Below are 90360 nucleotides of genomic sequence, written 5' to 3' on the forward strand. Positions count from 1 at the left end.
GCCGCTTTGCCAAGGCCCAGACGGCTCAGGTTAGGCAGCGTCAGCGGGCCCTGGCGGCCCACGTTGGCCTCACCACGCGCGCAAACTTCGGCAATATGGCCCAGGGTGTCGGAACCCCGATCGCCAAAACGTTCGGCGTCTTCGCTGGCACCGATACCGAAGGAGTCCAATACCATAATAAATGTACGTTTCATCTGTGCTCTCCTGCGTGTTCTCACGCTTTGGACGGCCGCGAAAAAGCCGCGGTCGTTCCTGATTCTTGGGTTATTCCGTGATGCGCTTATACACCACCGGCGTCGCTTCCGGCGCCTTGTCGCTCAGCGTCATTGCGCTGCGCACCGCATCGGCCGCCAGCTGCCAGCTCTCTTCATCGTTGGCGTGGATCATCGCCAGCGGTTGCTGGGTATCCACCTTATCGCCCAGGCGTGCCACCTCGGTCAGGCCAACGCTGTAGTCGATGGCATCGCTCGCCCGGCGACGGCCGCCGCCCAGCGACACCACCGCCATACCCAGCGCACGGGTATCCATGGCGCTGATGATGCCCGGCTTTTCAGGATACACCGGCTTGCTCAGCGTTGCCGCCGGCAGATAGCTATCATAACGTTCGACGAAGTCTATCGGCCCTTGCTGCGCTGCCACCATGCGGCCAAACACCTCAGCCGCTTTGCCGTTGTCCAGCACCGCCTGCAGCTTGGCGCGCGCATCGGCCTCGTCTTGCGCCAGGCCGCCGGACAGCAGCATCTCCACGCACAGCGCCAGCGTCACTTCCAGCAGGCGCGGGTTGCGGTATTCGCCGGTCAGGAAGCGCACCGCTTCGCGCACTTCCACCGCGTTGCCGGCGCTGGAAGCCAGCACCTGGTTCATGTCGGTCAGCAGCGCGGTGGTCTTGCAGCCCGCGCCGTTGGCTACGCCGACGATCGCCTGCGCCAAATCCTGCGACAGGGCATAGGTCGGCATAAAGGCGCCCGAGCCCACCTTCACGTCCATCACCAGCGCATCCAGCCCTTCCGCCAGCTTCTTGGCCAGAATGGAGGCGGTGATCAGCGGGATCGAATCCACGGTGGCGGTGATATCGCGGGTGGCGTAGAAACGTTTGTCCGCCGGCGCCAGCGAGCTGGTCTGGCCGATGATCGCCACGCCGACGTCCTGAATAATTTTGCGAAAGGCGTTATCGTCCGGGAAAATATTGAAGCCCGGAATGGCTTCCAGCTTGTCCAGCGTGCCGCCGGTATGCCCCAGGCCGCGGCCGGAGATCATCGGCACATAGCCGCCGCAGGCCGCCACCATCGGGCCGAGCATCAGCGAGGTCACGTCGCCCACGCCGCCGGTCGAATGCTTGTCGACGATAGGGCCGTTCAGCGCCAGGCTCTTCCAGTCCAGCACGGTGCCGGAATCGCGCATCGCCATGGTGAGCGCCACGCGCTCCGGCATGCTCATGTCATGGAAATAAATGGTCATCGCCAGCGCGGCGATCTGCCCTTCCGACACCACGTTGTCGCGAATGCCGTTGATGAAGAAGCGGATTTCCGCTTCGCTTAACGGCTGGCCGTCGCGTTTCTTACGAATAATTTCTTGAGCCAGGAACAAGGCATCCCCCTGTGTCGCCGAGAGTCGGTGCAGACGGGCGCGCCTGGCGCCCGCCAACGAAATCGATCAGTAACCGCCGCCGGCGGTCTGGGTCTGGTGGCCCAGCGCGGTCAGCAAGCTGGCCAGCAGGCTGGAAGCGCCAAAGCGGAAATGCCGCGCGTCGGCCCACCCCTCGCCCAGAATACGATCGGCAAGTTGCAGATAATGCAGCGCGTCTTCCGCGGTGCGCACGCCGCCGGCCGGCTTGAAGCCCACGGTCTTCGCCACGCCCATATCTCGGATCACCGACATCATCAGCTCGGCGCTCTCCAGGGTGGCGTTGACCGGCACCTTGCCGGTGGAGGTCTTGATAAAGTCCGCCCCGGCCTTGATGGCGATCTCGGACGCCTTGCGGATCAGATCGGCCTGCTTCAACTCACCGGTTTCGACGATCACTTTCAGCAGCACGTTGGCCGCCTGGCATGCCTGCTTGCACTGTTTCACCAGCTCGAAGCCGACCTGTTCGTTGCCGGCGATCAGCGCGCGGTAAGGGAACACCACGTCCACTTCATCCGCGCCATAGGCGATGGCCGCGCGGGTTTCCGCCAGCGCGATGTCGATATCGTCGTTGCCATGCGGGAAGTTGGTCACGGTGGCGATACGGATGTCCGGCGTGCCTTGCTCGCGCAGCGCCTTACGCGCCACCGGGATAAAACGCGGGTAGATGCAGATGGCCGCCGTGTGGCCGGCCGGGCTGTTGGCCTGACGACAGAGGGCGATCACTTTCTCGTCGGTGTCATCATCGTTCAGCGTGGTTAAATCCATCAAGTTCAGCGCACGTTGCGCTGCTGCGGTTAATTCGGTCATAAAACTCTCCAACTGAGTACCTGGGTGTTGGCGAGCGGACTTGGTTCCATGAAGATAGCGCAGGGGAACGGCGTTCCCGCGGCGGCAACTGAGATCCTTCTCACCGCACATGGCCACCCGCCTTGCGGCCGGCCAGTAATAGCTATTTGAACACGAATGCCGAGGGCGATTCGCGTTCATCGTCACACTATATGAAATAGCACTGTAACAGACCGGAATTATATGTGAAGAACATCACAAAATAACGCGATATCGTTCACAAATTCGCTAAAGAAGCGGCTGAAGATCGCGGGTGCGACAAACACCCACGTTGCTTAGAGTATAGGCGGAGTCCCGCGATCGGTCGCGCCGTCGCGGGCTCCGTGAAGGCTTACAGCGCCAGGAAGAAACCGGCGATGGTGGCGCTCATCAGGTTGGACAGCGTGCCCGCCGCCACGGCTTTCAGACCGAAGCGCGCGATGTCATGGCGACGGTTGGGCGCCATGCTGCCCAAACCGCCCAGCAGGATCGCCACCGAGGAGAGGTTGGCGAAACCGCACAGTGCAAAGGAGATGATCGCCTTGGTGTGCGTTGACAGCACCTGCAGGCCTTCCGCCGCCACCACATCGTCCGGGCGCAGATAGGCGCCGAAGTTCATGTAGGCGACAAACTCGTTGACGATGATCTTCTGGCCGATAAACGAACCGGCGGTCATCGCTTCACTCCACGGCACGCCGATCAGGAAGGCGATCGGTGAGAACACCCAGCCGAGGATCAGCTCGAGCGACAGCTGCGGGTAATCGAACCAGCCGCCGATGCCGCCGAGAATGCCGTTGAGCAAGGCGATCAGCGCGATAAACGCCAGCAGCATCGCGCCGACGTTCAGCGCCAGCTGCATGCCGGAAGCCGCGCCGGAAGCCGCCGCATCGATCACGTTGGCCGGACGCTCTTCTTCGGCGATCAGCTTCATCGCATCGTCTTTATCGTGGGTCTGCTCGGTTTCCGGCACCATCAGCTTGGCGAACAGCAGCCCGCCCGGCGCGGCCATGAAGGACGCGGCGATCAGGTATTCCAACGGTACGCCCATCTGCGCGTACCCCGCCAACACCGAACCGGCCACCGAGGCCAGGCCGCCGCACATCACGGCGAACAGTTCTGACTGGCTCATGGTGGCGATATACGGGCGCACCACCAGCGGCGCTTCGGTCTGGCCGACGAAAATGTTGGCGGTCGCCGACAGCGATTCGGTGCGCGAGGTGCCCAGCAGCTTGTGCAGGCCGCCGCCCAGCACACGGATCACCAACTGCATGATGCCGAGGTAGTACAGCACCGCAATCAGCGAGGAGAAGAACACGATCACCGGTAGAACGCGCAGCGCGAACACGAAGCCGCCGCCGCCGAACACTTCGAACATCTTGTCGGACACCAGCCCGCCGAAGATGAACGAAATGCCCTGATTGCCGTAGGCGATAACGTTTGCCACGCCGTTAGACATACTGCCGAGGATGCTGCGGCCCAGCGGCACGTAGAGCACCAGCGCGCCGATGCCGATCTGAATGATGAACGCCCACACGACGGTGCGCAATTTGATGGCCCGGCGGTTGCTGGAGAGCAGCACCGCAATGGCGATCAGCACCGCCATGCCAACCAGACTCATGATGAGTTGCATGCAAAGTTTCCCTGTTGCAAAAAATAAAATACATCCCTGCTCATGAAGAGAGGTCTGCTATTGGAGAGTTTCGGGGGGATTATACTGAGCGAGGTCACCCTCGCACCGATTTATGTCACAAATGTATACAACGAGACGCAAATGAAAATCTTATAACGTGATACAAGTCACGTTATGTTGACTTCAATTTGGCATGGCGAACAGCGTTTGGGTATTGCGTTGCAGGTGGGCGGCGATCTCGTCGGCCGACTCCGGCCGCAGTTCACACAGCGTCTGAAACACCTCGGCGGCGCGTTCGGGGCGATTCGGTTGCCCCTGATAGCCGGCCAGCGGCATGTCCGGCGCATCGGTCTCCAGCAGCAGCGCCTCAAGCGGCAGCTGCGCCATCACGGCGCGCGTTTTCTGCGCCCGCTCATAAGTGATGGTGCCGCCCACGCCGATGTAATAGCCGAGGCGGATAAACGCCTGCGCCTGCGACAGGCTACCGGCAAAGCCGTGCACCACACCGCGACGCGGCAGCTGCATGCGCCGCAGCGCGGCGGCCAACTGATCGTGGGTGCGGCGCGAATGCAGGATCACCGGCAGGTCATACTGTTTCGCCAGCTTCAACTGGGCCAGCAGCAGGCTTTGCTGCCGCTCGAACTGTGGGTTGTCCATATACAGATCGAGCCCGATCTCCCCCACCGCCACCAGCTTGTGCGGCCGTTCGGCCAACAGCATCGCCAGCTGTTCCAGCTGCGGCTCATGATGCTGCGCGATATACAGCGGGTGCAGACCCAGCGCGGCGAACAGCGGCGCATGCTCCTGCGCCAGCCGCAACACCCGCGCGAAGCGATCGGCAGTGACCGTCGGGACGATGATGCGCTGCACGCCGGCGCTTGCCGCCCGCGCCAGGCTCTCGACTTCATGCCCGGTAAAGGGCGGGAAATCGAAATGGCAGTGGGTATCGGTAAAGGCGTAACTCACAGCGCCCCCCCTTCACCCGGCGGCAGATCGCCCGGCAGGATGATTTTCGGCGCCGCTACTGCCGCCTCCGGCTGCGCCGCCCGCTCGGTGGGCATGGCGATGTCGGTCACGATCGGCGAAGGCATTCTGACGTTCTCCGGCTGGATCAGGCGGCGCGACAACGCTTTTCGCACCTTGATGCCGTCGGGCTCCGGCTGTGCCATCCACTGGCCGACGGTGGCCAGAAAGTAGCGGCCACAGCGGCGCCCCAGGTGATAATCCTGATTGAGCGCTCCCAATCGGCTGCCCAGCGCATTGCTGGCCAGCGGCTTCGGCGGGAAGATCTCGAAGATGCGCAGCTTGCCCGGCGGCTTTTCGATAAAGCGCTGGATGCGGTGATAGCTTTGCTCGTGATGCTGCAGGATGCGCACCATCTGCTGCAGGCTGCTGTCGCTCAGCCAATGCTCCATGCGCTTCATCCACTGCGGGGTGTAGTACATCTGCGAAGGCACGGTGCGGATCACCACGATAGTGTCAGCGCCGCGGCGATAGGCCTCTTCCACCGGGATCGCATCACTGATGCCGCCGTCCTGATAGCTGACGCCGTCCAGCTCCACGCCCTGGCGATAGAAGCCGGGAATGGCGCTGGATGCCTTGATGGCCGGCAGCCAGCGTTCGCGCTGCGCAGGCAGATAGGTCGGCTCGAAATCGTCGCTGCGGCAGGCGCACAGTAAGAATTCGCGCCCGTCGGTAAAATGCTGTTCCGCCACGTCCATCGCCAGCGGCATCTGCGCCGCCGCCGTATCAACCAGCCAATCGAGATCGATCAGATGCCCGCCACGCACGAAGCGCAGCGGATTGAAGAACTGTGCCGAAGTGGTGTAACGGGTGATCACCCGGCGCGCGTAGCCCATCTGCCCGCAGATATAGGCAGACAGATTCTGGGCGCCGGCCGACGTGCCGATCAACAGATCGAAAGGGTTAAAGCCCGCGCGCTGAAACTCGTCCAGCACGCCGGCGGTGAAAATGCCGCGCTGGCCGCCGCCTTCGCAGACCAGCGCCATTTTGCCTGGCCGAAAGGGTTTAGACGCCAGCGGTTCTATATTGCCGAGCGTGATGGGTATTCTGTATCCCAACTTGGCATCCTCAGTGAGACGTTTTCTCCGAGGATACCGCGTCTCGCTCTCTTCCGTAATCCTCTTGCAGTACGCCGGCGAGGAAATCGTTGCTGCCGGCCAGCCAGGCGCAATCGCTGCCGGACCATTCGGCCCACGCCTGCCATACCTGGCCTTTCAGCTGTTTCCAGCGCCCGACGATGATGTCGCTGTTCATGTCCGGCCCTCCCCGACGTGAGAAAAGGAGTTAAGCTTTGTTACAGTTTACGGGAAAATGCCGGCCGGCTAAGGGCGCCGGCGGCCGGTGAACAGGCTGACCAGGAACAGGATGATGCCGACAACGAACACGATTTTAGCCGCCCAGGCGGCGGTGCCCGCCAGCGAACCGAACCCCAGTGCCGCAGCGATAAGCGCGATAACTAAAAAGATAATGCCCCAACGAAACATAAGCTTCTCCTTACCATTGTGAAAAAATTCGCTGCCGTCTACCGCCCCGACAACGGGACATCGACGGCAAATCAGTTTCTTTTTTTGGTGGTACACGTCGGGCCGCCTTGACGGCCCGACAGATGCGGCTTGTTGTTACTTGTTACGGGCGCCTGGCGGGATTACTGCTTAACCACCAGGTCGTTTTTCACGCTTTTCACGCCATCGATAGCCTTGGCGATGCTTTCGGCACGCTCAGACTGCGCCTGCGTTTTCACTTCACCGGAAAGCTGCACCACGCCATCGGTGGTTTCCACTTTCACATTGCGCGACGGCACGATGTCATCGGCCAGCAGCTTGGCTTTCAGCTCACTGGTGGTGGCGGTGTCGCCGGCATACGATTTGATCGATTGATTGGCTTCATCTTTCACGTGCAGCTTGTCGCTAACGGTTTTGACGCCTTCCACCTTGCCGGCAACCGCAACTGCATGCTCCGCCTGCGCCTGGCTGCCGACAAACCCGCTCAGGATCACGGTGCCTTTTTCGGTTTTCACCGAAATGTCAGTGCTTTTGATGGTCTTATCGTCCACCAACGCACTTTTAACTTTAGCCGTTATCGCGCTGTCATCCATGTAACCGTCAACTTTTTTCATGGAGCTATCGATTTTGGCACCGGCACTGTCCGCGGCGTTAGACGCCTTGTTGAGCAGACTGTCTTCGGCTAGCGCAGTGCCGCTCACCAAAACAGAACCCAAAACAACAGCCATCAGCGAGTGTGCAAATTTGGTCTTTTTCATCGATCTCTTCCTTTTGTTGGGGGCCCGCAGCGCCAGAGTGCCGGAACCCTTCAGCCACCTTCACGCGGCCTCTCGGTAAATACTTCATCATCGCTATACGATTAAGCGTTCACGATAGGAATATTGCAACAGCCGTGCCAACTCAATAAACACCTTTAAAATCAAGCAAAAGAAGCGTTGAGTCGGATTTTTAATCAAAAAACTGTCGCCTATTGACGACAGACTAAGTGACACGAAACGGTAAAATAGTCATCTCATTGATATTTAAGGAAACAGACTGTCTCCTATCGGCAACACATCAGAATAACTCACCAAACAATCAGCGTATTGCAGTGATTTACTCTCAAGCAATGTGCGGACATCTCGTTAAAGATAGACCATGCGGCGGAAAGCGCAGGCCAATCGCGTCTCGCCTTGGCGATGTCGATTCGCAGGATAAAATATGAGGAAGTTTTATTAATTAGCGGAGTGAGAATACGGGGAGCTGGCAGGGCGCACCGGGCGCCCTGCAGAGTTATCAGTGTTCGCGGGTTTTGCGGAAGGTCACGTCAGGATAGCGTTCCTGCGTCAGGTTGAGGTTCACCATGGTCGGCGCGATGTAGGACAGGTTGTCCCCACCGTCCAGCGCCAGGTTGATCTCGTTCTTGCGCTTGAACTCTTCGAACTTCTTCACGTCGTCGCACTCGACCCAGCGTGCCGTCGACACGTTGACCGACTCATACAGCGCTTCCACGTTGTACTCGCTCTTCAAACGCGCCACGACCACGTCGAACTGCAGCACGCCGACCGCACCGACGATCAGATCGTTGTTGGCGATCGGGCGGAACACCTGCACCGCGCCCTCTTCGGACAGCTGCACCAACCCCTTCAACAGCTGTTTCTGCTTCAGCGGATCGCGCAGGCGAATGCGGCGGAACAGTTCCGGCGCGAAGTTCGGGATGCCGGTGAACTTCATGTCTTCGCCCTGGGTGAAGGTATCGCCGATCTGAATGGTGCCGTGGTTGTGCAGACCGATGATGTCGCCCGGGTAGGCTTCTTCCACGTGCGAACGGTCACCGGCCATAAAGGTCAGCGCGTCGGAGATCACCACGTCTTTGCCGGTGCGCACCTGGCGCAGCTTCATGCCTTTCTCGTAACGGCCGGACACCACGCGCATAAAGGCCACGCGGTCGCGGTGCTTCGGATCCATGTTGGCCTGGATCTTGAACACGAAACCGGTGAATTTCTCTTCCGCCGCCGTTACTTCACGGGTGTCGGTTTTACGCGGCATCGGCGCCGGCGCCCAGGCCACCAGGCCGTCCAGCATATGATCCACGCCGAAGTTGCCGAGTGCGGTACCGAAGAACACCGGCGTCAGCTCGCCGCTCAGGAAGGCCTCCTGATCGAACTCGTGGGAAGCGCCCTGCACCAGTTCCAACTCATCGCGCAGCTGCGCCGCCAGATCTTCGCCCACGGCGATATCCAGTTCCGGGTTGTTCAGGCCTTTGACGATGCGCACTTCCTGAATGGTGTGGCCTTTACCGGTCTGGTACAGGTAGGTTTCATCCTTGTACAGGTGGTAAACGCCTTTGAACAGCTTGCCGCAGCCGATCGGCCAGGTGATAGGCGAACAGGCGATCTTCAGTTCGCGCTCGACTTCGTCCATCACCTCCATCGGATCGCGGATGTCGCGGTCCAGCTTGTTCATGAAGGTCAGGATCGGCGTGTCGCGCAGACGGGTAACTTCCATCAGCTTGCGGGTACGATCCTCAACGCCCTTGGCGGCGTCGATCACCATCAGACAGCAGTCGACGGCGGTCAGGGTGCGATACGTATCTTCGGAGAAGTCTTCGTGCCCCGGGGTATCCAGCAGGTTGACCAGGCTGTCGCGATACGGGAACTGCATCACCGAGGTGGTGATCGAGATCCCACGCTGCTTTTCCATTTCCATCCAGTCGGATTTGGCGTGCTGGCTGGAGCCGCGGCCTTTTACCGTACCGGCGGTCTGGATCGCCTGTCCGAACAGCAGCACTTTTTCGGTAATGGTGGTTTTACCGGCATCGGGGTGCGAGATGATGGCGAAAGTTCTTCTTTTGGAGACTTCGCGGGCAAATTCACTAGGAGACATGGTTTTCAGGTTCTACGGTTAGTCCGCCCTGCGACATCATCAGAACGCGCCGATCGCGGCGCCAGGCAAAGCGGTGAATAAAAGATAACAGCCGGGCATTTTCGCCGATTTGCCAACCGGTGACAATCAATGGATCCGATTTCCCGCTAACGCAGGCGGAAATCGGGAGACAAAGCGGCCCAATGCCGGCGCAATACCGATTTGTGATCGTCCGCCATCGGCAGCTCTTCCAATAAGGCCGGCCACAAATTTCGCGCCTTGTCGATTGCATCCACCAGGTGCACCCGTATCGCAGACCAGGGAATATCGACCCGCTCAGCCCAGCGTTCGAAGGTTTGCATTGAGATCCTATCCCAGCGCTTTTCCTTCGCCATATTGAGCGCAGCCTCAGACTCACCAGGAATATAAGCCAACGTAGTGACGATGTCATAAGCGGGAGAAAGCCGAATATCAGTCTGGTTTGGATAGAACATGGACCAATTTTTTACGTGCGCATCGCCATTGGCGAGCAAAATATTCGCCAACAGACGGCGCGCCATTTGCTGCACATCCGCTAAAGATTCACTGCCATACTCATAGAGATAAGCCGCTATTTGATCGTAATTTTTGCCGCGGTATTTATCGTGCGCGTAAATCTCGAATATCTGGGCAAAATCTTCTGCATGCACTCGCCCGCTTTCGCTGCGGTCAAAACGACGGGTGGCATAAGCATAGGGTTCATCCGCCAAGCGAATATCAGGCAAGTGTTCAAGTCGTGTCAGTTCAACCAGCTCAATATCAGGAATATCCACGCCGATGGCTTGCGCCAAACGCATTGCCGTATATTCATTTTCAGGGAGATGACGATGAACCGTTGAAGGCGTTTTAATGATCCAGCTATCAGCGCCCACCTGAGAAGAAATGTTGAAGCGGCCCTCTTTGCGCACAGAGGAAAATTTCATTTGTACCCCTGCCAGAGAAAACTTTTGCGCCTCCATCCCAACATCAATTTGCACGGCTTCCAACTCGCCGCGCGACCTTAACGCCCAGGCGGGTATGTCACTGGCAGCCAACGGCCGTGCTTCAAGCGCTCCCGGCAAGTTTCCACCGGCCCAGGCAATTAAAGGAAACTCCTCATTCACATGGGCTTTCAACGACTGTGCCACCCAAGCGCGCAGTGCGCCTTCGGGTAACAAGTTGGATAAAACGGGCGGCAGACGCTGCGATGACTGTAAAACTTGCTCAAGATACCCCGCGTGCGCCTTCTGCCTGAGCGTAAACAAAGGACGAACACGCTCCGGCAAAGCGAGGTAGTGTGGATCAAACGTCAGGATGTTTCTGCCGCCGCTGTAATGCGCCAGCACGCCAACACGCACGCCATGCAATATCAAGGCTAATGCCTGTACCGATTCAACCTGTCGCAGCCCTTTCATCAGCTAGTCCTCGAGATCTTTCAGTTTTTTTTCAAAATCCTGCGGCTTACCGACTTCCGGTGCGCTACTCACTTCCTGTTGCAGCAGGCACTCCACATCACGGGCAGACTTTTTTGGCACGATGACATATTCCAAATTCATCGCCGCCAATATTCGTAGCAACGTGCTTACCCGCATATCGCTCCCCGCTTCAATACGCTGATATTGCTGTTGGGTCATGCCAATCTTCATTAAAAAGTCTTTTTGACTCCAACCCAACTCACTGCGTTTTTCTTTCAGCAACGCTGATATTTCGGATAGTTTTCTCATCCGCGCCTCCAAACAACGCATTGATTGTCTCACCAGCAATAAACAACAAATTAGTTGTCGAGACAGTGAAAAACAACTTTTTTGATGTAAATTAATGAAGAAACAACTTTTTAGTTGTAAAAGGGAATGCAAACAATAAACAGGATGTTTTAGATTACCCCAGCGGCAGCGCCATCACGATCGCGTCTTCGCGGCCGTGGGCGCTCGGGTAATAATTGCGGCGCACGGTGACCTCGTTGAAACCGAGATCTTCATACAGCGCGATCGCCGCCTGGTTGGAAGCGCGCACCTCCAGCCACAGCGTAACCACGCCGCGGCTCTCCAGCTGTTCGATCACCGCGTTGAGCAGCAGGCGGCCAAAGCCCCGGCGCTGGTACTGCGGATGGATGGCGATGTTGAACAGCGTGGCTTCGTCCAGCACGATCTGCGTGATGGCGAACCCCGCCATCGCCCCGTCGGCGCTCAGCTTCAGGTTAAGGTAGCGATCGCCCTGATTGCTGGCGAAGGTGGTTTCCGTCCAGGGAAAAGCGTGGCTGGCTTGCTCAATGGTGAAGGCCGTGGCCAGATCGGCCGCCGTCAGGGTAGAAATCGTGTTCATGATGACAAATCTGCTGCCAGAGGGCGCGTTTGGCCCCCGCGTCTTGGGAAAGCTCGGCCAGCGCCGGGCTGTGTAGCTGCACGCCGGCGACCGCGAGCGGTTCCGCCACGCCCAGCCGCCAACTGTTGCATGCGGTCTCTTCAGGCAGCATCGCCGCCTGTTCCGGCGTCAGGCTGTAAGTTTGCGCCGGCGTCAGCCCCAGGCTGTGCAGCACGTCGCAAAACAGCGGATCGTCGGGTGCGGGCAGCGTCTGCGCCACCACCAGCAGGCGCGCCTCGGGCGGCAGACTGACTGCCACTTCGCCCTGCAACACGCTCGGGCGGCGCAATGTCCACTGCGTAATACCCAGTTGTTGTAACAGCCAGTCGCGTTTTGATGCCATGCCGATTCCTACCCGTTGTGGTGCGCCATGCCTGCCATGCGCCGCGCTATGCTAACAAACCCGCGCAGCCCGCGCCAACAAACCCGTCGAACATATCGCCACAAAGCTCTATAATCCCCGGTCTCATTTCCAGGAGCCAATATCTGATGTCTGCATTAACCCCCGCCAGTGAAGTCATGCTGCGCCACAGTGATGAATTTATCGAACGCCGCGTGCTGTTTGCCGGCGACCTGCAGGACAGCCTGCCGGCCCAATTCGAGGCCGCGGACGTGCGCGTCCACACTCAGCAATACCATCACTGGCAGTTACTGAACCGGACGATGGGCGATAACGTGCAGTTCGGTTTGACCGTCGATCCCGCTTTCGTCGCCGACTGCGACACGCTGGTTTACTACTGGCCGAAGAGCAAGCAGGAAGCGCAATTCCAGCTGTGCAACCTCCTGGCGCTGCTGCCGGTGGGCGCGGACGTGTTCGTGGTCGGTGAAAACCGCAGCGGCGTGCGCAGCGCCGAGCCAACGCTGGAAGGCCACGTCACGCTGGTGAAAATCGACAGTGCGCGCCGCTGCGGCCTGTATCATGGCCGCCTGGACGCGCAGACCGAGTTCGACCTGAACGACTGGTGGGACAGCTATCAGCTGCACGATCTGGAAGTGAAAACGCTGCCGGGCGTGTTCAGCCGCGACGGTCTGGACGTCGGCAGCTCGCTGCTGCTGTCGACGCTGGAAAAACACATGAAAGGCAAGGTGCTGGACATCGGCTGCGGCGCCGGCGTCATGGCCTCGGTAATGTCCAAGCTGTCGCCGAAGGTGAAACTGACCCTCAGCGACGTCAACGCCGCCGCGGTGGAATCCAGCCGCGCAACGCTGGCCGCCAACGGCATCGAAGGCGAAGTGATCGTCAGCAACGTTTACTCCGACATCACCGGCCGTTTCGACATGATCATCTCCAACCCGCCGTTCCACGACGGGCTGCAGACCAGCCTGACCGCTGCTGAAACCCTGATCCGCGGCGCGGTGAAGCACCTGCCGATCGGCGGCAGGCTGCGCATCGTCGCCAACGCCTTCCTGCCGTACCCGGACATTCTGGACGCCACCTTCGGCAGCCATGAAGTGCTGGCGCAGAACGGCCGCTTCAAGGTGTATCAGGCCACCGTCGGCCGCCCGCCGCGCGCGCCGAAGAAGAAATAATTCGCCGTTGGCGGAAAACGACAGAGCGCGGCCTGAGGCCGCGCTTTTTTTTAACCGTTGATGTAGGTCATCGACTCGGCGCCGTAGCGTTCGCCGGCCGCCGCACTCAGTGGGAACACCGCGTCGATCGCCGCCAGCTCAGCCGCGCTCAGCGTTATCTCCGCCGCCGCGACGTTCTCTTCCAGATAGCGACGGCGTTTGGTGCCGGGGATCGGCACGATGTGCTCACCCTGCGCCAACACCCAGGCCAGCGCCAGCTGTGATGGCTTGACGCCCTTCTGCGCCGCCAGCTCACCCACCTTCTCCACCAGCGCCAGGTTGCGGGCGAAGTTTTCCCCCTGGAAACGCGGGTTGCTGCGGCGGAAATCGTCCTCGGCCAGATCCTCCGGCCGCCGGATAGCGCCGGTGAGGAAACCGCGCCCTAACGGGCTGTAAGGCACAAAGCCGATGCCCAGGCGCTCACAGGCCGCCAGCACGCCCTGCTCGGCGTCGCGCGTCCACAGTGAATACTCGGTCTGCAGCGCCGTGATCGGATGTACCTTGTGCGCCCGCTCCAGCGTGGCCACCGACGCCTCACTCAGGCCGATATGGCGGATCTTGCCTTCGCGGATCAGATCCGCCATCGTGCCGACGACGTCTTCGATCGGCACTTGCGGATCGACCCGGTGCTGATAATAAAGATCGATCTCCTCCACGCCCAAGCGCCGCAGGCTGCCCTCGACGGAGCGCCGGATATACTCGGGGCGGCTGCTGACGCCGCGCGCCGAAGGATCCGCCGGATCGCGCAGGATGCCGAACTTGGTGGCCAGGAACACCTGTTGCCGTTTGCCTTTGATCGCTTCCCCCACCAGCGCTTCGTTGGTGTGCGGGCCATACATGTCGGCGGTGTCGAGCAGCGTGATGCCCAGCTCCAGCGCCCGGTGCAGCGTGGCGATGGCTTCCTGCCGATCGGCGCCGGTGGAGTAGAAGTCGCTCATGCCCATGCATCCCAGCCCCAGGGCGGAGACGACGGGACCGTGGGAACCCAGTTTACGTTGTTGCATTGTGCTGCCCTCATGCGGTGAATGGATAACGCAGCAAAGTCTGGTTGTTTACACTACAAAGATAAATAATGCAGATTGCACATCACTGTTCAAAAATCACCAACAATCCGGAGTGGACATGGATCAGGTTCAAGCCATGCGCATTTTTACCCGCATCGTCGAACTGGGCAGCTTCAGCCGGGCGGCCGAACGCCTGCAGCTGCCGCGCGCCACGGTCAGCAACGCGTTAAAACGGCTGGAGCAGCGGCTGGGCGTTCGCCTGCTGATCCGCACCACCCGCCAGGTACAGGTGACCAGCGAAGGCAGCCTCTACTATCAACGCTGCGTGCAGTTGCTGGGGGCACTGGAGGAGGCGGACACGCTGTTCAGTCACCATAAGCTGCAGCCGTCCGGCAAGGTGCGCATCGATATGCCCCATTCGCTGGCGCGCCAGATCGTCATTCCGGCGTTGGACGACTTTTACCAGCGTTATCCCGACATCACCCTGGCGCTGGGTGCCAACGACACCCACGTCGATCTGTTGCGCGAAGGCGTTGACTGCGTGCTGCGCGCCTGGGAAACCGAAGACGACAGCCTGGTGGCGCGGCGCATCGCCCAGTTGCCACAGATCACCTGCGCTTCCCCCGCTTACCTGCAGGCCTGCGGCACGCCGCTCGACATCGATAGCCTGGCGCCGCACCGCGCGGTGGGGTATTTTTCGCTGGCCAGCAACCGCGATTACCCGCTGGAGTTCTGCCGCGGCGGCAAGCTGGAACTACGCGAACTCCCCGCCCGGCTGAGCGTCAGCGGCGCCGACGCCTATATCGCCGGCGCGCGAGCCGGCATGGGATTGATACAGGCGGCGCGCTATTCGCTTGCCCCCTGGCTGGAACAGGGCGAACTGGTGGAAGTATTGACGGACACGCCGCCCCCGCCGATGCCGATTTACATCATGTATCCGCCTGGCCGTTTCCTGGCGCCACGGGTCAGGGTGTTGATTGATTGGCTGATTTGGCTGTTTGACCAGCAGAAAAGCGGCGATATGGCTGTTTTTCCAGCAAACGCCCGCAAAGCGGGGAAATAACTGTTGACGTGTCCGCCAAAATCTCTAGAATTCGCCTCCGTGGTAACGTTACTCCGGTAATGTTTCTGGTACGCGAAGGTGGCGGAATTGGTAGACGCGCTAGCTTCAGGTGTTAGTGTCCTTACGGACGTGAGGGTTCAAGTCCCTCTCTTCGCACCAAATAACCACATGATTTATATTGCACTCAGCATCGATGCGAAGGTGGCGGAATTGGTAGACGCGCTAGCTTCAGGTGTTAGTGTTCTTACGGACGTGAGGGTTCAAGTCCCTCTCTTCGCACCACGCTGGCGACGTAATATAAATCAAAGCAACAACATCGACTGTGCGAAGGTGGCGGAATTGGTAGACGCGCTAGCTTCAGGTGTTAGTGTCCTTACGGACGTGAGGGTTCAAGTCCCTCTCTTCGCACCAATTGATGTTCTCTCCGGTAGTCTCCCCGAAAAAATCCCAACGCATTGATGAACAACACGCTTAAGCGTGGTTTTACCGTTTCCAGCGTTTACGCGAAGCTGAAGTTTAGGCTGACAGCCGCCAGGCCGCCCGCCAGCGCCATACAGGAAGGCAGCAGCAGATAGTGGCGCAGCCGGCTGTTGAACAGCATCACCAGCGTGGCCAACATCGCTATCACGATCAGGGTGCGCAACTGCAGCATATCCAGGTTGATCAGGGCCAACAGCGGCATCAACGCACAAGGCAGCAAAACGCCCCAGGCGCTGGCCAGGCGATCGCCGAGGCACCAACTGACGCCCCACAGCCCGCACGCGGCAATCATGGCAGTGAGCATGACAACCCTCCTCAAGTGATAATGATAACCAATATCATATAACACTTTTTTGGCCGCCGCATCATTTTCACTGCGCTGACCAAACTCAGATGACACCAGCAGGAAAAAATGATAATTTGACATAAGAAAATTCCTAGTCCTGTTTGCATGATAATAATCACAATCCTCAACCATGCAATTCAAGTGGATATTCGCGCCAAGGGAATGCTTCTCAACCTTAATTATTCGACAGAACGACTTTGCAAAGAGTGACCTCCGTATGAACGCCCGTTCTTATCAGGAATTACTGAACAGCAAGCAGCGCCTGGCATTATTTCTTTTTCTGATAATGAATGCCGCCTCTTCCGTATTTACATTATTGTTCCCTTTTAGGGATACGCCCGCATTTACCCTACCTTTATTATGTATACCGCTATTTTGTCTGGTAGCAGCGCTATTTTCTCTGCAAACGCCACGTAAATATTTGTGCAAACTCAACCTGTTCTCCAGCGTGCTTGGCCTGCTGTGGGCCGCACATATTTACGTTAAAAGTCAATATTGCTTGCCGAATAACCAAGATTTTTTATTAATTAGTTTGTTCAGCATCTTTTTTATCAGCGCTATTTCTCTGACGGATAACTTTACCGCCTTTTGTTTACACGCCGTGCCTTCCGCAATGGTGATCCTGGCTTTAGACGGCATGCATAATACCCTGCGGATATTATTCACCACGCTATTACCTATTATCGCTTTCTCCATTCATCACCTGATGTTGAAACGCAGTGAAATCTTTACCCACGCGCTGGTGGCCAACCTGTATAACGAGCGGGACAAATTCAATAATTTGAGCATGCTCGATCCCCTGACCGGCCTTTATAACCGGCGTGGCCTGGAAAATAAGATCACTATGCTGCTGGAACCGCAAACCGGCCGCCACTACGTGCTGCTGCTGGATATCGACCACTTCAAGGTCTACAACGACAGCTACGGCCACGCCATGGGCGACCGGGCTCTGGTGCAGGTAGCGGTCGCCATTCGCGATGCGGTGCGTTCGCGCGACATCGTGGTGCGTTACGGCGGGGAAGAGTTTTTGGTGCTGCTGACCAACGTGCACGAAGGCTACGCGGCGCAGCTGGCCGAACGGGTGCGCCAGCGGGTGGCGGAGCTGAACATCCCGCACGGCGCCAGTCCGCAGCACAGCGGCACGCTGACGCTCAGCGCCGGCATCTCCGCGCTGGAAAAACTGGACATCGAATCGGCGATAGGCGCAGCCGACGCCGCGCTCTATCTGGCGAAGCACAGCGGCCGCAACAATATTCAGCTGGCGCAAAACGTCGAGCCCGCCGCCGTTCACCCTTAAGCCGCCGCCGTAACGGCGCGGTGGCTGACATCAACACTTATACGGCTATACGGCGGTGGAACGCAGCCCGTTCAGCAACAGGTTCAAACTGGCCAAGGCTTGTTCCAGCCCCACGTCTTTTTCCGGATGATGGGCGACCCACAGCGCGGCATCCATCAGGCCGCCGTTGATTAAATGCGCCAGCGATTCCGGCTCGGCGACGGCGATGCGCCGCTGCGCCATCAAGGCCTGCAATGCGCCCGTCATCCAGCTGATGCACGCCAGCTTGCTGGCCCGCAGATATTCAGCTCCCAGCACCGAAGGTGAATCACGCAACAGAATGCGTTGCGCTTGCGGCTCCGTCATCATGATCAGATAACCGCGGCAACGCGCCGCAAAAGCCTCCCAGTCATCCGCAGTACTCGCGGTTATGTCAGCCAGATGCGCATCCATCTCCGCGTCTATCGCCTGCACCACCGCCAGGAACAGCCCCTTTTTATCGCCAAAATGGTGATAGAGCGCGCCGCGCGTCAGGCCGGCCTGGGCGGTGAGATCATCCATCACCGTCTCGGCATACCCCACGCTGCCAAACTGCCGGCGGGCCGCCGCCACCAGCTTTTGTCGGGTTTCTTCAATCATTTCGGTGCGCGCTTTACGTGCCATGGGTCCACTCCGCCTCGTTATTGATGACGTTATAATTGACATACGCCATGTATGTCAATTAACGTAACATACGTGGCGTATGTCAATGATGGACATTGAGCGAATACCGAGCCGCCAACATTCCGGAGCCCTTTCCATGGCAAATCCTTATTTCAAACTGTTCAACGCCCCGGGCAGCAAGGCGTTTTCCTCTGCCGGGCTAATCGCGCGCCTGCCGGTCTCGATGACCGGCATCGGCATCATTACCATGCTCTCGCAGGTACGCGGCTCTTATTGGCTGGCGGGCGCGGTGGCAGCGACGTTCGCCTTTTCCATGGCGCTGCTTGCGCCGCAAATCGCGCGCGCGGCGGATCGTCACGGCCAAAGCCGCGTGTTGCCGTATGCCACCGGGATCAGCGCGATCGCCCTCTTGCTGCTGTTGCTCTGCACCCACTATCGGGCGCCGGACTGGACTCTGTTTGTCTTCGCCGCGCTCGCGGGCGGCATGCCCAGCATCTCCGCGATGGTCAGGGCCCGCTGGAGCGAAATTTATCGCGGCACGCCACAGCTGCACACGGCATTTTCATTCGAGTCCGTATTGGACGAGGTGGCCTTTATCGTCGGCCCACCGATCGCCGTGGGGCTTAGCGTTTCACTCTTCCCAGAGGCCGGCCCTCTGGTGGCCGCGCTGCTTCTGGTGGCGGGCGTTGCGGCATTCGCCGCGCAAAAAAGCACCCAGCCCCCGGTTTACGCCCACAATAACCAGCGGCAGCGCGCCATCCTGACCATGCCGTCGATGCAGATCCTGGTGCTGGCGCTGATCGCCCTCGGCACCATCGTCGGCACCGTGGACGTCATCAGCGTGGCCTTCGCCGAGCAGCAAGGGCAGCCGGCCGCCGCCAGCATCGTACTGTCGGTTTACGCGTTCGGCTCCTGCCTGGCCGGGCTGATTTTCGGCGCAATGAAGATCCCCGTCCCCTTGCCTCGTCTGTTCTTATACGCGGCGTTCGCCACCGCTTTCACCACCTTGCCGCTGCTGTGGGTGCACAATGTCTTAACGCTGGCGGCGGCGATGTTTGTCGCCGGATTGTTTTTTGCGCCGACCATGATCGTTGCCATGGGGCTGGTTGAAAACATCGTGCCGCCCTCCCGGCTGACGGAAGGATTGACCTGGATGGTCACCGGCCTGGGGATAGGCGTGGCACTCGGCGCCGCATTGGCGGGCCTGGCGATCGACGCTGCGGGGATAACGGCCGGCTTTGGCGTCACGCTCACGGCCGGCCTGGTCGTACTGCTGGTGGCGGCCGGCGGCTACCGCTTAATGCAGCGAACGCTGGCCTTGAAAGCGGCGTGAATCGCCCGCGCTAAGCGGTTTCCCAAATCGCCTTGCCCTGCCAGCGCCGTTCGATCGCCGTCAGAAACAGTTTCACCTTGGGGGAGAGATGGCGCCGGCTGGGATAGACGGCGCAGATCGGCGGCCCCGGGCGACAATAGCGCTCCAGCACCGGCACCAGCGTGCCGGCCGCAATCTGCTCGCCGACCAGAAACGCCCCCACTTGGCACAGACCCGCCCCGGCGACGGCGGCATCCCGCAAGGCCTCGACGTTGTTGAAACGCATCCGGCCGCGCACCGGCTGTTCGTGCAGCTGGCCGTTGACCAAATAGCGCCAGGGCGCCGGCAGCCCCTGATGGCTGAAAACCAGCGTCTCGTGATCGCCCAACGCCTCCGGTTTTGCAGGCGTACCGTGCCGCGCCAGATAGTCCGGCGCCGCGCAGGTGATCAGGCGATGCGGCGCGAGCACTCGCCGCACCAGCCGGCTGTCGTCGCTGCCGCCGACCCGGATAGCTACGTCGATGCCGTCGCGCACCAGATCGCTGTACTCATCGGAGAAGCTGACGTCGGCGTCCACCTCCGGCCACTGTGCCAAAAACTCCCGTAAAATCGGCAGGATATGCAACCGCCCCAGCGAGACCGGCAGATCCAGCCGCAGCCGCCCGCGCGGGGTTTGCCGCCGGGTATTGAGCGCCGTTTCCGCCTCTTCGGCCTGCGACAGGATGCGCTGCGCATACTCGTAAAACACCGCGCCGTCTTCGGTCAGGCTGACGCTGCGCGTGGTGCGCTGCAGCAGCCGGGTCGCCAATCGCTCCTCCAATCGGTTCACGCATTTGCCCGCCGCCGATCGGGAGATGCCCAGCCTCTCGGCCGCCAGCGTGAAGCTGCAGGCGTCGGCGACGCGGATGAACACCAGCAGGTCAGTCAGGTTATCCAACGGCATAGACGGTAAATTAGCCACGATTTGTCCCCAATATTGCGCAATCAGGCCAGTTTATCAGCCATTTTGGCGCGGATACACTGAGGTTATTCATCTGTTGGGAGGATCCTTATGAATGCCTTACACGCCGACGGCGGCGCAAAACCCTGGCTGGCGACCTTCGCGGTCGGCCTGTCCACCTTTACCGTCGTCACCGCAGAAATGCTGCCCGTCGGGCTGCTGACTCCGATCGTCAGCACCTTGAACGCATCGATAGGCCGTGCCGGGCTGCTGATTTCCCTGCCGGCCCTGTTCGCCGCGCTGTTCGCCCCGCTGGTGGTGCTGGGCGCCCGGCGCACGGATCGCCGCAGCCTGTTGGTGGGCTTTCTGCTGCTGCTGATCGCCGCTAACCTGCTGGCCGCCGCTGCCACCTCCCTGGCCCTGCTGTTCGCCGCGCGCATCCTGCTAGGCTTTTGCATCGGCGGTATCTGGGCCATCGCCGGCGGGTTGGCGGAACGCCTGGTGCCGCCGGCCTCCGTCGGATTAGCGCTGTCCGTCATCTTCGGCGGCGTAGCGGCGGCCTCGGTGTTCGGCGTGCCACTCGGGGTGTTCCTCGGCGAAGCGCTGGGTTGGCGCATGGCGTTTCTGGCCGTCGCCGTCCTGGCGGCGCTGGCCCTGCTGTTGCTGCTGTGCGTGCTGCCGTCGCTGCCGGTCACGCAGGCGATAAGCTGGCGGTCGTTCACCGCGCAGCGCGCGAATCGCCGACTGCTCCTTGGGCTGCTGCTGACGTTTCTGCTGGTCGCCGGCCACTTTATGGCTTACACCTTTGTTCGCCCGCTGTTGCAGACGGTCGCCGGCATCGAGGGCCGCTGGGTGGGGCCGCTGCTGTTCGCCTACGGCGTCGCCGGTATCGCCGGGAATTTCATCGCCGGCCAGGCCGCCGCCAAACGGCTGCGCCGCACTCTGGCGCTGATCGCCCTCGGGCTGGCGCTCGCCGTCCTGCTGCTGCCGCTGCTGGGCCACGCGCCGCTGAGCGGCAGTGCCTTCCTCCTGCTGTGGGGCATCGCCTACGGCGGCGTTTCCGTTTCACTGATGGCATGGATGCTCAAGGCGGCCCCCGACGCGGTAGAGGTCGCCTCTTCTCTGTATATCGCGCTGTTTAATCTGGCGATTTCCTGCGGTTCGCTGGCGGGTGGGCTGGTGGTGGACACCGGAGGCCTGACGATAAACGGCGTGCTGTCCGGCATGGTGCTGCTATTGGCGTTGGCGATCCTGATACGAACCCGCCCGCAGACGCTGGCAACGGCGGCGAAGGCCGATTCGCCGCCGGGTTGAATCAAGCGCGGCGCTGCCGCAGGCCGTAAACCAGCACCACCGCGAAGCACAGCAGCGGCAGCAGATAAGAGATCGCGGTGCTGTAACGATCGGCCAGCGCCCCCATAAAGTACGGCATGATGGCGCCGCCGACGATCGCCATGATCATAAAGGAGCTGGCGCGCTTGGTGTGTTTACCCAAATTTTTCACCCCCAGGGCGAAAATGGTCGGGAACATGATCGACATAAAGAAGAACACCGCGATCAGCGCCACCACCGATACGCCGTCGACGCTCAGCATCACCACGCCGCACAGCGCGATGTTGATCAGCGCATAGGCCGCCAGCAGCGTCGCCGGTTTGACTCGCCCCATCAGCCAGGTGCTGAAGAAGCGCCCGACCATAAAGCAGATCATGGCGATCGACAGCAGGTAAGAGGCGCTCTGGTTAGACACCTCGCGCCAGTGCTCGGTGGCGTAGTTGATGAAGAACGCCCCGACGCCCACCTGCGCCGCCACGTAGAAGAACTGTGTGATAACCCCGCCGACGAAATGCGGATGCTGCCACAATCCTTGCGCTATCACGCCGTGCACCGGTTTTTCCTCTTCGCGGATCGCCGGCAGCCGTGTGCGGCTGAACAACAGCGCGATCAGCAGCACCAGCACGGCGATCGCCACATAGGTCATCTTCACCGCGCTCTGATCGCCGCCGCCGGCGGACTGGCTGGCGGAGAAGAACAGCGTGCCGCCGATCAGCGGGCCGATAAACTGCCCGAGGCCGTTGAACGACTGGGCCAGATTCAGCCGCCGTTCGGCGCCCTGCGCATCGCCCAGCACCGTGGCGTACGGGTTGGCCGCCGTTTCCAGGCAGCCCAGGCCGCTGGCGATAACGAACAGCGCGAACAGGAATACGCCGAAGCTGTTGGCCGACGCCGCCGGCACGAACAGCAGCGCCCCCAGCGCATACAGGCACAGCCCGACCAGAATGCCCGCCTTATAGCCCTTGCGATCCATAAAGTACCCGGCGGGCAGCGCCACCAGGAAATAGGCGCCGAAATAGGCCGCCTGCAGCAGCCCCGACTGCGCCTTGGTGACGTGCAACGTCTCCTGAAAATGTTTGTTTAATACGTCCAGCAGGCCATAGGACAGCCCCCACATGAAGAACAGGCTGGTGACCAGGATAAAGGCCCAGCGCAGATTGGCGGTCACGGGGACGCCCGGCTGCGCGGAGGCCGCACTTTTTTCAGCAAGCATGGTGATACCCTCGTATCGTCTGGCGATGATGATATTGGCGTTATTGCTGTTGCAGAGAGAAAATCCGCGCCATTTCCACCCATTTTTCGCCCTGCGGCGTCCAGGGGGTGGCGGCCTGGTAGTGCCACATCAGCGCTTCCCATCGCTGTACTTCAGGGTTGTTCAGGCTGGCGGCGTCAAAACGCGCGGCGTCGAAATCGGCGCTGACCTCCACGATCATGAACAGCCGGGTGCCCAACCGGTAAATTTCCATGTCCAGAATGCCGTGCTCGCGCAAATGCGCGGCGATGCCCGGCCAGATGCGCTGATGATGCTGCTGGTACTCCGCAATCAGCGCCGGTGAGTCAATCAGATCGAGCGCCTGGCAGAAACGGCGCCGCCCTGCCGCCGCGCCGCTCACGTCAGCGCCCGATCGAGATGCAGGTAGCCGCCGTCCACCGATAGCCACTGCCCGGTGGTATGCGATGACCGCGACGACAGCAAAAACGCCACGGTATCGGCGATCTCCTGCGGCGTGGTCATGCGCTGCCCGAGCGGAATGCGCGCGGTGATTTTCTCCATCTGCCGCTGCGGCTCGGCGAAGGTGTTGAGCCAGCGCTGGTACTGCGGGGTGATCACCTCCGCCGGCACCACCGCGTTCACCCGCACCCCGTCATGGCGCAGCGACACCGCCCATTCGCGCGTCAGCGCCAGCACCGCGCCCTTGGCGGCGGTGTAGCCGCTGGTGCCCCCCTGCCCGCTGAGCGCGGTCTTGGAGGCGATGTTGACGATGGCGCCCCGGCTTTCCTGCAGCGCCGCCTGGCACAGGTGCGCCATCAGGTAGTAGTGCACCAAGTTCTTCTCCAGCGAGCCGACGAACGCTTCACGCCCCGCCTCCAGCCCGACGCCGTCATTGACCCCGGCGTTGTTCACCAGTCCGTCGATGCGGCCGAAGGTCGCCAGCGTCTGGCTGACCGCCCGGCGGCAGGCCGCCTCGTCGCACAATTCGGTGAGGATCACCTCGGTGCGCGGCTGCAGCCGCTGCAAATCGGCCAGCAGCGCCGCCTCCGGCGCGGCGTTGGTGACCAGCACCGGGATCGCCCCCTCCTCGGCCAGCACATGAGCAATCGCCGCGCCGATGCCGGCACCGCCGCCGGTGACCAGCACCACCTTATCTTGCAGATACAGATCCATAACCAGACTCCGTTAAACCGTAAATTCGCCAGGCGGTGCCGCCCCAAATCGCCGCCTGCTCGGCGGCCCCCAGCGTCGACAGCGCCCGTTCGCACAGTTGCACCACCTGGCGGTAGTCGCCGGCCAGCAGGCACACCGGCCAGTCGGAGCCGAACATCAGCCGCTCCGGGCCGAACGCCTCCAGCGCGGCGTCGAAGAACGGCAGCAGTTCTTCCGCCCGCCACCGGCCGCCCGGCGCCTCGGTGATCAGCCCCGAGAGCTTGCAGGCCACGTGCGGCAGCGCCGCCAGCGGCCGGATTTGCTGCGCCCAGTGCCGCGCGCCGCGCGCGATGTCCGGCTTGCCGAGGTGATCCAGCACCAGCCAGTGTTTGTCATGGCGGGCGGCGAACGCCGCCGCGGCCGCCAGATGCCGGTGCGTCACCAGGATCTCGTACACATACCCGGCGCGCTGCAGCGTTTGCATGCCGCGTTCCACCTCCGGCCGCGCCAGCCAGGCCGCCGGATCCGCTTCGTCCTGCACCTGATGGCGCACCCCGCGCAGCGCGGCACGCGGCCGTAAGGCCTCCAGACGCTGCGCCAGCTGCGGCGCGGCGATGTCCAGCCAGCCCACTACGCCGCATACGCCCTCGCTCTGTTCAGCCAGCGCCAGCAGGGCCAGCGTCTCGTCCTCGCTGGGGCGCGCCTGCACCGCCAGCGCGCCGTCGAAACCGTGTTCCTGCAACAGCGGCCGCAGCCGGGGCGGATCGAAATCCTGCCGCAGCACGCACATCCGCTCGTCGATCCACGGGTAGTGCCGTGGGTGATAGCGCCAGTAGTGCTGATGCGCGTCGATGCGCGGCATGCGATCCTCCCGCCTCACCCGCGGAACCGATACTGCTCGATCGACGACGGATGCATCTCGATCGAATAGCCGGGACGGCTCGGCGGCATGTAGGCCGCGCCGTTGATCACACAGGGATCGACAAAGTGTTCATGCAAATGATCGACGTACTCGATCACCCGGCCTTCGTGGGTGCCGGCAATGCACAGGTAGTCGATCATCGACAGGTGCTGCACGTACTCGCACAGCCCGACGCCGCCAGCGTGCGGGCAGACCGGCAGCTGGTATTTGGCCGCCATCAGCATCACCGCCAGCACTTCGTTGACGCCACCGAGGCGGCAGGCGTCGATCTGCACCACGTCTACCGCGCCGCGCATGATGAACTGCTTGAACATGATGCGGTTCTGACACATCTCACCGGTGGCTACCTTGACCGGCGCCACCCCTTCGCGGATGCGGCGATGCCCTTCCACGTCGTCCGGGCTGGTCGGCTCTTCGATAAACCAGGGTTTGGCGAACGCCAGATGCTTCACCCACGGAATGGCTTCGTCCACTTCCCACACCTGGTTGGCGTCGATCATCAGCCGGCGATCCGGGCCGATCACCTCGCGGGCGATGCGCACCCGGCGGATGTCGTCTTCCAGATCGCGCCCGACCTTCAGCTTCAGGTAGGAGAAACCGGCGTCGACCGCTTCCTGGCACAGGCGGCGCAGCTTGTCGTCCGGGTAGCCCAGCCAGCCGGCGGAGGTGGTGTAACAGGGATACCCCTCCTGCAGCAGCCGCTCCAGGCGCCGTTCTTTGCCCTCGGCCCGCTGTTTCAGCAGCGCCAGCGCTTCCTGCGGCGTGATGCAGTCGGTGATGTAACGGAAGTCGATGCAGCGTACCAGTTCCTCCGGCGTCATCTCTGCCACCAGCCGCCACACCGGTTTGCCGACCGATTTGGCCCACAGATCCCACACCGCGTTGACCACCGCGCCGGTCGCCAGGTGAATGGCACCTTTGTCCGGCCCGATCCAGCGCAGCTGGCTGTCGCTGGTGAAGCGCCGCCAGAAGGCGCCCATATCGGCGGCGATCGTCTCCAGCCGCTCACCGACGATCTGATGCTCCAGCGCGCGGATCGCCGCGCAGCAGATCTCGTTGCCGCGGCCGATGGTGAACGTCAGTCCGTGGCCGCTGAGATCCGCGCGATCGGTCTCCAGGATCACGTAGGCGGCGGAATAGTCGGGATCCGGATTCATGGCGTCGGATCCGTCCAGCCCCAGCGACGTGGGGAAACGAATGTCTTCAACCCGCAGTGCGGTAATGGTGGTCATGGCGGCGCTCCCGGTTAAGCCTGTATGGTTTGCTGGCGCTGTTCGCCCAGCCCTTCAATGCCCAGACGCATCGTCTGGCCCGCCCGCAGGTAGATGGGCTGCGGTTTCTGCCCCATGCCGACGCCCGGCGGCGTGCCGGTGGAGATCACGTCGCCCGGCTGCAGGCTCATAAAGCGGCTGAGGTAGCTGACGATCTGCGGAATGCGGAAGATCATGGTGCTGGTGTTGCCGTCCTGATAGCGCTTGCCGTCCACCTCCAGCCACAGGTTCAGGCTGTGCGGATCGGCGATTTCGTCGGCGGTCACCAGCCAGGGGCCGATCGGCCCAAAGGTGTCGCAGCCTTTGCCCTTGTCCCAGGTGCCGCCGCGCTCAATTTGATATTCGCGTTCTGAGACGTCGTTGATCACGCAATAACCGGCGACGTGGCGCATCGCATCCGCTTCGCTGATGTAGCGCCCGCCCAGGCCGATCACCACGCCCAGCTCCACTTCCCAGTCGGTTTTCTGCGATCCGCGCGGGATCTCCACCCGGTCGTAGGGGCCGACCACCGCGCTGGTCCATTTGTTGAACACCACCGGTTCCTCAGGAATGGCCGCACCGGTCTCCGCCGCGTGATCGGCGTAATTCAGGCCGATGCAGATGAACTTGCCGATGCCGCCGACGCAGGCGCCGAGACGCGGCTGCCCCTCGACCAGCGGCAATGCGGCGCTGTCCAGCGTGCGCAGTTTGGCGAGCGACGCCGGCGATAACGCGGCGCCGCCCACGTCGGCGATATGCTGCGACAGATCGCGCAGGCGGCCCTGCTCATCCAACATGCCGGGGCGCTCTTGCCCGGGTTCCCCATAACGTAAAAGTTTCATGCGTTCCTCTCTCAAAACTGGCGGCTCAGTTGCTCCAGCCACCGTCGATGATCTGCACCGTTCCTGTGGTGTACGAGCTGGCGTCGGAGGCCAGATACAGCGCCAATTGGGCGATTTCCTCGGTGGTGCCGATGCGCCCGATCGGCTGACGGGCGACGAACGCCTGATACACCTCTTGCTCGCTGCGCCCCTGTTCGCGCGCCTGCTCGGCGATGCGCTGGCGCAGCGACGGCGATTCCACCGTGCCGGGGCAAATGGCGTTGCAGCGGATGCCCTGGGTGACGTAATCCGCCGCCACCGAGCGCGTTAGGCCGATCACCGCCGCCTTGCTGGCGCTGTAGGCGAAGCGGTTCGGCACCCCTTTCACGCTCGAGGCCACCGAAGACATGTTGATGATCGAGCCTTTGCCGCGCGCCAACATGCCCGGCAGGAAGGCGCGGATCATGCGGAACATCGCGGTGACGTTGAGATCGAGCGCGAACGCCCACTGATCTTCGCTGCAGTCGAGGATCGATCCGCTGTGCACCACGCCAGCGCAGTTGAACAGCACGTCGATCGGGCCGATCGCTTCCGCCGCCGCCGCGATGGCGGCCGGATCGGTGACGTTCAGCGTCAGCGCGCGGATCCCGACGGAGCCCTGCAGGCGCTCGAGGTTGATGTCGCTGGCGATCACTTCAGCGCCGGCGGCGGCGAACAGCCTGGCGGTGGTGAATCCGATCCCTTGCCCGGCGGCGGTGATCAGTACGCGTTTCCCGGTTAAATCCATCTTGACTCCTCGGCCTAAAGGTCTAATGGTCAGGCCACTAAAGGCGGTTAAAGGTCAGGCCTCTAACATGACAAAAGACGCTTTACGCGTTATCGTTGGGGGAAGAAGTTAATAAAAACAGCCTTGAAACCGCATTTCAATTAACCATTTTTTTACACTTGAATAACGATTACTCAAGCGCCTTATCGCATAATTGTGCGCCAAATCACTGAACGCCGAATCGTCAAAGGTCAAAAATGCCGATTACCCGACTGGAAAACCCAAGAATTTACAGACAGATAGCTGACCAACTCAAACGTCTTATCGAAAATAACGAATTTCCGCCGGGCAGCCGTCTGCCCTCGGAGCGCGATCTCGCCCAGCAATTGCAGGTCAGCCGCGCGTCGGTGCGCGAGGCGCTGATCGCGCTGGAAGTGATCGGCCTGGTAGACGTCAAGGTCGGCAACGGGGTGATCGTGCGCTCGCCAACGCCGCTGGCGCCGTCGCAGGAGCCGGTGATGGCCCAAGCCGGCCGCAACCAGTGGGCGGAGATCGACGACGAACTGAACATCGAGCTGGATTTCAACGCCGAGTTGCCGCCGTTTTCTCTGCTGCAAACCCGCCTGCTGATCGAACCGGAGACCGCCGCGCTGGCCGCGCGCCACGCCACCGACGAAGAGCTGGCGGGTATCCGCGCCGCCTATGAACAGAACTGCCGCGATAACCGCGCCGGTTCCGCCACCCACCCCGGCGATCGGCTGTTCCACATCCGCATCGCCCAGGCCAGCGGCAACCCGGCCTATGCGTTCATCATCGGCCACCTGCTCGGCCACCGTTACGGCAGCATGTTCCGCGTGCTGCAGCGCCACTATACGCCGGACGACATGCCGCACCGCTCCGAGCTGGAACACCGGGCGATCCTGGCGGCGATCGAAGCGCGCGACGTGCGCGGCGCCCGCAAGGCGATGAAGGCGCACCTGGACGAAGTGATCGCCATTTTCGCCCGCGCGCAGTAGGCCGCCGGCGGTGAAAAAATTTTATCGCCACCGCTCTTTTTTCTACATGCAGCCGGGGCCTGGGGGCATTACACTGGGCGACGAATAAGCCCTTTCCCCGCTGCATTGTTAAATGGATAACGACCGTTGAAGAACTCTGTCTCCGCTTTATTGCTGGCGCTGGGCCTGTGCGCCGCGCCGCTGGCCGTGCAGGCCGCGCCCCCGCAGCTGGCTTCGCAAATCGTCGACCAGTATGCCGAACATATTTTCTACAACAGCGGCGCCACCGGCATGGCGCTGGTGGTGATCGACGGCAATCAGGTGGTTAACCGCAGCTTCGGCGACACCAAGCCCGGCAACAACCTGCGCCCGCGCCCGGATTCGCTGATCCGCATCGCGTCGATCACCAAGCTGATGACCAGCGAAGTGATGGTAAAAATGGCGGCGGCAGGCCAGGTCAAACTGACCGATCCGCTGCGCAAGTACGCCCCCAAAGGCGCCTATGTGCCGGCTTACAACGCCGGCCAGCCGATCACCTTATTGAACCTGGCCACTCACACCAGCGCGCTGCCGCGCGAGCAGCCGGGCAAGAAGCCGCCGAAAACGCCGGTGTTCACCTGGCCGACCAAGGCCCAGCGCTGGCAGTGGCTGGCGCATGCCAACATCACGACGCCGCCGGGCGTGCACGCCGCGTATTCCAACCTGGCGTACGATCTGCTGGCCGATGCGCTGTCGCGCGCCGCGGGCAAGCCTTATAACGCGCTGCTGAAAGAGAAAATCACCGCGCCGCTCGGCATGGTGGATACCACGCTGACGCCGAGCCCTGAACAGTGTTCGCGCCTGATGGTGGCGGCGGCCGGCCCGAGCGCCTGCCGCGACACCACCGCCGCGGCCGGCAGCGGCGGCGTCTACTCCACCCCGCGCGACATGCAGCGCTGGATGCAGCAGTTCCTCTCCTCCAGCGCCAGCGGCCCGCGCAAAGCCACCGCTGCCAGCGAACAAACCATGTACTTCCAGCGCCACGATCTGGTGTCGCTGAAGGGCATGGACGTGCCGGGGCAAGCGGATGCATTAGGATTGGGCTGGGTGTATATGGCGCCGAAGGACGGGCTGCCGGGCATCATTCAGAAGACCGGCGGCGGCGGCGGATTCATTACCTACATGGCGATGATCCCGGCGAAAAATGTCGGGGTGTTCGTGGTGGTGACCCGCTCGGAGCTGAGCAAGTTCACCAACATGAGCGATCCGGTCAACCGCCTGGTGAGCGATCTGGCGGCCAACAAGAGTTGATATGCGGGGCGCAGCCTGCTGCGCCCCCACGTCTCAGGCCAGCACCGCCATCTGATGGATCACCGGATGGAAGTTGCGCTTGAAGTAGATCAGGCCGTTGCCGGCTTCGCTCAACGCGATCTGCTTGATCTGCACCAGGTACATCTGGTGGGTACCGATGCTCTGGATCTGCTCGATTTCCCCTTCCAGGCTGGCCAGGGTATTGCGCAGCACCGGCTGCCCCAGTGCGCCGAGCTGCCACTCTTCCAGCCGGAAACGATCTTCCATGCTGACGCCGGTCATGCCGGCGAAGTGGCGCGCCATCAGCTCCTGCTCGTGGTTGAGCACGTTGACGCACAGCCTGCGGTTTTCCTGAAACACCGGGTTCATCGCGCTGTTGCGGTTGATGCACACCAGCAGCGTCGGCGGCGTATCGGTTACCGAGCACACCGCCGTGGCGGTGATGCCGCAGCGCCCCGCCGGGCCGTCAGTGGTGACGATATTCACCGCCGCCGACAGGCTGGCCATGGCGTCGCGAAAGCGCAGCCGCTGTTCATTTTCCTGAGACATACAACCTCCTCCTGAATTACTTCAGCAGATTATCCAACTGATTAATATCGTCATTGTTCCGCAGGTGCGGCACCTTCCAGCCGTGCTGATCGTAATCGGCCAGGCACTTGTCGACCATCTGCATCATGCGATCCATATTGCCGGATCCCTGCGCATGGCGCAGGCACTGCAGGCGGATCTCATCCTGGCTGCCGGCGTAGTTGATCTCATACAGCTCGTGGCGCCCGCCGAACTCACTGCCGATCGCGTCCCACATCAGCTTGAGGATCTTGATGCGCTCGACGTGATCCATGCCGTCCGATCCGCGCACGTAGCGCGCCAGGTACTTGTCGATCTCCGGGTTGTTCATGTCGCGCACGCTGGACGGCAGGTAGATCAGGCCGCTGGTGACGTTCTTCTCGATGATGTGTTTCACCTTGGTGTAGGCCATCGGCGCCATCACGCGGTAGGTTTGCAGCGCGGCGGAATCCGGCAGGTAGGCGCCGTTTTCCCATTGCGTGGCTTCGGCGCACATCGCGTCGCTCAGCGACCAGAACAGGTTGCGCCAGGCCACCACTTCGCCCAGATCGGCCTGCACGCCGCGGAACTCCAGCACGCCGGTGCACGAGAGGCTCTTTTGCAACAGCGCGGTGATGAAATCCATCTTCACCGCCAGGCGCACGCAGGCCTGCAGCGGGAACAGCCGGGCGAAACCGCCCTGGGTGCTCCAGCGGCGGCAGCGGTCGAAATCGCGGTAGATCAGCACGTTTTCCCACGGGATCAGCACATGATCCATGATCAGGATCGCGTCGTTCTCGTCGAAGCGGCTGGTGAGCGGATAGTCAAACGGCGATCCGGTGGCGCCGGCCACCAGCTCGTAGGAGGCGCGCGAAATCAGCTTCACTCCTTCGGCGTCCATCGGCGCCACGAACATCAGCGCGAAGTCCGGGTTATCGCCCATCACCTGCGCCGAACCGAAGCCGATGAAGTTGTAGTGGGTCAACGCCGAGTTGGTAGCCACCACTTTGGCGCCGCTGACCACGATGCCGGCGTCAGTTTCTTTCTCCACCTGAATGTAGACGTCCTTCACCTCATTGACCGGCTTATGACGATCGATCGGCGGGTTGACGATGGCGTGGTTGAAATAGAGCCCGGTTTCCTGAATGCATTTGTACCAGTGGCGCGCGTTATCGGCGAACTGGCCGTAGAACTCCGGATAAGCGCCCAGCGCGCAGCCGAAGGCCGCCTTATAATCCGGCGTGCGCCCCATCCAGCCGTAGCTTTGGCGTGACCAGTCGGCGATGGCGTCACGCTGCTGGCGCATCTCTTCCGGGCTGCGGGCGTAGCGGAAGAATTTGTGGGTATAGCCGCCGTTGCCGGTGTCGGTATTCCAGCACAGGCGATCCTGGCTGGCCGGATCGTGCAGCGCGTCGTACAGCTGGCCGACCGACGCCGCCGCATTGCGGAACGCCGGGTGGGTGGTGACGTCTTTTACGCGTTCGCCGTAAATGTAGATTTCGCGGCTATCCTGCAAACTTTTCAGGTATTCGGCGCCGGTGAACGGGCGTTTGCTGTCGGCACGAAAGTCTTCTGGTTTCATCGGGTCTTCCTCGTCATCGGCATTTTTCAGGCCGTGGAGTCGGCCATTTGTTAAAATAATGTTTTCTTTTGGTTGCTTAATTGAAGCTGCCAAAGCCGGTTTCGAGAAGAGACTTTTGCGGCAATCGCCGGTACTTTTCAGGTCAGTTTGCCGCTTTCGCGGCAAACTGTGATCGCGGTTACGAAAGGGCGTGTTGCGCCGCGCGGTAGGTCGAGGGGGAACAGCCTTCCAGCCGATTGAAAAAACGGGCGAAATAGGCCGGATCCTTGAAGCCGAGGCTGTAAGCGGTTTCATGCACCGTGCAGGCGCTGAACAGCAGCATGCGCTTGGCCTCGCGCAGCAGCCGATCGAAAATCAGCCGTTTGGGCGGCCGGTTGGCGAAGCGCCGACACAGGTCGTTGAGCCGCGATTCGGTCACCCCCAACGCCTGCGCATACTCCGGCACCGGCAGATGCTCGCGAAAACGCTCGTCCACCATCTTGTTAAACCGTTGAAACAGCTGCAGTTCGCCGCGCACGCCGCTGTTGGCGCTGTCTTCCAGCGCGGTGTTGCGCAGCAGCAGCGTGAACACCGCCTGCGCCAACAGCGCCAGCGTCTGTTCGCGCCCGGCCAGGTTCTGCGCGAACTCGCGGCGGATCAGCGCCCAGTAGTGGCTGAGCGCCGTCAGCTCCTGCGGCGCATCGGCCAGCGACAGGCAGATGCCCGGCATGTCCAGCGCCAGGTTGCTGCCGGGGTACAGGCGCTCCAGCAGCGGCCAAATCAGCTCCTGGCGCACCGTCAGCACGTGGCCGTCGCTGTCCGGTTCGGTGAAGAACGCATGCGGCACCGACGGCGGCGTGAGGATGAACAGCGGCGCCTGCACCGAATAGTGCTGATCGTCGAGCTGCAGCTCTATCTTGCCGGTCTCCAGGAAATGCACCTGGAAGAAGCAGTCGTGCCAGTGCACCTGCATGTCGCGGCCGAAGAATGCCGCCAGCCCGGCGAAGGTTTCGTAGTGCACCTCGTCGGCGGCGTAGCGCGCGTCATACTCTTTGCAAATATCGATGTTGGCGATAAAGCCGGTACTTTTCCGCACCTCATGACCTCCTGCAATCATGCCCACTTGCGCATCAAGGCGTCGCTCTCGGGCGCGAATCCTTCATCGGAATGCGCCACACCAGCACGGCGCCGACGATCAACAGCGCCGAAACGAAATACAGCCCGGAGTTGAAGCTGCCGGTCAGATCCTTGAACCAGCCGATCAGCAGCGGGCTGAGCGCCGATCCGATGTTGCCGGTGGCGTTGATCACCGCGATCCCCACCGCCCGCGCTTCCAGGCTGATCGACTGATCCGGCGTGGTCCAGAAGATCGCCATGGCGGTAAAGGAGCCAACCGAGGCCATCACGATCCCCAGCAGTTGGATCAGGCTGTGATCGGTGGCGGACGCCAACAGCCAGCCGGCGGCGGCGAACAGGTACGGCAGCGCGGTGTGATGCTTGCGCTCCTGCAGCCTGTCGGATCGTTTGCTCCACCACACCATGCCGGCGATGGTGCAGATCTGCGGGATCGCCGCCAGAATGCCGATCGTCACGTTGCTGCTGCCCTGGTTGAAGCTCTGCAGGATCTGCGGCGTCCAGATGTTGATCGCGCTCAGGGTGTTGGTCAGGCAGAAATAGGCCAGCGTGTACATCAGCACGATCGGCGTGCAGATCTCACGCCACAGGCTGCGCTGCTGCAGCGCGCGGTGGCTGCTCGGCCCGTTGGGCTGCACCAGCTGCAGCTTGTCGGCCTCCATCATCGCCTTCAGGCTGGCTTTTTCCTCGTCGGTCAGCCACTTGGCCTTGGCCGGGGTGTCATCGAGGTAGAACCACACCACCACGCCCAGCAGCACCGATGGAATGCCTTCCAGCAGGAACAGCCACTGCCAGCCCTTCAGGTTCATCACCCCGTCCAGCGCCAGGATATAGCCGGAGACCAGCGAGCCGATCGCCATGGTCACCGGCATGGCGATCATGAACAGCGCGTTGGCGCGGGCGCGGTAAAACGCCGGGAACCAGTAGGTGAGGTACACCAGAATGCCCGGCAGGAAGCCGGCCTCGGTGATGCCGACAATCATGCGCAGCACGTACAGACTGGTCGGCCCGGTAGCGAACATGGTGCAGGTGGAGGCAATGCCCCACAGCACCATGATGGTGGCGATCCAGCGCCGCGCACCGACCCGGCTCAGCATCATGTTGCTCGGTATGCCAAAGATCACGTAGGTGACATAGAACAACGTCGCCGCCAGCCCGAACATGGTCGAGCTGAGGCCGAGATCTTTGCCCATCGTCAGCCCGGCGAAGCCGATGTTGATACGATCGAGGAAAGAGAAAACAAACAACACGAACAGGAAAATGATCAGGCGCCGAAACAACTTTTTAATCACCGATTGCTCGGCGGCGGTTAACGCTTTATGTTGCTGCGCCGGGTTGGCCGGCGGCAGCGAATCGACGTGGTTCATGGTTCAGTAGACTCCCGATGAAGGCGCTTGCGCCCCGCCCTGTTTGAACTCATCCGCCAGGGCTTCCGCCGCCCGCGCCAGCAGGGTGGTGTCCACCCCCACCGCGACGAACAGCGCGCCGGCCTCCAGATAGCGCTGCGCCAGCGCCTTGTTGGCCATCAAAATGCCCGGCGCCTTGCCGGCGGCGCGGATACGCGCGATGGCGTCGTCGATGGTGCGCTGCACCTCCGGGTGCTGCGGATTACCGGCAAAGCCCATGTCGGCGCTGAGATCCGCCGGGCCGATAAACACGCCGTCCACCCCTTCCACCTGCAAAATGGCGTCGAGGTTTTTCACCGCTTCGCGGGTTTCAATTTGCACCAGCACGCACATCTGCTCATCGGCCTGCTGCAGGTAATCGGGCACCCGGTTCCAGCGTGAGGCGCGCGCCAGGGCGCTGCCGACGCCGCGCACGCCGTGCGGCGGATAGCGCGTGGCGCGCACCGCGTCGCGCGCCTGTTCGGCATTCTGAATCATCGGGATCAATAAGGTTTGCGCGCCGACGTCCAGCAGTTGCTTGATGATCACCGCGTCGTTCCACGGCGGGCGCACCACCGGCTGGCTCGGGTAAGGCGCGACCGCCTGCAGCTGCCCCAGCACCGTTTGCACGTTGTTGGGCGCATGTTCGCCGTCGATCAGCAGCCAGTCGAAACCGGCGCCGGCCAGCAGCTCGGCGCTGTAGCTGCTGCACAGCCCGAGCCACAGCCCGATCTGCGGGCGTTTTTCCTGCAGCGCTCGCTTGAAGTGGTTGGTTAACATCGCATTCTCCCTGACAAGCGGGCGCGGCGCGTGGCCCCCGCCCGATTATTGCGGCCCGGTTCGCCGAGCCGGCTTATTAGACGAAGCGGCAGCTGATGCAGCCCATCGGGCCGTAATCGACGTGGAAAGTATCACCGCGCCGCGCCGGCACCGGCCGGGTGAAGGAACCGCCGAGGATCACCTGCCCCGCTTCCAGCTCCACCTCATACGGCGCCAGCTTGTTGGCCAGCCAGGCCACACCGTTGGCCGGATGATTGAGCACCGCCGCCGCCACGCCGGACTCTTCAATCACGCCGTTGCGGTACAGCAGCGCGGAGATCCAGCGCAGATCCAGCGCATCCGGCTTGATTGGCCGCCCGCCCATCACCACCCCGGCGTTGGCGGCGTTGTCGGAGATGGTGTCGAACACCTTGCGCGGCCGCTGCGTCTCGGGATCGACGTTGTGGCTGCGCGCGTCGATGATCTCCAGCGCCGGAATGACGTAGTCGGTGGCGTTGTAGACGTCGAACAGCGTGCAGTTCGGCCCGCGCAGCGGCTTGGCCAGCACGAACGCCAGCTCCACCTCCACCCGCGGCACGATAAAGCGATCGATCGGAATGTCGCTGCCGTCGTTGAAGAACATGTCGTCCAGCAACGCGCCGTAGTCCGGCTCGGTGATCTGCGAGCTCACCTGCATGGCGCGCGACGTCAGGCCGATCTTGTGGCCTTTGAGCGTGCGCCCCTCGGCGATCTTCAGCGCCACCCACTGCCGCTGAATGGCATAGGCGTCTTCAATGGTGATCTCGGGATGATCGAGCGACAGCGCGCGGATCTGCTCACGACTCTTTTCCGCCTGATGCAGGCGCTGCACGGCGCGGTTAACCTGCTCTTTATCCAGCATTTACGACCCCTTATTCACGCCTTGTTGAACAGCGCGTGGACATTGTTCTGTTTGTAATTCAGCACCGGATCCAGCTCTTCCATGGTGAAAGAGAGCGCCAGGTAACGCTGCGCCATCAGCGCGGCAAAGTGTTCCTTGATCAGCGCAAACAGCAGCTCGCCCACCTGCTGCCGGCTTTCCAGACTGCGGCCGTGGCCGATCTTCAGCGTCATGTGCACGAAGGCGTAATCCTGCTTGCCGTCGGCCATCTGCCAGGTATCGAGCCAGATGGCGCGGCTGCGCACGCCGGCCAGCGGGAAGATACCGGTCGCCGCCAGCGCCTCGTTGACCTTGGCGAACAGGGTGGGCAAATCCGCCTCGCGGCGGATGTTGTCGGTACATTCAGCGTAAAAATGGGGCATAGCGTTCTCCAGACGGCGCATAGACGCGGGCAAGGCCCGCGCAGCGGCATTTACAGCGTATTGCCAAGTTTGAAACCTTTTTCCGTATCGCCCTCGCGGGTATAGGAAAAACCGTCTGCGCCGATGGTGACGGCCATTTCGCTGGGCGCACTGCGCTCGATGACCGGCTGCGGCTGCCCATCGAGATCCAGCACCAGCGATCCTTCGGTGTACCAGCTCGGCACCACCGGATTGCCCCACCAGTCGCGGCGTTGGTTGTCATGCACGTCCCAGGTCACGGTCGGGTTGTCCGGATCGCCGGTGTAGTAATCCTGCGTGTAGATTTCCACCCGGTGGCCATCGGGATCGCGCAGGTAGAGATAGAACGCGTTGGAGACGCCGTGGCGGCCAGGGCCGCGTTCGATCAAATCGGATTTGCGCAGCGCGCCGAGCTTGTCGCAGATGGCCAAAATATTGTGCTTTTCATGGGTGGCGAAGGCGATGTGATGCATGCGCGGCCCGGCGCCGCCGGTCATCGCGGTATCGTGTACCGTCGCCTTGCGGCGCATCCAGGCGGCGTAAACCACGCCGTCTTCATCGCGGATGTCTTCCGTCACGCGGAAGCCCAGCCCCTGGATGTATTCCACGGCGCGCGGCACGTCAGGGGTGATTTGGTTAAAGTGGTCGAGGCGCACCAGCGCGCCCGGCGTATACAGATCGTAGCGCCAGGCCAGGCGCTCGACGTGCTGCACGTCGTAGAAAAACTCGTATGGGAAACCGAGCGGATCCTCTACCCGCACCGCATCGCCGATGCCTTTGGCGAACCCGTTCACCCGACGCTCGGTGCGGCAGCCAAGCGCCTTGAAATACGCTTCGGCGCGGTCGACGTCTTCCGGCGTGCGCACGCGGAAAGCAAACGCCGCCACGGCGGCGACCGGGCCTTCGCGCAGCACCAGGTTATGGTGAATAAACTCCTCCATCGAACGCAGATAGAGGGTTTTATCCTCTTCGGCGGTCACGACCAGGCCGAGGATATCGACGTAAAATTCGCGTGCGGCTTTAAGGTTCGTGACCTGAATTTCCATGTAGGCACAGCGCACGACGTCGGGAGCAGGGACAGCATCAGTGGTAAGTTTTGTCGTCATTGTTCTCATCTCTTTCGTTATTATTGTGGCCTGAGGCTCAAACGCCCCATTTCGGGATCGGGTGGTTGCCCATGGAAATGCACACGTTCTTCATTTCGGCGAATACTTCGAAGCTGTATTCGCCGCCTTCGCGGCCGGTGCCGGAGGCTTTCACGCCGCCGAACGGTTGGCGCAGATCGCGTACGTTTTGGGTGTTGACGAAAACCATGCCGGCTTCGATGCCGCGGGCCAGGCGCAGAACCTTGCTCACATCCTGCGTCCAGATGTACGACGCCAGGCCGTACTCCACGTCGTTGGCCATGCGCAGGCCGTCTTCTTCCGACTTGAACGGCAGCAGGCAGGCCACCGGCCCGAAAATCTCCTCCTGCGCCACGCGCATCCGGTTATCGACATCCGCCAGCACCGTCGGGCGCAGGAAGTTGCCGTGGCTCAAACCGGCCGGTTTGTCCGGGCCGCCGGCCAGCAGGGTTGCCCCTTCTTCCACCCCGAGGCGGATATAGCCGGAGACTTTTTCCCAGTGCTGCGGGCTGATCAGCGCCCCCACCTGGGTGTTGGGATCTTGCGGATCGCCCACGCGCAGACGGTTGGCGCGCTCGGCGAAGCGTTTGACGAATTCCGGGTAGATGCTCTCCTGAATGAAGATGCGCGAACCGGCGGTGCAGCGTTCACCGTTGATTGAGAAGATGGTGAATAGCGCGGCGTCGAGCGCCCGCTCGATGTCCGCGTCTTCAAAGATCAGCACCGGCGACTTGCCGCCCAGTTCCATGGAGAATTTCTTCAGCCCGGCGCTTTCGATGATGCGGCGGCCGGTGGCGGTGCCGCCGGTGAAGGAAACCGCGCGCACGTCTTTATGGCGCACCAGCGCGTCGCCGGCAGTGGCGCCGTAGCCCTGCACCACATTCAGCACCCCGGCCGGGATGCCGGCCTCCAGCGCCAGCTCGCCCAGGCGGTCGGCGGTCAGCGGCGACAGTTCGGACATCTTCAGCACCGCGGTGTTGCCCAGCGCCAGGCAAGGCGCGGTTTTCCAGGTGGCGGTCATGAACGGCACGTTCCACGGCGATACCAGCGCACACACCCCCACCGGCTGCACCAGCGTGTAGTTGAGCATCTTGTCGTCCACCGGGTAGGTCTTGCCGTTCATCTGCTGGCACACCTCGGCGAAGAACTCGAAGTTGTGCGAGGCGCGCGGGATCAGCACGTTTTTGGTCTGGTGGATCGGCAGGCCGGTGTCGGCGGTTTCCAGTTCGGCGATCTGCGGCACGTTCTGGTCAATCAGCTCCCCCAGGCGGCGCATCAGGCGCGCGCGCTCTTTCATCGGCGTGTTGGCCCATTTGGGGAACGCCTCTTTCGCTGCCGCCACCGCCTGGTCGATCTCCAACTGACCGCCGGAAGCCACCTCCGCCAGCACCTCGCCGTTCGCCGGGTTGGTGGTGGTGAAGTACTCTTTGCTGGCGACGTTCTTGCCGTTGATCCAGTGGTTGATGGTTTTCATCGCAGGCTCTCCTCGTAATCTTTTTCACTGATAATGTGGTTAACCAGACGGCCGATGCCCTCGATCTCCACCACCACTTCATCGCCCGGCTGCACGTCGGCCAGCCCTTTCGGCGTGCCGGTGGCGATCATGTCGCCCGGCTGCAGCGTCATGAATTCGCTCAGGTAGGCGATCAGGAACGGAATGTCGAAAATCATGTCGGCGGTGCTGCCGCGCTGGCGCAGCTCGCCGTTGACATAGGTGCCGAGCGCCAGCCGGTGCGGATCGGCGACATCGTCGCGATCGACGATATACGGCCCGATCGGCGTCAGGGTGTCGCGGCTCTTCACCCGCAGATTTGGCCGGTAGTAGTTCTCCAGGTAATCGCGGATGGCGTAGTCGTTACACAGGGTGTAACCCGCCACGTACTCCATGGCGTGCTCACGGCTGACGTTGCGCGCGGTCTTGCCGATCACCGCCACCAGCTCGGCTTCGTAATGCATGTACTCCACGCCGGCCGGGCGTACCGACACCTGACGGTGCCCGGTCAGGGTGTTCGGCGCCTTGAGGAACACCAGCGGTTCTTCCGGCGCCTTGAATTCCAGCTCGCTGGCGTGGTCGGCATAGTTCAGCCCCAAGGCGAACACCGTGCCCTGCGCCGGCGGCAGCCATTCCACTTCGCGCTCCTGCAGCACCTCGCCGTTCGGCAGCGTGACGCGCAGCTGGTCATCCACCTGCACGTTGAAGACCTGGCCATGATGGCGAATACGAGCATGTTTCATGATGCGGCTCCTGCCTGGGTGACGCGGTTGGTCAGAGTGGGCAGGCCGGCGGCACGCACCGTCACCTCATCTCCCGGTTTGATCTCCACCCGCTGGTGCGGGGTGCCGATCAGCACCGCATCGCCCGGCTGCAGAGTGATGAAATCGCTGATGGCGGCGATCAGTTCCGGCACCGAGCGCACCAGATCGGCGGTGGACCAGCGATCCCGCTCCACGCCGTTGATCTCGGTGACGATCTCCAGCCGATCGGCAGTCGCCAGCTGGCCGATCTCCCCCAGCGGGCAGAACCCGTCGCGGCATTTGGCCTTGATCGCCGGGCGGTAAAAGCTGCTTTCCGGCAGGCTGACGTCGTTGGCCAGTGCGTAACCGGCCAGATAACGGCCCACCTGCGCCGCCGGCACCTTGCGTGCGGTGTCGCCGATGATCACCGCCAGCGTGCCGCCGCTTTGCACGGTTTCACCGGCCGGAAACGGGATCGCCCCGCCGTTGGCGAGGTGGGTGTTGCGCGGTTTGATAAACCACACCGGGGTTTTGGGCGGGGTTTGATACGGTGGCTGGTGAAACGCCTGATCCCAGGCGTCCAGTTGGCTGCGGTGGTTCAGCGCAACGGAAAATACGGTGCCTTTCATGCGAACTCCTCCAATGGCAAAACATGACAACCGGCATTCATTAATATATTAATGATTACTTTTATACGCTGTGCAGCTTTTACGCAACGCGCTTGGAGTGATTTGTGATCGTGATAACAAAATATTCACAAACAACGAACATTAGCGTGATTATTCAGCGTATTAATCATTTTTATCGCCATTTTTCGCTGCCCCGCGCATTTTTGCTTTATCCCTGCGGGTAACTTTGGCTACTATTAAGTTATTAACAAAATCGGGCCTGGCGGGGTAACAGCCCTGCGGTAAGCGCCGTGACAACGAACACCTTGATAGCTAAGGCCAAACTTATGCATGAATCGTTAACCATCGCCCTGCTGCAGGCGCGCGAAACCGCCATGGGGTTCTTTCGCCCGATCCTGAAAAGCCACAACCTGACCGAGCAGCAGTGGCGCATCATCCGCGTGCTGGCCAACAGCCGTTCGATCGAATTCCACGAACTGGCGGCGGAAACCTGCATCCTGCGCCCCAGCCTGACCGGCATTCTGTCGCGCATGGAGCGTGATAAGCTGATCTTCCGCCTCAAGCCGGTTAACGATCAGCGCAAGCTGTACGTGTCGCTGACCCAGCAGGGCCAGGATCTGTATGAAGTGGCGCGCCACCAGGTGGAACAGGGCTACGCCGAGATTGAAGCCGCTTTCTCGCGGCAGAAAATGGACCAGCTGATGACGTTGCTGGACGAGCTGATCACCCTGGGTGACAGCCTGCCTGCCAACGTCGCCGCGCATCCCGCCAAGCAGTGATTTAACCAACCGGAATGCTCAAATTAATTGGCGTTGCAGCCAACAACGCTGCAGCGTCAAGTAAGCAGAGAATTCGTTTCCGGCAACAGCGCGCCGCCGTCCACCACCAGCGTCTGGCCGGTGATGTAGGCCGCCGCCGGCGAGGCGAGAAACACCATCGCCGCGGCGATGTCTGCCGGTTCCCCCAGCCGCCCGAGCGGCACTGAGGCGGCGATCGCCTGATTCACCTGCGCGTCGCCCAGGTTGGCCATCGCCGGCGTGCGGATCATCCCCGGCTCCACGCCGTTGACGCGAATGTTCTCCGCCGCCAGCTCCAGCGCCGCCGCGCGAATAAACCCGTTCACCCCGGCCTTGGAGGCGGCATAGTGCGCCAGCCCCGGGTAGACTACCCGCGGGCCGGTCACCGACGAGGTCACCAGAATGCAGCCCCCGCCCCGGTGGCGCATCCACGGCAGCGCCGCCTGCGCCAGAAAGAACGGCGCCATCAGATTGACGCTCAGCGTGCGTTGCAACAGGGCCGCGTCGATGGCGGCGAACGGCGTCAGCGGAAAATAGGCGGCGTTGTGGATCACCACGTCCAACCGTTGGTGCCGCTCGCCCACCGCCGCCACCAACTCGGCAATCTGCCCCGGCTCGGCCAGATCGCAGACCAGCGCCTGTACGCTCAGCCCTTCGTCCCGCAGCGTTTGCGCCGCCGCCTGCGCCTGCGGCAGCTGCACGTCCGCGATCGTCACCTCGGCGCCCAGCCGGGCAAAGGCGCTGACGATCGCCAGCCCAATGCCCTGAGCGCCGCCAGTCACCAGCACCACCTGCCCCGCGAAGGCATTGGCCGCATAGGTTGCGCTCATCGGCCTATCCTCGCGGGTGGTGCGTGGTGTTCAGCACCTGAGCGTGGGCGCCGACCGCAAAGTTGCTCAGCGCGCTGAAATCGCTGCCCTGATAGCCGAGGATCTTGCCGTCGGTGCGCATGCCCTGCAGATCGATCATCACCACGCCCAGCGTCGGGATGATCTTCTCGCGCCAGACGAACAGATAAAGCTGCTCTGCCACCTTCACGTAGTGGCAGCGATCGACGTCCGCCAGCCCTTTCTCCACCCCGTCCAGACACTGCCAGGCGTAGAAGTTGTCGTTCAGGTAGATGTGCTCGTACCGCTCGGTCGGGCTGTAGGTGTACATATTGCGCATGCCGATCAGCTCATCGGTAAAGCCCGGCGGTGCCGCGTCGGCGTCGTCCAGCGTGCCGAAGCGGAATTCGGCCTCGACCGCGGTCAGCGGTAGCCCCTGCTCCACTCGGCTGAAGGCATCGAGCCGCGTCTGCGCTTCGTCCGGCAGTTGGCCGTACACCGCAGTGAAGTTGCCCTGATTGCGGTCACACACCAGCGTAATGCTGGCGTTGGCGCGGGTAGGATCGAGAAAATCGATGAACAACACGCCAGGGCGAATGCTGGTAGCGCGATAGGCGACGCCGCGCCGCTCTCCCCACTCCAGCGTCTGCTCGTCGGTAAACCGAAAGCGCTGCGTCGCACCGTCGCTAAAGCGCAGCGTCAGCGTGGTGCCCGCCAGGCCGTGCTGGCGTTCCAACGTATTGCTGTGCGGCGCAAAGCCTTCCGCCAGCGCGCCAACCTGAATGAATACCGCTTCTGAACTCATGGAAATGCTCCTTACAGGGAAGTGAAAGCCAGGGTCGGCACATCGACGATGGTGGAGCCGCCGTCGGCCACCAGCGCCGCGCCGGTTATGATTGAAGCTTCGCTGGAACAGAGGAAACGGCAGACGCGGGCGATCTCCTCGGCGCTGGCCGGCCGGCGCAGCGGTACGTCGCGACAGACCATTTGGTAGGCCTGCTCCAGCGAAATCTGATGGGCGTCCATCAGCAGTTGCATCTCTTCGTCCGCCATCGGCGTGGTCACCCAGCCCGGGCACACCGCGTTGGCGCGCACGCCCAGCGGGCCATAGTCGCGGGCGATGGAGCGCATCAGCCCGATCAGCGCATGTTTGGCGGTAACGTAGCCGCAGACCTCCGGCCCGGCGGCCAGCGAAGCGATCGAGGCCACGAACAGCAGGTTGCCGCCGCTTTTAATCAGCTCCGGCAGGCAGGCGCGCGCACTGGCGAAAGCGCTGTTGAGGTTGCTGTCCATCGCCCCTTGCCACTGCGCGTCGGTCATCTCGGTGATGCGCTTGAAGCCCATGCCGCCGGCGCTGCCGATCAGGCAGTCGATGCGCCCGGCGTCGCGCAGAATCGCCGGCAGCAGCGTGTGGTTCCAGCTCTCGCCGCTGGCGGCATCGCCCACCAGCGCCTGCGCGCCGATCTCTTGCGCCAGCGCCGCCAGCGGTTCCGGGCGGCGGCCGATGATGAACACCCGATCGCCCTGCGCCACCAGCAGACGGGCGCAGGCGGCGCCGACGCCGGTGCCGCCGCCGGTAATCACAACCACTCTATTCATGATTCAGCTTCTCCATCAGTTGGCCGATCATCAGCAGGCTGCTCAACAGCAGCCGCCGCTGTTCGGCATCCAGCCGCAGATAGCGGCGGCCGGCCGGCAAACGGCTGACCACCTCCGACGCGGCGAAATGCTCGATATCCACCTGCCAGCGCCCGTCGTTCACCGTCAGCCGCACGCGGCGAAAATCCAGCTGCGCCAGCGTCTCGCCGATCTGCGGGTAGCGCTGCAGCCCTTCCAGCACTCGCTGCGCGGCTGCATGGCGCTGGCGCAACAGATAGCGCACCCCGCGCCGCCGCAGCCAGCCGCCGGTCACCACGTCCAGCGTCAGCGGAGGCTGCGCTGCGCATGCGCCCTGCAACCGAAAACGGTGGCTGACGATATGCGCCATAAACAGCCCCTGCACCTGTTCGCCGATCTCGATCTGCGGCCCCTGCGGCAGCGTCAGCCGCAGCAGGCCCGGCGCCAGGCGTTCGCACGCGTAGGGTTCCAGATTGCGCGCCAGACGATCCAGCGCGGCGCCCGGCCGATAGCCCGACGGCGCGCGCTGCCAGGCGCGATTAAGTGAGGGAAGTAAGCCGATCAAACTGCGCCTCCTCGTTTTCACCCTTGGCAAATGCGTTCTCCAGCACCTGCTCGACCGGCACCGGCTTGAACGGGTTCACTTTCTGCACGCACAGCGTCCAGAACAGCGCATAGGCGGCGGTCAGGCCGATCATCCAGCCGAAGGGAATGTAGATGTCGCTCGGGTTCATCCCCGGCGGCGTGATGTAGACGATGGCCAGCACGATGCCGACGCTGGAAACGATTTGCGGCAGTGGGAACCACGGCGATTTATAGGCACGCGGCAGGTCGGGGCGGCGCACGCGCAGGATCACCACCGAGCAGGTCACCAGCAGGTAGGCCACGCCCCAGGCGCACACCGCCGCCAGCACCAGCGGAATGATCCTGTCGAGGTTGCCCTGAATGGCGAAGGCGTGTACGCAGGGGATCAGGACCGCCACCAAAATGCCGACCACCGGCGTTTTAAAGCGCGGGTGCAGATAAGCGAACATGCGCGGCAGCGCGCCGTCCAGCGCCATGCCGTACAGAATGCGCGGCACCGCCGCCATCAGCGTGTTGATGGTCGCCGCGCCCGCCAACAGCAGGCCGACGCCCAGCCAGTATTTGCCGAACTGGCCCATCACCTGGCCGGCGAACGCCGGGATGGCCATCGGCGTTTCCAGCAGGCGCGTGCCGCTGGCGGCGTCGATCACCACGTTTTCCACCTGGTGGCTGAGCGCCGCGCCATACAGCGCCATGCACACCGCCACGCCGCACAGCCCGAGCGCCATCGCGCGCGGGATCACCCAATCGCAGCGTTTGATCTCCGGCGCCATCGGTGTCACCAGCTCACAGCCGACGAACATGAACATCGCCATGCCGATCAGGCTGAACACCGCGAACGGATCGTTCAGGCTCAGCGTGCTGCCGAACCAGCCCTCGAGCGGCACCGCATGCGGCGACAGCAGCCCGACGATGCCGAAAATCACCAGCGTGCTCCACATGGCGAAGGTCAGCACGATCTCCGCCTTGCCGAAGGCCTCGATGCCAAACGCGTTGAGCAGGCCGAACACGACAACCAGCCCGACGCCGACCATCCAGGAGGCATTGTGGCTTTCCATCAGGGTGTTGAGGTGCTCGAAGTTCACCAGCGCCATGATGCCGGAAAGAATGGTCTCGGCGGTGCCGGCGAAGATATGCACGATCAGGTAGGCCGACAGCGCGCCGGTGATGGCGAAAAAGCGCCCCATGCCGCAGGAGATGTAGTCGTAAACCGAACCGGAGGTCGGCAGCAGCGACGCCGCTTCGGAGAAGGTGGTGAGCTGCGCCTGCATCATGATGAAGGCGATCAGCATCGCCAGCGCGAAGGTGTCGCCGCCGATGCCGAAGCCGCTGGTGACCGTCAGGATCACCGGGCTGGCCATGATCACCCCGACCGAACTGGCCAGGGTGGTGGGAAAGCCGACCTTGCCTCTAGCCAGGTGGGCGTGCAACCGCGACGACAGGTTCATGGTTATTTCCTCTTATAGTTTTGGCCTGATGCATGCAGGTGCTTGCAGGTTTTTCACCGCCAGCGGCGGTAATCTCACTATAGAGAGGAAAGGAAAATGCTGACTATCGTCCTTAAGGACGAGACGGTTTCAACCTGCGGCGGCGCTCACGGCGGCGCGCCATTGCATCGCCCCCTGCGGGCTGCGCGGGTAGGCGCGCAGCGGCGCCAGCAGCGCGGAAAAGAAGGCGTAATAACCGGCACACAGCCGGTTATAGCGATCTTCGCCCACATGCGCCGGGCAGCCGCCCTGGCAGACGCTTTTCACGCTGCAGCGTTGGCACTCGCGGCGCAGGCTCTTGTTTTTACCGAACGGCATCTCCGCCGCCCTTGCCGCCAGGGTGGCGAGCGGCGTGTGGCGATCGGCATGGCCGAGCAGATGCTGCGCATTGATCAGATGATCGCAGGCGTAAAGCCGCCCGTCCGGCTCCATCACCAGATTGCCGCCGCAGCGTTCGGCGTGCACGCAGCTGGGGCTGACGTGGGTGAAATACTGCGCGTAGACCTGTTCGATGTTCATCACGAAGACCTGGCCGATATGCCCGCGGCTGCGCCAGCGGCGATATACCGCCAGCATAAAGCGCCCCCAGTTGGCGGCGCTCAGTCCGTAACCGGCGGTGGGCGCATCCCCTTCCAGCATCAGCGGCTGAAACTGCAGATAACGCGCCCCGATCGCCACCGCATGATCGTAGATCGCCTCGGCGCGATCCGCGACGCCCTCGTGCACCACCATCAGCAGGTTGAAGTCGATCTGATGGCGCTGCAACAACGCAATGCCGCGCAGCGCGGCGTCATAGCTGGCGCCGCCGCGCTTGTCCGGCCGATGGGCGTCCTGCACCTCGCGATCGCCGTCCAGGCTGACGCCGAGGATAAAGTGATGTTGCCGGAACAGCCGGCACCAGGCGTCGTTCAGCAGAGTGCCGTTGGTCTGCAGGCTGTTGCTGATCCGCACGCCCGGCGGCGCATAGCGGCGCTGCAACGCCAGCGCCCGCTTGTAAAAACCGATCCCCGCCAGCAGCGGCTCACCGCCCTGCCAGACGAAGTTGATCTCGCGGCTGTAACGCGGCTGGGCGGCGATGTAGCTGCGGATAAATTCCGCCAGCAGGTCGTCGTCCATCTTGCGCGTCCGTTCTTCCTGGCGCTGCGGATAGTAGCAGTAGCGGCAACCCAGGTTGCAGCCGGCGCCGATCGGCTTCACCAGCAAATGAAAAGGCGCCGCCGCGCGCGGTTCGCTCTCCACCGGGATCTGCTGCGCACGCAGTTGGGCCAGGTTCATGGTGCCGCCTGCGGCAACGGTTTGTGGGTCTGCGGATCCAGGCCGATGTAGTCACCGGTGCTGGCGTCAACGCCGAGATAGTCGATCGCTGCGCCTTTGGCTTCAATAATCATGCTCTGCTGCGCAAAGCGGCGATACGCTTCGCTCAGCCGTTTGACCCGTTCCGGGTTGGCGGCGGCCAGATCGCGCGTTTCCAGCGGATCGTCATGCAGGTTGAACAGCCCCCACGGTGCCATCTGCGCCGTCGGCCCGGCCTTCACCAACCGCCGCAGCTTCCAGATGCCGTCTACATAGGCGGCCTGGTTATGCAACTCCACGCCGTAGGTCGCGCGCGGCACACCGTCGGCCTCGCCGCTGAAATAGCGCTTGAAGCTGACGCCGACCATCGGCAGCGTCGGTTTGGCCTTCAGCGGTTTGTTGGCGTCGATGCCGGCATAGTCATACAACGTCGGGGCGATGTCATACACCGCCATCGGCGTGCGGTCGATGCCGCCGCGCCCCTTCAGCCGCGGCGCGGAGATGATGAAATCGGTATTGATGCCGCCCTGTGCGCTGGTGGTTTTGTGGTAGTTGGCGTACGGCGCATTGCTGACGTTGGCCCAGTGCGGCCCGTAAGAGATGAACGATCCCTTGCGGCCGAGGTTGGCGTAACTGTTGTCGAACTGCCGCCAATACTCCGGCTTCGAGCCGTAGTAGAAGCCGCTGGCCGGGTTAGCGCCGTTGTCGGTGGCGAACACGATCACCGTATTTTGGTCACGGCCGGTCTGCTTCAGGGTGTTCAGCACCGCGCCGACCTGATCGTCCATATAGGCAATCATCGCCGCGTATACCTGCATGGTCTTGGCTTCATATTTTTGCTGCTCGGGCGTCAGCGCGTTCCAGGCCTTATCCAACGCCAGCGTCGGCATCGGCGTGCGATCGGAAATCAACCCCAGCGCCTTCAGGCGCTGAATGCGCTGCTGATAGGCCTGCTGATAGCCGGCGTCGTATTTGCCGTCGAATTTAGCGATCCAGTCATCCGGCGCCTGCAATGGATCGTGCGGCGCGGTGAACGCCAGATAGGCGAAGACGGGCTGATTCTGCGGTGTATCGCGGATCCACTGTTCCAGCTGATCGGCATAGGCCTTGCTGGAGTAGAAATCTTTGGGCAACGACACGCGTTTGCCGTTCAGGGTGTAGAAGGTGTGGAACGCCTCCACGGTGCCCAGCGGTTTCGCATCGTCGAAATGGCTGGTGCCGCCGCCCATGAAGGCGAAGGCGCGCTCGAAGCCGCGATCGGTCGGTTTGGCGCCGTCGACATAGCCCAGGTGCCATTTGCCCGCCATCATGGTGGCGTACCCCGCGTCGCGAAAGCGCTCCGGCAATGTGGTCACGCGGTCGGTCAGCCGCATTTCATAGCCCGGCTGCGCCGCGGTGCTCTCATACCACCACATGCCGCCCATGCCGGCCTGCTGGTTGGTGTTGCCGGTCATCAACATCGACCGCGCCGGCGCCGACATCGGCGAGGTGTAGTACTGGCTCATGCGCACGCCCCGCTCGGCCAGCGCCTGCAGGTTGGGGGTCGGTATCTCGCCGCCGAACGGGCTGATGTCGGAGTAGCCCATATCGTCCACCAGAATGATCAGCACATTGGGGCGATCGGCGTCCGCCCCCTGTGCCAGGCCCGATAAGGCGCCGCTCAACGCCACCGCCAACGTTTTTTTCTGCATCGTTCGTTCCCCGTATGGTCATGCGGACTGAACAACCCGACGCCTCAGCCCGAGAAAGGTCATCATTTTTTCGTCTTATACGTTTGGCGCCGCCTGGCGCTATCTTCAATTCGCAGTGTAGGAAGCGGTGGAAAAGCCTGGCTATCGTTCTTAAGAACGAGGGACGGCGACGGTCGCGCCGGTTGTAGCACGCGCAGAGCGGCGAGAGCCTCGCCCAGGCAAGCAGTGAAAAGCGCTGTAAATTCAGCGGGAAAAGCGGCGAATTATTTCATTAACCTATTAATGAAAATCGCGGAAAATCCGCTCTGAAAAGCCCTGATTAACGCAGTGTCATCTTGTTATTTATGTGTTTTATTGCAATCGGCCTCACGTTGTTAATATGTTTTTATTGTGTTGCCAAATTGCTACAACTATGCTTGTATCGTTCATATATTGACCGCCAACATTCTCCAGATTGAACGATAAAGGGAGGAACACGAATCATGCACAGCACCGCATCCGATGCCTTTATCAACAGTTGTTTGGCGACCATTACGCACCTGATCCCGGTGTCCGCCGGGGTGTTTTATCTGGTCGATCGCGACCTGCGGCCGGATCACTACATCCTGCACGGCATGCCCGATAAAACGCACCAGCAGTACCTGAACCACTTCCAGCAGATAGATCCGCTGCAGCCGGCCAATTTCCATCGCCAGGACATCACCATGGTCGGCATGAGCCCGGCGGCGATCGCCGGCAACCGCCGCTATTACCACGACTTTATGTTGCCGAACGACATGCGCGACATGACGGAGATCTTCATCCGCCAACGCAAGCGCATCGTCGCCGGGGTATCGCTGATCCGCGATACGCCGTTTACCGAAGTGGAGCGCGGCCGCCTGCGCGCGGTGCTGCCGCTGATCGAGCTAGCGACGCGCGATCTGCTGCCCGACGGCGAGGCGCAGCTGTTGACCGCCAAAGAGCAAGAGATCGTCAACCTGGTTCGCGAAGGCGCCAGCAATAAGCGCATCGCCCTGAAGCTGGGCATTTCGCTGTCCACGGTGAAAACCCATATGCGCAATATTTTCGCCAAAACCGACGTGGTGAACCGCACCGAACTGGTCGCCGGCGGCTTTCTCGCCCACGGTTAACGCCCGATAACGGCCGCCGCTGCCGACGGCCGGAAAATAACGCCAAAACGTATTCGCCATTTATGGCGCGGCCTCCCCCTGCCCGCAATCGGGCCGGGAGGGATATTTCATCGTCACTCAACGCTTGGGGAAAAGGTTTATGTCCAGTGATTCGGTTTCCGCGCCCGCCGTCGGCGCGGCGCTCCCCTGCCCGCCGCGGCTGTTGACCGCCATTATCGTCTTCGCCGCCATCGCGCCGGGCATTCTGATGACCGCCCCCGCCGTGGCCGCCCAGCTCGCTACTCAGTGGCAGCTCGGCCCGGCGCAGATCGGCCACCTGTTCTCCACCGAACTCGGCGCCATGAGCCTGGCCACGCTGCCGGCGTGGTGGTGGATCGGGCGCATCAACTGGCGGCGGGTCGCTACGCTGTCGGCGCTGGTGTTTATCGCCGGCAACCTGGCTTCGGCGCTGGTACAAGATTTTACCTTGCTGCTACCGCTGCGCTTTATCGCCTCGCTGGCGGGCGGCACCCTGATGATCCTGTGCATCACCTGCGCTGCCGGCACCGCCAATCCCAGCCGCGTCTATGCCTTCTGGGTGCTCGGCCAGCTGGTGCTGGGCGCGGTCGGGCTGCTGGTGCTGCCACCGCTGTTTGCGCACTTCGGCCTGATGGCGGTCTACCTGATTTTGGCCGCCATCATGCTGTGCTGCCTGCCGCTCATCCCGGCGTTCCCCAACGGTTTCACCGCCGCCCGCACCGCCCGCAGCGGCCCCGCCGCCTCGCTGGCGCGCAAGCTGTGCGCCGTGCTGGCGGTGCTGACCTTTTACATCAGCCTGAGCGCGGTCTGGACCTTTATCGGCGGCATCGCCGCCGGCGCCGGGCTGTCGCCGGCCCACAGCGGCCAGGTGCTGGCCGTCGCCACCTTGCTCGGCATCGTCGGCGCGGGGGCCGCGGCGCTGATCGGCGCGCGCTTCGGCGGCGGACGCCTGATCGTGCTGGGGTACGCCCTGCTGCTGGCCAGCGTGGCGCTGCTGACGGGCCAGCCCCTGCTCCTGCGCTTCGCCCTGGCCGCCCTGCTGTTCAAATTCACCTGGACCTTCGTGCTGCCGTTCATTCTGGCGCGGGTCGCCGGGCTGGATAACGACGGCAAGCTGATGAACGGCATCAACCTGGTGATCGGCGGCGGCATGGCCATCGGCCCGACGTTGGCCGGCTCTCTGATCGAATCTTCCGGCGGTTTCAACGCCTTGCTGTTCGGCGCGCTGGGCTGCGCGCTGCTGTCGCTGCTGTTGATTTCGCTGGCTTCACCGCGCGCACCGCGCCGTATAACAGGAGGAGAAAGGTGAAAAGAACAACCGGTTTCTTGTTTGATGAACGCTGTTTCTGGCACAGCACCGGCCTGCACGCCACCACCCTGCCGGTCGGCGGCTGGGTGCAACCGCCCTCGGGCGCCGGCCATGCCGAATCGCCGGAAACCAAACGGCGTATGAAGAACCTGATGGACGTATCCGGCCTGTCGCGCCAGCTCACCCTGCTGAGCGCCGAACCGGCGACGGAAGAAGACCTGCTGCGCATCCACCCCTCCCACTACCTGCAGCGCTTCAAACAGGTGAGCGACAGCGGCGGCGGCCTGCTGGGGGAGGAAGCGCCGCTGGGGCCGGGCAGCTATGAAATCGCCAAACTCTCCGCCGGGCTGGCCTGCGCGGCGGTGGAGGCGGTGCTGCAGGGCGAGCTGGATAATGCCTATGCGCTGTCGCGCCCGCCGGGCCACCACTGCCTGCCGGATCAATCGATGGGCTTCTGCTTCCTGGCCAATATTCCCATCGCCATCGAGCGCGCCAAGGCCCGCTACGGCCTCGGCAAAGTCGCGGTGCTCGACTGGGACGTGCACCACGGCAACGGCACCCAGCACATCTATTGGCAGCGCGGCGACGTGCTGACGCTGTCGCTGCATCAGGACGGCTGCTTCCCGGCGGGCTATTCCGGCGAGCAGGATCGCGGCGAAGGCGACGGGGCGGGCTGCAACGTTAACGTGCCGATGCTGGCCGGCGCCGGCGACGACGGCTACCTGCACGCCATGCGGCGCATCATCATCCCGGTACTGGAAAAATTCGAGCCGGAGCTGATCATCGTCGCCTGCGGTTACGACGCCAACGCCCTCGATCCGCTGGCGCGCATGCAGCTGCACAGCGACAGCTTCCGCGCCATGACCGCGCTGGTGCAGGAGGCCGCCGACCGCCTGTGCGGCGGCAAACTGGTGATGGTGCATGAAGGCGGCTACGCCGAATCCTACGTGCCGTTCTGCGGGCTGGCGGTGATGGAACAGCTAAGCGGCGTGCGCACTGAAGTGCAGGATCCGCTGCTGACGTTCATCCAACAGCAGCAGCCGCGCGACGCCTTCAACCGCTTCCAGCGCGAAGCGCTCGACGAGCTGGCGCGTCAGTTCGGCCTGTAATCCCCTCTCTGCGGGCGCCGCACCCGGCGCCCCTGACAACCTCGCCGCCAGCCGCTACGCTGAAAGGCAACCCTACCACCATGAGAACAATAACATGTCCGAACAAACCGTCAGCTTTATCAAAGGCCGTCACGGCGACATCGCCGTGCACGACTGGGGAAACGACAAGCCGCGCTATCTGGCGCTGCTGGTGCACGGCTACGGCGAGCACCTCGGCCGCTATCAATACGTGGCGCGCACGCTGCAGGCGCAGGGCGCGCGGGTGTTCGGCCCCGACCATCTCGGCCACGGCCTGTCGCAGGGCGAGCGCGTGCTGATCGAAGATTATGACGCCGTGGTCGACGACGTGCAGCGCGTGGTCAGCCATTTCCGGCAGCAATACCCCACCTTGCCGCTGGTGGTGATCGGCCACTCGATGGGCGGCATGATCGCCACCCGCTACGTGCAGCGCCATGGCGAGGAGGTACGCGCGCTGGTGCTGTCCGGCCCGCTGCTCGGCGACAGAACGGCGATTTCCGATCTGGCTGAACTGCCGACGATCCCCGACGCGCCGCTGGATACCGCGACCCTGGCGCGCGATCCGGCGGTTGGCGCGGCGTATCAGGAAGATCCGCTGGTGTGGCACGGGCCGTTCAAGCGTCCCACCCTGCGCGCCATGCAGCGGATCCTCGCCGCCATCAACGCCGGGCCGGGCTTCGGCGCGCTGCCCACGCTGTGGATCCATGGCGACGACGATCGGCTGGTGCTGATGAGCGAAACGCAAACCGCGCTCGATCGTCTGCGCGGCGACGATTTCGAACGGATGATCAATGCGGGCGGGCGGCACGAGAGCTTTAACGAAACCAATAAGGATCAGATCCTCAAGCGGGTGACTGATTTTATTACGCGGACGTTAGGCTAAGGCGCTCCCCCTCGGCATTCAGCCTGCTGAGGGGGGCATGACGGCGTCAGCCTTCGACGATGGCGAGGTAGTGTTTGACGAAGCGATCCGAGGTGATGTCCCAGCGCACCGGGGTGCCTTTCTCGACGAACCAGGAATCGCCGGCCTGATACTGCACCGATTCGCCGGTGCGTTCGTTGGTCAGGGTCGCACTGCCTTCCCACACCGTGGCGTGCTCGGCGAACGGATACTCCATCACGAAGCTGCCGCGGGTGCAGCTGAACACGCCGCAGTTCAGGTTGTCGGTCGGTTCGCCGAAGATGCTGGCCACGCCGACGTTTGGCGTACCGGCGATCACCGTGGCGCCCAGGTTGCTGACGCTTCCGATCTCCAGCAGTTCTGGCAGCGGTTGTTTAAGCAGTAACGGTTTCATGTGATTCTCCTCTGAGGGTTAACGGCGGCCTTTCCAGTAGCCGGATGTCTGGTGCCAAACCTTACCGGCGGTGGTCATCACCCGCCGCAGCTTGTCCTTGCCGAAGATGTTGACGTGCGGGATCGAGCTCATCAGATCGTACCGATCGGATCCTTCGCTCATGCCCTCCGCCAGCACCTTGCACACGATGTGGCTCGGCGTCACGCCGAAGCCGGAGTAGCCCTGCACGTAAAACACGTTGTCGCGATCCGGCAGCGTGCCGATCTGCGGGAACAAGTTGGCGCTGCAGCACAGCGGACCGCCCCAGGCCAGATCGATCTTCACGTCTTTCAGGTACGGGAACACCTTCAGCATCAGGTTGCGGTTCCAGGCCTTGAGATCCGACGGGAAATATTCGATCAGGCGGGTGGCGCTGCCGAACAGCAGCCGGTTCTCGTTGGTCACCCGGTAATAGTCGATCACCGGGCGGATGTCGCTGTAGGCGCCGCGGATCGGGCTGATCTGGCGGATCAGATCGTCAGACAGCGGCTCGGTGGCCAGCTGGAAGGCGTAGGTATTGATGGTCTTGCGGTAGATCTGCGGCTCCATGCCGTTGAGAAAGCCGTTGCAGGCCCACAGCATCTTGTTGGCGCGCACCGAGCCCATGGCGGTGTGCACCGTAATGCGCGGGCCATACTCCACGTTGAGCACGCTACTGTTCTCAAAGATTTTCACCCCGTAGCCGCTCAGCGCCTTGGCCTCGCCCAGCAGCAGGTTGAGCGAATGCACGTGGCCGCCGCCCATGTGCTTCAGCGCGCAGGTGTAGGCGTCTGAGCCCACCACCTGCTTGACCTCCGCCCCGGTGTAGAGCTCAATTTCCTCCTGCGGCGCTACCGCCTTGAACTCCTTCAGCCAGCCGCGCAGGGTCTTCTCCTGGCGCGCGTTGCTGCCGAGATAGCCGTAGCCGAAGCAGAAGTCGGCGTCGATGTCATATTTCTTGATGCGCTCGCGGATAATGCCGGCGCCGAGGTTACTGATTTTGAAGATGGTTTCCAGCCCGGCCGGGCCAACGTGGCGCTTGATCTTCTCCAGATCGTGGCCGATGCCGGCCATCACCTGGCCGCCGTTGCGCCCGGTGCCGCCGTAACCCAGATAGCGGCCTTCGAGAATGGCGATGTTGGTGATGCCCTTCTCCGCCAGCTCCAGCGCGGTGTTGATGCCGGAGAAGCCGCCGCCGATGATCACCACGTCGACGTCCAGATCCTCTTCCAGCGTCGGGAAGCGCAGATCGTATTTTTTGGTCGCCGCGTAGTAGGTTAAGGACTCGATTTCGTTGTTCACTGCCGCACTCCCGATTGCCTATGCCATGACATCGGATTATCGGGAGCAGTGGGATCGTTCGCTATGTCCCCTTAGGGACATTCGCTACAAAAAATTAACATTCACGCGCTGCGCCGCTGCGGGGCGGTCAGCAGCAGGCTAAACAACTCGGCCTGAGAGCCGATGTTCAGCTTGCCGTAGATGTTCTTGCGGTGATTTTTTACCGTGCCGAGGCTGATGAACAGCCGGTCGGCAATCTGCTGCGAAACGCAGCCGGCGAGGATCAGATCGACGATCTCGCGCTCGCGCGGCGTCAGCAGATAGCGCGCCTGGGCGCCGTCATCGTTCACCGTCGCGGCCTCGGCCGGTGCCGCCACCACTTCGCCGTGCAGCCGCGCCACGCTTTTCACCAGCGTCAGCGCACTGCGCAGATCCGCCCGCTGCGGATAGCGTACCGCCACCGTGCGGCGCACCGAGCCGAAGAATACCCCCAGCCCGCGCTCCGGCGTCAGCTGCAGCAGCACGCCGGCCTCGTCGTGCCAGCCGGTCTTGCGATAAAAATTACGGTAATAATCGCTGTGATAAAACCCGCAGGGTGCCAGCTGGCGCAGCGTGAGCACCTCGCCTTCGCCGCCGTCGCTCAGCGCGCGGTAAAACGGATCCTGCAGGTAGGCGCCCTGTTGGTAGATCTGATTGACCGCATCGCTGTTTTCCCGCTCGGTTTTGATCAGGCAGCGCGGCGGCCGGCCGCGTTCGAAGGCATAGACGATGGCGTTGTCGAAGGCGAAAAATCCCTCCAGCCAATTCAACAGGCTGGGATAAAAACGCGGGCTAGCCACCGCATCGATCACCGCAGACAAGCGTTCAACCTGAATTTCCATACCCGCCTCGCCATTATTAACACATTAACAATCTACCGATTTCGGATGGGGTTGGCCGCACGACGGCCGGTACTGTTAAAAAAAGCACCCAAAACGCCGAAATGCAAGAGCGCGATCGTTTACATGTTAAACAACTCACAGGTTGCCGCGGCGGGGAAAGCGGTGGCCGCTCCGCGCCCGCTGGCTTATGCTGTGGCATCGCGCTCTGCAACGTCGTCAAGGAGACCTCATGTCCGTCAGCCACATCATCGCCAACCGCCAGACCTGGTTCGGCCACGGCAGCATCCAGCAACTGCCGCCGCTGCTGCTTGCCGATCCGCAGCCGACGCTGCTGTTCAGCTGCCGATCTTTTCTCAACGGCCCGGTGTACGCCGGCCTGCGCGAATCGCTGACGCCGCTGCTTATCGGCACTGAGATCGTCAGCCACGAGGCGTCGCCGCAGGAAATAGACGCCTGGGTGGCGCGCTGGCGCGGCCAGGCGCGGCGCGTGGTGGCCATCGGCGGCGGCAGCGTCCTGGACGCCGCCAAGGCGTTCTCCGCGCTGGTGGAGCATCCGCTGCCGACGCTGCGCTATATGGAAAAAGTCGGCGACAGCAAAATCAGCGGCGCCACCCTGCCGCTGATCGCCATTCCCACCACCGCCGGCACCGGCAGCGAGGTGACGCAGAACGCGGTGATCACCGATACCCAGGTCAGCAAAGTGAAGGCCTCGCTGCGCCACAATAACTTCGTGCCGCACACCGCCATTCTCGATCCGCAGCTGCTGGCGGGCGCGCCGGACAAAGTGTTGGCCTACTGCGCTATCGACGCCTTCACCCACCTGTTCGAGGCCTATCTGTCGAAAACCGCCGGCGCCATGACGCGCGACATGTCGCTGAACGGCATACGCCACTTCCTCGCCGCCTGGCCGGCGCTCAACCGCAGCGATGCGGCGCGCGAGGCGATCATGCAGGCTTCCTACCTCGGCGGGCTGACGCTGAGCGCCGCCGGGCTGGGGGTCATTCACGGCATCGCCGGCGAGATCGGCGCGCTGCGCGACTACCACCACGGCCAAGTCTGTGGCCGCCTGCTGCTGCCGTTCCTCGCCCTGCTGGAAACCAGCGAACAGCCGCAGCAACGCGCGCTGATGGCCGAGCTGGCCGCGCGCCTGTACCCACACTGGCAGGGCAGCCCGGAGAGCTACCTGACCGATTTCATCACCCGCCACGCCATTGCGCCGTTCTGGCAGGACGATTTGCCGATTTCCGGCCAGGAATTGGCGGTGGCGCTGGAGAAATCCAACAGCAAGAATTCCTGGATCGACTATGCGCCGGCGCAGCGGCAACGGATGATCGAAGAGGCGTTTCGCGTCGAATGATTATATAATCAGATCAACGCACTAGCAGGAGTTAAGAAAATGGGCATCATCGGCTGGATCTTCGCCGGCATCGCGGTCGGCATCCTGGTCGGCGCGCTGATCAGGATCTTCGGCAAGAAGAAAGAGCAGTAAGCGTCACGCTGTTCCGTGGGCCGCCAGCAGGCACTCATGGAACAGCTTCACCACCCGCTGCGGCACCGGCGAGCGGCGCAGCACGCTGGAGTATTCGCAGTGATAGCGGAACAGCGCCGGTTTGATCGCCCGCATCATATTCTGCGCCACGAAAAACGCCGCGTAGTGATCAGGCAAAAAGCCGACGTATTTGCCGGACAGGATCAGCGTGGCGATCGACTCCTGCGCAAACCCCGTCGCCTTGCGATGCAAATGTTGCTGCAGGCTCAGTTCCATATTCGGCGAATGATAGCCTAATCCGGCGAAGGCATAATTGTGCAGCAGATCCCAATTTAATGTTTCATGGGGGCCGGAAAATAATTCATGCTGCGCGCCGCAATATAAGAACATCCTCTCACTGAATAACGGATGATAAGATAAACTTTCCGCGCTGCGGTGCATGGGAATAACGCCAACCTGAAATTGCCCGTCAATGACGCCGCGTTCAATGGTATTAATCGGCTCCACGTACATTTGCAAAGAAACCTCCGGCGCGCGCTCGCTGAATAACGCGATGGCCCGGCCGATCTGCGCCTGCGGATTGCTGACCGTATGGTCGAATATCGCCACGTGCAGCTGCCCGCCCATGCGCTGGTGCACCTCGTCCACCCCGCGCCGGAACGCCTCGGTGGCCGCCAGCAGGTTGACCGTTTCCTGATAGATCAACAGCCCCTCGTCGGTAACCGCAAAACCCTCGCGCCCGCGCTGGCACAGCGTCAGGCCCAGCCGCTGCTCCAGATCCTTGATGTGCTTGCTGATGGTCGACAGGCTGATATTCAGCTCCAGTTCGGCGGCGCTCATGCCGCCGCAGTCGACCACGGCCTTGAATACCCGCAGCAAACGCAGATCCATATCCGACAATTGCCCTAACAGCGCGCGCTTTTTTACTTGCATAAAACCTTAAGTAAGTTTCGACATATGATTATTCACAGTAGAGAACAAGCGGTACATAGTCAATTTCGCACAACAATTCGTTAACAACTCATTTTATTTAATTAATCGCACTTATTTTCCTGCCCGGAGGAAAACATGGCCGCTGAAAATTATTCGCTTAATCGTCTCGATGCCGAAGGGTTAGAGGCCCATTGGATGCCTTTTACCGGCAACCGTAATTTTAAAGCGCAGCCGCGCATCATTACTCAGGCCGCAGGGGCGTATTACACCAGCCACGACGGCAGAAAGATTTTCGACGGCCTGTCCGGATTGTGGTGCTGCGGATTGGGGCACGGCCGGCAGGAAATCACCGACGCCGCCCAGCGCCAGCTGGCGACGCTGGATTACTCGCCGGCGTTTCAGTTCGGCCACCCGCTGTCGTTCGAGCTGGCCAACAAGATCAAGGCACTGACGCCGGCGGGGCTGGATTACGTGTTCTTCACCGGCTCCGGATCGGAAGCGGCGGACACCTCGCTGAAAATGGCGCGCGCTTACTGGCGCGCCAAAGGCCAGGCGGGCAAAACCTGCTTTATCGGCCGGGAAAAGGGCTATCACGGCGTTAACTTCGGCGGCATCTCGGTCGGCGGCATCGCCGGCAACCGCAAGACGTTCGGCGCCGGCGCCGAGGCGGACCATCTGCCGCACACCCTGCTGGCCGGCAACGCCTTTTCGCGCGGCATGCCGCAACAGGGGGCGGAGCTGGCGGAAGAGCTCAACCGCATCATCGCGCTGCGCGACGCCTCGACGATCGCCGCGGTGATCGTCGAACCGTTCTCCGGCTCCGCCGGGGTGATCGTGCCGCCGGTCGGCTACTTGCAGCGCCTGCGCGAAATCTGTACCCAGCATGACATCCTGCTGATCTTCGACGAAGTGATCACCGCCTTCGGCCGCTGCGGCGCGATGACCGGCGCCGAGGCGTTCGGCGTCACGCCGGACATCATGAACATCGCCAAACAGGTGACCAACGGCGCGCAGCCGATGGGCGCGGTGGTGGTACGGCCGGAGATTTACCACACCTTCATGAACGGCGGCGAGCCGGACTACCAGCTCGAATTCCCGCACGGCTACACCTACTCCGCCCATCCGGTCAGCTGCGCGGTCGCGCTGGCGACGCTGGACATCCTGCAGCGCGAACAGATGGTGGAGCGCGTACAGGCGCTGGCGCCCTACTTCGAGCGCGCGGTGCACAGCCTGCAGGGGGCCAAACACGTCGCCGACATTCGCAATATCGGCCTGGCGGCCGGCATCACGCTGGCGGCGCGGCCCGGCGAGCCGGCGCGGCGCCCCTTCGAGGCGGCGATGCGCTGCTGGGAAAGCGGATTTTACGTGCGCTACGGCGGCGACACCCTGCAGCTGGCACCGCCGTTCATCAGCAGCGAAGCGCAGATCGATGCGCTGATCAACGCCGTGGGCGACGCCCTCAACGCCACCGAATAAGGAGAGAACCATGACCATCACCCATTGGATCAACGGCGAGCCCGCCGCCGGCGGCGAACGCAGCCAGCCGGTTTACGACCCGGCCACCGGCCAATCGGCGCAGGAGGTGCAGTTGGCCGACCGCGCCACGGTGGAGCGCGCCATCGCCGCCGCCGAACAGGCTTATCCCGCCTGGCGCGATACCCCTCCGCTGAAGCGCGCGCGCATCATGATGAAGCTCAAGGATCTGCTGGAGCAACACGCCGACGCCATCTGCCAGTTAATCACCGCCGAGCACGGCAAGGTGCTCAGCGACGCCCTGGGCGAACTGCAGCGCGGCATTGAGAATATCGAATACGCCAGCTATGTGCCGGAACTGCTGAAGGGTGAACACAGCAAAGAGGCAGGCCCGGGCATCGACAGCTGGAGCGAGTTTCAGCCGCTGGGGGTGGTGGCGGGCATCACCCCGTTCAACTTCCCGGCGATGGTGCCGCTGTGGATGTGGCCAATGGCGGTCGCCTGCGGCAACACCTTCGTGCTGAAACCTTCCGAGCGAGTGCCTTCCGCCGCGCTGTATATCGCCCGGCTGGCGGCGGAAGCCGGGCTGCCACCGGGGGTGCTCAACGTGGTCAACGGCGATCGTGAAGCGGTGGAGACGCTGCTGCATGACGGGCGCGTCAAAGCGATCAGCTTCGTCGGTTCGACGCCGGTGGCGGAGCACATCTATCACACCGGCTGCGGCCAGAACAAACGGGTGCAGGCGCTGGGCGGCGCCAAAAACCACGCGGTGGTGCTGCCGGACGCCGATATCCCCGGCGCGGTCGGCGCGCTGATGGGCGCGGCGTTCGGCTCTTGCGGCCAGCGTTGTATGGCCATCCCGCTGGTGGTGGCGGTGGGCGACGGCACCGCCGACGCGCTGATCGCCGGGCTGCGGCAACAGATGGCCGCCATGCGCGTCGGCCCCGGCAGCGACAACCGCAACGACATGGGGCCGCTGGTGACCCAACAGCATTATCAGAAGGTAAAAGGCTATATCGATCAGGGCGTGGCCGAAGGCGCCGAGCTGCTGGTGGACGGCCGCGAACTGAGCGTGATCGGCGCCGACGGCCGCCCCAGCCAGGGGTATTTCCTCGGCCCGACGCTGTTCGATCGCGTGACGCCCGGCATGCGCATCTATCAGGAAGAGATCTTCGGCCCGGTGCTCGGCGTGGTGCGCGCGGCCTCGCTGCCGGAGGCGATGGCCATGATCGACGCCCACGAATACGGCAACGGCACCTGCCTGTTCACCCGCGACGGCGAAGCGGCGCGCTACTTTTCCAGCCGCATTCAGGTCGGCATGGTGGGGATCAACGTGGCGCTGCCGGTGCCGGTGGCCTACCACTCGTTCGGCGGCTGGAAGCGCTCGCTGTTTGGCGATCTGCACGCCTACGGCCCGGACGCCGTCAGGTTCTACACCAAACGCAAGACCGTGACCCAGCGCTGGCCGGCCTCCGGCGATGCCCGCCGCGCCAGCTTCAGCTTCCCGTCGGGGCAGGGGTAACACATAAGAACAATAAACTTCCGGGGAGCAACGCTCCCCGGCATTTAGCGCGCTCCATTTGATTCCTGCGTACAGCCTGTGCAGCAAAACAATAACTCACTCACACGTTAATGGAGTCGTTATCCCATGAAAGAGTCCGCCCCTGAACACACCTTCAAAGGCAATCTCAGCGTCCTCGACGTGGTGATGATCACCGCGTCCGGCGTGACGCCGGCCAGTTCGATCTTCGTTATCGCGCCGCTGGCGATCGCCAACGCCGGCAGCGGCGCCTTTCTGTCGTTTCTGATCGCCGCCTGCGTCGCCGCCGCCATCGCGTTGTGCTATGCCGAGCTCGGCGCCGCACACCCCAGCGCCGGCGGCGAATACAGCATCATCAAGCGCCTGTTCGGCACCCTGTGCGGGTTGCAGACCTACCTGTTTATCCTCAGCGCCTCGCTGTTCGTGCCGGCGGTGCTGGCCACCGGCGCAGTGCCTTACCTGAACACCGCGCTGGGCACCCAATTCGACGCCTCGACCGCCGGCATGCTCACCGTGCTGGTCGGCGGTATCTGCGCCATTTTCAACATCAAAGCCAACGCCCTGCTGACCGGCGCCTTCCTGGTGGTGGAAGTGGCGGTGCTGGCGCTGATCGCCTGGCTCGGCTTCAGCCACCCGCATCAGAGTACGGAGATCCTCACCGCGCCGGTGATGCTGGACGCGCAGGGCAGCCTGGCGCCGGTATCGCTGCCGCTGATCGTCGCCATGGTCGGGGTCGCGCTGTTCTCCTACAACGGCTACGGCGCGGCGGTGTACATGGCGGAAGACATGCGCGAACAGGGCAGGCCGATGGCGATCGCGATCATGCTGACGCTGGTCATCGTGGTGCTGGTGGAACTGGTGCCGTTCACCGCCCTGCTGATCGGCTCGCCGTCGCTGACGGAGATGGCCAAACAGGCCGATCCGGTCGGCTACGTGGTCACCCAACTCGGCGGCCCGACGCTGGCGCGGGTGGTGAGCGGCGCAATCTATCTGTCGGTATTCAACGCCATCATCGCCATCGTGGCGCAGTTCAGCCGCATGATGTTCGCCAGCGGACGTGACGGCTTCTGGCTGCCGGCGTTCAACCGGGCGCTGAAAATCATCCATCCGCGCTTCGGCACCCCCTGGATCGCCACCCTGCTGTTCGGCGTGCCGTCGGCGCTGCTGGCGTTTTGCTCCGATCTCGAATCGCTGACCTCGTTCACCGTGATCCTGCTGCTGCTGGTGTACATCATTATGGCGGTGGCGGCGCTGATCAGTCGCCGTCGCCGCCACTTCCACCACCCGTACCTGATGCCGCTGTGGCCGCTGCCGGTGGTGGTGGCGCTGCTGTGCTGCCTGTACGTGCTGTGGACGATTTTGATCGCCAGCAGCCTGAAAGACTTTATTATCATTGCCGGCATCATCGGCTTCGGGTTGGCGCTGAACCATCTGCGCGGCCGCCAGACGGCGCCCCTCGCCGCCCCCTCAATAGAAGGAGAATAACCATGACGCAGCGCGCTCAGGATCTGGGCATCATCATCGGCCAGGGCACGCCCGGCCCGCTGAACGCCATCACCGACGTGCCCGGCGTGCGCGTCGGCCATGCCAGCCTTCATGCCGACTTGGCGGACGGGCGCAGCGTGCGCACCGGCGTGACGGTGATCGAACCGCGCCCCGGCTCCGCCCGCCACGCGCCCTGCTTCGCCGGCGTGCACGTGCTGAACGGCAACGGCGACGCCACCGGCCTGGAATGGGTGCGCGAAGCGGGCCTGCTGACCAGCCCGATCGCCTTCACCAACACCCACAGCGTGGGCGTGGTGCGCGATGCGCTGATCGCGCTGGAGCGTGAAGCGCTGCCCGCGGGCGACAACGCTGTGTATTGGAATATGCCGGTGGTGATGGAAACCTTCGATGGCCTGCTCAACGACATCAACGGCTTTCACGTCAAGGCCGAGCACGTGCGCGAGGCGCAGCAGGCGGCCCAGGGCGGCTTGCCGCAGGAAGGCGCGGTCGGCGGCGGCAGCGGCATGATCTGCCATGAATTCAAAGGCGGCAGCGGCACCGCCTCGCGCCGCTTGCCTGCCGATCAAGGCGGCTGGACGGTGGGCGCCATCGTACAGGCCAACCACGGCAAGCGCGAGTCGCTGCTGGTCGGCGGTTACCCGGTGGGCCGGCATCTGGGGCATATCCCCTCGCCGTTCACGCCGCAGTTGCCGCATCCCGGCATGGGCTCCATCGTGGTGGCGCTGGCGACCGACGCGCCGCTGCTGCCGCACCAGTGCGCGCGGCTGGCGCAGCGCGCCAGCATCGGCATCGCCCGCACCGGCGGCGGCACCGAGGATTCGAGCGGCGATATCTTTATCGCCTTCGCCACCGGCAACGACGGCCTGCCGCCCGCCGACTACGCCAATAAAGGCGCTTTTACCACGCCGCTGCGCATGGTGAACAACGACTACATTTCGGCGCTGTTCGCCGCGGCGGCGGAAGCGGTGGAAGAAGCGATCGTCAATGCACTGCTGGCGGCCAATACCGTTAGCGGTAACGGCCACCGGGCGGAAGGGTTAAGCGCCGAACAGCTGGTGACGGCGCTGGAGAAGGCCGGCTGGCGGCGATAAACAACGCGGGGCGCGGGTTAACGCGCCCTGACCGTCAGGATTCGCCGCCCGGTTTGGGCGTCGGGTAGTCGTAATCCAGCCGCAACGGTTCGGCGTAGACGCTGTTCCACAGCTGTTGGTACAGCTGGTCCAACCGCCCGCTCATCGCCGCGCTGTGCATCACCAGCTCCAGATTGCGCGAGTTGTCCAGATAGCCGCCGGTCCAGTTGCTGGTGCCCACCCAGGCAATCTCGTCGTCGATGGTCATCAGCTTGCTGTGGATCACGCGGGCAAACGGAATGAAGCCGCTGCTGGCCGGCGGAATGGTCACCACCTTGACCTGCACGTTCGGCACCAGCGCCAGGCTCTTCAGCCAGGCGATATCCGGCTTTTTGGTGTTCCAGTTGGCCACCATCAGCTCGATCTGCACGCCGCGCGCCGCCGCGCTGCGCAGCGCGTTGTCGATGACCGCGTAGAAGGGGCGACTGCGCTCCGGGCCAAACGACAGCGGCGCGTAGTCCATCACCTGCACCCGCACCCGCCGTTTGGCGCCGGCCAGCAAGCGCGGCAGCTCGGCCTGCGAGTCAATCACCCCCGCCGGGTTGTAGGCGCGCGGGCTGGCCACCAGATAGTTGCCCTGCGGCTGCGCCGTCGGCGGCGAATCGGGCAACGCCGGCACCGGCTTATCCTGCGCCAACAGCGCCTGCGCCCGCCAGTCCTGTTCGAAGATCGCCTGGATCTGCCCCACCACTTTAGCATCGCTGATGCGCAGCCCGGTTTCGTGAATATGCTCCAACGCGCGCCAGTCGAAATTCTGGCTGCCGACAAACGCCTGCTCGCCGTCCACCAGCAGATATTTGGCGTGCAGGATGCCGCCGCTCAGCTTCTGGTAAGGAATGATGCGCAGCTCCAGATTGGGGATCGTCTTCAGCTGTTCCAGCGTTTCGGCGGTAGAAATGCGAATGCCCTTCTCTTCCACCAAAAAGCGGATTTTCACCCCGCGCTCACCGGCCGCCTTCAGGTGCTGCAGCACGCCGTCCAGCAGCGAACCGTCCTGATTCGCCACGTAAAACTGCCCCAGGTCGATGCGGGTTTTCGCCGCGTCGAACATCTCGCGCCACACCTCGGCGGTGTTGCGCAGGTCGTCGGCCTGCAGCGCGGTTTCCACCGGCGCGGTGTACACCAGCTCATAGCCGGGAATCGCAAAACGCGCCGCAGCGCTCTGGCTCAACATCAACAAACAACCGCTCCACAATGCCGCATAAAGGCGGCCGAGCGGCCGCCGTACTGGATGGCCATTAGGCATAGCGCGGCGCTCCGCTGTCAACCCATTGTTCGCCGCTGCCGTTCTCCGGGCGGCTGGTCGGCTGACCGGCGCGGATCAGCAGCACCTTCAGCAGCTCGTTGATGCGCTCCATGCGGCTCTGCAGGAAGTTGTTGGCCACCAGGCACAGCAGCGCGATGGCGATGCCGAGGCCAGTGGCGTACAGCGCGGTGCCCATCCCGGCCGACACCAGGCTCGGCTCGGACACCCCCGAGGCGGCCAGCGCCTTGAAGGTTTCGATGATCCCCATCACCGTGCCGAGCAACCCCAGCAGCGGCGCGGCGGTGACCACGGTTTCCAGCAGCCACAGGCCGCGCGCCATCGGCGGCTTGCTCAGCAGGTACTGGGCGTCGATCAGATCGCCGATCGCCTCGCGGTCGCCGGCGCGGTGCTTCTGCGCCAATACCGGCGCGATCACCGCCATCGGCAGGCTGTTGCGCTGGGTCAGCTCGTCCGGCAGATCGGCGGCGCGGCGTACGTCCGGCGTCAGCGCCTGCTCCAGCCGGCGCGCCTGGCGTTGGGTATAGGCGAAGTACAGCGTGCGTTCGATGATGATCACCAGCGCGATCGCCAGCGCGGCGTACATCACGTAGAAAATAATGTCGTGCAACAGATTGGCGTCCATACAGGGCTCCTCTTCCCCGCCGCCGGGCAGGCGGCGGGGTATTCAGTTAAAAGGTGGCTTCCAGCGAGACGCTGAAGGTGCGTTCTTCGCCGACGTTGTAATACGGCGTGCTGGCCTTCACGCCGCCGTACGGCGCCGCGTTGAAGGTGGTGGTGCGCACCGAGGTCAGGTATTCCTTGTCAAACAGGTTGCTGATGCCAAAGCGCAGCGCGGCGCTTTTGACGATTTTCTTGTCCACCGGCAGATGCACCCCCGCCGCCAGATCGAACACCGTGCGGCCGCCGATCTTCTCGTCGTTGGTTAGATCGCCGTAGAACGCACTGACGTACTTGCCGCTGACGCTGCCGTAATACAGCCCGTCGTCATAACCCAACGTCATGTTCAGCAGGTTTTTCGGCACGTTCGGCACTTCTTTGCCGGAGGTCGGCAGCGGCTGCCCGCCGTTGCTGACGATGTCGCTCTTCTGCTTCGATTGGGTATAGGTATATGAGGTGTAGTAGTTGAAGTTATGCGGCAGTTGGCCGCTCCACTCCAGCTCCAGCCCTTTGTTCTCCACATTGCCGATGTTCATCATCTCGTAATCGCCGGCCGAGTTGGTGGTGGAGATCTGGCGATCGCTGTAGCGCATGTAGAACAGCGTGGCGCTCAGCAGCATGTCCTCTTGCTGGAAACGCCAGCCCAGTTCGTGGTTCCAGCTGAGTTCCGGCTTGGTGCTGAGCGAGTCGCCGACGTTGTACAGCACGTAGTTTGGCGGCGTGCGCATGTTGCGCGTCAGGTTGTAGAACACCTGGTTTTCCTGGTTCACCTTATAGCTGGCGCTGAAGTTCGGCAGGAATTCGTGATAGGTGGCTTTGCGCTTCTCCGGCACGTTGTACAGGCTGCCGCGGTTGTCCCCTTTGCGCTCCACGTACTGATAGGCCAGGCCGCCGACGAAGGTCCAGTCCGGCGTGGCGAACCAGGTGTCCTGCAGCCACACCTTCTGCGCCGGGGTGATGGTGTACTGGTTGCGCCCCTGCACCGTATTGCCGTTGGCGTCCTTCACCTGATCGGATCCGCCCGGTTTGCCCGAGATTTGCGCCGGATTGCCATCATCTTTGATGCTGATGAACGGTTGGGTCTGCAGCTGGCGCGCGCGCTCGTACCAGTAACCGATGTCCAGGCTGTGCTGATCGTTGATGTCCCACTTCAGCTTGGTGGTGATGCCCGGCCGCCAGGTTTGGGTCCACGACGGGCGGTAATAGGTGTTGGACTGCAGGTTGCTGAGGTCATACTGCCCGGCCTTGTCCGACGTGCTGGACAGCACCGAGGCCGTCTGGCCGTTGAAGCTGCCGCCGTTGCCCCAGTAGTAATACGGTTGCAGAGTCAGCGACAGGTTATCGCGCAGCTGCAGCTTCTGGGTGAACGACAGCGTGAAGGTTTCGAACGGGTTGCGTTCAATCTTGTAGTACTTGTTCAACTGCCCTTTGCTGTTGTACTCCGGTGTGGTGACGTAGTCGGTGTCACGGCCGTCGTTTTGGAACTGCGCCTTGCTCAGAGTGTTGTAGTTGGTGTTGTTCTGGCGGTTGTACTTCATCACCAGGTTGCTGCTGTTGCCGTTGCCGTCTTCGTACAGCGAGTTCATCTCGAATTTGTCGGAATACAGTCGCCCCTCGCCGCGCCACTTCTTCGCCTCGGTGTGCGAATAAGAGAGCCAGTTACTGAAGCCGTTGTACTCGCCGGTCTCCAGGCGGGCAAAGGTTTTGCTCAGGCTGTTGCTGCCCAGCGTTTGCTTGACGAAACCGCCGAAGTCTTTCGCCGGGCGGCGCGTCACCAGGCCGATGTTGCCGCCGCTGGAGCCGATGTGCGGGCCGTCCGCTTCGGAAGACCCTTGGGTGACGAACACCTCCTCCAGGTTTTCCGCATCGCCGAGCAGGTTCGGGTATACCGCATAGTTGCCGGAGTCGTTGATCGGAATGCCGTCCATCGACAGGCCGATCTGATCCGAGTTCATGCCGCGCATGGTGTAGTCCACGCCGCTCAGGCCGCTGGCGTCGTTGCTGTTGACGTTCAGGCCCGGCGTGTATTTCAGCTTGTCGATGGCGTTGGCCGCCGACGGCATTTTATCCATCGCCTCTTTGGTGACGGTAGAACGCGCCTTGGCGCTGTCATCCTGCACCATCATGCCGCCGCCGAGCGACTGCCCCTTGACGCTGATGGTGCCGACATCGGTGGCGTCGGCCGCCAGCGCGGCGCCCGGCAGCATCGCCGACATCACCGCCAGATAGATCCCAGAACGATTAAACGATTTCATTGTGTACATCCCATAAAAATCAAACGATTAACCCTTGCGCTAAGGCGCCTGATAATTGAACGTCGCGGTAAATCTTTTGGTTGTTTGCCCGGCGAACGCCTCGCTCGGGAACGGCTTCACTGAACTGATGCTTTGCAGGCTGCTCATCGCCGCGCGGTTCAGCAGCATGCTGGCGGCTTTGTTGGCGATGCCGGAAGAGAGCACCCGCCCACTGCGATCGACCTCCAGCCACACTTCGACGTTGCCCTGCGGGCGCTCGAGCGAGGCCTGGCGCCCGCTTGGGTAGCGCTTGCGCTGTTCCAGCTCGCGGCGCAAGGCCAGCAGATAGCCGTTTTCAATCGCCTGCGCGTTCACCTTCGGCGCCGCGGGGGCGGCCGGTGCGGGCTGCGCCGCCGGTTTGCTGACCAGCGCGCGCGGCGCGGCGGGCGCCGGCGTCGGTTTAGGTTTCTCTACCGGTTTGGCTTTCTCTTTTACCGGCTTGGGCTTCGGCTGCGGTTTCGGCACCGGCTTGGCTTCCACGATCGGTTCCGGCGCCGGCACCACCGGTTCGGGGATCGGCTCCGGCTCGGGCGGCGGCGGTTCGGGCTGAGGTTCCGGCGGCGTTTCCGGTTGAGGTTCAGGCGCCGGTTCAGGCTCCACCAGCGCCAGTTCGATAGCAGTTTCGTCGTAGCGCGGCTGGATCTTCAGCGCCGCCTGCTGGCTGGCGAACAGCAGGCAACCGGCGACAATCAGCGCCGGCAGCCAGCTGAAAAGATGACGTGAGCGATAGAGCAGATACATGTCACAGCTTCCGTGTCGCGATGGAGACGGAGAAGAAACCGCCCTGGCGCAGGTTGTCCATAACCGCCACCAGCCGCTCGACCGCCACGCCCTTGTCGCTGTTGACGATGATGGTGGTGGTCTGGTTGGCCTGCTGCTGTTGCTTGAGCGTAGTGACCAACGCGCCGAGCGCGATCGGCTGGCCATCCAGCTGCAGCTGTTCGTCGGCCCCCAGCGTGATAATCGCTTTCTTCTGCGGTTTCAGCTGCTGCGCACTGCCGGCGGACGGCAGCTGCGTTTTCAGCCCGAGCGCCGGAATGACGTTCAGGCTAATCAAGACGAAAAACACCAATAAAAACATCATCACGTCGATCATCGGGATCAGTTCGATGTGCGCTTTGTTTTTTTTCGGTTCGTTCCAGTTACGCATGACACTCCCTCCCAAAAGCGAAGCAGCCAATATAGGAGGGGTATGTTTACCTTTTGTTACGCTTGTGTGATCTTATTTTCACAGTGTGGTTTTTTTGCGAGAATTTTTTCAATGGCAGGCGATAAGGGAGAAGATATAACTTATTAATTAGCGATAGTTTTTATTGGAATAATTGCGATTCGGGCATTTCAGAGAGCCAAAGCCAGAGAGGATAATGTGAGAATAGTGACAGCCCAAACGGTCACTACAACAAGACCTCAAGCCCGTGCTTGCGTACGATCGAAAGCAGCTTAAGCGACACGCCGCCCGGCCGCTTCACCCCCGTCTCCCATTTCTGTATGGTCGACACGCTGGTATTCAGATAACGGGCAAAAACCGGTTGGCTTAAACATAGCTGCTCACGCAAGGCTTTGATCTCTTGGGGCTGTAACATCTCGACCGGAGCAAGGCAAGACTCGTCGAAACTGCGTAGGGTTTCCAGAGAAATGGCGCCAGTACGATGCAATCCTTCAGCCGCGCTGTGAATCGCCTCAAAGGCCGGACTCCGAAACGTTTTTTCCTTCTTCATGACAAATCTCCATCCATTCGTTCTTCACGACCAAGGATTGGAGCATTTCATCGCTCAACGCGCCAAAATGCACCGCCAACTTGCGAAAAGCTTGCGATTCCGCCCCAGAGATATTGGCCTGGACCTGTTTGGCAAACAAAAAAACATACACCCAATGCCGACCGTTTTTCGCTAATACCAACGCACGGTCCCGATTGTGATTAAGACGTTTTTTAAATACACCACCGCCTAAATCCACAGCCAAGCCCCGTTGTACATCGTGTACCGCCCGACATAATGCCTTATCGGTAATGCCGTGCGCCTGAGCCTTCTTGCTAAACCAACGAGTGTTAAATGTACGCATTGCAATGAGTTTCCCGTAAAAATATAGCACTGAGTGAAACACTTTCCCAGAGCATTCCTTCTCGCCAGCATCACCTCAAACTCGATGATGGCCACCATGGGAAACCCGATTTGCATGATGGCGCGCATCATGGCTTCTTTCTGTGCAACGCTGAGGGCATCATTGCGAACGCACACACAACAACATGTTTTACAAGCATAAAAAAAGACGCCCGCAGGCGTCTTCTTGGCATTTTCACTGAGGCCGGAAGGCTTTCAGTTCACTTTCACCGGCATACCGGAACGGGCCTTGATCGCCGCGTCCACTTCGCTCTGGTTAACACCGGCGTCCATCAGCACTTTGCCGACTGGCGCGGAAATGGTCAGCGGCACCGGATCTTTCGATTGCAGCTGCTCTTCGTTGGCCGACAGCGGGTTGTGCACTTCCACATAGCGCGAGCCGTCCGGTTCGACGGTGGCTTTCATCGGTTCGTTGATGAACTGCACGCGGGTGCCGACCGGCACGTTTTCGAACAGGTACTTGATGTCGTCGGCGCGCAGACGCACGCAGCCGTGGCTCACGCGCAGGCCGATGCCGAAGTTGGCGTTGGTGCCGTGGATGGCATACAGGCGGCCAACATACAGCGCATACAGCCCCATCGGGTTGTCCGGGCCGGCCGGGAACACCGCAGGCAGGATTTCGCCGTCAGCCGCGTATTCGGCGCGCATTTTGGCGGTCGGCGTCCAGGTTGGGCCGTCTTTCTTGCGCTGCACGGTGGTGGTCCAGTTCAGCGGGGTGTCTTTACCCAGCTGGCCGATGCCGATCGGCAGCACCACGACGGTGTTGGAACCTTTCGGGTAGTAGTACAGACGCATTTCGGCGCTGTTGATGATGATGCCTTCACGCGGCGCGTCCGGCAGGATCAGCTGTTGCGGGATGGTCAGGGTGCTGCCGGCCTTCGGCAGGAACGGATCCACGCCCGGGTTGGCCTCCAGCATGTTGCTCAGCCCCATCTGATACTGGGCGGCGAAGCTCTCCAGCGGCAGTTTGCTGTCTTCCGGTACGGTGATTTGGATATTCTCGCCCACCAAACGGCTGTCTTTTGGCGGCAACGGGTAAACGACGGCGAAGGCAGCCTGGCTGAAAGCAACCAGTGCCGTAAACAGGGTTAATAACGCGCGAATGCTCATTTTCATCTTCGTGTTGGTCAAGGCCACTGGCGATTAGGGATATCGGTTTCTACGGCCACTTTACCCCGTTGAATTTCAGCCGACAGCCAACGGCGCTGCGGCCTGAAAAGCCAGGGGGGTTTGACCGGATGCGCATTATATGTGCACATCAATCAAAGTGTGAACCATTACCGATGTAATATCGCAATTTTTTGTAACCTGACGCGCCACGAAGGCGATTTTTTGCGAGAACCGCCGCCTAACTGGCGGCGGCCAACGCTTCCCCCCGCCGAATGGGGATCAGATATTCACAGCGGATCGCCGCGCCGCCGAGCGGGCAACAGCCCTCCTGCGCCGGGTAGAAACGCTCGATATCCTGCCCCGGCCGGCGGATGGCGTTCATCTGCGGCATGGCAGTGTCATACAATCGGACAATAAAGTTTTGTAACCCTTCCGCCTGCCCCTGATAGGTGAAACGGGCATACTCTCCCTGTTCGATAGTCACCCGCTCCCCCATCGCCCCTTCGTCCGGCAAAGCGGCGGTATACGCCATACGCGGGCAGCCCCGGCGTTGCCTGTCGACCTCCAGGCTGGTGAGGCCGTACACCACCTCCGGCAGCGCCTGCGGCCGCAGCAGTTGCCGCCAGGCATGGCGGCGCAGCTCGCACTTGGAGTCCGCCAACTGCCCCAGCGTGAAGCTGCGGCGCTGGGTGTTGCCCACCAGCTGCATGGCGGGCAGCGTCACGATGTCGGCCTGCGGCAACGGCGCTTCGGTCAGCCGCAGCGGCGGCTGCAGGCCATAGCTCGACCAATCCTGGCTGCGGCGATAGCTGGCCGGCGGCAAACCGAATTGCTTGCGGAAGCAGCGGGTGAAGGTCTGCTGTGAATCGAACTGGTAAGTATCGGCGATGCAGGCCACGCTGGTGCCGGTCAGGCGCAGTTCGCGCGCGGCGGCGGTCAGCCTTCTGCGGCGCGCGTAAGTGCCGAGAATATGGCCGGTATGCTGCTTGAATATCCGCTGTAAATGCCACTTGGAGTAGCCGGACTTGGCGGCAATGTCGTCCAGCGTCAGCGGCTGATCCAGGCTCTGTTCGATCCAGGCCAGCAGCTGTTCAATCACCTGTTGCTGGTGCATGGTATTCCCCTTATTTGCTCAGTAATGTCTGCGCCAGCATCCGGCCTGTGGCTTCATCGGTGGCCACCAGTATCGGATAACCCCAGAATTTGGCGCCGTATTCGGCGAATTCTTCCGCCGCCGCGCGTTTGGCGTCGTCCGGCTCCAGCATGATCATGCCTTTCACCCACTGCTTCAGCGCCTCGCGGTTATCGCGTTTCCACAGCGCCACCTGGGTGCGGGCATCGCGATCGTGCTCTTCACCTTCATCGCCGACGCTGCGGTCGGTCATCAAGACAAAGGGTTCGGCGCGCGCCAACAGCGCGCTGAATTCAGCCAGCTCGGCCTGGGTATCGCGCCCGTTTCGGCGCATCCACACCAGCGGAAAAGTGGCGGTATCGAGTGACATAATCAGTTTCCTCGCGAAAGGGTTTTAGGACTGGCGCTTACTTTATCGGCACCGACGCTAGACCACATTGCGCAATCAGGACATAATACTTTTCAATTCCGCCAAATTGAGAATTATTCTCATGAAAGTACAGATCCCTCGCCGCAATCTCGATATCGATCAGGTGCCGCGCCCGCTGTTCGCCGTACAGAGTTCCACTATCGAACAGGACTGGGAAGTCGAGCCGCACCGTCATCAAAAGGCGCAGCTGATCTATACCGTGCGCGGCATGATCCGCTGCGAAGTGGAAAACGGCCTGTGGCTGGTGCCACCGCAGTGCGCGCTGTGGATGCCGGGCAACGTGTTGCACAACGCCCAAGGCGCCGGCTCAACGGAAGCTTACTGCCTGTTCGTCGATCAACACGTCGTCGCAGGCTTGCCGCAAAGCTGCTGCACGCTGTCGGTCTCGCCGCTGCTGCGCGAACTGCTGCTGCAGGCCACCACCTTCGAGCCGCTCTACGACGAACAGGGCGCCGAAGGGCGCCTGACGGCGGTACTGCTGGATCAGCTGGTGGCCGCGCCGATCGAGAATCTGCACCTGCCAGTATCAGACGACGCGCGCATCCGGCAGTTGACCGAAGGCATGCTGAGCTGCCCAGCGGACAAATCCACCCTCGGGCAGTGGGCGCAGCGCATCGGCATGAGCGAGCGCTCCCTCAGCCGCACCTTGCAACAGCAGATGGGCATGAGCTTCGGCCACTGGCGGCGCCAGCTGCACGTGATGCTGGCGCTACAGCGCTTGACGCAGGGCGAGAGCGTACAGACGGTGGCGCTGGATCTGGGCTACGAAAGCGCCAGCGGCTTCGTCACCATGTTCAGAAAGGCGGTGGGCAAACCGCCGGCGCGTTATCTGGCGGAGCGCAACGCCTCCGGGCAGCCCCTGGGCGGCGCGATCAGCATGTGAACGGCCGGCGTATGCCGGCCTGGCAAGAGGCGGATCAGAAGTCGTAGAACACCGTAATCCAGGTGGAGTCCGGCTCGTTGTCGCTGCTGTTGGCCAGCGTGCGCTCCACATACACCGACAGACCGTAACCAATGGTGGTGCCCGCGCCAAGGTAAACGTGGTTGGCGTGATACGCCTCGTCACCCTTCAGCCGCAGCGAGTCCGCCGCCACGTAAGGCTGGATCGATTTGAGGAACGGCTTGTCGATATTGAAGGTGTAACCGACAAAACCTTCCAGCCCGTAGCCGTCACCGGCGAAGAAGTGCGACAGCGTGCGCTGGCGGGTGCTCGGCACATAGTCTTTGTAATAGCTGGCGGTGCCGACGATGTACCAGTTGTTCGGCTGCCAGGTCAACGCGGTGCCGGACAGCTGCTGGTGATAATCCTTTTCGCTGTACAGATTGTCTTTGATCTTCGCATCGGTATAACTGTAGGCCGCGCTGAAGGTGAAGTCTTTCGTCACCTTGTAATCGAAGCCCAACCCACCTCCGCCCTTGCGGCGGTAAATCAGGTTATCCGCAGTGTGCAGATCGTCTTCCGGCAATAAATAGTTGGCATACAGCGTCACCGGCCCGAAATCATTGGTGTACTTGATGCTGTTTTTCGGTTTATTGCCGCCGTCGTAGTCGCCGGAAATACCGATACCGGTGCCGCCCGCATGGCCATCGTTATCCCAGACGTCGCTTTTGATGCCGACCACCGAATAATAGATGCCGTATTGATGGCCGTAGGTCAGGGTACCGTAACGATCGTCCTTGAAACCGGCGTACAGCTGGCGCTGATAGTCGCGCTTGCCGTCTTCGTTATAGTGCCCGTCCCAGCTGAGCGCGTGCGCAAGATCCACGCCCCACTCGTAATAGCCGATGATCGAGGTGTCCTGCGTCAGCGCATAGTCGCCGCTGAAGCGAAAACGCGTGCCGCCGTCGTGGCCGTTTTTGTCATAGCCCGGCTCCGGGCCGTTATTGAAGATCCACTCGGGGCGAATGCTGCCGCCCACCTTTAAACTGAGCGGCGCCAGCAACACATTACTCTGCGGGTTTTTATCCAGAATGGTGATCTCGGCCTGTGCGCCGGCGGATAACGCCGACAGCAAGACGCCGCCAATGAATATTGGCGTTGTATTTTTTCTCATTATTACCCCTGCCCGAAAAAATTATTGTTATAAACACGGTGGTCTTAAGCCACGCGGAAATAATTACCCGATGTAAACAGCGCACGCAAGATATAAAAATTCACGTCATAATCTGCCATTATTCCAGGTTGGCTTTATTTTCAGCATAAACGTGTTCATCTGTAACGCGAAGAAAAACAATGTAATAACCGCAGCACGAAATAAACCAATCCGCATCTTTTATCCAAAATAACCCGGCGTGATTATCCGGGAATAAAGATAGCAAATAACAAATAAATATTATTGCCGCAGGTAAACCGTCACGCAGGGGAATTAACTAAAGGCGGGAAATAACGACGGAGCGCGTTGCGCGCTCCGGGAGAGAGAATTCACTACTGCGCCAGCCAGCCGCCGTCCATGTTCCAGGCAGCGCCGCGCACCTGCGCCGCCGCATCACTGCACAGGAACAGCGCCAGCTCGCCGAGCTGCTCAGGCGTGACGAACGCTTGCGAAGGCTGCTTCTCCGCCAACAGCTCATCGCATGCCTGCTGCGGATCGGTCCCGGCGGCAATGCGTTTGTCGATCTGCTGCTGCACCAGCGGCGTCAGCACCCAGCCGGGGCAGATGGCGTTGCAGGTGACGGGCGTGCGCGCGGTCTCCAGCGCCAGCGTCTTGGTCAGCCCCACCACGCCGTGCTTGGCCGCCACATAGGCCGACTTGTCTTTCGACGCCACCAGCCCGTGCACCGACGCCACGTTGATGATGCGCCCCCAGTTGCGCTCGCGCATCCCCGGCAGCGCCAATCGGCAGGTATGGAACACCGCCGACAGGTTGATGGCGAGAATGGCGTTCCATTTCTCCACCGGGAACTGATCCAGCGGCGCCACGTGCTGAATGCCGGCGTTGTTCACCAGAATATCCACGCCGCCGAACTCGCGTTCGGCATAGTGCATCATGTCCGCTATCTGGGCCGCATCGCCGAGATCGGCGCCGTGATATCCCGGCGCGGCGCCCAGCCGCGCGACCTGCATTTGCGCCTGCTCCACGTCGCCGAAGCCGTTGAGGATCACGCGCGCGCCGGCGGCGGCCAGCACGGATGCTATCCCGAGGCCGATGCCGCTGGTCGAGCCGGTCACCAGCGCGGTTTTGCCTTGTACACTCATGGTATCGCTCCTTTAAACAATGCCGGTCAGGTAGAACACGCCGATCACGAACAGCACCGCGGCGCTCTTGATCAGGGTGATGGCGAAGATGCCGCCATAGGCCTGCCGGTGGCTGAGGCCGGTGATCGCCAGCAGGGTGATCACCGCGCCGTTGTGCGGCAAGGTGTCCATGCCGCCGCTGGCCATCGAGGCCACCCGGTGCAGCACCTCCAGCGGAATGTGTGCCGCATGGGCGGCGGCGATAAAGCTGTCGGACATCGCCGCCAGCGCGATGCTCATGCCGCCGGAGGCCGAACCGGTGATGCCGGCCAGCAGGGTGACGCTGATCGCTTCGTTCAGCAGCGGGTTGGGGATTGCCGACAGCGCCTGCGACAGCACCAAAAAGCCCGGCAGCGCGGCGATCACCGCGCCGAAGCCGTATTCGGAGGCGGTGTTCATCGCCGCCAGAATTGCACCGCCGACCGCCGTCTTGCTGCCTTCCGCCAGCCGGCCGCGAATATTGCGAAAGCCGAACACCACCACCAGCAGAATACCCGACACCAGCGCCGCTTCCACCGCCCAGATGGCGGTGATCTTCGCCACATCGGTGGTGATCGGCTTGGCCAGCCCCGGCAGCGTCAGGTCGTGGCTGGCGCCGTACCACTGCGGGATCCAATGGGTGAAGCCAAGGTTGAATACCCCGACCAAAATCAACGGCAGGATGGCGATCAGCGGGTTCGGCAGGTTGATGTCGTCCGGGGTTTCCGGCTCGTTCAGCAGATCGGTACCGTAACCCTCCCCCTTCAGCTGCGCCTTGCGCCGCTGGCGTTCAAGATACAGCAGACCGACCGCGATGATGAACAGCGAGCCGATCAGCCCCAGCCAGGGCGCAGCCCAGGCATTGGTGCCGAAGAAACTGGTCGGGATGATGTTTTGGATCTGCGGCGTGCCGGGCAAGGCGTCCATGGTGAAGGAGAAGGCGCCGAGCGCTACGGTGGCCGGGATCAGCCGCTTGGGGATGCCGCTCTGGCGGAACAGCTCGGCGGCGAACGGATAGACCGCGAACGCCACCACGAACAGCGACACCCCGCCGTAGGTCAGCAGCGCGCACACCAGCACGATCACCGGAATGGCGTGGCGTCGGCCGAGAATGCGGATCGCCGCCGCGACGATCGAACGGGAAAAGCCGGACAGCTCGATCAGCTTGCCGAATACCGCCCCCAGCAGGAACACCGGGAAGTAGAGCTTCACGAAGCCGACCATCTTCTCCATAAACAGCCCGGTGAAGGTCGGCGCCACCGCGCCGGGATCGGTCAACAGCACCGCGCCCAGCGCGGCGATCGGGGCGAACAAAATCACGCTGTAGCCGCGGTAGGCGGCCAGCATCAGTAATCCCAGTGCTGCCAGGGCAATCAAAACGCTCATCAGGCACCTCGCTATCGTTGTTATTGTCAGGTACGGCGTGCGAAATTACGGTTTCAGCGCAAAGCGCAGCTGATGCGCCCGTCGACGTTGAATGCGTTCCCTGCGCGCTTCATCCCAAAGATAAAATCCCCGGCCGCTGCGCTGGCCGGTATCGCCGCGCCGCAGCCTCTGTTCCACCAGCGCCATCATCTCGTCGCCGGTCGCCAGTTCCGGGAACAGGTGGCGGGCAATGTCCGCCACCGTCGCCAGCCCGGTCATGTCGGCGGCCTCCAGCGGGCCGACCATGGCGTAGCGCCGCCCCAGCGAGGCGCGCATCACCTGATCCACCACCTCGGCGCTGGCGATGCCGCTGTGGACGATGTGCAGCGCCTCGCGCAGCACCGCAAACTGCAGCCGGTTGCCGACAAACCCCGGCGCGGCGCGTTCCAGCAGCACCGCCTCCAGCGCCATCCCGCCGAGCAGCGCCTGCACCGCCGCCAGATGGCGCGGATCGGTGGCGCGGCCGGGCACGATCTCCACCAGCGGGATCAGGTGCGGCGGGTGCCAGAAGTGGGCGATCAGCAGCCGCTGCGGATGGGTCATGCGCGCCGCCAGCTCGTCCGGCGGCAGGCCGCTGGTGTTGCTGGCAATCACCGCGTCGTCGGCGATCAGCCCCTCCAGTTGCTCATACAGCGCGTGCTTCAGCTCGAGCCGTTCCGGGATCGCCTCGATAAGCAGCCGGGCGCGCGCCACGCCATTCAGATCGCCGGTCACGCGCAGGCGCGCCAGCGCTGCTTCGCGTTCGCCGCGATCAAACTGCCCGACGTCGCTCAGCTCGGCCAGAATGCCGCTCGCTACCGCCGGCGCTTCCGCCAGGCGCTGCGGATCCGGGTCATACAGCAGCACCTCATGGCCGTGGCGGATAAAGTGGGTGGCGATACCCACCCCCATCAGCCCGGCGCCCAGTACCGCATAGTCAGATGACTGCATGGTGCCCTCCTCGGTTGTTTACGGGCGCTCTACCGCCAGCGCCACGCCCTGCCCGCCGCCGATGCACAGCATCGCCAGCCCCTTGTTCACCTCGCGGCGCTGCATTTCGTACAGCAGCGACACCAAAATGCGGCAGCCGGACGCGCCGATCGGATGCCCCAGCGCGATCGCCCCACCATTGACGTTGACCCGCTCTGCCTCCCAGCCCAGTTCTTTGCCCACCGCCAGCGCCTGCGCGGCGAAGGCTTCGTTGGCTTCGATCAGATCGACGTCCTCCAGCCGCCAGCCGGCTTTCTCCAGGCAGCGGCGTGCGGCCGGCGCCGGGCCGATGCCCATGATCGCCGGATCGACGCCCGACGACGCGTAACCGGCGATGCGCGCCAGCACCGGCAAGCGCAGCGCAGCGGCTTTTTCCGCGCTCATCAGCAACACCACGGCGGCGCCGTCGTTGAGCGACGAGGCGTTGCCGGCGGTCACCGTGCCCTCCTTGCGAAACGCCGGGCGCAGCCGCGCCAGCGCTTCCAGGCTGGTGTCGCGCGGCTGTTCGTCGCGCTCTACCCGCAGCGCTTCGCCCTTCGGCTGCGGCACCGTCACCGGCGTGATCTCCTGCGCGAAACGCCCGGCCTGCTGCGCCGCCTGCGCCTTCTGCTGCGAGCGCAGGGCGAACCTGTCTTGTTCTTCCCTGCTGATGGCGTATTTCTCCGCCAGGTTCTCGGCGGTGATGCCCATGTGGTAGTCGTTGAACACGTCCCACAGGCCATCGTGGATCACGCTGTCCACCATCTGCGCGTGACCGAGGCGCAGGCCGGCGCGCGCACCGGCCATCAGGTAAGGCGACTGGCTCATGCTTTCCTGGCCGCCGGCGATCACCGCGTCGGCGTCACCGCTGCGGATCGCCTGCACCGCCAGATGTACCGCCTTCAAACCGGAGCCGCACACCTTGTTGATGGTCAGCGCCGGGGTCGTCACGGGCAGCCCGGCGTTCAGCGCGGTCTGACGCGCCGGATTCTGTCCGCAGCCGGCGGTCAGTACCTGGCCGAGGATCACTTCATCGATCTGCTGCGGCGGCACACCGCTTTGCGTCAGCAGCCCCTGCACCGCCGCCGTGCCCAGTTCCACCGCCGTCAGCGGCGCCAGCGCGCCGTGAAAACTGCCGACCGGCGTGCGCGTCGCCCCCACGATCACCACTTCACGTTGTTGCACATTCACCTCCCGTTTCAGAAACGCATTTCCGGCACTTGCTCTGGCACGATCAGCCGGCCGGCGGTTTTGGCGACAATCTCCGCCACGCTGACGCCGGGCGCGCGTTCGCGCAGCACGAAGGCGCCGTCTTCTATTTCCAGATAGGCCAGATCGGTCAATACTTTGCGGATGCAGTTGGCCCCGGTCAGCGGCAGCGTGCAGCGCGGCAGCAGCTTGGACTCGCCGCCCTTCGAGGCGTGGGTCATCACCACGATGATGTTCTCCGCCCCCGCCACCAGATCCATCGCGCCGCCCATGCCCTTGACCATCTTGCCGGGGATCATCCACGAGGCGATGTTGCCCTCGATGTCCACTTCAAACGCCCCCAGCACGGTCAGATCGACGTGGCCGCCGCGGATCATGGCGAACGACTGCGCCGAATCGAAGATCGACGCGCCGAGGCGCGCGGTGACCGTCTGCTTGCCGGCGTTGATCATGTCGGCGTCCAGCTGCTGCTCGGTCGGGAACTCGCCCATCCCCAGCAGGCCGTTTTCCGACTGCAGCATCACGTCCATGCCCGCCGGCACGTAGTTGGCCACCAGCGTCGGAATGCCGATGCCCAGGTTGACGTAGTAACCGTCCCTCAGCTCTTGCGCCACGCGCTGCGCCATTTGTTCACGGGTAAGCATGCGAATTCTCCTTATGCCCGCAGGGTGCGTTGTTCGATACGCTTCTCGAAGGTGCCCTGGATCAGCCGATCGACGTAAATGCCTGGGGTGTGGATCGCCGCCGGATCCAGCTCGCCCGGCGCGACGATCTCTTCCACTTCCACCACCGTGATACGCCCGGCGGTCGCCATCAGCGGATTGAAGTTCTGTGCGGTGTGGCGGTAGATGACGTTGCCGAAGTGATCGGCCTTCCAGCCTTTCACGATGGCGAAATCGCCGGTGATAGCGGTTTCCATGATGTAGGGGCGGCCGTTGAACTCGCGCACCTCTTTGCCTTCGGCGATCGGCGTGCCGTAACCGGTGGCGGTGAAGAATGCCGGGATACCGGCGCCGCCGGCGCGGATCTTCTCCGCCAGCGTGCCCTGCGGCGTGAGATCCACCTCCAGCTCGCCGCTGAGCGCCTGCTGCTCGAACAGCGCGTTTTCACCGACGTAAGATCCCACCACCTTGCGGATCTGATGGGTTTCCAGCAGCCGCCCGAGGCCGAACCCGTCGACGCCGCAGTTGTTGGAAACCACCGTCAACCCGCGCACGCCGCGCCGGCGGATCTCTTCGATCAGATTCTCCGGGATGCCGCACAGGCCAAAGCCGCCCGCCAGCACCGTCATGTTGTCCGTCAGGCCTGCCAGCGCTTCCTGGTAGCTGCCGACGCGTTTGTCGAGCCCTGCCATATCGTTGCCCCTGCATGTTGCGGCGCAGGGCGAAATGCCCTGCCTTGCGTGAGGGCATCTTCAGGTCACAAAAATGATTTGTTAATTTTGTTTTTATGCCGCATTCATTTAGAATTTTTATTAATCACTCGTTAACCGAAAATTAACAAAGAGTTAACGCCAACCAAAATGAAAATGAGCATCAAACAGTTACGCGCGTTTTTAGCGGTAGCTCACACTCTGAATTTCGCCCAGGCCAGCGAGCGGCTGAATATTTCTCAGCCGGCGCTCAGCCTGGCGATCCGTGGGCTGGAAGACGCGCTGGGCGGGCCGCTGCTGCTGCGCACCACCCGCCGGGTGACGCTGACGCCGGAAGGAGAAACCTTCTTCCCGATGGCGCGCCAGCTGCTGGCGGATTGGGACAACGCGGAAGAGGCGATGCGTCAGCGCTTCACCCTGCAGATGGGCAAGGTGGCGATCGCCGCCATGCCGTCGTTCGCCGGCAACCCGCTGCCGCCGATCCTTAAGGCGTTTCGCGATCGCTATGCCGGCATCAACGTGGCGGTGCATGACGTCATCAACGAGCAGGTGTTTGAAATGATCCGCGAAGGGCGGGTAGAGATGGGCATCGCCTTCGAGCCGGAGCCGAGCGACACCCTGCACTTTACCCCGCTGTGCCGCGATCGCTTTCTGGCGGTGGTGCCGAAGGATTCGTCGCTGGCGCACAAGGCGCAGGTCAGCTGGAAGGAGCTGCTGACGCTGGATTTCATCACCCTGCAGCGGCCATCGGCGGTGCGGCTGCTGCTGGAGCAGGAACTGGCCCACAGCGGGCGAACGCTGGAGGTGGCGTTTGAAAGCCACCAGCTGGTGACGGTCGGGCGCATGGTGGCCAACGGCCTCGGCGCCAGCGCGGTGCCTGCGCTGTGCGAGCGACAGATGGATGAGCTGGGGGCGGTCTGCGTGCCGCTGATCGGCCCGATCATCGAACGGCGCGTGGGCCTGATCCGCCTGGCACAGCACCAACTCTCTTCCGCTGCGCAGGCGCTGGCGACGGTGATCGAACGGGAAATGGCGGGGAGTGGCGGGCAGCCTGCGCTTAAACCGTAAACCCGACGTGCTTGCCGCCCGGCAGTTCAATGTCCAGGCGCAGCGTGCCGCCCATCGCTTCCACGTAGCCACCAACTACAGCGGCATTATTGGGCCAGACATCAAAAAACGCTATGAATGGGTATTGCGAGCTTTCCTGAAAAATCCAAAGAACCGGAACACCTTATTATGACAAGACGTTATCTCTCTTTGCTGTGCGTACTGCTACTGAACGGCTGTCAATCCACTCAGCCCTGGTACCATCCGTTGGATGTCTCGCTCAAAGACAATCAACCTTGCTTTGCCGTGCCTATCAACAGCGTTCGCAGCGGCGACAGCCTGCAAAACCGGGGGGTGATCGTCTCACGACAGGAACAACAGCAATGGCATATCGTCTGGGCCTCACCAGAAATCACTCCGTTGCCTGACCTGAAACCAGGACAATGCGTCACTTATCCGCAGGTAAACTGGGCAGCGGGAGAATACTCAGTCTTGCTCGGCATCTCGATGAATAACGACACGGAAAGGCGTAAATACATGAAAGAATTCAACTTAAGAATTAATCCCAAGGGAGAAATACAGCTACAGTAAGGAGACTGGGATTATTTATTCCCCCTCCACCGCCTGCACCGCCGCCTTCTGCGTGGCGCGCTGATATAAGCACAGCTCCCTGCCCGGCTGGTTTTTCATAAACGGCTGCGGGTAGCGCCCACCGATAAACAGCGCCGAATAGCCGACGTCATCGCCGTAGTGAATAATCTCCCCTTCCACCCTGGCGTTTTTTAGCCCGCTGGCTTTCAGGCAGGCGGCGCGCATCGCCCGTTCGCTCTCGGCCCACGCCTGTGGGGAAGACGCGGTGGCGTGGAACGCGGCCAGCGCGGCGATAAGCAGCCCTATTCTCTTCATCGTTATCTCTCCTTCTACGGCCCATCTCGCCAGTATAGACCGTGCCGACCCGGCCAGCCCGCCGCGCTCTTTACGGCATTTTTATTCCGCGCCCCGTTAACGTTACGGCGTTTTTACAGACAGTTTTTGCCGCCGCAGATACCCTTTTCACATCGCCGCTATGGCCTCACAAGAGAGTTGTCTCATGCGTTTATCCCTGCCTCTGGCCGTGACCGGTCTTCGTTCTGGAGCGCGCCATGCATTCTAATATCATCGGCTTCAATCCTCTGCTGGCGGAGCTGCCCGCATCGCCGACGCGCACCTTCCGCAAAGAGCTGGAACACTACCTGCAGCGCTATCCGGATACCGAACAGTTGGATATTTATCTGCACGATCTGAACGGCCAGCTGCGCGGCAAGCGCCTGCCGATCGCCGAAGCCTTTGGCCTGGAAAAAGGCTGCTACTTCCCGCTGTCGATCTACGCCCTGGATCTGCACGGCCGGGTGATTGAAGAAAGCGGGCTGGGGCAACGGGCGGGCGAGCCGGATCGGCTATGCCTGCCGGTGCCCGGCACGCTGCGCCCCTGCGCGCGCGATCCCGAACGCCACGCCCAGCTGCTGCTGACGATGCAAAACGCCGACGGCGGCGCCTGCGAGCTGGAGCCACGCGTGGTGCTGCAACGGGTGCTGAAGCGCCTGCACGAGCGCAACTGCTTCCCGGTGGTGGCGGCCGAACTGGAGTTCTACCTGCAGGATCCGCAGCGCCCCGCCGAGGCGGAAGCCTGCCCGACGCAGAGCTTCGCGGTGGATGCGCCCGAGCGCCACCATGCGCTGCTGAGCGACATTGAACGGCACGCGCGGCTGCAGAGCCTGCCGCTGACCGGCGTGGTGGCCGAAGCCGCTTCCGGCCAATACGAGCTGAATCTGCATCACAGCCGGCGCGTGCTGGAAGCCTGCGACCAGATCATGGCGCTGAAACGCCTGACGCGGCAGATTGCCGAGCAGCATCACCAGCACGCCTGCTTTATGGCCAAGCCCTGCGCCCACGCCGCCGGCAGCGGGCTGCATTTCCATATCAGCTTGCAGGACGAGCACGGCGAGAACCTGCTGACCGGCGCGCCGGGCGAACTGAGCGATAACATGCAGCAGGCGATGGCGGGCATGCTGGCGCTGATGCCGGCATCGATGGCGATCCTGGCGCCCAACATCAACGCGTTTCGCCGCTTCCGCCCCGGCATGCACGTGCCGCTGCGCACCTCCTGGGGCCACAACAACCGCACGGTGGCGCTGCGCCTGCCCTGCGCCGACAGCGCCAACCAGCGTATCGAATACCGCCTGGCCGGCGCCGACGCCAACCCTTATCTGGCGCTGGCGGTGATGCTCGGCGGCCTGTTGCACGGGCTGGAACACCCGTTGCCGCTGCCGCCCGCCGCCAACGGCTGCGAGAGCGATAACGCCGCGCCCTTGCCGCTCGGCCAACAGGAGGCGCTGGCGCTGTTCCGCCACAGCGATCCGCTGCGTGAGCTGCTCGGCCCGGCGTTCTGCACCCTGTGGCACACCTGCAAAAGCGCCGAACTGCGCCGCTTCGAGGAACAGGTCACCGCCGCCGAGCTCGGCTGGATGCTGTAACCGCCCACTGATTCGTTAACTTAAGGATAATCATGAACATGCAACCACAACGGGCGCCCGCACAGCCGCTGCTCTGCTGGCGCAAAGGCGTTTTTCATATCAGCACCGATCGGCAGTTGTTGGATATCGAGGCGATCCAGCGTTTCCTCAGCCTGCAGGATCGGGCGGCGGCGGAGCGCCTGGTACACCACGGCCTGTGCTTCGGGCTGTACCGCAAGCGCCACCTGCTCGGTTTCGCCCGCATGGTGACCGACTACGCCACCTTCGCCTCGGTGAGCGAACTGTTCGTCAGCGCCGAGTACCGCGGCGTCGGGCTGGGAAGCTGGCTGACGCGCTGCTGCCTTGCGCACCCGGCTTTGCGCGGCCTGCGCGTCACGCTGCCCGCTCTGCAAGCGCCCTGGCGCGCCGATGGTTCGGCGCACGCCCTGCGTGCCCTTCACTGATAAGGAGACCCTCATGTCTCGTTTGGTGCTGATTTCCAACAAGCAGTGCGACGGCAAGGATCTGGCCTGCGCCGGCCAGACGCTGGCGGCCGACGCCGAACCGGGGCTGTGGCTCGGCTGGAACGGCGACGTGCAGAATTTCGCGCAGCGCCCGATCAGTTGCCGCCAACGTGCCGGTTATGATCAGGTGACCTTCCCGCTGTCGATCGAAGAGTTCCGCCGCCACTATCAGGGCTACTACCACGACGGCCTGTGGCCGGTGTTCCACAACCAGCCGGAGAAGGCGCACTTCACGCCGGAAAACTACCGCGCCTACCGGCAGCTGAACCGCCGTTTCGCCGATATCGCCTGCGAACACCTGTGCCCGGGCGACATCGTCTGCATCGACGACTACCAGCTGCTGCCCTGCGCGCAGGCGCTGAAGGAACAGGGGCTGCTGAACGCCTGCGCGTTCTTCTTCCACCTGCCGTTTCCGTCGGCGGCGCTGCTGCGGCGCATCCCGGAACATCGCCAGCTGATCGCGTCGCTGCTGTTCTACGATTTGATCGGTTTTACCACCACCGACGATCGCAACGCCTTTCTCAGCTGCCTGGCGGGCGAATTCCCGCTGGAGATGCTGCCCGACGATCAGATCCAGGCCAACGGGCATCTGTTCGCCACCGGCATTTTCCCCGCCGGCATCAACGGCAGGCAGGTTTATTAATGTTACGGCGCGCGGTATTCAGGCGCGCCGTTTTATTTCGCCGTGATTTATTTTCACCGTATTTACCGCCATCAAAATAGGTTATTTCACTTTCTGAATATAGCGATTAAAAAATAAATATTCATCCTGTTACATATCAACCGTAAAAACCCTACGCCGCCAATTGCTTTTTATCAGCAAAACACATTACCCTCTCCGGGCCATATTTAAACCGAGGAGGGCCCTATGGGCGATGAAAGTTTTAGTTTTATGCTAATGCTATTGGGCACCTTTCAGTAATGCCATCCACGTTGCATTCTGAAAGATACGGAATGCGGCAACCGCTCCCCTTCTGACGGCCTTTCCCGCTCTGCCTGCCCGCCCATCGCCCCGCTGCGAAAACAACGTCTGTCTCAACCGCTACAGCGGTATTTATCTGGTGTCGCCGGGCCTATTACCCGAGCGGCGACGGATTTCTTATGGGAAAAATAAGGTATTGCGTTATGCAAAATAACCGGGGTACATCTATTTTCAGAAAGTCTTATTTAAATGACTTTATCGTTATCGCCATCGGCGTTTTCTTCATTGCCTTTTTTATTCGCGCGTGGGGCGACATGCACGGCGACTTCAATGAACAAAACGTCTCTGCCATTAGTCTCGATGCCTGGAACCTGCTTTATTATTCGCTCAGAACCAGCATGCGTTTTCTCCTCGGCATGGCCTGGTCGCTGCTGTTTTCTGTGGTATTCGCCGTGCTGGCCGCGCGCTATGCGCCGCTGCGCCGGGTGATCCTGCCCTTCGTCAACTTTATGGAGTCGGTGCCGCTGGTGGGGTTCCTGACCTTCACGACCGTGTACTTTCTCAATCTCTACCCGCACAGCGTGATGGGGCTGGAGTGCACCGCCATCTTCGCGGTGTTTACCGGCCAGGCCTGGAACATGATGCTGACGCTGTATCAGACGCTGCGCATCGTGCCCAAGGAGCTGGATGAAGCCGCCCGCAGCTTCAATTACAACCCGTGGCAACGCTTCTGGCGGCTGGAATTCATCTATTCGGTGCCGGGCCTGCTGTGGAACGCCATGGTGTCGCAATCCGCCGCCTGGTTCGCCCTGGTGGCCTCCGAAGCCATTCCGGTCGGCGATCGCTCGGTCGAACTGCCCGGCGTCGGCTCCTATATCGCCGAAGCGCTGGCGCAGCAGAACGTGCCGGCGATCCTGTATGCGATCGTCGCGCTGGCCGCCAACATCGTGCTGCTCGATCAGCTGGTTTTCCGCCCGCTGGTGCGTTACACCGCCCGCTTCAAATACGAAGACGTCACCGCCAATCGCCCACTCGGCAATCCGTGGTTTTACAACAGCCTGGCCTTCTCGCACGTCGGCGCGGCGCTCGGCCGCACGCTGCGCGCGCTGGCTGACCTGTGGCTGTTCAAGCTGCCGCGGCTGTGGTACGCCCTCGGCCTGCACCGCCTGTTTCGCCTCGCCGCCAAAGGCAATTGGCTGTGGCGCAGCCTGTGGTATCTCGGCGTGGTGCTGGCCTGCGTCTGGTTCGGTTACCGGCTGTGGGAATACTTCCCCAAACAGTACTTCGCCATGCTGCCGGAATGGATGCTGCTCACCACCGCGCGCGTGGCCGCGGCCATGCTACTTAGCGTGGCTATCTTCACGCCGCTGGGGGTGTGGATCGGCATGAATCCACGGCTGGTGAAGATCTTCCAGCCGATCATCCAGATCCTGGCGGCCATTCCGCCCAACATTTTCTACCCGCTGATCGCCGCCTTTATCGCCATTTATCATCAGGATCTCGGCTGGTGGGCCATCCCGATGATCATGCTGGGCACCCAGTGGTACGTGTTGTTCAACGTGATCGCCGGCGTTTCCGCCATTCCGACGCAGATCACCGAGGTCAGCGAAACCTTCGGGCTGCGCCGTTTCCGCTGGTGGCGCTACTACATGCTGCCGGCAATTTTCCCCTACATCGTGACCGGCATCATCTCCGCCGCCGGCGGCGCCTGGAACAGCGCCATCGCCGCCGAAGTGATCCAGTGGGGCAGCACCACCCTCAGCGCCACCGGGCTGGGTGCGTTCATTTCCGTCGTCACCGACGCCGGTAAGAACCCGGAGTCTGCGCTGGGCTGCGCCGCCATGTGTGCGCTGGTGGCGCTGTGCATCATCTTCGTCTGGCAACCGCTGTATCGCATCGCGGAAACCAAATTCAAATATGACTGATCAAGGGGGAACAACATGCTGACTCAAGAGGTAATTATCAGCGCCCGCCGGCTGAACAAGACGTTTATCGGCGAAAACAAGCGCCCCACCCCCGTGCTGCGCGACGTGTCGCTGACCGTGCACGCCGGCGAGTTCGTCACCATTCTGGGGCAATCCGGTTCGGGTAAGTCCACGCTGCTGCGCATGCTGGCCGGGCTGATCCCGCCGGACAGCGGCACGCTCACCCTGGCGGGCAAACCGATCAATGGCCCGAGCGCGAACGCCGGCATGGTGTTTCAGTCCTACGCGCTCTATCCCTGGCTAACGGTGTACGACAACATCGCCTTCGGGCTGCTGGCGCAACGGCTGCCGCCGCAGACGATCGCCGAGCGGCTGGGGGCGCTGCTGCGCCTGGTGGGCCTGACCGGCTATGAGCACGCCTGGCCGCGCGAGCTCTCGGGCGGCATGCGCCAGCGCGTGGGCTTCGCCCGGGCGTTGGCGGTAGAGCCCGATGTCTTGCTGCTGGACGAGCCCTTCTCCGCCCTCGATATCTTTACCGCGCAAAAACTACGCAGCGATCTGCTGGCGCTGTGGGGAGACAACCGGCTGCGCACGCGCGCCATGGTGATGGTGACCCACGACGTCGAAGAGGCGGTGCTGATGTCCGATCGGGTGCTGATCCTGGACGCGACCAGCAAACGGATCGATGACGAATTCAGCGTCAATATCCCGCGTGCGGCGCGCAACCGGGAAAGCCTGCGGCACCTCACCGATCGGATCCGCAGCTGCCTATACAAAAAAATCGCGCAAGCGCAATCGGCCGGTTAACGGCCCTGTTTTCATCCACTTGGGGAACTGAAATGAACCATAAAAGCGTGCTGATGACGCTGATCATCCTGCTGCCGGCCGCCGCCGCCGGCGCGGAAATCATCAATAAAGACGGCAATAAACTGGATCTGTACGGCCAGCTGAACGGCGTGCATTACTTCAGCAGCGACGCCGACAATAACGGCGACCGCTCCTATACCCGCTTCGGTTTCAAAGGCGAGACGCAGATCGCCGACGGGCTGACAGGGTATGGCCAATGGGAATATCAGGCGGGGCTCGATCAGCCGGAAAGCGCCGGGCCGGGCAATAGCTATACCCGGCTGGGCTTCGCCGGGCTGACGTTCGGCCGCTGGGGCAGCCTGGACTACGGTCGCAACTACGGCCTGCTGTATGACGTGGCCGGCTGGACGGACGTGCTGCCTGAATTCGGCAACGACAGCTACGAAGCGGCCGACAACTTTATGACCGGCCGCGCCAACGGCCTGCTGACCTACCACAACCGCAGCCTGGGCGGCCTGGTCGACGGCCTGGATCTCGGCCTGCAATATCAGGGGAAGAATCGGGGGGACGACGCTCAAAGGGCGAAGGATATCCAGACGCAAAACGGCGATGGCTACGCCTTTTCCGCCACCTACGACACCGGCGTGGGGCTCAACGTTGGCGGCGCCTACGCCAACTCTGCGCGCACGCTGGCGCAACAGCGCTTCGGCCTGGCTGACGGCGATCGCGCCCGGGCCTGGACCCTGGGGCTGAAATACGACCAGGACAACCTCTACCTGGCGGCCAGCTACGCGCGCACTGAGAACATGACCTACGTCGACGGCGATCGCTACGCCGGCTTCGCCCCCCGCGCGGACGCCGTCGAGGCGGTCGCGCAGTATCACTTCGATTCCGGCGTCACGCCCTCGGTAGCCTACCTGCAAACGCGCGGCCGTAACCTGCCCGGCATCGGCGACGCCGATCTGGTCAAATACCTGGATCTGGCGCTGAACTACAGCTTCAACGCCAATATGTCGACCTACGTGGAGTACAAGCTCAACCTGCTGCAACGGCAGAACGCCGTCGGCGCCGGCGCCGACGACATTGTCGAAACCGGCATCATGTATCAGTTCTGACCCGATA

The 90360-nt window shown here is 62.3% G+C and carries 92 protein-coding genes and 3 tRNA genes (1 of these 95 running past the window's edge); 30 read left to right on the forward strand and 65 right to left on the reverse strand.

Features of this window, described 5'->3' with window-relative positions; translation table 11 throughout:
* The 14 genes from deoB to ACJ8HA_RS14405 form a co-directional block, all read right to left on the reverse strand.
* On the reverse strand, positions 1–194 hold the beginning of the coding sequence (gene deoB, locus ACJ8HA_RS14340; RefSeq protein WP_043136044.1) for a phosphopentomutase. The gene continues 1030 nt to the left of window position 1, outside the view; the window shows 194 of its 1224 coding nt (coding positions 1–194); its start codon is at positions 192–194; its stop codon lies beyond the left edge, outside the window.
* A gap of 70 nt (positions 195–264) precedes the next feature.
* Positions 265–1587, reverse strand: coding sequence for a thymidine phosphorylase (gene deoA / locus ACJ8HA_RS14345; RefSeq protein ID WP_164068041.1), 1323 nt, complete (start codon positions 1585–1587; stop codon positions 265–267).
* Between the two features lie 66 nt (positions 1588–1653).
* Positions 1654–2433, reverse strand: coding sequence for a deoxyribose-phosphate aldolase (deoC, locus tag ACJ8HA_RS14350; protein WP_025305214.1), 780 nt, complete (start codon positions 2431–2433; stop codon positions 1654–1656).
* A gap of 370 nt (positions 2434–2803) precedes the next feature.
* Positions 2804–4081 (reverse strand): NupC/NupG family nucleoside CNT transporter, encoded by a 1278-nt coding sequence (locus ACJ8HA_RS14355; RefSeq protein WP_038630188.1) that lies wholly within the window; start codon positions 4079–4081, stop codon positions 2804–2806.
* Between the two features lie 183 nt (positions 4082–4264).
* Positions 4265–5047, reverse strand: coding sequence for a TatD family hydrolase (locus ACJ8HA_RS14360; RefSeq protein ID WP_147823071.1), 783 nt, complete (start codon positions 5045–5047; stop codon positions 4265–4267).
* Positions 5044–6162, reverse strand: coding sequence for a patatin-like phospholipase family protein (locus tag ACJ8HA_RS14365; protein ID WP_025305211.1), 1119 nt, complete (start codon positions 6160–6162; stop codon positions 5044–5046). Before ACJ8HA_RS14365 ends, ACJ8HA_RS14360 begins: the two co-directional genes overlap by 4 nt.
* A gap of 10 nt (positions 6163–6172) precedes the next feature.
* Positions 6173–6358: a CsbD family protein gene (locus tag ACJ8HA_RS14370; RefSeq protein ID WP_025305210.1), complete on the reverse strand. Its 186-nt coding sequence runs from the start codon at positions 6356–6358 to the stop codon at positions 6173–6175.
* A gap of 68 nt (positions 6359–6426) precedes the next feature.
* The gene (locus ACJ8HA_RS14375; protein WP_004857650.1) at positions 6427–6588 is read right to left on the reverse strand and encodes a DUF1328 domain-containing protein; all 162 of its coding nucleotides are present in this window, start codon (positions 6586–6588) and stop codon (positions 6427–6429) included.
* 161 nt (positions 6589–6749) lie between these two features.
* Complete coding sequence (gene osmY, locus ACJ8HA_RS14380; RefSeq protein ID WP_060448185.1) at positions 6750–7364, reverse strand: molecular chaperone OsmY; 615 nt, start codon at positions 7362–7364, stop codon at positions 6750–6752.
* 517 nt (positions 7365–7881) lie between these two features.
* The gene (gene prfC, locus ACJ8HA_RS14385) at positions 7882–9471 is read right to left on the reverse strand and encodes a peptide chain release factor 3 (protein WP_025305208.1); all 1590 of its coding nucleotides are present in this window, start codon (positions 9469–9471) and stop codon (positions 7882–7884) included.
* A 146-nt stretch (positions 9472–9617) separates the two neighbouring features.
* Positions 9618–10883 carry a type II toxin-antitoxin system HipA family toxin gene (locus tag ACJ8HA_RS14390; protein WP_043136059.1) on the reverse strand — a complete coding sequence of 422 codons (1266 nt, stop codon included), beginning with the start codon at positions 10881–10883 and terminating at the stop codon, positions 9618–9620.
* A 3-nt stretch (positions 10884–10886) separates the two neighbouring features.
* Positions 10887–11192: a helix-turn-helix domain-containing protein gene (locus ACJ8HA_RS14395; RefSeq protein ID WP_043136062.1), complete on the reverse strand. Its 306-nt coding sequence runs from the start codon at positions 11190–11192 to the stop codon at positions 10887–10889.
* 154 nt (positions 11193–11346) lie between these two features.
* Positions 11347–11790 (reverse strand): ribosomal protein S18-alanine N-acetyltransferase, encoded by a 444-nt coding sequence (gene rimI / locus ACJ8HA_RS14400; protein WP_049294806.1) that lies wholly within the window; start codon positions 11788–11790, stop codon positions 11347–11349.
* Positions 11735–12172, reverse strand: coding sequence for a DNA polymerase III subunit psi (locus ACJ8HA_RS14405; RefSeq protein WP_049294805.1), 438 nt, complete (start codon positions 12170–12172; stop codon positions 11735–11737). The genes rimI and ACJ8HA_RS14405 overlap by 56 nt, the downstream gene beginning before the upstream one ends.
* A 146-nt stretch (positions 12173–12318) precedes the next feature.
* Between ACJ8HA_RS14405 and rsmC the strand changes: the two genes are divergently transcribed.
* Positions 12319–13359 (forward strand): 16S rRNA (guanine(1207)-N(2))-methyltransferase RsmC, encoded by a 1041-nt coding sequence (gene rsmC, locus ACJ8HA_RS14410; protein ID WP_025305205.1) that lies wholly within the window; start codon positions 12319–12321, stop codon positions 13357–13359.
* A 50-nt stretch (positions 13360–13409) separates the two neighbouring features.
* Here rsmC and ACJ8HA_RS14415 read toward each other — a convergent pair whose 3' ends face one another.
* On the reverse strand, positions 13410–14402 hold the full coding sequence (locus tag ACJ8HA_RS14415; RefSeq protein WP_262237301.1) for an aldo/keto reductase: 993 nt from the start codon (positions 14400–14402) through the stop codon (positions 13410–13412).
* A 118-nt stretch (positions 14403–14520) separates the two neighbouring features.
* Here ACJ8HA_RS14415 and ACJ8HA_RS14420 point away from each other — a divergent pair, with 118 nt between their 5' ends.
* From ACJ8HA_RS14420 to ACJ8HA_RS14435, 4 genes are all read left to right on the forward strand, one after another.
* Positions 14521–15465 (forward strand): LysR family transcriptional regulator, encoded by a 945-nt coding sequence (locus tag ACJ8HA_RS14420; RefSeq protein ID WP_043136071.1) that lies wholly within the window; start codon positions 14521–14523, stop codon positions 15463–15465.
* 72 nt (positions 15466–15537) lie between these two features.
* Positions 15538–15624 (forward strand) — tRNA-Leu (locus tag ACJ8HA_RS14425).
* Between the two features lie 36 nt (positions 15625–15660).
* Positions 15661–15747, forward strand: a tRNA-Leu gene (locus tag ACJ8HA_RS14430).
* 42 nt (positions 15748–15789) lie between these two features.
* Positions 15790–15876, forward strand: a tRNA-Leu gene (locus ACJ8HA_RS14435).
* An 88-nt stretch (positions 15877–15964) separates the two neighbouring features.
* Here ACJ8HA_RS14435 and ACJ8HA_RS14440 read toward each other — a convergent pair.
* A complete protein-coding gene (locus ACJ8HA_RS14440; RefSeq protein WP_049204639.1) occupies positions 15965–16249 on the reverse strand; it encodes a DUF1435 domain-containing protein in 285 nt (94 codons plus the stop codon).
* A gap of 259 nt (positions 16250–16508) precedes the next feature.
* Between ACJ8HA_RS14440 and ACJ8HA_RS14445 the strand changes: the two genes are divergently transcribed.
* Positions 16509–17588 (forward strand): GGDEF domain-containing protein, encoded by a 1080-nt coding sequence (locus ACJ8HA_RS14445; RefSeq protein ID WP_025305202.1) that lies wholly within the window; start codon positions 16509–16511, stop codon positions 17586–17588.
* 45 nt (positions 17589–17633) lie between these two features.
* Here the strand turns inward: ACJ8HA_RS14445 and ACJ8HA_RS14450 are convergent, their stop codons facing one another.
* Positions 17634–18230, reverse strand: coding sequence for a TetR/AcrR family transcriptional regulator (locus ACJ8HA_RS14450; protein ID WP_148123113.1), 597 nt, complete (start codon positions 18228–18230; stop codon positions 17634–17636).
* A gap of 136 nt (positions 18231–18366) precedes the next feature.
* Between ACJ8HA_RS14450 and ACJ8HA_RS14455 the strand changes: the two genes are divergently transcribed.
* Positions 18367–19563: an MFS transporter gene (locus ACJ8HA_RS14455; RefSeq protein ID WP_043136077.1), complete on the forward strand. Its 1197-nt coding sequence runs from the start codon at positions 18367–18369 to the stop codon at positions 19561–19563.
* A gap of 10 nt (positions 19564–19573) precedes the next feature.
* Here ACJ8HA_RS14455 and ACJ8HA_RS14460 read toward each other — a convergent pair whose 3' ends face one another.
* Positions 19574–20485: a LysR family transcriptional regulator gene (locus ACJ8HA_RS14460; RefSeq protein ID WP_025305199.1), complete on the reverse strand. Its 912-nt coding sequence runs from the start codon at positions 20483–20485 to the stop codon at positions 19574–19576.
* Between the two features lie 108 nt (positions 20486–20593).
* Here ACJ8HA_RS14460 and ACJ8HA_RS14465 point away from each other — a divergent pair, with 108 nt between their 5' ends.
* Positions 20594–21796, forward strand: coding sequence for an MFS transporter (locus ACJ8HA_RS14465; protein ID WP_043136085.1), 1203 nt, complete (start codon positions 20594–20596; stop codon positions 21794–21796).
* Between the two features lies 1 nt (position 21797).
* On the opposite strand, the gene fucP is transcribed toward ACJ8HA_RS14465, so the two are convergent.
* The 7 genes from fucP to ACJ8HA_RS14500 are packed head-to-tail and all read right to left on the reverse strand — an operon-like array spanning position 21798 to position 27959.
* Positions 21798–23027, reverse strand: coding sequence for an L-fucose:H+ symporter permease (gene fucP, locus ACJ8HA_RS14470; protein WP_043136088.1), 1230 nt, complete (start codon positions 23025–23027; stop codon positions 21798–21800).
* A gap of 40 nt (positions 23028–23067) precedes the next feature.
* A complete protein-coding gene (locus ACJ8HA_RS14475) occupies positions 23068–23427 on the reverse strand; it encodes an L-rhamnose mutarotase (RefSeq protein WP_015376547.1) in 360 nt (119 codons plus the stop codon).
* Positions 23424–24200, reverse strand: coding sequence for an SDR family oxidoreductase (locus ACJ8HA_RS14480; RefSeq protein WP_043136096.1), 777 nt, complete (start codon positions 24198–24200; stop codon positions 23424–23426). The genes ACJ8HA_RS14475 and ACJ8HA_RS14480 overlap by 4 nt, the downstream gene beginning before the upstream one ends.
* Positions 24178–25041, reverse strand: coding sequence for an amidohydrolase family protein (locus tag ACJ8HA_RS14485; RefSeq protein WP_049294802.1), 864 nt, complete (start codon positions 25039–25041; stop codon positions 24178–24180). The genes ACJ8HA_RS14480 and ACJ8HA_RS14485 overlap by 23 nt, the downstream gene beginning before the upstream one ends.
* Positions 25042–25055: 14 nt before the next feature.
* Positions 25056–26333, reverse strand: coding sequence for an L-fuconate dehydratase (locus tag ACJ8HA_RS14490; RefSeq protein WP_025305193.1), 1278 nt, complete (start codon positions 26331–26333; stop codon positions 25056–25058).
* Between the two features lie 14 nt (positions 26334–26347).
* Complete coding sequence (locus ACJ8HA_RS14495) at positions 26348–27193, reverse strand: fumarylacetoacetate hydrolase family protein (protein WP_049294800.1); 846 nt, start codon at positions 27191–27193, stop codon at positions 26348–26350.
* A 25-nt stretch (positions 27194–27218) separates the two neighbouring features.
* Entirely contained in the window at positions 27219–27959 is a 741-nt protein-coding gene (locus tag ACJ8HA_RS14500) for an SDR family oxidoreductase (RefSeq protein ID WP_442515383.1), read from the reverse strand.
* Positions 27960–28195: 236 nt separating this feature from the next.
* Between ACJ8HA_RS14500 and ACJ8HA_RS14505 the strand changes: the two genes are divergently transcribed.
* Together ACJ8HA_RS14505 and ampH are read left to right on the forward strand one after the other, a co-directional pair.
* Positions 28196–28954, forward strand: coding sequence for a FadR/GntR family transcriptional regulator (locus ACJ8HA_RS14505; protein ID WP_025305190.1), 759 nt, complete (start codon positions 28196–28198; stop codon positions 28952–28954).
* A 126-nt stretch (positions 28955–29080) separates the two neighbouring features.
* The gene (gene ampH / locus ACJ8HA_RS14510) at positions 29081–30223 is read left to right on the forward strand and encodes a D-alanyl-D-alanine-carboxypeptidase/endopeptidase AmpH (protein WP_025305189.1); all 1143 of its coding nucleotides are present in this window, start codon (positions 29081–29083) and stop codon (positions 30221–30223) included.
* Positions 30224–30256: 33 nt separating this feature from the next.
* Here the strand turns inward: ampH and hpaC are convergent, their stop codons facing one another.
* The 11 genes from hpaC to ACJ8HA_RS14565 form a co-directional block, all read right to left on the reverse strand.
* Positions 30257–30772 carry a 4-hydroxyphenylacetate 3-monooxygenase, reductase component gene (gene hpaC, locus ACJ8HA_RS14515; RefSeq protein WP_025305188.1) on the reverse strand — a complete coding sequence of 172 codons (516 nt, stop codon included), beginning with the start codon at positions 30770–30772 and terminating at the stop codon, positions 30257–30259.
* Between the two features lie 16 nt (positions 30773–30788).
* On the reverse strand, positions 30789–32351 hold the full coding sequence (hpaB, locus tag ACJ8HA_RS14520) for a 4-hydroxyphenylacetate 3-monooxygenase, oxygenase component (RefSeq protein WP_442515384.1): 1563 nt from the start codon (positions 32349–32351) through the stop codon (positions 30789–30791).
* A gap of 178 nt (positions 32352–32529) precedes the next feature.
* Entirely contained in the window at positions 32530–33426 is an 897-nt protein-coding gene (gene hpaA / locus ACJ8HA_RS14525; RefSeq protein ID WP_004933161.1) for a 4-hydroxyphenylacetate catabolism regulatory protein HpaA, read from the reverse strand.
* A gap of 34 nt (positions 33427–33460) precedes the next feature.
* The gene (hpaX, locus tag ACJ8HA_RS14530; protein ID WP_043136113.1) at positions 33461–34831 is read right to left on the reverse strand and encodes a 4-hydroxyphenylacetate permease; all 1371 of its coding nucleotides are present in this window, start codon (positions 34829–34831) and stop codon (positions 33461–33463) included.
* Between the two features lie 3 nt (positions 34832–34834).
* Entirely contained in the window at positions 34835–35629 is a 795-nt protein-coding gene (hpaI, locus tag ACJ8HA_RS14535; RefSeq protein WP_033631724.1) for a 4-hydroxy-2-oxoheptanedioate aldolase, read from the reverse strand.
* Between the two features lie 76 nt (positions 35630–35705).
* The gene (gene hpaH / locus ACJ8HA_RS14540; protein WP_049204624.1) at positions 35706–36509 is read right to left on the reverse strand and encodes a 2-oxo-hept-4-ene-1,7-dioate hydratase; all 804 of its coding nucleotides are present in this window, start codon (positions 36507–36509) and stop codon (positions 35706–35708) included.
* Positions 36510–36523: 14 nt separating this feature from the next.
* Positions 36524–36910 carry a 5-carboxymethyl-2-hydroxymuconate Delta-isomerase gene (locus ACJ8HA_RS14545; protein WP_089196492.1) on the reverse strand — a complete coding sequence of 129 codons (387 nt, stop codon included), beginning with the start codon at positions 36908–36910 and terminating at the stop codon, positions 36524–36526.
* 50 nt (positions 36911–36960) lie between these two features.
* Complete coding sequence (gene hpaD / locus ACJ8HA_RS14550; RefSeq protein ID WP_089180517.1) at positions 36961–38034, reverse strand: 3,4-dihydroxyphenylacetate 2,3-dioxygenase; 1074 nt, start codon at positions 38032–38034, stop codon at positions 36961–36963.
* Positions 38035–38071: 37 nt separating this feature from the next.
* Entirely contained in the window at positions 38072–39526 is a 1455-nt protein-coding gene (gene hpaE, locus ACJ8HA_RS14555; protein WP_046688192.1) for a 5-carboxymethyl-2-hydroxymuconate semialdehyde dehydrogenase, read from the reverse strand.
* Complete coding sequence (locus tag ACJ8HA_RS14560) at positions 39523–40287, reverse strand: fumarylacetoacetate hydrolase family protein (protein ID WP_033641766.1); 765 nt, start codon at positions 40285–40287, stop codon at positions 39523–39525. The genes hpaE and ACJ8HA_RS14560 overlap by 4 nt, the downstream gene beginning before the upstream one ends.
* Positions 40284–40916 (reverse strand): fumarylacetoacetate hydrolase family protein, encoded by a 633-nt coding sequence (locus ACJ8HA_RS14565; protein WP_060434146.1) that lies wholly within the window; start codon positions 40914–40916, stop codon positions 40284–40286. The genes ACJ8HA_RS14560 and ACJ8HA_RS14565 overlap by 4 nt, the downstream gene beginning before the upstream one ends.
* 326 nt (positions 40917–41242) lie before the next feature.
* Between ACJ8HA_RS14565 and hpaR the strand changes: the two genes are divergently transcribed.
* On the forward strand, positions 41243–41695 hold the full coding sequence (gene hpaR, locus ACJ8HA_RS14570) for a homoprotocatechuate degradation operon regulator HpaR (protein ID WP_049204618.1): 453 nt from the start codon (positions 41243–41245) through the stop codon (positions 41693–41695).
* 56 nt (positions 41696–41751) lie between these two features.
* Here hpaR and ACJ8HA_RS14575 read toward each other — a convergent pair whose 3' ends face one another.
* The 7 genes from ACJ8HA_RS14575 to ACJ8HA_RS14605 form a co-directional block, all read right to left on the reverse strand.
* Positions 41752–42543 (reverse strand): SDR family oxidoreductase, encoded by a 792-nt coding sequence (locus ACJ8HA_RS14575; RefSeq protein ID WP_197770873.1) that lies wholly within the window; start codon positions 42541–42543, stop codon positions 41752–41754.
* Positions 42544–42547: 4 nt separating this feature from the next.
* On the reverse strand, positions 42548–43345 hold the full coding sequence (locus ACJ8HA_RS14580) for a MoaF C-terminal domain-containing protein (RefSeq protein WP_442515385.1): 798 nt from the start codon (positions 43343–43345) through the stop codon (positions 42548–42550).
* Between the two features lie 11 nt (positions 43346–43356).
* The gene (locus ACJ8HA_RS14585) at positions 43357–44139 is read right to left on the reverse strand and encodes an SDR family NAD(P)-dependent oxidoreductase (RefSeq protein ID WP_442515386.1); all 783 of its coding nucleotides are present in this window, start codon (positions 44137–44139) and stop codon (positions 43357–43359) included.
* On the reverse strand, positions 44132–44722 hold the full coding sequence (locus tag ACJ8HA_RS14590) for a DUF3156 family protein (RefSeq protein WP_149569892.1): 591 nt from the start codon (positions 44720–44722) through the stop codon (positions 44132–44134). Before ACJ8HA_RS14590 ends, ACJ8HA_RS14585 begins: the two co-directional genes overlap by 8 nt.
* Positions 44697–46190, reverse strand: coding sequence for an APC family permease (locus ACJ8HA_RS14595; protein WP_049204613.1), 1494 nt, complete (start codon positions 46188–46190; stop codon positions 44697–44699). Before ACJ8HA_RS14595 ends, ACJ8HA_RS14590 begins: the two co-directional genes overlap by 26 nt.
* Positions 46191–46319: 129 nt before the next feature.
* Entirely contained in the window at positions 46320–47504 is a 1185-nt protein-coding gene (locus tag ACJ8HA_RS14600) for an anaerobic sulfatase maturase (RefSeq protein ID WP_089181645.1), read from the reverse strand.
* Positions 47501–49213, reverse strand: coding sequence for an arylsulfatase (locus tag ACJ8HA_RS14605; RefSeq protein ID WP_049204609.1), 1713 nt, complete (start codon positions 49211–49213; stop codon positions 47501–47503). Before ACJ8HA_RS14605 ends, ACJ8HA_RS14600 begins: the two co-directional genes overlap by 4 nt.
* A 482-nt stretch (positions 49214–49695) precedes the next feature.
* On the opposite strand from ACJ8HA_RS14605, the gene ACJ8HA_RS14610 reads away from it, so the two are divergent.
* From ACJ8HA_RS14610 to ACJ8HA_RS14625, 4 genes are all read left to right on the forward strand, one after another.
* Positions 49696–50343 (forward strand): response regulator transcription factor, encoded by a 648-nt coding sequence (locus ACJ8HA_RS14610; protein WP_049204607.1) that lies wholly within the window; start codon positions 49696–49698, stop codon positions 50341–50343.
* Between the two features lie 139 nt (positions 50344–50482).
* Positions 50483–51670: an MFS transporter gene (locus ACJ8HA_RS14615; RefSeq protein ID WP_043136167.1), complete on the forward strand. Its 1188-nt coding sequence runs from the start codon at positions 50483–50485 to the stop codon at positions 51668–51670.
* Positions 51667–52779 (forward strand): class II histone deacetylase, encoded by a 1113-nt coding sequence (locus tag ACJ8HA_RS14620; RefSeq protein ID WP_260515898.1) that lies wholly within the window; start codon positions 51667–51669, stop codon positions 52777–52779. Before ACJ8HA_RS14615 ends, ACJ8HA_RS14620 begins: the two co-directional genes overlap by 4 nt.
* Positions 52780–52873: 94 nt before the next feature.
* Positions 52874–53680 carry an alpha/beta hydrolase gene (locus tag ACJ8HA_RS14625; RefSeq protein ID WP_164068584.1) on the forward strand — a complete coding sequence of 269 codons (807 nt, stop codon included), beginning with the start codon at positions 52874–52876 and terminating at the stop codon, positions 53678–53680.
* A gap of 46 nt (positions 53681–53726) precedes the next feature.
* Here the strand turns inward: ACJ8HA_RS14625 and ACJ8HA_RS14630 are convergent, their stop codons facing one another.
* The 3 genes from ACJ8HA_RS14630 to ACJ8HA_RS14640 all read right to left on the reverse strand — a co-directional run bounded on the left by ACJ8HA_RS14630 (position 53727) and on the right by ACJ8HA_RS14640 (position 56272).
* Positions 53727–54092 carry a cupin domain-containing protein gene (locus tag ACJ8HA_RS14630; RefSeq protein WP_015376517.1) on the reverse strand — a complete coding sequence of 122 codons (366 nt, stop codon included), beginning with the start codon at positions 54090–54092 and terminating at the stop codon, positions 53727–53729.
* Positions 54093–54110: 18 nt separating this feature from the next.
* Positions 54111–55412 carry an NAD(P)/FAD-dependent oxidoreductase gene (locus ACJ8HA_RS14635; RefSeq protein ID WP_164068586.1) on the reverse strand — a complete coding sequence of 434 codons (1302 nt, stop codon included), beginning with the start codon at positions 55410–55412 and terminating at the stop codon, positions 54111–54113.
* 101 nt (positions 55413–55513) lie between these two features.
* Complete coding sequence (locus ACJ8HA_RS14640) at positions 55514–56272, reverse strand: helix-turn-helix transcriptional regulator (RefSeq protein ID WP_164068589.1); 759 nt, start codon at positions 56270–56272, stop codon at positions 55514–55516.
* A gap of 229 nt (positions 56273–56501) precedes the next feature.
* Between ACJ8HA_RS14640 and ACJ8HA_RS14645 the strand changes: the two genes are divergently transcribed.
* Positions 56502–57629, forward strand: a complete 1128-nt coding sequence (locus ACJ8HA_RS14645; protein WP_043136185.1) for an iron-containing alcohol dehydrogenase — start codon at positions 56502–56504, stop codon at positions 57627–57629.
* A 135-nt stretch (positions 57630–57764) separates the two neighbouring features.
* On the opposite strand, the gene ACJ8HA_RS14650 is transcribed toward ACJ8HA_RS14645, so the two are convergent.
* Positions 57765–58694 (reverse strand): LysR family transcriptional regulator, encoded by a 930-nt coding sequence (locus ACJ8HA_RS14650; RefSeq protein WP_049204598.1) that lies wholly within the window; start codon positions 58692–58694, stop codon positions 57765–57767.
* A 135-nt stretch (positions 58695–58829) separates the two neighbouring features.
* On the opposite strand from ACJ8HA_RS14650, the gene ACJ8HA_RS14655 reads away from it, so the two are divergent.
* From ACJ8HA_RS14655 to ACJ8HA_RS14670, 4 genes are all read left to right on the forward strand, one after another.
* Entirely contained in the window at positions 58830–60170 is a 1341-nt protein-coding gene (locus ACJ8HA_RS14655) for an aspartate aminotransferase family protein (protein ID WP_025305172.1), read from the forward strand.
* Between the two features lie 10 nt (positions 60171–60180).
* Complete coding sequence (locus tag ACJ8HA_RS14660) at positions 60181–61689, forward strand: CoA-acylating methylmalonate-semialdehyde dehydrogenase (RefSeq protein WP_099816605.1); 1509 nt, start codon at positions 60181–60183, stop codon at positions 61687–61689.
* 126 nt (positions 61690–61815) lie between these two features.
* Positions 61816–63192 carry an APC family permease gene (locus tag ACJ8HA_RS14665; protein ID WP_025305170.1) on the forward strand — a complete coding sequence of 459 codons (1377 nt, stop codon included), beginning with the start codon at positions 61816–61818 and terminating at the stop codon, positions 63190–63192.
* Positions 63193–63194: 2 nt separating this feature from the next.
* The gene (locus tag ACJ8HA_RS14670) at positions 63195–64304 is read left to right on the forward strand and encodes a DmpA family aminopeptidase (protein WP_089196480.1); all 1110 of its coding nucleotides are present in this window, start codon (positions 63195–63197) and stop codon (positions 64302–64304) included.
* A 34-nt stretch (positions 64305–64338) separates the two neighbouring features.
* On the opposite strand, the gene ACJ8HA_RS14675 is transcribed toward ACJ8HA_RS14670, so the two are convergent.
* From ACJ8HA_RS14675 to ACJ8HA_RS14720, 10 genes are all read right to left on the reverse strand, one after another.
* Positions 64339–65589 carry a phospholipase D-like domain-containing protein gene (locus ACJ8HA_RS14675; protein ID WP_089196479.1) on the reverse strand — a complete coding sequence of 417 codons (1251 nt, stop codon included), beginning with the start codon at positions 65587–65589 and terminating at the stop codon, positions 64339–64341.
* Positions 65582–66232, reverse strand: a complete 651-nt coding sequence (locus ACJ8HA_RS14680) for a MotA/TolQ/ExbB proton channel family protein (RefSeq protein WP_089196478.1) — start codon at positions 66230–66232, stop codon at positions 65582–65584. Before ACJ8HA_RS14680 ends, ACJ8HA_RS14675 begins: the two co-directional genes overlap by 8 nt.
* A gap of 46 nt (positions 66233–66278) precedes the next feature.
* Positions 66279–68522 carry a TonB-dependent receptor family protein gene (locus tag ACJ8HA_RS14685; protein ID WP_049204587.1) on the reverse strand — a complete coding sequence of 748 codons (2244 nt, stop codon included), beginning with the start codon at positions 68520–68522 and terminating at the stop codon, positions 66279–66281.
* A gap of 39 nt (positions 68523–68561) precedes the next feature.
* Positions 68562–69302, reverse strand: coding sequence for an energy transducer TonB family protein (locus ACJ8HA_RS14690; RefSeq protein ID WP_151428311.1), 741 nt, complete (start codon positions 69300–69302; stop codon positions 68562–68564).
* A gap of 1 nt (position 69303) precedes the next feature.
* Positions 69304–69711: an ExbD/TolR family protein gene (locus tag ACJ8HA_RS14695; RefSeq protein WP_049207797.1), complete on the reverse strand. Its 408-nt coding sequence runs from the start codon at positions 69709–69711 to the stop codon at positions 69304–69306.
* A gap of 244 nt (positions 69712–69955) precedes the next feature.
* Positions 69956–70279: a helix-turn-helix domain-containing protein gene (locus tag ACJ8HA_RS14700; protein WP_049207794.1), complete on the reverse strand. Its 324-nt coding sequence runs from the start codon at positions 70277–70279 to the stop codon at positions 69956–69958.
* Positions 70242–70622 carry a type II toxin-antitoxin system RelE/ParE family toxin gene (locus ACJ8HA_RS14705; RefSeq protein ID WP_151428312.1) on the reverse strand — a complete coding sequence of 127 codons (381 nt, stop codon included), beginning with the start codon at positions 70620–70622 and terminating at the stop codon, positions 70242–70244. Before ACJ8HA_RS14705 ends, ACJ8HA_RS14700 begins: the two co-directional genes overlap by 38 nt.
* A gap of 254 nt (positions 70623–70876) precedes the next feature.
* A complete protein-coding gene (locus ACJ8HA_RS14710) occupies positions 70877–71797 on the reverse strand; it encodes a L,D-transpeptidase family protein (protein ID WP_025305160.1) in 921 nt (306 codons plus the stop codon).
* Positions 71798–72029: 232 nt separating this feature from the next.
* Entirely contained in the window at positions 72030–72905 is an 876-nt protein-coding gene (locus ACJ8HA_RS14715) for a helix-turn-helix domain-containing protein (RefSeq protein WP_043136214.1), read from the reverse strand.
* A gap of 10 nt (positions 72906–72915) precedes the next feature.
* The gene (locus ACJ8HA_RS14720) at positions 72916–73293 is read right to left on the reverse strand and encodes a hypothetical protein (protein ID WP_049204575.1); all 378 of its coding nucleotides are present in this window, start codon (positions 73291–73293) and stop codon (positions 72916–72918) included.
* Positions 73294–73414: 121 nt separating this feature from the next.
* Here ACJ8HA_RS14720 and ACJ8HA_RS14725 point away from each other — a divergent pair, with 121 nt between their 5' ends.
* Positions 73415–74236: an AraC family transcriptional regulator gene (locus ACJ8HA_RS14725; protein WP_049204574.1), complete on the forward strand. Its 822-nt coding sequence runs from the start codon at positions 73415–73417 to the stop codon at positions 74234–74236.
* 34 nt (positions 74237–74270) lie between these two features.
* Here ACJ8HA_RS14725 and ACJ8HA_RS14730 read toward each other — a convergent pair whose 3' ends face one another.
* From ACJ8HA_RS14730 to ACJ8HA_RS14760, 7 genes are all read right to left on the reverse strand, one after another.
* A complete protein-coding gene (locus ACJ8HA_RS14730) occupies positions 74271–75407 on the reverse strand; it encodes a porin (RefSeq protein ID WP_025305156.1) in 1137 nt (378 codons plus the stop codon).
* Positions 75408–75778: 371 nt separating this feature from the next.
* On the reverse strand, positions 75779–76549 hold the full coding sequence (locus ACJ8HA_RS14735; RefSeq protein ID WP_049204571.1) for a 3-hydroxybutyrate dehydrogenase: 771 nt from the start codon (positions 76547–76549) through the stop codon (positions 75779–75781).
* A gap of 12 nt (positions 76550–76561) precedes the next feature.
* Entirely contained in the window at positions 76562–77956 is a 1395-nt protein-coding gene (locus ACJ8HA_RS14740) for a GntP family permease (protein ID WP_197791184.1), read from the reverse strand.
* Positions 77957–77998: 42 nt separating this feature from the next.
* Entirely contained in the window at positions 77999–78922 is a 924-nt protein-coding gene (locus ACJ8HA_RS14745) for a 3-hydroxyacyl-CoA dehydrogenase family protein (protein ID WP_049204569.1), read from the reverse strand.
* A gap of 18 nt (positions 78923–78940) precedes the next feature.
* Positions 78941–80125, reverse strand: coding sequence for an acetyl-CoA C-acetyltransferase (locus ACJ8HA_RS14750; protein WP_164063626.1), 1185 nt, complete (start codon positions 80123–80125; stop codon positions 78941–78943).
* A 14-nt stretch (positions 80126–80139) separates the two neighbouring features.
* The gene (locus ACJ8HA_RS14755; protein ID WP_049204566.1) at positions 80140–80793 is read right to left on the reverse strand and encodes a CoA transferase subunit B; all 654 of its coding nucleotides are present in this window, start codon (positions 80791–80793) and stop codon (positions 80140–80142) included.
* 11 nt (positions 80794–80804) lie between these two features.
* Complete coding sequence (locus ACJ8HA_RS14760; protein WP_004933280.1) at positions 80805–81503, reverse strand: CoA transferase subunit A; 699 nt, start codon at positions 81501–81503, stop codon at positions 80805–80807.
* A gap of 168 nt (positions 81504–81671) precedes the next feature.
* Here ACJ8HA_RS14760 and ACJ8HA_RS14765 point away from each other — a divergent pair, with 168 nt between their 5' ends.
* From ACJ8HA_RS14765 to ACJ8HA_RS14775, 3 genes are read left to right on the forward strand one after another with little or no spacing between them, the layout of a single operon-like run.
* Positions 81672–82589 carry a LysR family transcriptional regulator gene (locus tag ACJ8HA_RS14765; protein ID WP_442515387.1) on the forward strand — a complete coding sequence of 306 codons (918 nt, stop codon included), beginning with the start codon at positions 81672–81674 and terminating at the stop codon, positions 82587–82589.
* Positions 82561–82761 (forward strand): hypothetical protein, encoded by a 201-nt coding sequence (locus ACJ8HA_RS14770; protein ID WP_193389596.1) that lies wholly within the window; start codon positions 82561–82563, stop codon positions 82759–82761. Before ACJ8HA_RS14765 ends, ACJ8HA_RS14770 begins: the two co-directional genes overlap by 29 nt.
* Positions 82758–83159 carry a putative T6SS immunity periplasmic lipoprotein gene (locus tag ACJ8HA_RS14775; protein WP_164063629.1) on the forward strand — a complete coding sequence of 134 codons (402 nt, stop codon included), beginning with the start codon at positions 82758–82760 and terminating at the stop codon, positions 83157–83159. Before ACJ8HA_RS14770 ends, ACJ8HA_RS14775 begins: the two co-directional genes overlap by 4 nt.
* 15 nt (positions 83160–83174) lie before the next feature.
* On the opposite strand, the gene ACJ8HA_RS14780 is transcribed toward ACJ8HA_RS14775, so the two are convergent.
* Positions 83175–83474 (reverse strand): hypothetical protein, encoded by a 300-nt coding sequence (locus ACJ8HA_RS14780; protein WP_033651399.1) that lies wholly within the window; start codon positions 83472–83474, stop codon positions 83175–83177.
* Between the two features lie 236 nt (positions 83475–83710).
* On the opposite strand from ACJ8HA_RS14780, the gene ACJ8HA_RS14785 reads away from it, so the two are divergent.
* The 6 genes from ACJ8HA_RS14785 (at position 83711) to ACJ8HA_RS14810 (ending at position 90353) form a co-directional block, all read left to right on the forward strand.
* Complete coding sequence (locus ACJ8HA_RS14785) at positions 83711–85081, forward strand: glutamine synthetase family protein (RefSeq protein WP_148123095.1); 1371 nt, start codon at positions 83711–83713, stop codon at positions 85079–85081.
* 32 nt (positions 85082–85113) lie between these two features.
* The gene (locus ACJ8HA_RS14790; RefSeq protein ID WP_148123094.1) at positions 85114–85524 is read left to right on the forward strand and encodes a GNAT family N-acetyltransferase; all 411 of its coding nucleotides are present in this window, start codon (positions 85114–85116) and stop codon (positions 85522–85524) included.
* A 13-nt stretch (positions 85525–85537) separates the two neighbouring features.
* Entirely contained in the window at positions 85538–86227 is a 690-nt protein-coding gene (locus tag ACJ8HA_RS14795) for a trehalose-6-phosphate synthase (RefSeq protein ID WP_049207774.1), read from the forward strand.
* A gap of 482 nt (positions 86228–86709) precedes the next feature.
* Complete coding sequence (locus ACJ8HA_RS14800; RefSeq protein WP_049294776.1) at positions 86710–88431, forward strand: ABC transporter permease; 1722 nt, start codon at positions 86710–86712, stop codon at positions 88429–88431.
* A gap of 15 nt (positions 88432–88446) precedes the next feature.
* Positions 88447–89238 carry an ABC transporter ATP-binding protein gene (locus tag ACJ8HA_RS14805; RefSeq protein ID WP_025305140.1) on the forward strand — a complete coding sequence of 264 codons (792 nt, stop codon included), beginning with the start codon at positions 88447–88449 and terminating at the stop codon, positions 89236–89238.
* A 32-nt stretch (positions 89239–89270) separates the two neighbouring features.
* Positions 89271–90353 (forward strand): porin, encoded by a 1083-nt coding sequence (locus ACJ8HA_RS14810; RefSeq protein ID WP_164068598.1) that lies wholly within the window; start codon positions 89271–89273, stop codon positions 90351–90353.
* Positions 90354–90360 lie beyond the last annotated feature (7 nt).

The organism is Serratia sp. CY33802, assembly GCF_052169095.1.
Lineage (GTDB): Bacteria > Pseudomonadota > Gammaproteobacteria > Enterobacterales > Enterobacteriaceae > Serratia > Serratia bockelmannii.

What these genes read in the sequence shown, in the direction of transcription:
- deoC (WP_025305214.1), bottom strand. Translation starts at nt 2,433, where the DNA reads ATGACCGAATTAACCGCAGCAGCGCAACGTGCGCTGAACTTGATGGAT.
- ACJ8HA_RS14355 (WP_038630188.1), bottom strand. Translation starts at nt 4,081, where the DNA reads ATGCAACTCATCATGAGTCTGGTTGGCATGGCGGTGCTGATCGCCATT.
- ACJ8HA_RS14370 (WP_025305210.1), bottom strand. Translation starts at nt 6,358, where the DNA reads ATGAACAGCGACATCATCGTCGGGCGCTGGAAACAGCTGAAAGGCCAG.
- ACJ8HA_RS14375 (WP_004857650.1), bottom strand. Translation starts at nt 6,588, where the DNA reads ATGTTTCGTTGGGGCATTATCTTTTTAGTTATCGCGCTTATCGCTGCG.
- osmY (WP_060448185.1), bottom strand. Translation starts at nt 7,364, where the DNA reads ATGAAAAAGACCAAATTTGCACACTCGCTGATGGCTGTTGTTTTGGGT.
- prfC (WP_025305208.1), bottom strand. Translation starts at nt 9,471, where the DNA reads ATGTCTCCTAGTGAATTTGCCCGCGAAGTCTCCAAAAGAAGAACTTTC.
- ACJ8HA_RS14390 (WP_043136059.1), bottom strand. Translation starts at nt 10,883, where the DNA reads ATGAAAGGGCTGCGACAGGTTGAATCGGTACAGGCATTAGCCTTGATA.
- ACJ8HA_RS14395 (WP_043136062.1), bottom strand. Translation starts at nt 11,192, where the DNA reads ATGAGAAAACTATCCGAAATATCAGCGTTGCTGAAAGAAAAACGCAGT.
- rimI (WP_049294806.1), bottom strand. Translation starts at nt 11,790, where the DNA reads ATGAACACGATTTCTACCCTGACGGCGGCCGATCTGGCCACGGCCTTC.
- ACJ8HA_RS14405 (WP_049294805.1), bottom strand. Translation starts at nt 12,172, where the DNA reads ATGGCATCAAAACGCGACTGGCTGTTACAACAACTGGGTATTACGCAG.
- rsmC (WP_025305205.1), top strand. Translation starts at nt 12,319, where the DNA reads ATGTCTGCATTAACCCCCGCCAGTGAAGTCATGCTGCGCCACAGTGAT.
- ACJ8HA_RS14415 (WP_262237301.1), bottom strand. Translation starts at nt 14,402, where the DNA reads ATGCAACAACGTAAACTGGGTTCCCACGGTCCCGTCGTCTCCGCCCTG.
- ACJ8HA_RS14420 (WP_043136071.1), top strand. Translation starts at nt 14,521, where the DNA reads ATGGATCAGGTTCAAGCCATGCGCATTTTTACCCGCATCGTCGAACTG.
- ACJ8HA_RS14440 (WP_049204639.1), bottom strand. Translation starts at nt 16,249, where the DNA reads ATGCTCACTGCCATGATTGCCGCGTGCGGGCTGTGGGGCGTCAGTTGG.
- ACJ8HA_RS14445 (WP_025305202.1), top strand. Translation starts at nt 16,509, where the DNA reads ATGAACGCCCGTTCTTATCAGGAATTACTGAACAGCAAGCAGCGCCTG.
- ACJ8HA_RS14450 (WP_148123113.1), bottom strand. Translation starts at nt 18,230, where the DNA reads ATGGCACGTAAAGCGCGCACCGAAATGATTGAAGAAACCCGACAAAAG.
- ACJ8HA_RS14455 (WP_043136077.1), top strand. Translation starts at nt 18,367, where the DNA reads ATGGCAAATCCTTATTTCAAACTGTTCAACGCCCCGGGCAGCAAGGCG.
- ACJ8HA_RS14460 (WP_025305199.1), bottom strand. Translation starts at nt 20,485, where the DNA reads ATGCCGTTGGATAACCTGACTGACCTGCTGGTGTTCATCCGCGTCGCC.
- ACJ8HA_RS14465 (WP_043136085.1), top strand. Translation starts at nt 20,594, where the DNA reads ATGAATGCCTTACACGCCGACGGCGGCGCAAAACCCTGGCTGGCGACC.
- fucP (WP_043136088.1), bottom strand. Translation starts at nt 23,027, where the DNA reads ATGCTTGCTGAAAAAAGTGCGGCCTCCGCGCAGCCGGGCGTCCCCGTG.
- ACJ8HA_RS14480 (WP_043136096.1), bottom strand. Translation starts at nt 24,200, where the DNA reads ATGGATCTGTATCTGCAAGATAAGGTGGTGCTGGTCACCGGCGGCGGT.
- ACJ8HA_RS14485 (WP_049294802.1), bottom strand. Translation starts at nt 25,041, where the DNA reads ATGCCGCGCATCGACGCGCATCAGCACTACTGGCGCTATCACCCACGG.
- ACJ8HA_RS14490 (WP_025305193.1), bottom strand. Translation starts at nt 26,333, where the DNA reads ATGACCACCATTACCGCACTGCGGGTTGAAGACATTCGTTTCCCCACG.
- ACJ8HA_RS14495 (WP_049294800.1), bottom strand. Translation starts at nt 27,193, where the DNA reads ATGAAACTTTTACGTTATGGGGAACCCGGGCAAGAGCGCCCCGGCATG.
- ACJ8HA_RS14500 (WP_442515383.1), bottom strand. Translation starts at nt 27,959, where the DNA reads ATGGATTTAACCGGGAAACGCGTACTGATCACCGCCGCCGGGCAAGGG.
- ACJ8HA_RS14505 (WP_025305190.1), top strand. Translation starts at nt 28,196, where the DNA reads ATGCCGATTACCCGACTGGAAAACCCAAGAATTTACAGACAGATAGCT.
- hpaC (WP_025305188.1), bottom strand. Translation starts at nt 30,772, where the DNA reads ATGTCTCAGGAAAATGAACAGCGGCTGCGCTTTCGCGACGCCATGGCC.
- hpaB (WP_442515384.1), bottom strand. Translation starts at nt 32,351, where the DNA reads ATGAAACCAGAAGACTTTCGTGCCGACAGCAAACGCCCGTTCACCGGC.
- hpaX (WP_043136113.1), bottom strand. Translation starts at nt 34,831, where the DNA reads ATGAACCACGTCGATTCGCTGCCGCCGGCCAACCCGGCGCAGCAACAT.
- hpaI (WP_033631724.1), bottom strand. Translation starts at nt 35,629, where the DNA reads ATGTTAACCAACCACTTCAAGCGAGCGCTGCAGGAAAAACGCCCGCAG.
- hpaH (WP_049204624.1), bottom strand. Translation starts at nt 36,509, where the DNA reads ATGCTGGATAAAGAGCAGGTTAACCGCGCCGTGCAGCGCCTGCATCAG.
- ACJ8HA_RS14545 (WP_089196492.1), bottom strand. Translation starts at nt 36,910, where the DNA reads ATGCCCCATTTTTACGCTGAATGTACCGACAACATCCGCCGCGAGGCG.
- hpaD (WP_089180517.1), bottom strand. Translation starts at nt 38,034, where the DNA reads ATGACGACAAAACTTACCACTGATGCTGTCCCTGCTCCCGACGTCGTG.
- hpaE (WP_046688192.1), bottom strand. Translation starts at nt 39,526, where the DNA reads ATGAAAACCATCAACCACTGGATCAACGGCAAGAACGTCGCCAGCAAA.
- ACJ8HA_RS14560 (WP_033641766.1), bottom strand. Translation starts at nt 40,287, where the DNA reads ATGAAACATGCTCGTATTCGCCATCATGGCCAGGTCTTCAACGTGCAG.
- ACJ8HA_RS14565 (WP_060434146.1), bottom strand. Translation starts at nt 40,916, where the DNA reads ATGAAAGGCACCGTATTTTCCGTTGCGCTGAACCACCGCAGCCAACTG.
- hpaR (WP_049204618.1), top strand. Translation starts at nt 41,243, where the DNA reads ATGCATGAATCGTTAACCATCGCCCTGCTGCAGGCGCGCGAAACCGCC.
- ACJ8HA_RS14575 (WP_197770873.1), bottom strand. Translation starts at nt 42,543, where the DNA reads ATGAGCGCAACCTATGCGGCCAATGCCTTCGCGGGGCAGGTGGTGCTG.
- ACJ8HA_RS14580 (WP_442515385.1), bottom strand. Translation starts at nt 43,345, where the DNA reads ATGAGTTCAGAAGCGGTATTCATTCAGGTTGGCGCGCTGGCGGAAGGC.
- ACJ8HA_RS14585 (WP_442515386.1), bottom strand. Translation starts at nt 44,139, where the DNA reads ATGAATAGAGTGGTTGTGATTACCGGCGGCGGCACCGGCGTCGGCGCC.
- ACJ8HA_RS14595 (WP_049204613.1), bottom strand. Translation starts at nt 46,190, where the DNA reads ATGAACCTGTCGTCGCGGTTGCACGCCCACCTGGCTAGAGGCAAGGTC.
- ACJ8HA_RS14600 (WP_089181645.1), bottom strand. Translation starts at nt 47,504, where the DNA reads ATGAACCTGGCCCAACTGCGTGCGCAGCAGATCCCGGTGGAGAGCGAA.
- ACJ8HA_RS14605 (WP_049204609.1), bottom strand. Translation starts at nt 49,213, where the DNA reads ATGCAGAAAAAAACGTTGGCGGTGGCGTTGAGCGGCGCCTTATCGGGC.
- ACJ8HA_RS14610 (WP_049204607.1), top strand. Translation starts at nt 49,696, where the DNA reads ATGCACAGCACCGCATCCGATGCCTTTATCAACAGTTGTTTGGCGACC.
- ACJ8HA_RS14615 (WP_043136167.1), top strand. Translation starts at nt 50,483, where the DNA reads ATGTCCAGTGATTCGGTTTCCGCGCCCGCCGTCGGCGCGGCGCTCCCC.
- ACJ8HA_RS14625 (WP_164068584.1), top strand. Translation starts at nt 52,874, where the DNA reads ATGTCCGAACAAACCGTCAGCTTTATCAAAGGCCGTCACGGCGACATC.
- ACJ8HA_RS14630 (WP_015376517.1), bottom strand. Translation starts at nt 54,092, where the DNA reads ATGAAACCGTTACTGCTTAAACAACCGCTGCCAGAACTGCTGGAGATC.
- ACJ8HA_RS14640 (WP_164068589.1), bottom strand. Translation starts at nt 56,272, where the DNA reads ATGGAAATTCAGGTTGAACGCTTGTCTGCGGTGATCGATGCGGTGGCT.
- ACJ8HA_RS14645 (WP_043136185.1), top strand. Translation starts at nt 56,502, where the DNA reads ATGTCCGTCAGCCACATCATCGCCAACCGCCAGACCTGGTTCGGCCAC.
- ACJ8HA_RS14650 (WP_049204598.1), bottom strand. Translation starts at nt 58,694, where the DNA reads ATGCAAGTAAAAAAGCGCGCGCTGTTAGGGCAATTGTCGGATATGGAT.
- ACJ8HA_RS14655 (WP_025305172.1), top strand. Translation starts at nt 58,830, where the DNA reads ATGGCCGCTGAAAATTATTCGCTTAATCGTCTCGATGCCGAAGGGTTA.
- ACJ8HA_RS14660 (WP_099816605.1), top strand. Translation starts at nt 60,181, where the DNA reads ATGACCATCACCCATTGGATCAACGGCGAGCCCGCCGCCGGCGGCGAA.
- ACJ8HA_RS14665 (WP_025305170.1), top strand. Translation starts at nt 61,816, where the DNA reads ATGAAAGAGTCCGCCCCTGAACACACCTTCAAAGGCAATCTCAGCGTC.
- ACJ8HA_RS14670 (WP_089196480.1), top strand. Translation starts at nt 63,195, where the DNA reads ATGACGCAGCGCGCTCAGGATCTGGGCATCATCATCGGCCAGGGCACG.
- ACJ8HA_RS14675 (WP_089196479.1), bottom strand. Translation starts at nt 65,589, where the DNA reads ATGCCTAATGGCCATCCAGTACGGCGGCCGCTCGGCCGCCTTTATGCG.
- ACJ8HA_RS14680 (WP_089196478.1), bottom strand. Translation starts at nt 66,232, where the DNA reads ATGGACGCCAATCTGTTGCACGACATTATTTTCTACGTGATGTACGCC.
- ACJ8HA_RS14685 (WP_049204587.1), bottom strand. Translation starts at nt 68,522, where the DNA reads ATGAAATCGTTTAATCGTTCTGGGATCTATCTGGCGGTGATGTCGGCG.
- ACJ8HA_RS14690 (WP_151428311.1), bottom strand. Translation starts at nt 69,302, where the DNA reads ATGTATCTGCTCTATCGCTCACGTCATCTTTTCAGCTGGCTGCCGGCG.
- ACJ8HA_RS14695 (WP_049207797.1), bottom strand. Translation starts at nt 69,711, where the DNA reads ATGCGTAACTGGAACGAACCGAAAAAAAACAAAGCGCACATCGAACTG.
- ACJ8HA_RS14700 (WP_049207794.1), bottom strand. Translation starts at nt 70,279, where the DNA reads ATGAAGAAGGAAAAAACGTTTCGGAGTCCGGCCTTTGAGGCGATTCAC.
- ACJ8HA_RS14705 (WP_151428312.1), bottom strand. Translation starts at nt 70,622, where the DNA reads ATGCGTACATTTAACACTCGTTGGTTTAGCAAGAAGGCTCAGGCGCAC.
- ACJ8HA_RS14710 (WP_025305160.1), bottom strand. Translation starts at nt 71,797, where the DNA reads ATGAAAATGAGCATTCGCGCGTTATTAACCCTGTTTACGGCACTGGTT.
- ACJ8HA_RS14715 (WP_043136214.1), bottom strand. Translation starts at nt 72,905, where the DNA reads ATGCACCAGCAACAGGTGATTGAACAGCTGCTGGCCTGGATCGAACAG.
- ACJ8HA_RS14720 (WP_049204575.1), bottom strand. Translation starts at nt 73,293, where the DNA reads ATGTCACTCGATACCGCCACTTTTCCGCTGGTGTGGATGCGCCGAAAC.
- ACJ8HA_RS14725 (WP_049204574.1), top strand. Translation starts at nt 73,415, where the DNA reads ATGAAAGTACAGATCCCTCGCCGCAATCTCGATATCGATCAGGTGCCG.
- ACJ8HA_RS14730 (WP_025305156.1), bottom strand. Translation starts at nt 75,407, where the DNA reads ATGAGAAAAAATACAACGCCAATATTCATTGGCGGCGTCTTGCTGTCG.
- ACJ8HA_RS14735 (WP_049204571.1), bottom strand. Translation starts at nt 76,549, where the DNA reads ATGAGTGTACAAGGCAAAACCGCGCTGGTGACCGGCTCGACCAGCGGC.
- ACJ8HA_RS14745 (WP_049204569.1), bottom strand. Translation starts at nt 78,922, where the DNA reads ATGCAGTCATCTGACTATGCGGTACTGGGCGCCGGGCTGATGGGGGTG.
- ACJ8HA_RS14755 (WP_049204566.1), bottom strand. Translation starts at nt 80,793, where the DNA reads ATGCTTACCCGTGAACAAATGGCGCAGCGCGTGGCGCAAGAGCTGAGG.
- ACJ8HA_RS14760 (WP_004933280.1), bottom strand. Translation starts at nt 81,503, where the DNA reads ATGGCAGGGCTCGACAAACGCGTCGGCAGCTACCAGGAAGCGCTGGCA.
- ACJ8HA_RS14765 (WP_442515387.1), top strand. Translation starts at nt 81,672, where the DNA reads ATGAAAATGAGCATCAAACAGTTACGCGCGTTTTTAGCGGTAGCTCAC.
- ACJ8HA_RS14775 (WP_164063629.1), top strand. Translation starts at nt 82,758, where the DNA reads ATGACAAGACGTTATCTCTCTTTGCTGTGCGTACTGCTACTGAACGGC.
- ACJ8HA_RS14780 (WP_033651399.1), bottom strand. Translation starts at nt 83,474, where the DNA reads ATGAAGAGAATAGGGCTGCTTATCGCCGCGCTGGCCGCGTTCCACGCC.
- ACJ8HA_RS14785 (WP_148123095.1), top strand. Translation starts at nt 83,711, where the DNA reads ATGCATTCTAATATCATCGGCTTCAATCCTCTGCTGGCGGAGCTGCCC.
- ACJ8HA_RS14790 (WP_148123094.1), top strand. Translation starts at nt 85,114, where the DNA reads ATGAACATGCAACCACAACGGGCGCCCGCACAGCCGCTGCTCTGCTGG.
- ACJ8HA_RS14795 (WP_049207774.1), top strand. Translation starts at nt 85,538, where the DNA reads ATGTCTCGTTTGGTGCTGATTTCCAACAAGCAGTGCGACGGCAAGGAT.
- ACJ8HA_RS14800 (WP_049294776.1), top strand. Translation starts at nt 86,710, where the DNA reads ATGCAAAATAACCGGGGTACATCTATTTTCAGAAAGTCTTATTTAAAT.
- ACJ8HA_RS14805 (WP_025305140.1), top strand. Translation starts at nt 88,447, where the DNA reads ATGCTGACTCAAGAGGTAATTATCAGCGCCCGCCGGCTGAACAAGACG.
- ACJ8HA_RS14810 (WP_164068598.1), top strand. Translation starts at nt 89,271, where the DNA reads ATGAACCATAAAAGCGTGCTGATGACGCTGATCATCCTGCTGCCGGCC.